General features: G+C 59.0%; 80 protein-coding genes, 1 tRNA gene and 1 pseudogene. 47 read left to right on the forward strand and 35 right to left on the reverse strand.

Going from position 1 to position 85,283, the window contains the following annotated elements; all coding sequences use genetic code 11:
* Positions 1–46: 46 nt before the first annotated feature.
* Complete coding sequence (locus tag AC1RKH_RS16400) at positions 47–943, forward strand: helix-turn-helix domain-containing protein (RefSeq protein WP_493064022.1); 897 nt, start codon at positions 47–49, stop codon at positions 941–943.
* A gap of 13 nt (positions 944–956) precedes the next feature.
* Here the strand turns inward: AC1RKH_RS16400 and AC1RKH_RS16405 are convergent, their stop codons facing one another.
* Both AC1RKH_RS16405 and AC1RKH_RS16410 read right to left on the reverse strand, forming a co-directional pair.
* Positions 957–1,130, reverse strand: a complete 174-nt coding sequence (locus AC1RKH_RS16405; RefSeq protein ID WP_185015334.1) for a hypothetical protein — start codon at positions 1,128–1,130, stop codon at positions 957–959.
* Between the two features lie 160 nt (positions 1,131–1,290).
* Positions 1,291–2,196 (reverse strand): LysR family transcriptional regulator, encoded by a 906-nt coding sequence (locus tag AC1RKH_RS16410; RefSeq protein ID WP_123425225.1) that lies wholly within the window; start codon positions 2,194–2,196, stop codon positions 1,291–1,293.
* Between the two features lie 115 nt (positions 2,197–2,311).
* On the opposite strand from AC1RKH_RS16410, the gene AC1RKH_RS16415 reads away from it, so the two are divergent.
* The 4 genes from AC1RKH_RS16415 to AC1RKH_RS16430 all read left to right on the forward strand — a co-directional run bounded on the left by AC1RKH_RS16415 (position 2,312) and on the right by AC1RKH_RS16430 (position 6,667).
* Positions 2,312–3,196 carry an MBL fold metallo-hydrolase gene (locus tag AC1RKH_RS16415; RefSeq protein ID WP_493064021.1) on the forward strand — a complete coding sequence of 295 codons (885 nt, stop codon included), beginning with the start codon at positions 2,312–2,314 and terminating at the stop codon, positions 3,194–3,196.
* An 89-nt stretch (positions 3,197–3,285) separates the two neighbouring features.
* Positions 3,286–3,900 (forward strand): NAD(P)-dependent oxidoreductase, encoded by a 615-nt coding sequence (locus tag AC1RKH_RS16420; protein ID WP_493064020.1) that lies wholly within the window; start codon positions 3,286–3,288, stop codon positions 3,898–3,900.
* Between the two features lie 460 nt (positions 3,901–4,360).
* A complete protein-coding gene (locus AC1RKH_RS16425; RefSeq protein WP_493064019.1) occupies positions 4,361–5,611 on the forward strand; it encodes an alpha-xenorhabdolysin family binary toxin subunit A in 1,251 nt (416 codons plus the stop codon).
* Positions 5,612–5,644: 33 nt separating this feature from the next.
* On the forward strand, positions 5,645–6,667 hold the full coding sequence (locus AC1RKH_RS16430) for an alpha-xenorhabdolysin family binary toxin subunit B (RefSeq protein ID WP_493064018.1): 1,023 nt from the start codon (positions 5,645–5,647) through the stop codon (positions 6,665–6,667).
* Positions 6,668–6,737: 70 nt separating this feature from the next.
* Here AC1RKH_RS16430 and AC1RKH_RS16435 read toward each other — a convergent pair whose 3' ends face one another.
* Positions 6,738–7,637 (reverse strand): LysR substrate-binding domain-containing protein, encoded by a 900-nt coding sequence (locus AC1RKH_RS16435; RefSeq protein ID WP_493064017.1) that lies wholly within the window; start codon positions 7,635–7,637, stop codon positions 6,738–6,740.
* Positions 7,638–7,796: 159 nt separating this feature from the next.
* Between AC1RKH_RS16435 and AC1RKH_RS16440 the strand changes: the two genes are divergently transcribed.
* From AC1RKH_RS16440 to AC1RKH_RS16465, 6 genes are all read left to right on the forward strand, one after another.
* The gene (locus AC1RKH_RS16440) at positions 7,797–9,434 is read left to right on the forward strand and encodes a 5-guanidino-2-oxopentanoate decarboxylase (protein ID WP_493064016.1); all 1,638 of its coding nucleotides are present in this window, start codon (positions 7,797–7,799) and stop codon (positions 9,432–9,434) included.
* Positions 9,431–10,879: an aldehyde dehydrogenase family protein gene (locus AC1RKH_RS16445; protein WP_493064015.1), complete on the forward strand. Its 1,449-nt coding sequence runs from the start codon at positions 9,431–9,433 to the stop codon at positions 10,877–10,879. The genes AC1RKH_RS16440 and AC1RKH_RS16445 overlap by 4 nt, the downstream gene beginning before the upstream one ends.
* A 216-nt stretch (positions 10,880–11,095) precedes the next feature.
* The gene (locus AC1RKH_RS16450; protein WP_123425233.1) at positions 11,096–12,199 is read left to right on the forward strand and encodes an ABC transporter substrate-binding protein; all 1,104 of its coding nucleotides are present in this window, start codon (positions 11,096–11,098) and stop codon (positions 12,197–12,199) included.
* A 195-nt stretch (positions 12,200–12,394) separates the two neighbouring features.
* Entirely contained in the window at positions 12,395–13,303 is a 909-nt protein-coding gene (locus AC1RKH_RS16455; protein WP_493064014.1) for an ABC transporter permease, read from the forward strand.
* The gene (locus tag AC1RKH_RS16460) at positions 13,300–14,148 is read left to right on the forward strand and encodes an ABC transporter permease (RefSeq protein ID WP_123425235.1); all 849 of its coding nucleotides are present in this window, start codon (positions 13,300–13,302) and stop codon (positions 14,146–14,148) included. Before AC1RKH_RS16455 ends, AC1RKH_RS16460 begins: the two co-directional genes overlap by 4 nt.
* 15 nt (positions 14,149–14,163) lie before the next feature.
* Positions 14,164–15,219, forward strand: a complete 1,056-nt coding sequence (locus tag AC1RKH_RS16465) for an ABC transporter ATP-binding protein (protein WP_493064013.1) — start codon at positions 14,164–14,166, stop codon at positions 15,217–15,219.
* Positions 15,220–15,372: 153 nt separating this feature from the next.
* On the opposite strand, the gene AC1RKH_RS16470 is transcribed toward AC1RKH_RS16465, so the two are convergent.
* A complete protein-coding gene (locus AC1RKH_RS16470; RefSeq protein ID WP_493064012.1) occupies positions 15,373–16,302 on the reverse strand; it encodes an AraC family transcriptional regulator in 930 nt (309 codons plus the stop codon).
* A gap of 337 nt (positions 16,303–16,639) precedes the next feature.
* Here AC1RKH_RS16470 and AC1RKH_RS16475 point away from each other — a divergent pair, with 337 nt between their 5' ends.
* Together AC1RKH_RS16475 and AC1RKH_RS16480 are read left to right on the forward strand one after the other, a co-directional pair.
* Positions 16,640–17,005, forward strand: coding sequence for a putative quinol monooxygenase (locus AC1RKH_RS16475; RefSeq protein WP_123425238.1), 366 nt, complete (start codon positions 16,640–16,642; stop codon positions 17,003–17,005).
* Positions 17,006–17,014: 9 nt separating this feature from the next.
* Positions 17,015–17,278: a hypothetical protein gene (locus AC1RKH_RS16480; RefSeq protein ID WP_054593752.1), complete on the forward strand. Its 264-nt coding sequence runs from the start codon at positions 17,015–17,017 to the stop codon at positions 17,276–17,278.
* Positions 17,279–17,287: 9 nt separating this feature from the next.
* On the opposite strand, the gene AC1RKH_RS16485 is transcribed toward AC1RKH_RS16480, so the two are convergent.
* From AC1RKH_RS16485 to AC1RKH_RS16510, 6 genes are all read right to left on the reverse strand, one after another.
* Entirely contained in the window at positions 17,288–17,920 is a 633-nt protein-coding gene (locus AC1RKH_RS16485; protein ID WP_123425240.1) for a flavin reductase family protein, read from the reverse strand.
* 292 nt (positions 17,921–18,212) lie between these two features.
* Positions 18,213–18,500: a hypothetical protein gene (locus AC1RKH_RS16490; protein ID WP_493064011.1), complete on the reverse strand. Its 288-nt coding sequence runs from the start codon at positions 18,498–18,500 to the stop codon at positions 18,213–18,215.
* A 445-nt stretch (positions 18,501–18,945) separates the two neighbouring features.
* Positions 18,946–20,265, reverse strand: a complete 1,320-nt coding sequence (locus tag AC1RKH_RS16495) for an MFS transporter (protein WP_123425242.1) — start codon at positions 20,263–20,265, stop codon at positions 18,946–18,948.
* A gap of 331 nt (positions 20,266–20,596) precedes the next feature.
* Complete coding sequence (locus AC1RKH_RS16500) at positions 20,597–21,922, reverse strand: sigma-54-dependent transcriptional regulator (protein WP_493064010.1); 1,326 nt, start codon at positions 21,920–21,922, stop codon at positions 20,597–20,599.
* Positions 21,916–23,682: a sensor histidine kinase gene (locus tag AC1RKH_RS16505; protein ID WP_493064009.1), complete on the reverse strand. Its 1,767-nt coding sequence runs from the start codon at positions 23,680–23,682 to the stop codon at positions 21,916–21,918. Before AC1RKH_RS16505 ends, AC1RKH_RS16500 begins: the two co-directional genes overlap by 7 nt.
* A gap of 157 nt (positions 23,683–23,839) precedes the next feature.
* On the reverse strand, positions 23,840–25,363 hold the full coding sequence (locus AC1RKH_RS16510; RefSeq protein WP_008156025.1) for a fumarate hydratase: 1,524 nt from the start codon (positions 25,361–25,363) through the stop codon (positions 23,840–23,842).
* Between the two features lie 391 nt (positions 25,364–25,754).
* Here AC1RKH_RS16510 and AC1RKH_RS16515 point away from each other — a divergent pair, with 391 nt between their 5' ends.
* From AC1RKH_RS16515 to AC1RKH_RS16525, 3 genes are read left to right on the forward strand one after another with little or no spacing between them, the layout of a single operon-like run.
* Entirely contained in the window at positions 25,755–26,861 is a 1,107-nt protein-coding gene (locus AC1RKH_RS16515) for a GGDEF domain-containing protein (RefSeq protein ID WP_493064008.1), read from the forward strand.
* Positions 26,854–27,789, forward strand: a complete 936-nt coding sequence (locus tag AC1RKH_RS16520) for an iron-sulfur-binding ferredoxin reductase (RefSeq protein ID WP_123425247.1) — start codon at positions 26,854–26,856, stop codon at positions 27,787–27,789. The genes AC1RKH_RS16515 and AC1RKH_RS16520 overlap by 8 nt, the downstream gene beginning before the upstream one ends.
* 28 nt (positions 27,790–27,817) lie before the next feature.
* Positions 27,818–28,564, forward strand: a complete 747-nt coding sequence (locus tag AC1RKH_RS16525) for an enoyl-CoA hydratase-related protein (RefSeq protein ID WP_493064007.1) — start codon at positions 27,818–27,820, stop codon at positions 28,562–28,564.
* Positions 28,565–28,608: 44 nt separating this feature from the next.
* On the opposite strand, the gene AC1RKH_RS16530 is transcribed toward AC1RKH_RS16525, so the two are convergent.
* Together AC1RKH_RS16530 and pyk are read right to left on the reverse strand one after the other, a co-directional pair.
* Positions 28,609–29,913, reverse strand: a complete 1,305-nt coding sequence (locus AC1RKH_RS16530) for an NHL repeat-containing protein (RefSeq protein ID WP_493064006.1) — start codon at positions 29,911–29,913, stop codon at positions 28,609–28,611.
* Between the two features lie 253 nt (positions 29,914–30,166).
* Positions 30,167–31,618 carry a pyruvate kinase gene (gene pyk / locus AC1RKH_RS16535; protein WP_493064005.1) on the reverse strand — a complete coding sequence of 484 codons (1,452 nt, stop codon included), beginning with the start codon at positions 31,616–31,618 and terminating at the stop codon, positions 30,167–30,169.
* A 177-nt stretch (positions 31,619–31,795) separates the two neighbouring features.
* Here pyk and AC1RKH_RS16540 point away from each other — a divergent pair, with 177 nt between their 5' ends.
* Positions 31,796–32,170, forward strand: coding sequence for a tetratricopeptide repeat protein (locus tag AC1RKH_RS16540; protein ID WP_493064004.1), 375 nt, complete (start codon positions 31,796–31,798; stop codon positions 32,168–32,170).
* Positions 32,171–32,577: 407 nt separating this feature from the next.
* A complete protein-coding gene (locus AC1RKH_RS16545; protein ID WP_493064060.1) occupies positions 32,578–32,937 on the forward strand; it encodes a PilZ domain-containing protein in 360 nt (119 codons plus the stop codon).
* A 131-nt stretch (positions 32,938–33,068) separates the two neighbouring features.
* On the opposite strand, the gene AC1RKH_RS16550 is transcribed toward AC1RKH_RS16545, so the two are convergent.
* The 7 genes from AC1RKH_RS16550 to AC1RKH_RS16580 form a co-directional block, all read right to left on the reverse strand.
* Positions 33,069–33,440: a DUF6124 family protein gene (locus tag AC1RKH_RS16550; RefSeq protein ID WP_493064003.1), complete on the reverse strand. Its 372-nt coding sequence runs from the start codon at positions 33,438–33,440 to the stop codon at positions 33,069–33,071.
* A gap of 342 nt (positions 33,441–33,782) precedes the next feature.
* On the reverse strand, positions 33,783–35,114 hold the full coding sequence (locus AC1RKH_RS16555) for a DUF58 domain-containing protein (protein ID WP_493064002.1): 1,332 nt from the start codon (positions 35,112–35,114) through the stop codon (positions 33,783–33,785).
* Between the two features lie 175 nt (positions 35,115–35,289).
* Complete coding sequence (locus AC1RKH_RS16560) at positions 35,290–36,291, reverse strand: AAA family ATPase (RefSeq protein ID WP_123425262.1); 1,002 nt, start codon at positions 36,289–36,291, stop codon at positions 35,290–35,292.
* Positions 36,288–37,448, reverse strand: a complete 1,161-nt coding sequence (locus tag AC1RKH_RS16565; protein WP_493064001.1) for a DUF4350 domain-containing protein — start codon at positions 37,446–37,448, stop codon at positions 36,288–36,290. The genes AC1RKH_RS16560 and AC1RKH_RS16565 overlap by 4 nt, the downstream gene beginning before the upstream one ends.
* On the reverse strand, positions 37,445–38,983 hold the full coding sequence (locus tag AC1RKH_RS16570) for a DUF4129 domain-containing protein (RefSeq protein WP_493064000.1): 1,539 nt from the start codon (positions 38,981–38,983) through the stop codon (positions 37,445–37,447). The genes AC1RKH_RS16565 and AC1RKH_RS16570 overlap by 4 nt, the downstream gene beginning before the upstream one ends.
* Positions 38,970–39,950 carry a stage II sporulation protein M gene (locus tag AC1RKH_RS16575; protein WP_493063999.1) on the reverse strand — a complete coding sequence of 327 codons (981 nt, stop codon included), beginning with the start codon at positions 39,948–39,950 and terminating at the stop codon, positions 38,970–38,972. Before AC1RKH_RS16575 ends, AC1RKH_RS16570 begins: the two co-directional genes overlap by 14 nt.
* Positions 39,947–40,672, reverse strand: a complete 726-nt coding sequence (locus AC1RKH_RS16580) for an RDD family protein (protein WP_493063998.1) — start codon at positions 40,670–40,672, stop codon at positions 39,947–39,949. The genes AC1RKH_RS16575 and AC1RKH_RS16580 overlap by 4 nt, the downstream gene beginning before the upstream one ends.
* 173 nt (positions 40,673–40,845) lie before the next feature.
* Between AC1RKH_RS16580 and sbcB the strand changes: the two genes are divergently transcribed.
* Entirely contained in the window at positions 40,846–42,273 is a 1,428-nt protein-coding gene (gene sbcB / locus AC1RKH_RS16585) for an exodeoxyribonuclease I (protein WP_493063997.1), read from the forward strand.
* 100 nt (positions 42,274–42,373) lie between these two features.
* Here sbcB and mvaT read toward each other — a convergent pair whose 3' ends face one another.
* On the reverse strand, positions 42,374–42,748 hold the full coding sequence (gene mvaT, locus AC1RKH_RS16590; protein ID WP_005790963.1) for a histone-like nucleoid-structuring protein MvaT: 375 nt from the start codon (positions 42,746–42,748) through the stop codon (positions 42,374–42,376).
* A 349-nt stretch (positions 42,749–43,097) separates the two neighbouring features.
* Between mvaT and purU the strand changes: the two genes are divergently transcribed.
* Positions 43,098–43,946, forward strand: coding sequence for a formyltetrahydrofolate deformylase (gene purU / locus AC1RKH_RS16595; RefSeq protein WP_123425268.1), 849 nt, complete (start codon positions 43,098–43,100; stop codon positions 43,944–43,946).
* Positions 43,947–44,026: 80 nt separating this feature from the next.
* The gene (locus tag AC1RKH_RS16600) at positions 44,027–44,233 is read left to right on the forward strand and encodes a hypothetical protein (protein ID WP_493063996.1); all 207 of its coding nucleotides are present in this window, start codon (positions 44,027–44,029) and stop codon (positions 44,231–44,233) included.
* Between the two features lie 99 nt (positions 44,234–44,332).
* Here the strand turns inward: AC1RKH_RS16600 and gpgF are convergent, their stop codons facing one another.
* The 5 genes from gpgF to AC1RKH_RS16625 all read right to left on the reverse strand — a co-directional run bounded on the left by gpgF (position 44,333) and on the right by AC1RKH_RS16625 (position 50,054).
* Positions 44,333–45,328, reverse strand: a complete 996-nt coding sequence (gene gpgF, locus AC1RKH_RS16605; RefSeq protein ID WP_493063995.1) for a glucosaminyl phosphatidylglycerol flippase — start codon at positions 45,326–45,328, stop codon at positions 44,333–44,335.
* Entirely contained in the window at positions 45,325–46,101 is a 777-nt protein-coding gene (gene gpgD, locus AC1RKH_RS16610; RefSeq protein WP_493063994.1) for an N-acetylglucosaminyl phosphatidylglycerol deacetylase, read from the reverse strand. Before gpgD ends, gpgF begins: the two co-directional genes overlap by 4 nt.
* Complete coding sequence (gene gpgS, locus AC1RKH_RS16615; protein ID WP_493063993.1) at positions 46,094–47,203, reverse strand: N-acetylglucosaminyl phosphatidylglycerol synthase; 1,110 nt, start codon at positions 47,201–47,203, stop codon at positions 46,094–46,096. The genes gpgD and gpgS overlap by 8 nt, the downstream gene beginning before the upstream one ends.
* 211 nt (positions 47,204–47,414) lie before the next feature.
* Positions 47,415–49,304, reverse strand: a complete 1,890-nt coding sequence (locus AC1RKH_RS16620; protein ID WP_493184046.1) for a methyl-accepting chemotaxis protein — start codon at positions 49,302–49,304, stop codon at positions 47,415–47,417.
* Between the two features lie 294 nt (positions 49,305–49,598).
* On the reverse strand, positions 49,599–50,054 hold the full coding sequence (locus tag AC1RKH_RS16625; RefSeq protein ID WP_493063992.1) for a DUF721 domain-containing protein: 456 nt from the start codon (positions 50,052–50,054) through the stop codon (positions 49,599–49,601).
* A 306-nt stretch (positions 50,055–50,360) separates the two neighbouring features.
* On the opposite strand from AC1RKH_RS16625, the gene secA reads away from it, so the two are divergent.
* From secA to AC1RKH_RS16645, 4 genes are all read left to right on the forward strand, one after another.
* A complete protein-coding gene (secA, locus tag AC1RKH_RS16630) occupies positions 50,361–53,096 on the forward strand; it encodes a preprotein translocase subunit SecA (protein ID WP_493063991.1) in 2,736 nt (911 codons plus the stop codon).
* Between the two features lie 138 nt (positions 53,097–53,234).
* Positions 53,235–54,452, forward strand: a complete 1,218-nt coding sequence (gene argJ / locus AC1RKH_RS16635) for a bifunctional glutamate N-acetyltransferase/amino-acid acetyltransferase ArgJ (protein WP_054593724.1) — start codon at positions 53,235–53,237, stop codon at positions 54,450–54,452.
* Positions 54,453–54,618: 166 nt separating this feature from the next.
* A complete protein-coding gene (locus AC1RKH_RS16640) occupies positions 54,619–55,251 on the forward strand; it encodes a glutathione S-transferase family protein (RefSeq protein WP_493063990.1) in 633 nt (210 codons plus the stop codon).
* Positions 55,248–56,192, forward strand: coding sequence for a Nudix family hydrolase (locus AC1RKH_RS16645; protein ID WP_493063989.1), 945 nt, complete (start codon positions 55,248–55,250; stop codon positions 56,190–56,192). The genes AC1RKH_RS16640 and AC1RKH_RS16645 overlap by 4 nt, the downstream gene beginning before the upstream one ends.
* 148 nt (positions 56,193–56,340) lie before the next feature.
* On the opposite strand, the gene AC1RKH_RS16650 is transcribed toward AC1RKH_RS16645, so the two are convergent.
* From AC1RKH_RS16650 to AC1RKH_RS16660, 3 genes are read right to left on the reverse strand one after another with little or no spacing between them, the layout of a single operon-like run.
* Complete coding sequence (locus AC1RKH_RS16650; RefSeq protein ID WP_493063988.1) at positions 56,341–56,922, reverse strand: cob(I)yrinic acid a,c-diamide adenosyltransferase; 582 nt, start codon at positions 56,920–56,922, stop codon at positions 56,341–56,343.
* Positions 56,923–56,924: 2 nt separating this feature from the next.
* Entirely contained in the window at positions 56,925–58,961 is a 2,037-nt protein-coding gene (locus AC1RKH_RS16655; RefSeq protein ID WP_123425279.1) for an ATP-binding protein, read from the reverse strand.
* 45 nt (positions 58,962–59,006) lie between these two features.
* Complete coding sequence (locus AC1RKH_RS16660) at positions 59,007–59,924, reverse strand: putative 2-dehydropantoate 2-reductase (RefSeq protein ID WP_493063987.1); 918 nt, start codon at positions 59,922–59,924, stop codon at positions 59,007–59,009.
* Between the two features lie 142 nt (positions 59,925–60,066).
* Between AC1RKH_RS16660 and AC1RKH_RS16665 the strand changes: the two genes are divergently transcribed.
* On the forward strand, positions 60,067–60,552 hold the full coding sequence (locus AC1RKH_RS16665; protein ID WP_019693270.1) for a YajQ family cyclic di-GMP-binding protein: 486 nt from the start codon (positions 60,067–60,069) through the stop codon (positions 60,550–60,552).
* A 136-nt stretch (positions 60,553–60,688) separates the two neighbouring features.
* Positions 60,689–61,525, forward strand: a complete 837-nt coding sequence (locus AC1RKH_RS16670) for a mechanosensitive ion channel family protein (protein ID WP_401115891.1) — start codon at positions 60,689–60,691, stop codon at positions 61,523–61,525.
* A 243-nt stretch (positions 61,526–61,768) separates the two neighbouring features.
* On the opposite strand, the gene AC1RKH_RS16675 is transcribed toward AC1RKH_RS16670, so the two are convergent.
* On the reverse strand, positions 61,769–63,112 hold the full coding sequence (locus AC1RKH_RS16675) for an OprD family porin (RefSeq protein ID WP_493063986.1): 1,344 nt from the start codon (positions 63,110–63,112) through the stop codon (positions 61,769–61,771).
* 925 nt (positions 63,113–64,037) lie between these two features.
* On the opposite strand from AC1RKH_RS16675, the gene AC1RKH_RS16680 reads away from it, so the two are divergent.
* On the forward strand, positions 64,038–64,463 hold the full coding sequence (locus tag AC1RKH_RS16680; RefSeq protein WP_493063985.1) for an HIT domain-containing protein: 426 nt from the start codon (positions 64,038–64,040) through the stop codon (positions 64,461–64,463).
* Between the two features lie 3 nt (positions 64,464–64,466).
* Positions 64,467–64,673, forward strand: a complete 207-nt coding sequence (locus AC1RKH_RS16685; protein WP_123426650.1) for a SlyX family protein — start codon at positions 64,467–64,469, stop codon at positions 64,671–64,673.
* A gap of 87 nt (positions 64,674–64,760) precedes the next feature.
* On the opposite strand, the gene AC1RKH_RS16690 is transcribed toward AC1RKH_RS16685, so the two are convergent.
* The gene (locus AC1RKH_RS16690; protein WP_493063984.1) at positions 64,761–65,363 is read right to left on the reverse strand and encodes a cold-shock protein; all 603 of its coding nucleotides are present in this window, start codon (positions 65,361–65,363) and stop codon (positions 64,761–64,763) included.
* Positions 65,364–66,041: 678 nt separating this feature from the next.
* Here AC1RKH_RS16690 and AC1RKH_RS16695 point away from each other — a divergent pair.
* The 18 genes from AC1RKH_RS16695 to nadA all read left to right on the forward strand — a co-directional run bounded on the left by AC1RKH_RS16695 (position 66,042) and on the right by nadA (position 80,486).
* Positions 66,042–66,377, forward strand: coding sequence for a ribbon-helix-helix domain-containing protein (locus AC1RKH_RS16695; RefSeq protein WP_493063983.1), 336 nt, complete (start codon positions 66,042–66,044; stop codon positions 66,375–66,377).
* Positions 66,378–66,556: 179 nt separating this feature from the next.
* Positions 66,557–66,778, forward strand: a complete 222-nt coding sequence (locus AC1RKH_RS16700) for an FmdB family zinc ribbon protein (protein ID WP_010457489.1) — start codon at positions 66,557–66,559, stop codon at positions 66,776–66,778.
* Between the two features lie 83 nt (positions 66,779–66,861).
* On the forward strand, positions 66,862–68,637 hold the full coding sequence (gene aspS, locus AC1RKH_RS16705; protein ID WP_493063982.1) for an aspartate--tRNA ligase: 1,776 nt from the start codon (positions 66,862–66,864) through the stop codon (positions 68,635–68,637).
* Between the two features lie 129 nt (positions 68,638–68,766).
* The gene (locus AC1RKH_RS16710; RefSeq protein ID WP_123426653.1) at positions 68,767–69,513 is read left to right on the forward strand and encodes a YebC/PmpR family DNA-binding transcriptional regulator; all 747 of its coding nucleotides are present in this window, start codon (positions 68,767–68,769) and stop codon (positions 69,511–69,513) included.
* A 158-nt stretch (positions 69,514–69,671) separates the two neighbouring features.
* Positions 69,672–70,196: a crossover junction endodeoxyribonuclease RuvC gene (gene ruvC / locus AC1RKH_RS16715; RefSeq protein WP_123426654.1), complete on the forward strand. Its 525-nt coding sequence runs from the start codon at positions 69,672–69,674 to the stop codon at positions 70,194–70,196.
* A gap of 118 nt (positions 70,197–70,314) precedes the next feature.
* On the forward strand, positions 70,315–70,923 hold the full coding sequence (ruvA, locus tag AC1RKH_RS16720) for a Holliday junction branch migration protein RuvA (protein ID WP_123426655.1): 609 nt from the start codon (positions 70,315–70,317) through the stop codon (positions 70,921–70,923).
* Entirely contained in the window at positions 70,924–71,985 is a 1,062-nt protein-coding gene (ruvB, locus tag AC1RKH_RS16725; protein WP_123426656.1) for a Holliday junction branch migration DNA helicase RuvB, read from the forward strand.
* 138 nt (positions 71,986–72,123) lie between these two features.
* Positions 72,124–72,591 carry a tol-pal system-associated acyl-CoA thioesterase gene (gene ybgC, locus AC1RKH_RS16730; protein WP_493063981.1) on the forward strand — a complete coding sequence of 156 codons (468 nt, stop codon included), beginning with the start codon at positions 72,124–72,126 and terminating at the stop codon, positions 72,589–72,591.
* On the forward strand, positions 72,581–73,276 hold the full coding sequence (gene tolQ / locus AC1RKH_RS16735; protein WP_123426658.1) for a protein TolQ: 696 nt from the start codon (positions 72,581–72,583) through the stop codon (positions 73,274–73,276). The genes ybgC and tolQ overlap by 11 nt, the downstream gene beginning before the upstream one ends.
* Before the next feature lie 23 nt (positions 73,277–73,299).
* Positions 73,300–73,752, forward strand: coding sequence for a protein TolR (gene tolR, locus AC1RKH_RS16740; protein ID WP_185015429.1), 453 nt, complete (start codon positions 73,300–73,302; stop codon positions 73,750–73,752).
* The gene (tolA, locus tag AC1RKH_RS16745; protein WP_493063980.1) at positions 73,752–74,831 is read left to right on the forward strand and encodes a cell envelope integrity protein TolA; all 1,080 of its coding nucleotides are present in this window, start codon (positions 73,752–73,754) and stop codon (positions 74,829–74,831) included. The genes tolR and tolA overlap by 1 nt, the downstream gene beginning before the upstream one ends.
* 29 nt (positions 74,832–74,860) lie before the next feature.
* Positions 74,861–76,129, forward strand: a complete 1,269-nt coding sequence (gene tolB / locus AC1RKH_RS16750) for a Tol-Pal system beta propeller repeat protein TolB (RefSeq protein ID WP_221178162.1) — start codon at positions 74,861–74,863, stop codon at positions 76,127–76,129.
* A gap of 52 nt (positions 76,130–76,181) precedes the next feature.
* Positions 76,182–76,679 carry a peptidoglycan-associated lipoprotein Pal gene (gene pal, locus AC1RKH_RS16755; RefSeq protein ID WP_123426662.1) on the forward strand — a complete coding sequence of 166 codons (498 nt, stop codon included), beginning with the start codon at positions 76,182–76,184 and terminating at the stop codon, positions 76,677–76,679.
* A gap of 6 nt (positions 76,680–76,685) precedes the next feature.
* Positions 76,686–77,516 carry a tol-pal system protein YbgF gene (gene ybgF / locus AC1RKH_RS16760; RefSeq protein ID WP_123426663.1) on the forward strand — a complete coding sequence of 277 codons (831 nt, stop codon included), beginning with the start codon at positions 76,686–76,688 and terminating at the stop codon, positions 77,514–77,516.
* A gap of 167 nt (positions 77,517–77,683) precedes the next feature.
* Positions 77,684–78,331, forward strand: a complete 648-nt coding sequence (queE, locus tag AC1RKH_RS16765; protein ID WP_123426664.1) for a 7-carboxy-7-deazaguanine synthase QueE — start codon at positions 77,684–77,686, stop codon at positions 78,329–78,331.
* A 1-nt stretch (position 78,332) separates the two neighbouring features.
* The gene (gene queC, locus AC1RKH_RS16770) at positions 78,333–79,025 is read left to right on the forward strand and encodes a 7-cyano-7-deazaguanine synthase QueC (RefSeq protein WP_123426665.1); all 693 of its coding nucleotides are present in this window, start codon (positions 78,333–78,335) and stop codon (positions 79,023–79,025) included.
* A 63-nt stretch (positions 79,026–79,088) separates the two neighbouring features.
* Positions 79,089–79,164: transfer RNA gene (locus AC1RKH_RS16775), tRNA-Lys, on the forward strand.
* 263 nt (positions 79,165–79,427) lie between these two features.
* Positions 79,428–80,486 carry a quinolinate synthase NadA gene (gene nadA, locus AC1RKH_RS16780; protein WP_401124625.1) on the forward strand — a complete coding sequence of 353 codons (1,059 nt, stop codon included), beginning with the start codon at positions 79,428–79,430 and terminating at the stop codon, positions 80,484–80,486.
* A 92-nt stretch (positions 80,487–80,578) separates the two neighbouring features.
* On the opposite strand, the gene AC1RKH_RS16785 is transcribed toward nadA, so the two are convergent.
* From AC1RKH_RS16785 to AC1RKH_RS16805, 5 genes and pseudogenes are all read right to left on the reverse strand, one after another.
* Positions 80,579–81,067: an RDD family protein gene (locus tag AC1RKH_RS16785; RefSeq protein WP_071553683.1), complete on the reverse strand. Its 489-nt coding sequence runs from the start codon at positions 81,065–81,067 to the stop codon at positions 80,579–80,581.
* Positions 81,068–81,164: 97 nt separating this feature from the next.
* The gene (locus AC1RKH_RS16790; protein ID WP_019693243.1) at positions 81,165–81,377 is read right to left on the reverse strand and encodes a cold-shock protein; all 213 of its coding nucleotides are present in this window, start codon (positions 81,375–81,377) and stop codon (positions 81,165–81,167) included.
* A gap of 400 nt (positions 81,378–81,777) precedes the next feature.
* Positions 81,778–82,902: a glycine cleavage system aminomethyltransferase GcvT gene (gene gcvT / locus AC1RKH_RS16795; RefSeq protein WP_493063979.1), complete on the reverse strand. Its 1,125-nt coding sequence runs from the start codon at positions 82,900–82,902 to the stop codon at positions 81,778–81,780.
* 41 nt (positions 82,903–82,943) lie between these two features.
* Positions 82,944–84,320 carry an L-serine ammonia-lyase gene (locus AC1RKH_RS16800; protein WP_493063978.1) on the reverse strand — a complete coding sequence of 459 codons (1,377 nt, stop codon included), beginning with the start codon at positions 84,318–84,320 and terminating at the stop codon, positions 82,944–82,946.
* Positions 84,321–84,524: 204 nt separating this feature from the next.
* A pseudogene (locus AC1RKH_RS16805) lies at positions 84,525–85,283 on the reverse strand (glycine dehydrogenase (aminomethyl-transferring)); the annotation flags it as partial.

Consider the following 85,283-nt stretch of genomic DNA (forward strand, 5'->3'; position numbering starts at 1 on the left):
AATCGGGGCGATTATCGCCCGTTATGCTGAGGCCTGGACTGAAGTTATGAACAAGCCTGCCCTTCCTTCGATTCCTGTATTCAAACTCTATGGCGAGAGCCTGGACTGGCCGACCCCTGACTTGTTGCATTGCGAAACCATTTCCAAACGCAGCCGCGAACACCAATGGGAAATCAAACCCCATCGGCATGCCGATTTATGTCAATTACTGTTTGTGTACAAAGGCCAGGCGGAGCTTGAGATCGAGGGCCAGCGAACGCAGCTGGGAGAAGCCGCGATCCAGATCCTGCCACCGCTGTCGGTACACGGTTTTCGTTTTTCCGAAGATGTAGAAGGGTTTGTGGTGACGCTCGCTGCACCGCTGGTGGCTCATCTTCAAGCGCAGCTGGGCAATTCGGTGAACGCCCTGGCGCTGGCGGAGAGCTACTCGGCAGGTAGCGACGCGGACTACCTCAACAGCCTGTTTTCAGCCCTGCAGAATGAATACGTCGGGCACCAGCCCGCACGCGAAATGCTCATGCACTCGCTGGTCAGCGTGATCATGGTGTGGGTCAGCCGTCAGGTGATCCAGCGCCGCACCGCCAGTCAGCGACCACAGCGTGCACGGGAATATCTCAACGGGTTTATTCAACTGGTGGAAGAGAATTATCGCCAGCACGTGAAGGTCGAGGATCTGGCACACCGGCTGGGGATTTCCGTGTCCCACCTCAACGGCACCTGCCGCGAACTGGCGGGGCAACCGGCGTTGCAGATCATGCATGAGCGTCAGTTGCTGGAGGCCAAGCGACTGCTGACCTACACCAGCATGACGATTTACGAGATGTCCGATGTGTTGGGGTTCTCCGACCCGACCAATTTCACGCGGCTGTTTCGGCGCCGCGTCGGGATCTCACCGAAGGCGTTTCGCGATCGCTTGAAAGCCGATCAGGACAGCGAGGGTTAAGAAACCACCCTCGTTACTTGAGGTTCAGGGTCGCGGTGTGTGGAATGCACCGTTCGAAGTTGCAGCTGGCGTAATCGCGCGGCAACTGCCGGGCCTGTTCAACGCGGTAGGCCGCAGTGCCATACAACGCCAGCGCGGCGGTGCAGGTGATAAAGATCGCGAGATACCTTCTGGTTTTGACGTTCATGGCGCTGACCTCTGAACCCGTACCCCTTATTTCTTGAGGGGTACTGATATCAGCATAGGTCAGAGGGGGGCAGCTGCAAGCTCCAAGCGGCAAGCTACAAGTACAAGCCGAGCGCGTTGAGCTCTTGCTTGCAGCTTGAAGCTTACAACTTGTCGCTGCTTCAAAGCCCCACATCCCACGCAGGTTCTTCGGGAAACCTCAACACCAGAAAATCCAGCATGCTGCGCAATGCGGCCGGCATGTGTTTGCGTGAGGCGTACACCGCGTACATGTTCATCTGCCGGGGTTCGGCGTCAGGCAGCAGGCGCACCAGTTCACCGCTGTGGATATGCACGCCGGCCTGGTAGCTGGGCAGCATCGCTACGCCGGCACCGGCCATTGCTGCGCGCAGCAGAGTGCTGGCCTCGTTGGCGCTGATGTTGCCCTGCACCGGCACTGAAACCTGCTCACCGTCCTGTTCGAAATGCCAGAGGCTTTTGCCGAAGTAGGAGTGGGTCAGGCAATTGTGCTGGCTCAAGTCTTCCACCCGTTGCGGCGTCGGGTGTTCGCGCAAGTAGGCGGGGGAGGCGCAGATCACTGAGCGGCAAACCGTCAGCCGCCGGGCGATCAGGTTCGGGTCCAGGTCGTTGCTGGTACGAATCGCCAGATCGATGCGCTCATCCACCAGGTTCACTGTGCGATCGAGCATTTGCAGGTCGATGCAGACCCCCGGAAAACGTTTGACGTACGCCGCCATGGCGTCGGCCAGTTGCGCCTGGCCGAACGAGGTGCTGACGCTGATGCGCAGCAAGCCGCGTGGCGCGTCGTCCGGTTCGCTGACGGCGGCCTGCATGTCGCTCGACAAATCGAGCATCTGTCGGCAGCGCGGAAGGATCTCGGTGCCGGCGGCGGTCAGGCTCAATTTGCGCGTGGTGCGGTGCATCAAGCGCGCCCCGACCCAGTCCTCCAGTTCGGCCAGATAGCGCGACACCACCGGGCGCGACAGGTCCAGATGATCGGCCGCGGCTGACTGGCTGCCGAGGTCGACGACGGTGACGAACACCCGCATTGCTTGAAGACGATCCATGATTTGCCCGCTTTCAGAAACAAACTATGTTCAAGCATCGCATTTTTTGTACTGACTCAGGCAACTAAGCTCTGTCCCACCGCCAAACACGGCTTATGCATAACGGAGCAGCACCATGATCGGCTTCACTTCTCTCAAGCGTCTTTTACTCGCCAGCGCCACCCTGGGTTTTGCCGCTCATGCGGCCGCCGCCACCCCGGCACTGACCCTGGATGTTTACAACCCAGGTACGGCAGCGATCTTCCCGGTGACCTCGGTACTGGTCAGCGGCGAGAAAGAAGCGATTCTGGTGGATGCGCAATTCGGCAAATCCCAGGCCGAGCAGGTGGTGGAAAAAATCCGCGCCAGCGGCAAGCAACTGACCACCATCTACATCAGCCACGGTGACCCGGATTACTACTTCGGCCTGGACACCCTCACTGCCGCTTTCCCTAAAGCCAAAGTGTTGGCTTCGCAGCCGACGGTTGATCACATCAAGGCCACCGTTGAAGGCAAAGTCGCGTTCTGGGGGCCGAAAATGGGCGCCGATGTACCGGCCAAAACCATCGTGCCGGGCGTGCTCAAGGGCCACAGCCTGACCCTGGAAGGCAAGAAGCTCGACATCATCGGCCTGGACGGCAAACAACCGGATCGAACCTTTGTCTGGATCCCGTCGATCAAAGCCGTGGTCGGTGGTGTGGTAGTGGCGGAAAACATCCACGTGTGGATGGCCGATACCCAAACTGCACAGTCCCACGCCGATTGGTTGACTACCCTGAAGACCATCGAAAGCCTGAAACCGAACACCATCGTTCCAGGTCATTACCTGGGTGACAGCGCACGTTCGCTGGCCGCCGTGCACTTCACCGCCGACTACATCAAGGCCTTCGATGAAGAAACCGCCAAGGCCAAAGACTCGGTCGAGCTGATTGCTGCGATGAAAAAGCGTTACCCGAACCTCGGCGAAGAAAGCTCGCTTGAGCTGAGCGCCAAAGTCGCCAAAGGCGAGATGAAGTGGTAACTCGTTTTACCCCTTGATTGATCGTTCCCACGCTCTGCGTGGGAATGCAGCCCGTGACGCTCCGCGTCACACCTGAACTGGAGAATCTCATGAGCAAGATCGCAATCATTGGCGCTACCGGCCGTGCCGGTAGCCAACTGCTGGAAGAAGCCCTGCGTCGCGGTCACAGCGTTACGGCTATTGCCCGCGACACCTCGAAAATCAGCCCGCGTGCCGGTGTCGTCACCAGGAATGTTGACGTTGCCGACGGCGCAGCATTGCAAGCGGCTGTTGCAGGTGTTGATGTGGTGATCAGCGCGGCGCACTTTTCGACGATCCCGGCCAAGGCGATTATCGAGCCGGTCAAAAAGGCTGGCGTGAAGCGTCTGCTGGTGGTCGGCGGTGCCGGTTCGCTGTTGGTGCCGGATGGCAGCAAAGTCATCGAATCCCCGAACTTCCCTGAAGAGTACAAGGCCGAGGCCACTGCCGGTGGCGTCTACCTCGACACCTTGCGTCAGGAAAAGGATCTGGACTGGACCTTCCTTTCACCGTCGGCGCTGTTCGTCGAAGGCGAGCGTACCGGCACCTTCCGTGTGGGCAAGGATGACCTGCTGGTGAGCGCCGAAGGCAAGAGCTGGATCACCTTCGCCGACTACGCGATTGCGATGCTCGATGAAGTCGAGAAGCCTGCGCATAGCCGTCAGCGGTTTACTGTCGGTTACTGATCGGTCCTCAAAGCACGGACTATCCTATGGGAGGTCCGTGCTTTTTGCTGTTTATTAATGCTCAACTAATACTGCTCGGCAATGGGGGGTATTGATTAAGATTTTTGTTGTTAGTGAAGTTTAATGTTGAAAAAAATGGCGAGTAATGGGTTTTGTTGCGTTTTGTTTTTTGGGAATTGTTAGGTATTAATTTTTATTTTACTTCGAATGTGCGCATCTAGAGGCTTTGGATGGCGCGGGGTTGTATTGGTCAGTGTGTTGTTTTTCTAGATGTTTTCATTGTTGATGCTTCGTGTCATGGCGGGTTTATTCCTACGATGTGTGGAGCGGGCGGCGAACTTGTGGCTTCGCGTGTGCGCTATTAGTGTTGTGTTCTGGTTTTGGTGGCGAGGCACGCGACCAAGACTTGTGAAAAGGAGGTTGTTTGAGGCGGTTTGCCCTCACTATATGGAGGTGATAAATGATTGTAGAAACAAAGGAAGAGCTTCAGAAGAAACTTCAGGAAAGGCTGAGGTCGACAGCCATTCAAGCCGTTACCGATCTGGAAGGTATAGATAATATAAGTGATGCGGCAAAGTACGTGCCGGTTCAATACTTTGGTGTCATGGTGGGCAAAAATGGAGATTCTTATAAGGACGGAACATTTGTTGTTCAGAAACACAATATTGTGGCCATCAAACGTTATGTAAAAGCCGCCTTGGCATTACCGGTCGACCTGACTCCCATTGAGCGTCAGTTGGGTTACATCAGATCAGGTCGAGAGGGATTGGAACCGGCAGACATACAGAACCTTCATCAGAAAATTCACCAGCATGCACTGTCCTGGGGAACCCTTGAACGTGATACCAAGGATCTTGGAGGGCGGCTGGATCTATTTTCCCGCGGGTTTATCAATACCGGAAACCTGATAGTGGATCATCTTAAAAGCTTTCAGGGGTACAAGGATCTGACCGGTACGATTGACACGTTGACGGAGGGGGAACGGGCCGAGATGGCCGCAATCCCGTTGGGGAGCTCGGCCACTGAAAAAGTCGAGAACCTGGACAAATACTTCACTCGGATGAAAAACGATATCGAGAGTTTCTGTCGCAGGATCAGCGCGGTAAAGGCACTGGCGACGGAGTTCTCCCGCAAGATCACCGAAGACCTGTTGCCCCTCGTCGAAGCAAAGCTCAGCGATGTGAAGCAAGCCGGTTTTGATCAGGTCGCAGAGGAAGAGCAACTGAGAGTCGAAATAAAAGAACTGGATGAGCGTATTGCCGAGAAACTCAAGGAGTACGACAGTCTGGTGGGGTATGCCTTTACCGGATTGGTATTTGGCCCCATTGGCGTTGCTATCACCGGCGGTATTTTTGGTTCGAAGGCAGAAGCGACCAGGGCAGAGAAAAACAGCTTGATCGAGACGCGGGATAACTTGCTCAAGACAATGGATAAGGCGCGCTTGTCCAAGCTATTGATGGAACTGCGCGTACGGCTGGAAAATATGAAGTCGCAGATGATCGATGCCGAACGGGGGGCGAAAAATCTGGAGGACGTCTGGGCCATTATCTGGATGAACGTCGAGGAGTCTCGAGAGCGGCTGTTCGAAGTGGATAACGCATTTGACCTGAGCTTGCTGGTTATGGATATTCAGGCGGTGGTGGCACCTTGGGAAACCATTAAAGGTCATGCCGCTAATTTGTCTCGTGTTTTTAATTTGGTTGTGGATTAAGTTGTAAATAAATTGAGTTCAAGGAAGAATTTTATGACCGTTCATGAATTTAAGGGTCTGTTCATCTATGCCGTGCCTGATGCCGCGGTAATGAAACAGGCTAAAAGCCAGTTTGACTTGAAAGTGGCTGATAACACCTACGCATTCGCTCCAGCGGTACAGGAAAAACTTGGATACCTGCGTACACAGATCAACGACGCAGACCATCAAATGTTTGAACACATCAAGAGGGTGCAGACCACCCTGGGCAATGTAAGTTTTGAGAGTACTCTGGCGCGTATCGCGGAGATCGAAGGGAACTCGCTGGCCACCGCCGCAACGCGTGCCAAAAAGGTCGAGGAACTGGTGACGTATTGCGTGCAGCGGATCACCAGTTCGCTGGCGCCGGTGCTTGCGGCCCAGGACCATCTATCCCGAGAGCTATCAGAAATTGGCAGCATCACGTTGGTTCAGGAGGGCGCGCAGTGGGGCCATCCCTATGAAACGAGGCGTGAGGCGCAAGAGCGCAGGCGCCTGGTGCTCAATTCCGATCTCAACGAACTTGCAGAAGAGAAACGCAGGGTCGACGAGGCGCTGCAACAGTTCAAGTCCCCCACCTGGATCAACATCTTCAAGGGCATGATCCTAACTGCCCAGGAAATCGAGGCAGCGCTCAAGCTTGTCAGCACCCAAAAGCCCGATCGTGAGTTCCTGGAGCTTGCATTGAAAAGGCTCAACGGCAATCTCGATGGCATCGAGCAAGGTCGTCAATACGCGAATTTCGTGGAGGCGCGAGACGCTATTCACAAGCGTATTGATGGGCTACGGGTTGAGGTCAAGGACGTTGAAAAAGAGCTGCTTGAATTGAGCCGAACATTGAACAAACTCAATGCGATCGGCGCCCTCGACCAATCCAGGTTGAGCTGGTTGCAAGAGGCACAAAAGGTCTCCAGGGCCTATGACCATTTCCTGACGACGACCCAACCGGAAATGTTTCGCGATGCAGTGTCGATCAAAGAGATGGCAGCACGTTATGGCGCCATGCTGGGCTATCTGAAAGCGATTAAAAAAGCCTGATCGAGTCAGGTGTGGGTGAAAGCGCTCCGTGCTGAAGACGGAGCGCTTTCATGCCTTGGGCATGGGCGGCTTACGGGGCCTGCGTGCCTTGGTCCCTATTGGCCTGCACCACCAGCCACTCCATCAATTCACGCAACTGCGGCGACGGTCCCGGTTTCTGCGGGAATACCAGGTAATACCCCAGCCCCGTTTTCACCTTCAAATCAAAGGGCATGACCAGCCGTCCGGCGCTCAGGTCTTCGCCGATCAACGACCAATCCCCAATCGCCACGCCCATCCCCTGAGACGCCATCGACATGGCCAGGTCCAGTGTTTCGAACTGCTGTCCACGGGCACTGTTGCCCAGCTGGACGCCTGCGGCGTTGAGCCAGCTTTTCCAATCGCGTTGATCACGCGTCGGGTGCAGCAGCAAATGTTTATCCAGGTCCGACGGACTATCCAGTGGCACCGGGCCGTCAAGCAGCGGTCGGGAACAGACCGGCGTCAGTTGTTCGTCAAACAGGTGCAGTGACGCCAGTGAACTGTCGGGCGGTGCGCCGTACATGACGGCGGCGTCGAACTGCTCGCGATGAAAATCCACGCCATGTTGCACCGTGGTGGTCAGTTCCACCGGCACGTCCGGGCGTTCCTTTTGCCACTGCAGCAAACGCGGCAGCAGCCAGCGCATGATGCAGGTCGGGGCCTTGAGCTGCAGGGTTTCACGGTGCGCGCCGACCTGTTCCACCGCCTCATCGATCAAGCCGAATACCTGCTGGATCCGTGGCAGCCACTCCAGCCCCTCGGCCGTCAGGCTCAAACCGCGCGCCTGGCGGTGAAACAGCGTGTAGCCCAAATGTTCTTCCAGCCCGGCGATCTGCCGGCTCACCGCGCCCTGGGTGATGTGCAACTGCTCGGCCGCCCGCGTGAAATTGCAGCACTGGGCGGTGATCAGGAACGTGTGCAGCGCGGGAAGGGGGGGAAGTCGTTTCATGGGACGCCAAGGCATGAGGTGAGGACATGGCGAGTATGACTTTTTATCGATTGTTGCGGCTACCCGCTGACCGTTCCAATAACGCCATGACTGAGCACCGCTGCGCGCCTTCAATTGCCGCGCGGGGCCAGCGTCTCAACGAACAAGAAGGGCAAAGATATGGCGACGTGCGGCGAAGTATTGGTCAAGTTACTCGAAGGTTACGGGGTCGAGCAGGTGTTCGGCATTCCCGGCGTGCATACCGTTGAGCTGTATCGCGGGCTGGCCCGTTCGAGCATCAACCACGTTACTCCGCGTCACGAGCAGGGTGCCGGCTTCATGGCCGACGGTTATGCACGCACCAGCGGCAAACCGGGCGTGTGCTTCATCATCACCGGTCCCGGCATGACCAACATCACCACGGCGATGGGCCAGGCCTACGCCGATTCGATCCCGATGCTGGTGATCTCCAGCGTGCAATCGCGCAGCCAGTTGGGCGGTGGGCGCGGCAAGCTGCATGAGCTGCCGAACCAGGGCGCACTGGTGGCCGGCGTTGCGGCGTTCTCCCACACGCTGATGTCCGCTGCTGAATTGCCGGGTGTGCTGGCCCGTGCCTTCGCCTTGTTCCAGGCGGGGCGCCCGCGTCCGGTGCACATCGAAATTCCGCTCGACGTGCTGGTCGAAGACGCCGATGCCTTGCTTGCCAGCCAACCGGTGAGCATTACTCGCGCCGGTGCAGCGCCGTCGGCCGTGGCGCAGATGAGCGAACTGCTGGCCAACGCCAAACGCCCGTTGATCCTCGCCGGTGGCGGTTCGATTGACGCGGCGGGCGAGCTGACCCGGCTCGCCGAATTGCTTGACGCACCGGTGGCACTGACCATCAACGCCAAAGGCATGCTGCCGTCGGCTCACCCGTTGCTGATCGGTTCGACCCAGACCCTGGTGGCCACCCGTGCACTGGTGGCTGACGCCGATGTGGTGCTGGCAATCGGCACTGAACTGGCCGAGACCGATTACGACGTGACCTTCGCCGGTGGCTTCGACATTCCGGGCACCTTGCTGCGCGTCGACATCGATCCAGACCAGACCGTGCGCAACTACCCGCCGAAAGTGGCGTTGGTGTCCGACGCACAAAGCGCGGCCCAGGCCTTGCTCGACGGCGTGGCCAAACATTCGCTGGCCGAACGCAGCAGCGACTGGGGCCAGGCTCGCGCCGCCAGTTTGCGTGCCGAGCTTGAAACCACGTGGGACGCGCCAACCCGTGCGCAGACGCTGTTCCTGCACACCGTGCTGGATGAGTTGCCGCAAGCGGTATTCGTCGGCGACTCGACCCAACCGGTGTACACCGGCAACCTCACATTCAACCCGGAGCGCCCGCGTCGCTGGTTCAACTCGTCGACCGGTTACGGCACCCTCGGCTATGCCTTGCCGGCGGCCATCGGCGCTTGGCTTGGTGGTGGTCAGGAGCGCAACACGCGTCCGCCGGTGGTGTGCCTGATCGGCGACGGCGGTTTGCAGTTCACCTTGCCGGAACTGGCCAGCGCGGTGGAAGCACGGACCCCGGTCATCGTCCTGCTGTGGAACAACCAGGGCTACGAAGAGATCAAGAAATACATGGTCAACCGCGACATCGAACCGGTTGGCGTCGACATCTACACCCCGGATTTCATCGCCGTGGCCAAAGGCCTGGGCTGTGCGGCACACGCGGTCAATGGTGTCGAAGAGCTGCGCGCGGCACTGCGTGCGGCCACTGATCGCCAGGGCCCGACCCTGATCGAAATAGACCAGACCCAATGGATGAAGGCGGTGTCGGCATGAGCTTTCCAATCACCCTGGACGGACTGTACATCAATGGCCAATGGTCGGCCGGCGAGGAGCACTTGCGGGTTATCAATCCGGCGACCGAAGCTCTGCTGACCACCGTCAAAGGTGGCGATGAATGCGCGGTCAATCAAGCAGTCACCGCAGCCAGCGCGGCATTTGCCCAGTGGTCGAAAACCACCGGCGCCGAGCGTGGCGCGATCCTGCGCAAGATTGCCAACGGTGTGCAGGCACGCCGTGAGCGCTTGATGTATTTGCAGTCGAGCAACAACGGCAAGCCACAGTTTGAAGCGGGCATCGACGTCGATGACGTGATCGCCACGTTCGAGTATTACGCCGGTCTCGCCGAAGCGCTGGACGCCGGTCAGGACCGCGCCGTGGAACTTCCGAGCGAAGACTTCGCCGCCCGTGTGCGCCGTGAAGCGTGCGGCGTGGTGGGGTTGATCGTGCCGTGGAACTTCCCGATGGTCACCACCGCCTGGAAGCTCGCGCCAGCCCTGGCGGCGGGTTGCTGCGTGGTGCTCAAGCCTTCCGAAGTCACGCCGCTGCCGGAGCTGGAACTGGCGGCAATCATCGCCGAAAGCGACTTGCCCCACGGTGTGTTCAACCTGGTCTGCGGTACGGGGCTGGCGGTCGGTGCGCCGCTGTCGGCTGATCCGCGCGTGGCGAAAATTTCCTTCACCGGCAGCAACGCGGTCGGCGTTCAGGTCATGCAGCGTGCGGCGGAAACCGTCAAAGGCGTGAGCCTGGAACTGGGCGGTAAATCCTCGCTGCTGGTGTTGGCCGATGCCGATCTCGAGCTGGCCGTGGAGCTGGCCTGTGGCGGTGGTTTCTTCAACGCCGGGCAGATGTGCTCGGCGACCAGCCGGGTGTTGGTCGCCGATGAGCTGGCGGATGAATTCCTGCTGCGCCTGACGGCGCGGGCCGAAGCGATTCGCGTGGCTGACCCGTTTGACCCTGAGGTTGAAATGGGCGCGTTGGTCAATCAGGCGCAATACCAGCGGGTGCTGGGACACATTGATCGCGGTTTGAGTGCTGGGGCCCGGTTGGTTTGCGGCGGCGAGCGCCCGGCCGATCTGCCACGCGGTTATTTTTTGCGGCCGACGATCTTCACCGAAGTGCCCCTCGACAGTGCGCTGTGGTGTGAAGAGATTTTTGGCCCGGTGCTCTGCGTGCGCAGTTTTGCCACGGAACAAGAGGCGATCGAGCTGGCCAACGACAGCCAGTTCGGTCTGGTGGCCAGCGTGGTCAGCCGCGACGCAGTGACCGCTGAACGGGTCGCCAACGCCTTGCAGGCGGGGCTGGTGTGGATCAACGCGCCGCAGGTGATCTTCCCGCAGACCGCCTGGGGCGGCTACAAGCAGAGCAGCATCGGCCGCGAATTGGGGCCGTGGGGCCTGCAGGCGTTTCAAGAAATAAAGCACGTGATTCGCGCCGTCTGAAGGCACGAAAACGGCCCGCGCATGCCTCGAAACGAGGCATGCGTCCGGGACATGGCTCCAATGATTTTTTTTCGATTGTTGCGCGTTTTGCGTGACCTCAGGATGAACCCGCAGACCTCGCTACAACCCCCGTAATACGGGGTCTTGCAGTGGATCGAACAGCACGGGCGCAAGGGATGCTCCACCTCATACCTACAACAATAAACGGAGTCCTTCATGGGCGATCATGATCTGAACAGAAGACAATTCATCAAGACCGTAGGTGTTGCATCGGTTGCCGCGGCCGCGATGAGCATGCCGTTCATCCGCGCCAACGCCAGCGATACGCGCTTTCAGGGCAAGACCCTGCGGCTGTTGACCTGGTCCGATGACACCGGGCTTGCCGCACTGCGCAACATCGCCGCGACCTTTGAAGCCAAAACCGGCGCCAAGGTCATCGCGGACCGCACCGGCAGTACTTCGGAAATGGTCGCCAAGCTCAAGGCCGGTGGTGATCGCCCGCAATATGACGTCATCACCCTGGCCGGTGTCGGCGCTGAAGGCCTGGCCGCCGCCGGGCTGCTGGAAAAGCCTGACCTGAACCGCATTCCCAACCTGGTCGACGTACCGGAGAAATACCGCACCGGCGCCAACGGTCACGGCATCGGTTACCTGCTCTGGTGCAACAGCCTCGTCTACAGCACCCGCACCCAGAAAGAAGCCCCGGACAGCTACGCGGCCCTGTGGGATGCGGACCTGGCGCCGAACATTTTCCTGCCGCCGCCGAACTGGACCGAGGCCATGGACCTGATCATCATCGCCGCCAAACTGGCCGGTGGTGACGAACACAACATCGAACCCGGCTTCAAGAAACTCGCCGAGCTCAAGAGCCGTGTGGTGACCCTGGGCGAAAACCCGAACCAGATCGCCGAGCTGTTCCGTACCGGTTCCCTGGATATGGGTGGTTTGTACGCTCCAGCGTTCTTCCCGAAACAGATCCGCGATCCGGCCTACGGCCTGAGTGCAACCTTTGGCATGAAGGAAGGTTTCTACACCGACCTGATGCAGTCGGTCATGCCGAAAAACCGTCCCGGCGATACCGACCTGGCCTACGCCTTCATCAACCACTCGCTCGACCCGCTGGTGCAGGGCAAGATGGCCGAAGACATCTACAACGGCCCGGTCAACGCCAAGGCGATCATCTCTGCCGAAGCGCGCAAGAATCCGTTCATCCTGACGCCAGAGCAGATTGCCGAGAAGGCGATCATGCACGACAACGCCTTCCTGGCGACTGTGCATGACCAATGGATTCGTCGTTACACGGAAATCTTCTCTTCCTGATCGAGTGTCGAACACAGCCCTTTGGAGCACTACAAACCCCTGTGGGAGCGAGCTTGCTCGCGATGACTGCTCATCAGTCGACATTGATGTCGACTGACAGTCCGCTATCGCGAGCAAGCTCGCTCCCACATGGGAAATGCACTGGTTTGAAGTCCTGTGTTCACTCAGTTGCTTTCCATTGACGAGACCATTGCTATGGAACACCAACCTCTGACCCAAACGGTCAGCCCCGTTGCCGTACGCCCGAACCTTGGCATTTCGCCGACGACGCGCGCCTGGTTATTTCTTTCGCCATCGATGCTGTTTCTCGGTGTGCTGATTGCCGCCAGCCTGCTGGTGTTGCGCATGAGCGTGGGCACCAAAGGGGCGGAATGGAGCGGTTTCAGCCTGGCCAGTTATGCCCAGTTGCTGGAACCCTATTACCTCAAATCCCTGCTGTTGACCTTGCGTCTGGCATTGATCAGCGCGGTGATTGCGGTGCTGCTGGCGATTCCAGTGGCGTACACCATGTCGCGGCTCACTTCACCCTTGCTGCGCCGGGTGTTTCTGGCCGCAGTGCTGTTGCCGTTACTGGTCAACCTGTTGCTGCAAAGCTACGGCTGGCTGGTGATCCTCGGCCCAGGCGGGATGCTCAATCAGGCATTGATGGGCCTCGGTTTGATCAAGCGTCCGATCATGCTGCTGTACAACCAGAACGGCGTGTTGATGGGCCTGGTACAAACCGCTTTCCCATTGGCCGTGCTGCCGATTGCCAGCGCCATGCGCGGTGTCGCGCGGACCTATGAAGAAGCCGCAGCGACCCTCGGCGCCAGCCGCATGCAGGTGTTTCGCCAGGTGGTGCTGCCGATGAGCATGCCAGGCATCATCACCGGCGCGACCCTGGTGTTTGCCTACAACGCCAGCAGCTTCGTGGTGCCTTTGCTGCTCGGTGGCCGGCGTGTGCCGATGCTCGCGGTCATGGTGCATGACCAGATCGCTCCATTGATGAACTGGCCTGCGGCTTCCGCTGCCGGTGTGGTACTGATCGTGACCACGCTGGCCATCATGACTTTGTCCGAATACATCACTGGCCGTCGTCGGCGCATGCTGGAGGCTTCGCAATGAGCACGTTGATCAAGAAGCGCCTGTCGCTGCTGCCAGGCGACACCGGCAAATTTGCCGGGATCCTCTCAGGTGTCATCCTGTTTCTGGCGGTGTTGCCGATCCTGACGATGATTGTCATGTCGTTCAGCGGTTCTTCGAACCTCGACTTCCCGCCAAGCAGCTACAGCCTGCAATGGTACAAGGCGGCCTGGCACACCTTCGCGTCCCCGGATGCCAGCGATGTGCTGAGCCTGGGCAAAGCCATGACCACCAGCCTGATGGTGTCGTTCATGGCCATGATCTTCGCCACCCTCGTTGCGGTGCCGGCGGCTTATGCGCTGACCCGTCTGGAGTTTCGTGGCAAAGCCGTTGCTCTGCAATTGATGTCGCTGCCGTTGGTGTTCCCGATGGTGGTACTGGGCCTGGCGTTGCTGCTGGTGTTCGACAGCCTGCCGTTTCAGATGACTGTTTCGCGACTGGTGATTGCCCACGTCATTCTGGCCTTGCCGTTTGTGGTGAAGAACTGCACGGCGGCGATGCTTTCCATCGGCAGCGAAGTCGAAGAGGCCGCGCAAATGCTCGGCGCTTCGCCGCTGCGGGCGATTGTCGATGTGGTGGTGCCGTTGATGAAGTCGGGGATCCTTGCCGGGATGCTGCTGGCGTTCATCGTCTCGTTCAACGAATTCACGGTGACTTACTTCCTCTACACCATCGATGTCATGACGGTGCCTATCTGGATGTTCAGCCGCACCGTGTCGTCGCTGGACCCAACCGTATTCTCGTTTGCCGTGCTGATCGTGCTGATCGACTTCGTCCTGATCTGGGCGTTGGAGAAGCTGGTCGGTGAAGGCGGCGTTTCCTTTTGATTTGAGGTGAGCAACATGACTGGTCTGATTCTGGAAAACGTCGAGAAACGCTACGGCACCGCATGCGCGGTCAAGGACGTCAATCTGCACCTGCCCGAGGGCAAACTGGTGTGTTTTCTCGGCCCTTCGGGCTGTGGCAAAACCACTTTGCTGCGGATGATCGCAGGTCTGGAAACCCTGTCCGGCGGCGAGATTCGTCTGGATGGCGAAGACATCGGCAACACGCCGGCACACCTGCGCAACTTCGGCATGGTGTTTCAATCGCTGGCGCTGTTCCCGCACATGACGGTCGGCGAGAACATCGCCTACCCACTGAAACTGCGTGGCGTGAGCAAGGCTGATCAGCAGGCGCGGGTTGTCGAATTGCTGCAACTGATTCAGCTGCAAGAGATGATTGATCGTCCGGTGTCGAAACTCTCCGGTGGTCAGCGTCAGCGCGTGGCGATTGCCCGGGCGATTGCCACGCACCCGAAAATTCTCCTGCTCGACGAGCCGCTGTCGGCACTCGACGCCAAGCTGCGCGAGTCGATGCAGGTGGAGATTCGTCAGCTGCAGCAGCGCTTGAACATCACCACCATCATGGTCACCCACGACCAGCGCGAAGCCATGACCATGGCCGATATCGTGGTGGTGTTGGGCGAGAATCGGGTGCAGCAGGTCGGCACGCCGATCGAGATCTACCGCCATCCGGCCAATGAATTTGTCGCCGACTTTATCGGCACCGGGAACATTTTCCCAGCCACGGCATTGGGCGATGGCAGAATCGGTTTGCCCGGCGGTGATGCGCTTCAGGTGCCGATTTGCAGCAGCATCGTGGTCGGCGAGAAGCTCAAGATGCTCGTGCGTCCCGAGGACCTGCAACTGTCGCACCCACAGGCGAGCGCAGGTAATCGGCTGCTGGGTAGAGTGACGTTCGTGCGCGATATCGGTGCGACCATCGAAACCACGGTCGAGTGTTCGGGGGTGACGCTGACAGCCTTGAGCACGCCGTGCCAGGGCATCGGCCTGAGCATCGGCAACCCGGTGTCGGTGACTATTCCATCGGAAGCCTGCCGCGTGCTCGGCGCCTGACTTTAGAGGTGGGTTGCCTTTACTGGCCCCATCGCGAGCAAGCTCGCTCCCACAGTGGATCTTCTGTGAATACAGAATGTGTGAACACAACAGATCACCTGTGGGAGCGAGCTTGCTCGCGATGAGGCCGGCACAGCCTGCCAAAAACTCTGATCAGACAGTCATCCGCAACCGCGCCAGATCCCGCAACGGTGGCGCGCCAAACAGTCGGCTGTACTCGCGGCTGAACTGCGAGGGGCTTTCATAGCCCACGCGGTAACCCGCCGCCGAGGCGTCGATACCTTCGGCGAGCATCAGGCGCCGCGCCTCTTGCAGGCGCAGTTGCTTCTGATATTGCAGTGGACTCATGGCCGTCATCGCCTTGAAGCGATGGTGCAGGGTCGACACGCTCAGGTTCACTTCCCTGGCCAACTCATCAATGCGCAACGGTTGCTCGTAGTTGCCGTTGAGCCATTTGATCGCCTGGCTGATGCGATGGCTCTGGCTGTTGGCGACGGCGATCTCATACAGCCGATGGCCCTGTTGGCTGCGCAACAAGCGATAGAGAATTTCCCGACGAATCAGCGGCGCGAGCATGGCGATGTCTTTTGGAGTGTCGAGCAAGCGCGACAGACGCAACACTGCATCAAGCATCGGCTGATCCAGTTGTTCGACATACAGGCCGCGGCCGGCAGGGCGGGTAGGCACGCCGATGGGGCCGGCGTCGGCGATCAATGCGGTGATTTCCGCCGGGTCGATATCCAGGCGCAAGGCGAGTATCGGTTTATCTGGCGAGACATCGACCACCCGTCCGCTGAGTGGCATCGAGACCGAGACCACCAGATAGTTGAGCGGATCGTAGTTGAAGACGTCGTCGGCCAGCCGAACTTCCTTGCGGCCCTGGGCCATGATGCACAGGGCCGGTTGCGCGAGCACCGGGGCGAAGTCGTGGGACTGGCTGTGACGCGACAAAAACAACGAGCCGATGGCGGTCGCGTAGCTGCCGTCTTCACCGGTATTGCGGCGGATGATTGCCGCGAGCTCCACACGCTGTTTTTCCATGTTGGCGTCCAGCGGGGCGTGGGTGGAATCCAGAGGCGACATGCGAAACATCCTCGGCAAGGAGATGGGATGAGCACAGCTTAAATTTGTGCAAGTCCAGGTGGTAGGCGAATCCTGCGCAAAACTTGCCTGATCCTGCTGCGTGGTCAGGTTCAGCATAGAGAACCTGAACAGAACGCGGGAAAACTTGCTTGAAACCCCTTTGTCACATTTCAGGATCAGATCTTGTCATGGCGCGGCAGTAACTCTGTTCGCGTGCAGTATTGTGCAACAAGCCGGCAGGAATCGACTAACGGGCCTTGAGCCTGTCGCTTAATCTCTGTTCCTGTCGCAGCCTCTCTCAAGGCTGCTGATCGCTTACGCCTAGGGAGAGTCAAACATGTCCACGCAAATCCCTGTCAGCCATATGGCTTTTGTCCGCGCCCGCGCTGGCCGCTCGATGGAGTTGGGCGCGCGTTTGAGCAGCCTGATCGAACCGTCGCGTCAGGCCAGCGGTTGCCTGCACTTTGCATTGCAACATTCGTTGTGCGATCCCGAACTGTGGCTGGTGTCCGGTTTCTGGGTCGACCAGCAGGCCATGACCGCCTACTTCGGCACCCCGGCCATGCAGATATTTGCCGAGTTGGTGCAGGAACTGGTGGTCAACAGCCTGGATTTTCACACCTTCAGCGAAGTCTCGGCGGCTCAGGCTCGCGGCGAATATCCGCAGTTGAACACAGCACCATTGCAGCAGTTGGCCAGTTGAGGGTTTAGAATGGCCGACTTTCCATTGGCCAGGATCCGCGACATGGCACGCAAAGAGTTTGCACAGTTCGAAGCAGTTTCCGCCGTAGTACCGGGTGAAGGAGGCTATAGCGCCGCCATCGCCGTCAAAGCCCTGGGTGGCTCAGGCGCCCCGCGTTTTCACAAAATCCTCGATGAGCAGAAATTCAAGACCGCCTTCGAAGCCGATCAGGCTGCCGAGCAGAAGCTTGAGCAGTTGACCGACGTCGCTGAAGACGGCGAACTGGTCTGGTAACGATTGGCCCTAGGCCTTGGTCGCCCCCGGGCGGTACATTTTGAACAAGGCCTCAGGCCCCAGCTGGAAATAATCCGCCGGCCCGCCGCCGCGCAGAATCGGTTCTGCCGCGGCGGTGTCGTACACCCCATCCTTGAGCAGCCACTTGGCGATATGCACGGCGACCACTTCGCCGAGGATCAGCCAGCTCGGCACCACTTCCTTGTTCGCGCGTTGCAACTGAATGATCTGCGTAACCTTGCACTCGAAGGACACCGGGCTTTCAGCGACGCGTGGCACCTGAATGATTTTCGACGCTGCTGGCGTCAGCCCGGCCAGTTCGAATTCGTTGATGTCGGCCGGGACCATCGCGCAGCTCTGGTTCATCTGCTCGGCCAGCGGACGGGTGGCCAGGTTCCAGGCGAATTCGCCGGTCTGTTCGATGTTGTTCAGGCTGTCTTTACGGCCAACGCTTGCGAACCCGATGATCGGCGGGATGTAGTTGAACGCGTTGAAAAAGCTGTACGGCGCCAGGTTCAGCCGACCTTCGGCGTCCTGCGAAGAAATCCAGCCGATGGGGCGTGGGCCGACGATGGCATTGAACGGGTCGTGGGGCAGGCCGTGGCCCAGGGCAGGTTCGTAGTAGTGGATGTCGTCGGGCATTGCATGGGTTCCTGAATACAAGACTTGGAAGGTTGAAGGCCATAGTGCAAGGGCTGATGGCTTATTTCCAGTTGTCATGGTGCATCAAAACAATGAGAACCCCTGTGGGAGCGAGCTTGCTCGCGATGATGGCGGCACATCCAGCATTGATGTGACTGACAGACCGCTATCGTCGGAACGCCGCCCGGACCAAGCTCGCTCCCACAGGGATTGTGTTGGCCTTAGACACTTCTTGTCCCCCCAGAAACAACTAAGCCCGGCCGAAGCCGGGCTGTGAAGTCTGCCCAAGGTGTTAGCTGATAGCGGCGGCAGTACCAGTGCGGTCAAAACCATCGGCGGCGATAGCGCCAGCGGTGCCGGTGTGGTCAAAACCGTCAGCAGCGACTTTGGCCGAGCCGGTGCGGTCGAAGCCGTCAGCAGCGAAAGCGGCTGAGCCCGTGTGATCGTAACCATCAGCTGCAACAGCGGCGGAACTTTCAGACGTGAAAGCGGCGGAGCCGGTGCGGTCATAACCGTCGGCGGCGAAGGTGTTGGCGGCCAGTACGGAAAGGGTCAGAGCGAGGATCAGTTGGGTTTTCATGATGTGTACTCCAGGTTCGTAGGTGTTTAATGCGTTGGGTATGGAGTTCATATTACGCATGTAAAATTGATTAAAAAGCGCAAATAAATGCTTAAATCAATCTGATTTATCGATACATGTTCCGTCGCAGAGTGTTTTCAGACGCCGCTTGGAAGCCTGCATTCTGTATACGTGCGAGATATCGATATGGATTCAGATGGCAGCAGAATGTCGCCCGGGCATTAACCGATCATTAATCGAGCTGAACCCAAAAGCAGAGCCGTCTGTGGATTGGCGGGGGGACGGGGAACGCTCAATACCGAGTCGCGGCCATCGCGAGCAGGCTTGCTCCCACATTGGATCTCCAGCGTTCACGAATTAAGTGTTCACCGCAGATTAAATGTGGGAGCGAGCCTGCTCGCGATAGGGCCATGGCAGTCACCGTTGCAGTGACTGCCAAACGCGTTTAGTCAGTCTCGATCCGCGAGTGTTTGCGGGTATCTTTCATGGTCACGTACACCAGCAACGACACGGCGATGCAGGCCGTGACATACCAGTAGTAACCGGTCTCCATGCCGATGCTCTTGAACCACAGGGCAATGTATTCAGCCGTACCACCGAAGATCGACACGGTCAGCGCATACGGCAGGCCCACGCCCAGGGCGCGGATTTCGGTGGGGAACAGTTCGGCTTTGACCACCGCGTTGATCGAGGTGTAGCCGCTGACGATGATCAGCGCCGCCATGATCAGGAAGAACGCGCCCCACCAGGTCTGGATGGTGTGCAGTGTGGTGAGGATCGGCACGGTGAACAGAGTACCGAGTATGCCGAAGGCAATCAGGATCGGCCGCCGCCCGACTTTATCCGACAAACCGCCAATGATCGGTTGCAGGCACATGAACAGGAACAGCGTGGCCGCCGAAATGGTGGTGGAGTCGGAGATGCTCATGCCGACCGTGTTCACCAGGTACTTCTGCATGTAGGTGGTGTAGGTGTAGAAGGCCAGGGTGCCGCCCATGGTCAGGCCGACCACGGTCATCAGTTCCTTGGGATGGCGCATCAGGGTGCGCATGGCGCTTTCTTTGGACTTTTCTTTCTTGGTGAACGACTCGGTTTCTTCCATGCCACGACGCAGGTAGAGCGCGACCACTGCACACAGTGCGCCGATGCCAAACGGAATGCGCCAGCCCCAGTCGTACAGTTGTTCGGTGGTCAGGGTTTGTTGCAGCACGATCAGCACGCCCAGGGCGATGAGCTGGCCGGAGATCAGCGTGACGTACTGGAAGCTCGAGAAGAAGCCGCGACGTTCCTTGGTCGCCATCTCGCTCAAATAGGTTGCCGAGGTGCCGTACTCGCCACCGACCGACAGGCCCTGCAGCAAGCGGGCGAACACCAGCAGGATCGGTGCGCCGACGCCGATGGTTTCATAACCCGGGCTCAACGCGATGATCAGCGAGCCGAAGCACATCAGATACACCGACGCCATCAACGCGGCTTTACGTCCGGCGCGGTCGGCATACAGGCCCATCAGCCAGCCGCCGATCGGGCGCATCAGGAAGCCCACGGCGAAAATCGCAGCGGTGTTCAGCAGTTGGGCGGTGGTGTCGCCTTTGGGGAAAAAGGCTTTGGCGAAGTACAGCGAGAAGGCGGCGTAGACGTACCAGTCGTACCACTCGACCATGTTGCCGACAGAGCCGCTGAAGATCGATTTGATGCGGCTGGCGGTGGTCCTTTCTTTGGCAGGCGTAGCTGCCGACCCAAGAGGCAGGGCTTGTGAGTTATCCATGACGGATCCTTCATTTAATTGTTTTTGTGGAGCGCGCGTAAACGCAGCCTGCGAGGGCTATAGCAGGAGCTGTGCCAAGGGGGAGAGGGGCGGTTTAGAGGGGGTGTAAGGTTTTGGTGAGCGGAAATCCGCTTATTTTGAAAGAGGTGTGAGCGAAAATCCGCTTATTCAGTTCATTAACTTGCGTTGTCTGTGCCTGCCTCATCGCGAGCAAGCTCGCTCCCACATTGGTCCTATGTGAAGCACAAATAGTGCACACACCGAAAATCTACTGTGGGAGCGAGCTTGCTCGCGATGAGGCCAGTACAGACACCACAAAAAATCAGCTTTCTTACAGAAACATCTCTCGGCTCAACCCATGCCGCTGCATCTTTTCATTGAAGGTCCGGCGCGGCAGTTGCAGCTCTTCCAGCACGGCTTTGATATCGCCCTTATGCCGGGTCAGTGCGGCCCGCAGGCAGTGTGCTTCGAAGGCTTCCTGCTGGGCGGCGAGGGACTGGCCGGGTTCGATGCCGACCGGTTCCGGCTCACCCAGGCCCAGCACCTGACGCTCGGCAACGTTCGCCAATTCGCGCACGTTGCCCGGCCAGTCGTGGCTCAGCAACCGACTCAGCTGCGGGCCACTGAGCGGTGGAAAGCTGCGTCCCAGCCGCTGCGCGGCGGCATGAGCGAAGTGTTCGAACAACAATGGAATGTCCTCACGCCGTTCGCGCAACGGTGGCAAACGCAGTTCCGCGACATTCAGCCGATACGCCAGGTCTTCGCGAAAACGCCCGGCGCGGGCTTCATCCAGCAGGTCGGGTTTGGTCGCGGCGATGATCCGCAGGTCCACGTGAATGCTCTGGTTGGAGCCTAGCCGTTCGAGCTTTTGCTCCTGCAACACCCGCAGCAATTTGACCTGTTGAGCCAGCGGCATGCTTTCGATTTCATCGAGGAACAAGGTACCGCCATCGGCGTATTCCAGCTTGCCGATACGCTTGCCCTGAGCACCGGTGAAGGCGCCGCTTTCATGACCGAACAACTCGGCTTCGAACAACTGCTCGGGGATCGCCGCACAGTTCAACGCCACGAATGGTTTGTCGGCGCGCGGACCAAAGTCATGCAGGCAGCGGGCGACCAGCTCTTTGCCGCTGCCGGTTTCACCACGGATCAACACGTTCACCGGCAACGCCGCGAGGTCCAGCACTTGCCGGCGCAGGGTCTGCAAACCCCGGGAGACGCCGAGCAGGCTGGCGTCGAGTTTGCTGCGGTTATCGGCCTGCTCGTGCAAGGCGCGGTTTTCCAGCACCAGCCGACGTTTGTCCAGCGCGCGGCGCAGGCTGCTGAGCAAGGTCTCGGGGCTGAAGGGCTTTTCGAGGAAGTCGTAGGCGCCATCGCGCATGGCTTCGACGGCCATTGGCACATCGCCGTGACCGGTCAGCAGAATCACTGGCAAATCGGCGTCCACCTGCTGCAACCGAGCCAAGAGCTCCAGGCCGGTCATGCCGGGCATGCGCACGTCGCTGAGGATCACTCCGGGAAAATTCGCCGACAGCTGCGCCAGGCATTCATCAGCGCGGCTGAACAGTTGCACCTCGAACCCCGAGAGGCTCAGCCACTGTTCGACGGCATCACGAATACTGCGTTCGTCATCGACCACGATCACCGCGTTCAACATTGAATGTGCGCCTCCAGATCGATGGGCAAAGTGAGGGTGAAGACGGCGCCGTCGCCGTGATTGTCGGCACTCAGGCGACCGCCAAGCTCATGCACGATGGCGAACGATACCGCCAGCCCGAGGCCCAGGCCATCACCTACCGGTTTGGTGGTGAAGAACGGATCGAAGACATTCGGCAGATCCTGCTGCGCAATACCACCGCCGTTGTCGGCCACCGTCAGGCGCCATAACTGCTCATCGGCTTCAAGGCGGATTTCCAGGCGCTTGAGCGGTTTTTCACGCATTGCGTCGAGGGCGTTGCGCAGCAGATTGATCAGCACCTGTTCCAGGCGAATCGCATCGCCGCGAACCCAGGCCGGGCGACTCAGGTGCAATACGCAGTCGATCTGTTCATCGCGCAGCCGAGCGTCGAGCAACTGCAGCGATTGATCGACCACCGATGCCAGGTCCAGACGCTCGCGCAAACCGCTGGGGCTTTTACGTGCGAAGGTTTTCAGGTGGCCAGTGATCGCCGCCATGCGCGTCAGCATCTCATCCACCGGTTTCAGCGCTTTATAAGCATCGTCGACCCGACCGTGATCGAGCAACAGGCGCAAGGTCGCCAGCTGCATGCGCTGGGCGGTGAGTGGCTGGTTGATTTCATGGGCCAGCGCCGCCGACATCTGCCCCAGCGCCGCGAGCTTGGCCGATTGCACCAGACCGTCCTGCGCGGTGCGCAGATCGCGAGTGCGTTCCTCGACCAGGCGTTCGAGCTCTTCGCGGCTGCGCTGGCGCAACCTGGCCAGACGCCAACGCTGGTTGAGGAACAGCAGCAGGAACACCAGTGTCAACCACCCCCCGGCGGCGGCCAGCCCGGCGTTACGCAAATCTTCGAAGGCTATCTGCGGGCGCCGTAACAGATGAAGGGTCCAGCCTTCGGCGCTCAGGGGCAGCGATTCCCACAGGTAATCCGCCGCGCCATCGGGGCCGTCGACGCGGGCCAGATAACTGTTCTGGTCAAAGTGCCGAAGCGGTTGATGGTCGAGCGGGATCAGCGGCTGCTTATCGTATTGGCGCGTGGTTTTAAGCTCGGCGCGATCAGTGTCCGACAGCGTGCCCAGCAGCCGATAACGCCACCCTGGTTGATTGGCAATGAACACAATGCCCCGCGCATCGCTGACCAGCAGGGTATCGCTGCCCTGACGCCATTCGCGCTCCAGTTCCGGAAACTCGAGTTTCACCACCATGGCGCCGAGAAACTCGCCGTTGTCACCGGTCACCGCACTGGACAGGAAATAGCCGGGAATACCACTGGTCACGCCCACCGCATAAAAGCGCCCGGTGCCCTGACTGCGGGTCTGGCTGAAGTAGGGGCGGAAGCCGTAGTTGTGGCCAACGTAACTGCTGGGCAAACGCCAGTTACTGGCGGCCACGGCCAGCCCTGTGTGATTCAGCAGTTCCAGGGTGGACGACTGCGCCGCACCGTTGATCTTCTCCAGTTTGCGGTTCAACGCGTCTTGCTGTTCCGGGCTCACCGGGCCATCGAGCGCCGAACGCAGCTCCGGGTCCAGCGCCAGCACGGCGGGCAGGGCGCGGTAGCGTTCGATCAGGGTGTGCAGGGAATTGGCGTACAGCGCCAGTTGCTGATTGGCGCGGGCGGCATCGTCTACCTGGGCCTGGCGTTCGGCGTGACGCATGGCAAGCCCTGCTGCGAGGGCCGCACCGGCGAGGATCAGCAGGGTGTACAACGACAAACGCAGGGTACGAGAAGTCGGCAGCATGCTGTAGGAAAAAGACAGGAATAAGGGCGGGCACCATAGCATGCAGCGGTGCAGGAGGACTTGACCAAAGACACCGTCGGCTAGCTCGACATGGATAACAAAAAAGCCGCGCTGTTTTTGCAAACAGTGCGGCTTTGTTTTTCTAGCGGTTAAAGGCTTACTGCACTTCTACCGCCAGGCTTTCACTGATTTTCTTCTGCCAGATGGCCGGGCCGGTGATGTGTACCGACTCGCCCTTGCTGTCGACCGCAACGGTCACTGGCATGTCTTTGACGTCGAACTCGTAGATCGCTTCCATGCCCAGTTCGGCGAAAGCCACCACGCGGGACTTCTTGATCGCTTGCGCCACCAGGTAAGCCGCGCCACCCACTGCCATCAGGTAAACCGCCTTGTGGTCCTTGATCGCTTCGATCGCGGTCGGGCCGCGTTCGGATTTACCGATCATGCCCAACAGGCCGGTTTGCTCGAGGATCTGGCGAGTGAACTTGTCCATCCGCGTCGCGGTGGTCGGGCCAGCCGGGCCAACCACTTCTTCGCGCACCGGATCAACCGGGCCGACGTAGTAGATGAAGCGACCCTTGAGGTCCACCGGCAGGGTTTCACCCTTGTTCAGCATCTCGACCATGCGCTTGTGCGCGGCGTCGCGACCGGTGAGCATCTTGCCGTTCAGCAGGACGGTTTCGCCCGGCTTCCAGCTCTGCACGTCTTCAGGCGTCAGGGTGTCGAGGTTGACACGGCGAGCCGATGGGCCGGCTTCCCAGACGATTTCCGGGTAGGCGTCCAGCGGTGGCGCTTCCAGCGACGCCGGGCCGGAACCGTCGAGCACGAAGTGCGCGTGACGGGTGGCGGCGCAGTTAGGGATCATGCACACCGGCAACGAAGCGGCGTGGGTCGGGTAATCCATGATCTTCACGTCGAGCACGGTGGTCAGGCCACCCAGGCCCTGGGCGCCGATGCCCAGTTGGTTGACCTTCTCGAACAGCTCCAGGCGCATCTCTTCGATACGGTTGGACGGGCCGCGCTTTTTCAGCTCGTGGATGTCGATGGATTCCATCAACACTTCCTTGGCCATCACCGCGGCTTTCTCGGCGGTGCCGCCGATGCCGATGCCGAGCATGCCCGGTGGGCACCAGCCAGCGCCCATTTCCGGAACGGTTTTCAGCACCCAGTCAACGATCGAGTCGGACGGGTTGAGCATGGCCATTTTCGACTTGTTCTCGGAGCCGCCGCCCTTGGCTGCCACGTCGACTTCCACGGTGTTACCCGGAACGATCGAATAGTGGATCACCGCCGGGGTGTTGTCCTTGGTGTTCTTGCGAGCGCCCGCCGGGTCGGCGAGGATCGAAGCCCGCAGGACGTTTTCCGGCAGGTTGTAGGCGCGACGCACGCCTTCGTTGATCATGTCGTCCAGGCCCATGGTCGCGCCATCCCAGCGCACGTCCATGCCCACGCGGACGAACACGGTGACGATGCCGGTGTCCTGGCAGATCGGACGGTGGCCGGTGGCGCACATGCGCGAGTTGATCAGGATCTGCGCCATCGAGTCGCGGGCTGCCGGCGACTCTTCACGCAGGTAGGCCTCGTGCATCGCCTGGATGAAATCCACGGGGTGGTAATAGGAAATGAACTGCAGGGCGTCGGCAACGCTCTGAATCAGGTCGTCTTGCTTGATCACGGTCATGAGTCGCGCTCCTCTAAAAGACGGGAACATTCAATAAGGTGCTTGCAGTTGGGGTGCATCGGTCGGCTGCAAACACCTTTCAAGGCACGCCGGGGTTGCTGGCGCGACGCTAAAAAGGCGCGGCAGTATAACGCGCCTCGGGTTGCGGCACATCCGTTGGCGATCAAACGAAGGTCGTCTATCTCTCTTGCCACACTTGCGTCACTTGCGTCACTTGCTTCTCGCGCGGCGAACGAAAAGATCGCAGCCTTCGGCAGCTCCTACGGGGCGCTGGTGTACGATCTATTGCCCAAAAATTGAATGGTCATTCTTGAGGTGCAACACTAAAGTTACATCTGGAATTTCAGGGCAGGACACTCTTGTCAGCCCCCTCTGTACGGTGAGTCAACGATTGGCCCATAACGCTCTCCAGAGTCTGTTGCTCAAGCGCTTTATTCTGGCGGCGGGCACCTATGCGCTGGCGTTATTGCTGCTGTGGCTGGCGATACTCAGTGGACATTATCAAGGGCCGGTGCGCGGCGCGCTGATCGGTACAGTGCTGGTGATGCTCAGCCAGTCGGTGTTGTTCGCGGTGTTTTTCACCGGGCGCAATCTGCGCTTTGCCGACCCCAGCCTGACTGAAGTTCAGGTACTCCTGGGGCTTGGCTGGCAGACCTGGCTGATCGCTCACCTGGACTCGGCCCGTGGCGCCTTTCTGGTGTTTTACCTGTTGATTCTGTTATTCGGCCTGTTCCATCTACCGCGCCGGGCCTTTGTCCGATGTGCGGTATTGGTTTTTATCAGCTTTGCGAGCCTCAACCTCTGGGAAGGCTATCACTTCGAACTGGCTGATCCGGCGCTGGCGGCGCTGCAAGTCTGCGTGTTGTTCATCGTGCTGGTCTGGCTGGCGCTGTATGCCAACTACGTTCAGACCTCGCGGCAACGCATGCGCCAGCGACGGTTTGCCTTGCAGGCGCACCAGGTAACGTTGCGCGGGATGATGCGCCAGCTTGAAGACCTGGTGGCCACCGACGAACTCACCGGGCTGTTCAACCGCCGGCATTTTCTACGCCTGGCCTCACGCGAACTGCACAGCATGGAAGAGGGCGTGGTGCATGGCCTGGCGCTGGTTGACCTCGACCATTTCAAACGCATCAATGATCGGCATGGCCACGCAGCCGGCGACCAGGTTTTGCAAGCGTTCGCCGCCGTCGCCACGGCCTGCCTGCGCGAAGACGATGTACTGGCGCGCTACGGCGGCGAGGAATTTGTGTTGTTGCTACCCGATTGCGATCCCGAGCGCCTGACCTCCTGTTGCGAGCGGCTGCGCATTGCCTTTACCGAAGTCGAGTTGATCGGCCTGAATGTGCGCGACCTGAGTTTGTCCGCCGGTATGACCTTGCTGGAACCGGGTGACAATCTGGATGACGCCTTGCAGCGTGCCGATCAGGCGCTTTACCGCGCCAAGCGTGACGGTCGCAATCGCTGCGCCGCGGCCTGGGAAAACGCCGATGCCTGAATTACGTGTTGGCGATCGTCAGTGGTCGGTGGCGGAGGGCAGCAACCTGCTCGATGCCTTGAACCAGAACGGTATGCACGTGCCTTACAGCTGTCGGGCCGGCAGTTGCCATGCGTGCCTGGTGCATTGCCTTAAAGGCGAGGTCAGCGACCGGCGTCCCGATGCGCTGAGCGCCGAGCAGCGTCAACAAGGTTGGCGCCTGGCCTGTCAGTGTGAAGTCGTCGACGACCTGCAAGTGGCGGTGTTCGATCCACTGCGTGACGGTTTACCGGCCACTGTCGAGGCTGCCGATTGGTTGAGTCCCAGTGTGTTGCGCCTGCGTTTGCGGCCTGAGCGCCCCTTGCGTTATCAGGCCGGTCAGCATCTGGTGCTGTGGGCCGGCAACGTGGCGCGGCCGTATTCACTGGCCAGCCTGCCGCAGGAAGATCGTTTTCTGGAGTTTCACCTCGACTGCCGCTTGCCGGGTGAATTCAGCGATGCGGCGCGCCAGTTGAACATCGGCGACCCGATCCGTCTGGGCGAATTGCGTGGCGGCGCATTGCATTACGACCCCGATTGGCAAACCCGGCCGCTGTGGCTGCTGGCGGCTGGCACCGGGTTGGGGCCATTGTTCGGCGTGTTGCGTGAAGCACTACGTCAGGATCATCAGGGTGAGATCCGCGTCATTCACCTGGCCCATGATGCCAGCGAGCATTACCTGGCCAAACCCTTGGCGGCGCTGGCGGCGAACCGTCCCAACCTGAGTATCGAGTTACTGACGGCGGCAGAGCTGACAGCCGCTTTGGCGCAATTGCGCCTTGTTTCCCGGCAAACCCTGGCTTTACTCTGCGGGCACCCCGACAGTGTCGACGCCTTTGCCCGACGCCTGTATCTGGCGGGGCTGCCGCGCAATCAACTGTTGGCCGATGTATTCGTGCCTCGCGGTTGAACGCGAAATCACTTTCACGAGACTCACCATGACGAACGCCATCCTGCTGGAGCGTGAGCGCGGGCTGCTGACCTTGCGCCTGAACCGCCCGGACAAGAAAAACGCCCTGACCCGCGCCATGTACAGCCAGTTGGCGGACGCCCTGCAACAGGCCGACGCTGACCCCGAGATCAACGCCATCCTGATCACCGGCAGTAGCGAATGCTTTACCGCCGGCAACGACATCGCCGATTTTCTCGAAGAGCCGCCGAGTGATCTCGCAAGTCCAGTGTTCCAGTTCATGCGCAGCCTGCTGGAATGCCGCAAACCGGTGATCGCCGGCGTGGCCGGCGCTGCTGTGGGCATCGGCACGACCCTGCTGCTGCATTGCGATCTGGTGTACATCAGCGCGGACGCGAAGTTGCGCATGCCGTTCGTCAACCTCGGGCTGTGCCCGGAGTTTGGTTCGAGCCTGATCCTGCCGCGCTTGCTGGGGCAGGCCAAAGCCGCCGAATTGTTGCTGCTGGGCGAGGGCTTCAACGGTGAACAGGCCGCCGCCTGGGGCATCGCCACCGCCGCGCTGCCCACTGGCGAGGCCGCGTTGGCCAAGGCGCGAGAGATAGCGCTGCGTTTCGAAACACTGGCGCCGGAAGCGGTACGCATCAGCAAACAGCTGATGAAAACTCCTGACCGTGAACAGCTGCGCAAAGTGATCGAGGAGGAGGGCAACCTGTTTATCCAGCGGCTGCACTCGCCGGAAGCGATTGCGGCGTTGTCGGCATTTGTCCGTCGGTAGCAAGGCAACCCTTCGGCAGGCGGAGGGTTGCCTTTGAGGGGCGCCTATCCCTGCGCGGCATTCAAGAAGCGGGCAACGACGGCGGCGGTGCTGAACGGAGCTGAATCACCTACGACCAGGATCTTCCCGTCGCTTTGAAGGGTCATGGCATTTGCGATGGGATATGCATCTTCAAAAGTGATGTGGACCCAACCGGCACCGTGTCCGAAATCCAGATCCAGTGTTCCGTCACTCAGGTAGCGCGCGACGCCAAAACCGGCCTTGCCGGTTTTTGGCAGCCATCTGCCCGAGGCGATGATTTTCCCTTCTGATACGCCGACACCGAAAAACATCAGACCGCTCTCTTCTTCAAAGGCTTGAATCAGGATCTTCCCGTCATTGAACCCAGGGTCTGGTTGGCCATCATTTGCAAAGCAGGCCAGCACGCCACGACGAGGTGTATGAGAGTGGCTCCAACCCGCGACAATCACTTGCCCTTCGGGAAGAGTAGACAACGCCATGAACTCGAAACTATGTTCCGTGATCGCGAAGCCGTCTTTACCAAAAGAGGTGTCGAAGCTGCCATCCTCATTGAGGCGAGTGACCATGCCATCACCCTTCAGTGTTCCGCACACGGTGATTTTTCCGTTCTGCACCAGAACATCGTTGATGGTGCTGTTGCCCCAATATTGATTGGTAACGGCTACATAGCCGCTCTTGTTGAAGCTGGTATCAAAAGAGCCATCGGGGTGCAGGCGGCTCAAGATCGCTACCGAGGCAATCCATACCGGCGAACGCACCTGTGTCACGACATAGATCTTGCCCTGTGCATGTACGGTGCAATGTCCCTGTGTTTGCGCGTCATGACTGGCGTGCATGATCGCAGCGTCCTGCTCGAGACTGCTGGCAACGTGGGTGGGTAGTTTGATCGTCAATTTTCCACCGATCCCGAAGCTCTGATCCAGGCGTCCATCGTTGTGCAGACGAGCCAGCACGTTTTCGCCTTTTATCAAATCAATCCCGGACAACAGGACTTTTTCTTCACCGTTGTGATGCAAAAAATGAATCTGACGCAAGGCAGCATTTTGTTCGGGCGCAAAGGGGATGAACACTTGCCCGTTATTGCCGAATGCAGGATCAAGGGTGCCGTCTTTCAGCAGTCGGGACAGGATGAACTTATTTTTTTGTTCCCGCTCGGGATCGGCGCTCCCGCCGACGTAAATTTTACCGTCAGGGCCTTCGGCTATGCAGCGGCCTGTTGCATAGTTGCTGGAGGAGTATCTTAAAACCACTTTGCCATCGTGCTTCTCGCCGAATGCGGGATCAAGGTCACCAGCGGCGCGAGCGGTCAGTGCTGTGTATTGGCTCATCGTTCTATTCCTTTAATTGGAGTGAGTTATCCGTCGAGAGCTGCCAATGACAGGCCGTAACAGCCAAGCGTGAGAAAGCCTTGATAACAGCGATAGCAGAAGGTCGAGATCGATTAAAGGGGCAGGGCAGAAGAACTGTCTACTGTCATATCTGACAGGTGAGAACCGGTGAAATCACCTATCTGACTGGTTTGAAACGAAAAAAGCCCCGCAGCGTTAACTGCGGGGCTTTTGCGTTTCAGCGATCTGAAACTCAGACCATCTTGTCGCCAACGTGCAGGATCTTCATGCCGTTGGTGCCACCGATGGTGTGGTAGCTGTCGCCCTTGGTCAGGATGACCCAGTCGCCTTTCTCGACCACGCCGAGTTTGAGCAACTCGTCGATCGCGGCCTGGCTGACTTGCTCGGGCGGCAACGATGCCGGGTCGAACGGTACGGTGTAGACGCCACGGAACATGGCCGCGCGGGCCTGGGTTTCGCGGTGCGGGGAGAACGCGTAGATCGGCACCGAAGAACGAATGCGCGACATGATCAACGGCGTGTAGCCACTTTCGGTCAGGGCGATGATCGCCTTCACACCCGGGAAGTGGTTGGCGGTGTACATGGCGGCCAGCGCGATGCTCTGGTCGCAGCTTTCGAACACTTTACCGATGCGGTGGCTGGAGGTTTTGCTGGTCGGGTGCTTTTCAGCGCCGATGCAAATCCGCGCCATGGCCTCGACCGCTTCGAGCGGGTACTGGCCGGCGGCGCTTTCTGCCGAGAGCATCACGGCGTCGGTGTAGTCGAGCACGGCGTTGGCCACGTCGGACACTTCAGCGCGGGTTGGCATCGGGTTCTGGATCATCGACTCCATCATCTGGGTCGCGACGATCACCGCTTTGTTGTGGCGGCGTGCGTGCAGGATGATCTTCTTCTGAATCCCCACCAGCTCGGCGTCGCCGATTTCCACACCGAGGTCACCACGGGCGACCATCACCGCGTCGGAAGCCTTGATCAGACCGTCGAGGGTTTCGTCGTCGGCCACGGCTTCGGCGCGTTCGATCTTCGCCACCAACCAGGCAGTACCGCCGGCCTCGTCACGCAGTTTGCGGGCGTATTCCATGTCGGCGGCGTCACGCGGGAAGGACACCGCGAGGTAGTCGACTTCCATTTCCGCGGCGAGCTTGATGTCAGCCTTGTCTTTTTCAGTCAGGGCCGGGGCGGTCAGGCCGCCACCGCGACGGTTGATGCCTTTATGGTCCGACAGCGGGCCGCCGATGGTCACGGTGCAATGCAGTTCGGTGGCGGTGGCGGTATCGACGCGCATCACCACGCGGCCGTCGTCGAGCAGCAGCTCGTCGCCCACGCCGCAATCCTTGACCAGGTCCGGGTAGTCGATGCCGACCACTTGCTGGTTGCCTTCGGTCAGCGGATGGCTGGTGGAGAAGGTGAATTGATCACCGATCTTCAGCTCGATGCGCTTGTTGGCGAACTTGGCGATACGGATTTTCGGGCCTTGCAGGTCACCCAGCAGGGCAACGAAGCGGCCGTGCTTGGCGGCGAGGTCGCGCACCAGCTTGGCGCGAGCTTTGTGCTCGTCCGGGGTGCCGTGGGAGAAGTTCAAGCGGGCGACGTCCAGGCCAGCCAGAATCAGCTGTTCGAGAACTTCCGGCGAGTTACTGGCCGGGCCAAGGGTAGCGACGATTTTGGTACGACGGACGGTCATGCAGAGACTCCTGAGTTCAAGCGCTGAGTGAGGCTACTATGGTCTGCGGTTGTAGTCATTGTTCGTTTGCACTACTTATTATTCGTTTGTTTTCGTTATTCGCTTGTTTCTTTAAACGAACAATCCTGAAGATTTCCACCAACGGGTCGATACAGAGCTCAAGACAGGAGAACCCCCATGCGATTCGTGCTCATTGCCGCCCTTGCCCTCAGTGCCGTGGGCTGCACCCGTTGGTCTATGGACCATCATTTGAACAACGCCTACCGCGCCTATGACCGTGGCAACTGCGAGGACGCGATGCTCGAATTGTCCCAGGTCGACCGCGCCAGCCGGGCGCGGCGCTATATACAGCCGGAAGTGTCGATGCTGCGCGGCCAGTGCCTGGAACGCCAGAAGCTCTACGTGGATGCGGCCCAGACCTACCAGTTCATCATCGCCCAGTACCCGGACAACGAATACGCCTACCGTGCCCGAGCGCGCCTGGAAACCTTGCAATCGCTGGGCTGGTACCCGCCGCGCAGCAGCGCCAAAAGCATGCCCGCGCCTTTGTAACAAAGGCCGGGTAAGTGCCTGATGCCAGTCAGTTAAGCGAACACAAGGCAAAAATCGAATGTGGGAGCGAGCCTGCTCGCGATAGCGGTGTGACAGTAACCATTGATGCCGAATGTAAAACCGTCATCGCGAGCAGGCTCGCTCCCACTCTGGATTTGCTTCGTTTTACGGAGTGTATTTCCTTAACTGACGGGCATTAGTGTGCGCGCGCCAGCCTTGAGCTAATCTTCGATTAGCGCGTTTTAGAATGTTCAACCTAAACGCGGTAACACCCGTGAACGGCAGCGGTAAAGCGAGCGTGCCACAGTGACGTTCGCACCAGGATCGGGGACAGCGCACCTGCCACAGGTCCGTTGCGAAGTAGTAGTGCGGCTCTGCTTAAGGGCCTTTCCATGGCGATACTCAGCATGTTCACCGACCGCCGGATCGAGCGGCATCAACTGCCGTATTTTCTGAGAGTGTTCAACAGCGTCACCGACAAACCCGTCGGCTTTATCGGCAGTCTCTCCGAAGATGGTCTGATGCTCATCTGCCCATTGCCGATGATGGTCGGCGCAGCGTTTGAGCTGCGCCTGAAAATTCCCGCCAGCGAGGGCATTTTGCAGGTGATCGACCTGCGCGCCTGTTGCCTGTGGTGCCATGAAGACGCCACCCCCCAGCATTACGACGCCGGTTTCGAGGTGCAACGCGCACCGCCCGAATATGGGCAACTGGTGAGCGCCTTGCGACAGTACTTCAGCTTTTATCCGCTGCCGGCTTCGGTTTAAGCCTTATCTGCAAATCGGAAGATCAAAAGATCGCAGCCTTCGGCAGCTCCTACACGGTATAGGCTGCGATCATTTGATCTTGATTTTCGGCATTCCCGGCACTGGCAAAAGATCGCAGGCTGCGCCAGCTCCTACGCGGTTTCAGGTGGATCGAGGTGATCCAGTGCGCGATTCACCGCCAACTCGGCCAGAGAAATCATCTGTTGAATCGCCAGTGCGGTATTGCGCTTGGGACCGTCGAGGTCGAATGCCAGATCGCTGGCCATGACGTTGGCCGAGGCGAGGGTTTCGCTGGCATGGGCCAGCAGGGTTTCGCTGTCGACGTCGGGGGCGATGACGAAAATGCAGCTGGGACGTCGGTCGGCCAGCAATTGTTTGGTTTCAGGCAGTACCAGGTAATGATCGAGCGCACGGTGCGCGGCGGCGTGGAGCTCTTTCGAGTCGAGGGAGGCGTAGGGGGAAACGGGGTCTGTTTCGGGGGGATTCGGTGTGGCTTTGAACATTTTATTACTTCCTTTTAATGGGGCTGCCACCGATTCGCGACTAAACGAATGGGGTGGCGGCTGTACGCAGGTTAGTCGACCGGGGAAGTAAGAAGCCGGCGCGCCCGAGGGCGCCCTGCGCACAGCCACCATAACGTGCAGGGATGGGAATACCTGACGGGATGATGCCTGTGCACCTTACTTACAACCACGGGCGACTAAACCCGATCGCTGATGGGCAGCGACAGGACTCACGTTAGCCGTGGCGGACAAGGCGCACAAGCCGGCGGATTCTGGCGGATCTGTAGGCTGCGGCGCAAGGATTTGTAGCCTCAGGCCGGTCATGTGGTTGTGGTGAGATCTTTAGAGCACCCCGGCTTTCTTCCAGCTCAAATACTGCGTCACCAGTTCAGCGCCCAGTTCACGAGGCCGCACATCCAGCACCGGCACGCCATGAGCACTCAAGCGCTCATGGCGTTCGGCCCTGGCGTTCAAGTAGTCCACCGTGCCGCAATAGGCGAGGGCTTCGTCGAGGGTGTGCACCGGCATTTGCCGCACCGTGTCGAGCACCTCTTCGCGCAAGCTCGCCACCAGCACCCGGTGTTGTTTACCAATGCGTTTGACGGCGCTGAGCAATTCTTCATCGTCTTCATCGCGCAGGTTGGTCACCAGTACCACCAGCGCCCGACGTTTTTGCCGGGCGAGTAACTGGCTGGCGGCGGCCTGGTAGTCGGCGGGGCGCTGGCTGCTGTCAAGGTCATAAACGGCATTGAGCAACACGTTGAGCTGGCCGCTGCCTTTGACCGGGGCGAGGTAGCGTTGTCGATCGCCGGCGAAGGTGCAGAGGCCCACCGCATCGCCCTGACGTAACGCCACGTAGCTGAGCAGCAGGCAGGCATTGAGCGCATGGTCGAAATGCGCCAGTTCACCGTCCTGGCTGCGCATCCGGCGGCCGCAGTCGAGCAGGAAGATGATTTGCTGGTCGCGCTCGTCCTGGTACTCCCGGGCAATTGGAGTGCGCTGGCGGGCGGTGGCTTTCCAGTCGATCTGCCGCAGGCTGTCGCCTTCGCGAAACTCACGCAACTGATGAAACTCCAGACCCAACCCGCGACGCTGGCGCTGGCGGACGCCGAGCTGGCTGAGCCAGTTGTCGACGGCCAGTAACTGCGCGCCATACAGACGGGCGAAATCCGGGTAGACGCGGGTGCTGTCGCTGACGTTCAGGTAGCGTCGGGCGGACCATAAACCGAATGGGCTGGGCAGGTTGATTTCGCAGCACTCGAAGCCGAAATGGCCGCGCCGCAGAGGGTGCAGGCGGTAGCTGAGCTGGCTGTGTTGGCCGGGTTGCAGTTCGACCGATTGCGGCAGGTGTTCGAAGCTCAGACCGTCGGGGACGTGGTCGAACAGTTGCACCTTCAGTGGCTGCGAATAGTCGTGCGCAATCTCCACATAGACTTCACCCCAGCGCCCAAGCGCAAGACTGCCGGGCATCTGGCGTTGCACCCTGGGCGAAGGCAGGCGCATCAGCCGAACGGCATCGAGCAGCGCCAGCAGTAACAACGCCAACAGCAAACCCCAGTTGATCGACAGCAGGCTCGGCGCAACGCTGACGCCCAGCGCCCGGAGTGTGCCGAGCACGATACTCAGGCCGAGCAGGGCGGCGAGCCAGATCAGCAAGAGGCGGGTGGGTTTCATCTTTCGCAACCCTGTGACTCGTTGAAGGGATCATGCACACGGAAGATCAAAGGATCGCAGCCTGCGGCTGCTCCTACGCCGACCGTATTACGGTGGCCTGCGCGATCCCGTAGGAGCTGCCGCAGGCTGCGATCTTTCCCGGCGTCCCACTGAACCCGAGCCAAACGGCTATCCCTCATATCCTCGGCGCCGGAACCTGATCGAGCAGTTGCTTGAGCACTTGATCGACCTCCAGCCCTTCGATGTCCAGCTCCGGGGCGATTCGCACGCGATGGCGCAGCACGGCCAGCGCGCAGCCTTTGATGTCGTCCGGAATCACGAACTCGCCACCGCGCAGCAACGCCCGTGCCCGGGCTACCCGCACCAGCGCGATGCTGGCCCGTGGGCCGGCGCCAAGGGTCAGGCCGGGCCAGCTGCGAGTGGTGCGCGCCAGGCGTACCGCGTAGTCCAGCACCTGTTCGTCCAGCGGCAGGTCGCTGGCGATCCGTTGCAAGGCCAGTACATCCTTGGCTTGCAGGACGGTACGCAGCGGTTGCACGTCGAGCATGTCGGCGCGGGTCGAGCGGCTGACCTGACGGACCATGTTCAGCTCCTGATCGGCGTCGGGGTAGTCCATGCGCACCTTGAGCATGAAACGGTCGAGCTCCGCTTCGGGCAGGGGGTAAGTGCCTTCCTGTTCGATCGGGTTTTGCGTCGCCAGCACCATGAAAGGTTGCGCGATGGGCAGGGCGCGGCCTTCGAGAGTGACCTGGCGCTCCTGCATGGCTTCGAGCAGTGCCGCTTGGGTTTTCGCCGGTGCGCGGTTGATTTCGTCAGCCAGCAGCAGGTTGGTGAACAGCGGGCCCTTGCGCAATTTGAACTGCTCGGTTTGCAGGTCGTACACCGCATGCCCGGTGACGTCGCTGGGCATCAGGTCCGGGGTGAATTGAATCCGCGCGAACTCGCCACCGAAGCAACGAGCAAGCGCTCGTACCAGCAAGGTTTTGCCCAGCCCCGGAACGCCCTCGAGCAGCACATGGCCGCCGGCAATCAGCGCGGTGAGCACATCGTCGATCACCGTGTCCTGGCCGATGACAGCCTTTTGCAACTCAAGGCGCACGGCTTGCGCGAGTTGGCTGGCGCGCTGGCGCTGTTGGGCGGCGTGGGTCTGGCCGACGGGCTCGATAGGTTCATTCATAAGGCATTCCTGAGAGTTTGCAGGTGGGCGACCTGACGGCTGAAGTCGGCGCTGGAGAGCCGCTGTCTGGACCGTGGGCTGAGTGCCTGGCTGATGGCGCGGGTCGGTTGACCGGTCAGGCGTGCGAGCACCTGCCATTGTTCGGCAACGCCGAGTTGTTCGAAGCCCGGGTGACGATGTCGGGCCCGGCGCAACACGTCGTGTTGCAGGCCAAGCAGCAGATTGTCCTGGCCGCCGCGCCGCAACATGAAGTCAGCGCTGGCGCGCAAGTGCTCCTGAAGTTGCCGGCGGTTTTTGGGTGTCGGTGCCTGCAAGGGTCCCTGGCGTAACCCGACATGCCAGATCCACAGGCCCGTCAACGCGGCGAGCGCCACCAGTGCCTGAGGGAAATAACGCAGCAGCAAGGTCAGCACGTTGTCGTGATCAATATTGAAGAGCAGGGTCACGCCCGTGTCCGAATACAGATACCAGAGCAGCCAGGCGTTGTCGTATTGACCGATGTTCGGGGTTTTCCACAGTTCGGCGTCGGTGACCACCGTGATGGAGCCCAGGCCGTAGCTGAGTTGCATCATGTGGGTGGTCAAGGCGCTGTTGGCCCAGGACTGGGCGAGGTTTTTCGGGTCGTCGAGATGAAACTGCGGGTCGAAGCTGGCATAGGCCGGGGCGTCTTCGTCTTCGAGATAGAGTTTGGTCAGGTTCGGGTAAGGATCTGCTTCGGCATCGGGCGGTGGGTTGCCAAGGTCTTTGCTCATGGATTGATGCAGTTGCACCTGGTCGAGCAGCAAGTCGCCACTTTTACCGGTTTTTTCATCCCACAAGGCTTCGGCCACGAACAGCAAACGTCCACCGGCGCGGGTCCAGTTCAGCACTTGATCGGCCTGGCGCGGGGTCATGTTGGCGCGATCGCCGAGCAGTAACAGGCTGTGCTGACGCGGTTCCAGCAGCGGCAAAATGTCCAGGCTGTTGGCGTGAGTCACCGTCAGCCCTTGTTTACGCAAGAAGTGTTCGGCCGCCAGATATGGGTTGGCTCGGGCTTCGGGGGAAGGGCCGTGGTCGATGACTTCCTGGTAGGGAGTGGCCTGCTGGTACAGATAAACGCCCAATGCACCGAGCAGCCCGGCGATCAGCAGGCCGAGGGTCAGCATTCGCCGGTTCAACGCGTGGCTCCCGGGCCGAACAACGCTCGCCACTCATTACACAGTTCCTGTTGCAGGTGCACTGGTGGCAGGCGATGCCCGTAGGCCATGTTCTGCCAGTGCACGGTCAATGTGTTGCTGAAGGCTTGCAGGGCCGGTTGTTGCAACTGCTGGACACGTTCCAGCACCTGGCCCTCGGTGTCGGCGGCTTTGAGTGGCAGATCGAAATCGTGCAGCAAACGGCTGAGCAGTGCTCGATAGAGCAACCCGAGGGCTTCACGAGGCTGGGTCAGCCAAAGGTTTTCAACACTGGCGGCGATATCGTCTGGCAGGGTTTCGCGGTTGAGATCAAGGCCAAACAATTGCGGCGGCGTCGGGTGGGCGGGCCTAGTGCGCGGTTTTGGCTGGCGACTGACAAAGGTCTGTAGCCAGTCGCGGTAGCGCCAGATCAGCAGCGCGATGGCGCCGATGACGCTCGCCCACAGCAGCACCTCGATGACTTGCGCCAGATTGGCGAAACGCTGACTGTCGAACAGTGCGAAAAACGCTTTGAGCCAACCCGGTGTTTCAGCGTTGGCGGGTTGATCGGGCTGTTCTTCACCGAAGCGATAGTGGGTGACGGTCTGCGGATTCTTGAACGGTGGCGCGTCGAGTATGGCTTTGATGCTGTTGCTGGCGGCCTGGCTGGTCAGCGGTTGCTGGAGCAGGCGCGGGCTGTCCGGGGCGTCGACGGGTTCGGCGGCCCAGAGTGGCTGAGCTGCGGGTAGCCACAGCAACCCGACCATCAGCAGGCTGGCCGCGACGCTGCTCAGGCGTTGGCGCAGGCGGCGGAACACCAGTTCGATATCCCAGGCTTCGAGCCGGGTGCGACGGTTCAGGTACAAGCTGAAACCGCAGGCGACATAGATCGGTTCCCAGACGATCAGGATCAACGCGTAAAGCGCATTGATCAGGTGGTCCAGCCAGAGCCAGTCTTGCTCGGTGGCGGCGATCAGCGTTTGCCAGTCCCAGTCCAGTTCGATTTGCGCGGGCAGCAATAGATAGAACAGCACCATCAGACCGATCCACAAGGCAGCTTCCAGATGAGCGCCGATCAGCGTCATCCAGCGTGCGGCGCCAGCATCGCGTTGTTGCAGCACGGCCAGGCGCTGCTGGCGTTCCAGGCCGCTGAGCCCTTCAAGTTGTACGACCGGCATGATGAAGCTGCGGCTCAGGCCAAGGCGGCGCCAGGTCAGGCTGGCCAGTAACTGTGGTTTGAGCAGGCGTGGCCATTGGCGCAGCGCCTGCTTCAAGGTCGGGGTTTCGCCGAACAGGGCGCTGGAGAGGATGTACAGCGGTAGTCGTTCGAAGGCCGGTTTCAACCACCAGAACAGCAGCACGGCCATCGTGGGCGAGTCCCACAGCAACAGGCTCAGCAGGGCAAAAACCGGCAGCGTGACGATGGCCCAACTGGTCATCAACAGGCGGCGATGTTGCTGGCTCAGCAGAACGCCGAGGTCCATGGCTTCCCAAGTGGTACGAGGGCGAATGACCACGCTGGCGTCAGTCAGGCGCATGGCGTGTGCGTCCGGCAAATATCAGGTAAATCGCCACCACCAGCCAAAGGACCACGCCCACCAGGTATTTGATCAGCGGCGCAGGTCCGGTACGGGATGACCAGTAGGCTTCGATGAACGCGGCAATCAGCAGAAACAGCATGACGCCGCAGATCATCGATACGCTTTTGCGCGCCGCCAAACGCAGCGCTTCACCGCGTGGCAAACGGCCGGGAGCGATCAGCGCCCAGCCCAGTTGCAGGCCTGCCGCACCGGCCAGGGCGATGGCGCTGAGTTCGAAGGCGCCGTGGCCGACGACGAATGACCAGAAGTTTTCCCCGTAGCCGATGTGCGTCAGATGGCCAGCAACCGCACCGATCATCAAGCCGTTGAAGAACAGGAAAAACACGCTGCCCAGGCCAAACAGCAAACCGCTGGCGAAGGTCTGAAAGGCGATGCCGATGTTGTGCATGATGTAGTAACCGAACATCACCCAGTCATCACTGGCGGCACGTTCCGCCGCGCGCCCCAGGTGACCGGCCATCGGGTCGTACATGCTTTGCATCTCGGCAACCTGTTCGACCGGGATCAGGCTGTAGACCAGCTCGGGGAACCGGTACACCAGCAGACCGATGCCGATCAGCGAGCCGAAAAACAGCAGGCTGGCGACCAGTACAAAGGGCCATTGCGCTCGGACCAGTCGAGGGAAGTCGGCAAGGACAAAGGCCAGCAGCTGGGCGCCGACCCGGCTGCGATACCGATAAAGTTGTTGGTGTCCACGCAGTACCAGCTGTTGCAAGGGGTCGATCAGAAAGCTGCTGTAGCCGCGCTCCTGGGCCAGTGCGAGGTGCTGGCATAGCCGTCGATAATCCTTGGGGAACGAGGTGAAGCCATTGGCGTCGGCTTTACCGCGCTCGAGCAGATCGAGCCGTTGGGCAAATCGATCCCACTCAGGTTGATGGCGACTTTCGAAAAGGCTCTGTTTCATGTCGGCCCCAGCAGACCGCGAGCGATGCCATTGAGTTCGGCGACCGCGTGGGACGGTGCAACGTGGAGCGGCTCGGCCAGGATGGCGGCCAGCTCATTGACCCGCTCGCTGGAAAGCTCCGCCTGACGCTCGGCGAAACCCAGCACCGCGCGTTGCTCATTGAGGGTCAGCGCAAAAGACGGGGGCAGCGCCAGGGCCAGCGGTATCTGTGGTCGGGTGACCGGTTGCTCGCGGTAGATCACCAGCGTGCCGGCGGCAATATCGCCCAGCCGTTTGAAAGTCGGATGCTGCAGGCAACTGATGGCACCGAGGGCGTAGCCAAACGGCAGCATGTCGACGAACCGCAACAGATTGCGGATCAGTGAGGCCGACCAGCCAATGGGCGTTCCATCGTCATGCACGACGCGCAACCCCATCAGCTGTTTACCGGGCGAGCAGCCCTGGTTGAGGACTTCGAACAGCACCATGTACCACCAACTGACCAGAAACAGCAGCACCGAGCCCAACCCGACGCCGAGTTTCCCCAGAAAGGCCAGGGCAATGAACAGCAGACCCAGCACCAGCCCGCGTACCCCAAGGTCGACGGTAAATGCCAGTACACGGGGCATCAACCCGGCAGGTCGCAGAGGCAGATCGATGCCTTCCGGCGTTTCAACCTGATACCGCGTGTCCAGTGGCGGGGGCAGCGTTGCTTTCCTTGGCAGTGCTGAAGTCTTGCGCATGAGCAACCTGATGGTCGGATTCAATACGGTTTCGATGCTAGCAGCCTTCGTAGAGCAAACGACATAACTATGTATGACAAGGTATCAACGAGAAATGCTTGAATAGCAAGATTGCTGGTCGGCGCCGCGCTTGAGCGCCTAGACTTCGCCCGTCTCAAGTTCAGGAACGCCCCGTGACCTCCATCTTCTGGTACGACTACGAAACCACTGGCATCACACCGCGCTGCGACCGTCCGCTGCAAGTGGCCGGGATTCGCACCGACTTTGACCTCAACGAGATCGACGAGCCAGTCAATCTCTACTGTCAGCCGAGCGACGATATCCTGCCTCACCCGGCGGCGTGCGTGATTACCGGCATCACTCCCGGCCGCCTGGCAGAACAGGGCCTGAGTGAGGCCGACTTCATGACCCGGGTGCATGCGCAGCTCGCGGCCCCCGGAACCTGTGGTGCCGGTTACAACACCTTGCGCTTCGACGATGAAATGACCCGTTACAGCCTGTACCGGAATTTCTTCGACCCGTATGCGCGGGAGTGGCAGGGCGGCAACAGTCGCTGGGATTTGATCGATGTGGTGCGCGCGGCGTATGCGTTGCGCCCCGACGGTATCGTCTGGCCCGAGGAGGACGGCCGCGTCACGTTGAAACTCGAACGCCTGACCGCCGCCAATGGCATCGACCATGGTCAGGCCCACGATGCGTTATCCGACGTGCGCGCGACTATTGCCCTGGCGCGGTTGATTCGCGACAAACAGCCGAAACTCTACGACTGGCTGTTCAAACTGCGCAGCAAGCAGAAAGTCATGGATCAAATCCGTCTACTGCAACCGATGGTGCATATCTCCGGGCGTTTCTCGGCCGCCCGCAGTTATGTGGGTGTGGTCCTGCCGCTGGCCTGGCACCCGCGTAATCGCAATGCATTGATTGTCTGCGACCTGCATCTCGACCCTCAGGGGCTACTTGACCTGGACGCCGAAGCCTTGCGTCAGCGTTTGTATACCCGCCGTGAGGAACTGGCCGAAGGCGAGTTACCGGTGCCGCTCAAACTGATTCACATCAATCGCTGCCCGGTAGTGGCGCCGTTGTCGGTGTTGCGCGGTGAAGACCAGCAACGATTGCAATTGGACATGGCGCTATATCAGACACGGGCGCTGCGGCTAAGTGACGCACAAGAAGTGTGGCGAGATAAAGTTCTGGCGATTTATGCCAGTGAGGATTTCACGCCAAGTGAAGACCCTGAGCAACAGTTATACGACGGCTTCATTGGCGACCGCGATCGGCGTTTATGTGAACAAGTCAGAGCGGCTGACCCGATGCAATTGGCACAAGAGCAATGGCCGTTCGATGATGAACGTCTGCCGGAATTATTATTTCGTTATCGCGCACGTAACTTTCCCTACACGTTGAATGACGAGGAACACGAGCGCTGGAGATTATTCTGTCAGCAACGTTTGTCAGACGCGCGATGGGGGGCGCCCAATACCTTGCAGGGGTTTAATGAGGCGATGACAGAGTGGTCACTTAGTGCTACAGCGATTCAGCAGCAGGTACTGGACGAGTGGCGTGAGTATGCCGACGCATTACGCAAACGTTTGGACCTTTGAAATACTCTGTACAAATGCCCGAATGCCGGACATAAAAAAACGCCAGCGGATGCTGGCGTTTTCTGGTGTTCGCAAATGAACCTGCGAAGCGGGTTGCGGCTTAGCCCAGCAGGGTAGCCCAGCCTTCAACCACGTCACCGCCCCACTTGGCTTTCCACTCTTTCAGAGTCTTGTGGTTGCCACCTTTGGTTTCGATGACTTCGCCGTTGTGCGGGTTTTTGTATTGTTTAACTTTGCGAGCACGCTTGGTGCCGGTAGTTTTTACAGCGCCGCGTGGCGCTTTAACTTTGGATTCCGGATCCAGCAGGGCGATGATGTCGCGCAGGGACTTGGAGTATTCGCCCATCAGGGTGCGCAGTTTGCCTTCGAATTCCAGCTCGGTTTGCAGTTTGTCGTCTTGGGACAGGTTCTTCAAACGGGCTTGCAGCTCTTTGATAGCTTCTTCGGTGGCGCGGTATTCGTTGATCAAGGACATGGGGACTACCTTATGTTAGGCGCTGGATGACAGGGGACAGTGGCGCAATAATAGTCAGGGTGTTTCACCAAGTAAACATTTAAGCGGGTTTTTATTTAATTTAATTAGAGTGTTTAGCGCAAAAGCCTCACTCGCTGTTAAAACTTGTCAGGGTTTCATCACAGATACACACAAATGCCTGCTTGCGTATTTTTCCCAAGAACATTGTTGAACGTTCAGGCGCAGCCAATCGGAATGGCGAGGCGGTGCTCGCGACCCTGATACGTTGTGCTGGACGTCAGGAGTACTGCAGTTTTGCTGCGCAATCGCTAGAATGGCGGCCTTTGCGAAGTTCTGGAGTTTTCCCCCCATGCGCACTTTTCGGCTAGTGATTGCTTGCCCGGACCGCGTCGGTATCGTTGCTAAAGTCAGTAACTTTCTGGCGTCACACAATGGCTGGATCACTGAAGCGAGCCATCACTCGGACAATCTCAGTGGCTGGTTTTTCATGCGTCACGAAATTCGTGCCGATTCGCTGCCATTCGGCCTGGAGGCGTTTCGTGAGGCCTTTGCGCCGATCGCCGAAGAGTTTTCGATGAACTGGCGTATCACCGACACCGCGCAGAAAAAGCGCGTTGTACTGATGGCCAGCCGCGAGTCTCACTGCCTGGCCGACTTGCTGCACCGCTGGCACAGCGACGAACTGGACTGCGAAATCTCCTGCGTGATTTCCAACCATGACGACCTGCGCAGCATGGTCGAGTGGCACGGCATTCCTTACTACCATGTGCCGGTGGACCCGCAGAACAAAGAGCCGGCATTTGCCGAAGTCTCGCGCCTGGTCAAACAGCACGACGCCGAAGTCGTCGTGCTTGCACGTTACATGCAGATCCTGCCACCCGAGTTGTGCACCGAGTACGCCCACAAGGTCATCAACATTCACCACAGCTTCCTGCCATCGTTCGTCGGTGCCAAGCCGTACCACCAGGCTTCGATGCGTGGCGTGAAGCTGATCGGCGCGACCTGCCACTACGTGACCGAAGAGCTGGACGCGGGTCCGATCATCGAGCAGGACGTGGTGCGCGTCAGCCACAGCGACAGTATCGAAGACATGGTGCGTTTCGGCCGTGACGTCGAGAAAATGGTGCTGGCCCGTGGCCTGCGCTATCACCTGGAAGATCGCGTGCTGGTGCATGGCAATAAAACCGTAGTGTTCTGATTGCCGAGTACCTGTTGAAAAAACAAGGGCCTGAGCGTTCAATCGCTTCAGGCCCTTTTTTTCAGAGTGAGGTAGGGGAGATGGCTGAGCCACTGGATAAAGCGACATCCAAAGCGCCCGCGACCTTGGGCGAGGGCTGCTTGAGTCGGTACGATCCGGATGAGCTGAGCCCTGAAGACGGCACGGAGTTTCCTGGCGCCGCGCAGTTGTGGGAGCAGTTGAAGCCAGACGTTGACGATGAAACTGCGAGCCCTGAAAAGATTCCGAGCACAACGCATAACCCGTAGCAGCAGGCTACGCCAGCTGCTACGGATTGCGTACATCCGCCCCCGTAGGAGCTGCCGAAGGTTCGGGCCGCGTTCGGACGATCTTTTGAGGATTCACCCCTAAGCTTCTTTGAACTTCATCAGTTTGTTCAGCAGAGGTTTGCCGGCCATCAGCAGGAACACCGGTGCGCCGGCCAGCAAGTAGAAGTAATAGGTCATCGCTCGCCAGATCAGAATCGCTGCCGCCGCCGTCGATTTCCCCACCATGGGGGCCAACAGCGCCGCCGACGTCAATTCCGCCGCTCCGGCACCACCCGGCAGCAGGCTGAACTGCCCGGCGCTGAGTGACAGCATCTGGATCAAAAAGCTCCAGGCCCACTGGAGATCCGTGCCCAGCCCCCGCAAGGCCAGATACAACACGCTGTAGCGCAGTAACCAGTGCACGCAGGTCAGTGCAAATACCATGATCAGTGTGTGAACAGGCAACTTGAGTGTGTCCGTGAAGGCCGCGAGAAAGCGCAGCAGCTTGCGTGCCCAACGGCGCCGGGTGGCAGCGTTGAGCTTGAAGTGCTTGAGCACGCGACCGCTGAGGCGAATCAGCAGACGATGGTAGCGTGCCACTACCACGCAACTGAACAGGCCGCCCACCATAGAAATGGCGCTGAGCGTCAGCATCCACTCCAGATTCTGACTCAGGTGCTGAAACAGCGCATACACCACAATGGCGATCAGCGCGCAGAGAAAGAACAACAAATCGCTCAACTGGTCCATGGCGAACACCGCGCTGCCATGTGCCGGGCGCACGCCATTGCGTGCCAGCAGGGCCATCAGCGTCAGCGGCCCACCGCCGCCGCCAGGAGTCGCGCAAATCGCAAATTCGGTGGACATCACCACCCCAAGGCTTTTCAGGCGACCTATCCGGCTGCGCTGTTTACCCAGCAACAAGCGTAAGCGCACTGAATTGATGAGCCAGCAGAGCAGGATCATTCCCGGCATCGTCAGCAAAAATGTCAGCGGAAAGTGCTGCAGTCGTGGCCATAGTTCACTTGCGCCCAGCAACAGGGGGATCAGCACTGCGCAGAGCAGGGCTGCGACCAGCCATAGGACGCGACTCATGCGGCGCTACTGACCCGAGCGTTTTGCGTGCGCAGCCACTGGGCTTTGGTCATTGGCCCCCGGCCGTCATTGAGCAAGCGTTCAAGGGTGTGCAGCCAGTAAGTACGGGAGAACTCATGGCGGATGTCCACCGGGTGTACGCCCAGGCGAATCACCGGGGCGTGCTGCCAGCGCAGTTCGCGTTGAACGCTGACAATCTTCGACGCCCCACGACGCCAGGCACTGCGCGCGCTCCAGACCAGGCCAGGGGCGTTGATCCGGGAGAAGTCCGGCAGGCGATACAGATGCTGCGGATCACTGGTGTAGCTCAGCGGTAACTGGCGCAGGGCTTGACGCGTGCCTTCGCTCATCAGCCAGGCCGGTGCAACAAAGCCCTCCAGTGGCCAGTCGTAACGGCTGAACAATTCGATCCCGGCGAGCAGGCGGGCGAGCGCAGCCGGTTGCGAAAGGCTGTAGAACTCGCCTTCATGGGTGTAGACCCGGCGCATGAACCAGTCACGGGGGCGCGCTGTCAGCGGGCTGTCATCGCAATGGTAATAACCGTGCAGCACCAGTTCATCGCCGCGCTCAATGCGGCGGGTCAGCACGCGTCGCAAACCTGGATGGGCATCGAGGTTGTTGTGTTTGTGGAAGTCGGGAACGACCAGCCACGTCATCGGCACCTCGCCGAGCGCGTCCACCGCCGCGACAAACGGCTGATAGTCGGCCCAGGTTTGCGGGGTGACGTCATGTAGCACCAGTAGCAGGCTGGGCGTGTTCATGGGTTCAGCCATTGGCCAGCAGCGGCAACGTGTCGCCGAGGACTGCGTGATAGTGGCCCAGCAGGCTGTTGACCACAGAGTCCCAGGCGTAATGCTGTTCGACGTGTCGGCGGGCGTATTGGCCGAGATCGTTAGGTTGTGCGAACAGTTCGCGGACAGCGTTGGCCATCGCCACTGGATTGTTGGGGGCGCAGAGTACGCCGCAGTGCTCGTTGATGGTTTCGTTGAAGGCGCCAGCCGCCACTGCGACCACCGGAATGCCACAGGCCATGGCTTCGAGAACGACCAGACCAAAGGTTTCCTGATCGCCTGCGTGCAGCAAGGCATCGGCGCTGGCCATCAGCCGGGCCACCTGTGATGCAGGGCAGAACTCATCGACCAGCGTGACGTTATCCGGTACCTGTGCCGGCATCGAGGAGCCGACCAGCAACAGGTGATAGCGGTTTCCCAGACGCTTCATGCAATTGAGCAGAACGGGAATGTTTTTCTCCTTGGAACCTCGCCCGGCAAAAATCAGCAGTCGAGTGTCTTCGGCGATCTTGAGCTTCGCCCGCAGATCCGGGTCACGGGCGTCTGGATTGAAGGTTTGCAGGTCCACGCCCAAGGGCTGGACGTAAACGTTTTTGACCCCAAGCCCCATGAGCTTGTCGGCCATGATCTGGCTTGGCGTCAGTACCCGATCAAAATTACCGTACAACTTGCGGATATAAGCTTCGACATTCGGCGTGACCCAGTTGCCCACACGGTTGCTCGCCAAATGCGGCAAGTCGGAGTGATAGAAACCAATCACTGGAACGTCCAGTTCGCGCCGCGCATCCAGAGCGGCCCAGGCTGTCAGGTAAGGATCGCCGACTTCTATCAGGTCCGGTTGCAGGTCGTGCAGGGCATTGCGCCAGGGCGCCAGTCGAAGAGGGAAGCGATAGCCTTTGCCGAAGGGCAGGGCTGGAGCAGGAACCTTATAAACGCCGTCGTGCTCGCTCGGATGCGCCCCCGGGATCAGCAAGCTGTGACGAATCCCTGGCTTGCGGCCCAGACGACGGTGCTTGGCATCCAGATAGGTGCGCACGCCACCGCTGGCCGGTGCGTAGAACATGGTGATGTCAGCGATATGCACGATGACCCTCCCGTCTATCCGTTGTTCTCCTTAGGGTTGACCCTTATGAAGAATAGATGTTCGGTTGGGGATGTGTGGCGGGGTGTCGGTGAGGTTTTGTGGTGTTTGGCAGACCGCTATCGCGAGCAGGCTCGCTCCCACATGGATCTTTGTCGCGCTGGAGATCCACTGTGGGAGCGAGCTTGCTCGCGATAGGGCCTTCAAGGGCGCGTCAGATTCTGAAACTACCCACCAACTGCTTCAACCGCGCCGCTTGCTGCTCCAGATCGGAACAGGCACGCAGCGTCGACTGCAGGTTTTCCACGCCTTCCTGATTCAGGGTGTTGATCTCGGTGATGTCGACGTTGATCGATTCCACCACGGCGGTTTGTTCCTCGGTGGCGGTGGCCACCGACTGGTTCATGCCGTCGATCTCGCCGATGCGCAGCGTCACGCTGTTCAGGCGTTCACCGGCGAGGTTGGCAATCTCCACGCTGTCCTGGCTGTGACGCTGGCTGTCGCTCATGGTGCTGACCGACTCGCGGGCGCCGACTTGCAGCTCCTCGATCATGGTCTGCACTTGCTGCGCCGATTCCTGGGTGCGGTGCGCCAGGTTGCGCACTTCGTCGGCAACCACGGCAAAACCACGTCCGGCTTCACCGGCCCGTGCTGCTTCAATCGCCGCGTTGAGCGCCAGCAGGTTGGTTTGCTGGGAGATGCTGGTGATTACTTCGAGAATCTGCCCGATGTTCACGGTTTTGCTGTTCAGCGACTCAATGTTGGTGCTGGAGGCGCTGAGCATGCTCGACAGCTGATTCATCGCCGCGATACTGCGATCGACCACTTGCTGACCGTCTTCGGCCAGGCTGCGGGCATCGCTGGCCTGGTGCGAGGCCTGCGCCGCGTTGCGGGCGATCTCCTGAGCAGCAGCGCCCAACTGATTGATCGCGGCCGCGACACTGTTGGTTCGGCTCGATTGTTCGTCCGAGTTGAGCATCGACGAGTTCGATGCGCTGACGACTCGCAGTGCAACTTCGTTGACGTGCTCGGTCGCCGACGACACTTCGCGGATCGAACCATGGATACGCTCGACGAAGCGGTTGAACGCGCTGCCCAGGATGCCGAACTCGTCCTGGCTCTGGATGGTCAGGCGGCGGGTCAGGTCGCCTTCACCGTCGGCAATGTCCTGCATCGCGCGGGTCATGACGTGCAGTGGCTGGATCAGGATGCGGATCAGCATGCCGAGCAAGGCGATGATGATTGCCACGGCAATGATCGTGGCAATGATGGCCGAGGTGCGGAAACTGCTGAGCATCGCGAAGGCTTTGTCTTTGTCCACCGACAGACCGACGTACCAGTTGACCGATGGCAGGCCTTTGATCGGCGTGAAGGTGACGATACGGGTTTTGCCGTCGACCTCGACTTCACTGATGCCGCCGCTGATGCGCGGGGTGTTCTTCGGGTAAGCCTCGCTGAGGGACTTCATCACCATGGCTTTGTCCGGGTGGACCAGGATCTTGCCATCGGCGCTGACCAGGAAGGCATAGCCCATGCCGCCGAAGTCACGCGCGGTCAGGGTGTCGATCAGGGTTTGCAGGCTCAAGTCGCCGCCGACCACACCAATGCTTTGCCCGGCTTTTTTCGAGGCGGTGGCTATGGAAATGATGGTCTGGCCGGTTGCCGCGTCTATATAGGGTTCGGTCAGGGTGGCGGTGCTGCTGTTTTCAGCGCCTTTGTACCAGGGGCGAACTCTGGGGTCGTAGCCGTCCGGCATCTTGGAGTCCGGGCGGTTGATGAAGGTACCGCTGGCATCGCCCAGGTACCTGGCCATGAAGGTCGACGCCAGGGCATTCTGCTCAAGCAGGCTGGCAACGTTGCTGTGTTCGGGGTTGAGAGCGATGTTCTGGGCCAGGTTTTCCACCATGAGAATCCGTCCGGCGAGCCAGGACTGGATATTGGAGGAAGTGACATCGCCCATCTCATGCAGGTAATTGTCCAGGTCCTGGCGAATCGCGTTGCGCTGTAAATAGTCGTTGTACAGCGTGAACGAAGCGAAGGCGGCAATGACGATGAGGGCGGCGGCAAGCAGGATTTTGTGGCTGAAGCGCAGGTTTTTGTTCATGGCTTGTGGTGTCCGCTAAGGTCATATTTGTTGGGGCGTGTTGCGTTGAAAAGCGCGCGCAAAATGGGCGCTGTCGCACGTAAGCTGATATTTCCGTCTGTCCTTAAGGAATTATCGGACCTGATTTTCAGTCTGGTCTCTTGCTTGTATCTATCGGCTGCGCAGGACTAAAGCTTAGGGGCTTGAAATCGGCGACGCGACAGGCGGCCAAAAAGCGAAAAATCGCAGCCTTCGGCAACTCCTACGCGAGTGGGCGTAGGAGCTGCCGAAGGCTGCGATCTTTTGATCCTGCTTCTAAACCTTCGGTTTTGCGTGAGCCGCCAGGCGTTCCAGCGCTGCACGTAATTTCGGATCGCTGATGCCATCGGCTGTAGCCTGGATGGTTGCGCCCGCATCGATCGACAAACTGATGGTATGGCCTGCCGCCCCTTGCTGCACGGTCGGCGGTTGCACCTTGAACAGAATTCGCGTCAGGCTGGCGAATTCGTCGAACATCTGTAATTGCCGTTGCAGACGCTTTTGCTGGTAACGCAGACGGGTTGCCCAATGACCGTCGGTGACAATTAGCAACAAACTGCCTTCGCGCCACGAGGCCACGTGACAATGTTCACGGGCGGCGGGCTGCAACTGGCTTTCCAGTAACCGCTGTAAATGACCCAGGCGTTGTGCGTGACCGAAAATGGCTTTTAACGGTTTGGCTTCGCGAAGCAGAACGGCGGGTGCTCTGGCCGTAAGAGGGCGAAATGCCATGAGGGGGCACCTGAAGTAACAGAGCCGCCATGGTAGCAGAAAGCACTTGATGCGCCTGACCCATTGCTTTGTGACCGCTTTACTCATTAAATCAACGAGTAACTTATGCCGTGAATGGCTTGAAGTTCAGCAAAAAGCCCTTATTTTAAGTGAGCCCCGTAACAGCGCTGTGCATGCATCGTGGAACAACGCCACTTTCCTCACCATCGTTTCCGGGTAGAATGCTCGTTCGCATGCGGCCATGAGGGCTGCACGGGCGACTCACGGGGCCGCCCTCCATCCCTTTGTGTGGAAGATCCTGCCGATATGTTTGCGCCTTTGTTAAAGAAACTTTTTGGAAGCAAGAACGAGCGTGAAGTCAAACGCATGCTCAAGACGGTACAGATCGTCAATGCCTTCGAAGAGCAAATGGTGGCCCTTTCGGACGATCAGCTGCGCGCCAAGACTGATGAGTTCAAGGCCCGCATCGCCAAAGGTGAAACCCTCGACAAACTGCTGCCTGAAGCCTTTGCGGTTGCCCGCGAAGCCGGCAAGCGGGTTATGGGTATGCGCCACTTCGACGTCCAGTTGATCGGCGGCATGACCTTGCATGAAGGCATGATTGCCGAAATGCGTACCGGCGAAGGCAAGACCCTGGTGGCGACACTGGCGGTTTACCTGAACGCGTTGTCCGGCAATGGCGTGCACGTTGTCACCGTAAACGACTACCTGGCTCGTCGTGACGCCAACTGGATGCGTCCGCTCTACGAATTCCTCGGCCTGACCGTCGGCGTGGTTACGCCGTTCCAGCCGCCGGAAGAGAAGCGTGCCGCCTACGCCGCCGACATCACCTACGGCACCAACAACGAATTCGGTTTCGACTACCTGCGCGACAACATGGCGTTCAGCATGGAAGAAAAATTCCAGCGCGAACTCAATTTTGCCGTGATCGACGAAGTCGACTCGATCCTCATCGACGAAGCCCGTACCCCGCTGATCATTTCCGGTCAGGCTGAAGACAGCTCCAAGCTCTACATCGAGATCAACAAACTGATCCCGCAACTGGAGCTGCATATCGAAGAAGTCGAAGGTGTCGTCACCAAGGCCGGTCATTACACTGTCGACGAGAAGACCCGTCAGGTCGAACTCAACGAAGCCGGTCACCAGTACATCGAAGACGTGCTGACCCGCATTGGCCTGCTGGCCGAAGGCGAGAGCCTGTACTCGTCACACAACCTGGGCCTGCTGACCCACGTTTATGCCGGTCTGCGCGCGCACAAGCTGTTCAATCGCAACGTCGAATACATCGTCCAGGACGGTCAGGTCGTCCTGGTCGACGAACACACCGGTCGTACCATGCCGGGTCGCCGTCTGTCCGAAGGCCTGCACCAGGCCATCGAAGCCAAGGAACACCTGAACATCCAGGCCGAAAGCCAGACCCTGGCTTCGACCACGTTCCAGAACTACTTCCGTCTCTACAGCAAGCTGTCCGGCATGACCGGTACTGCGGACACCGAAGCATTCGAATTCCACCAGATCTATGGTCTGGCGGTGATGGTCATTCCACCGAACAAGCCGCTGGCGCGTAAAGACTACAACGACCTGGTGTTCCTCACCGCGGACGAGAAATACGCTGCCATCGTTGCCGATATCAAGGAAAGCATGGCTCAGGGTCGTCCGGTACTGGTGGGCACCGCGACCATCGAAACCTCCGAGCACATGTCCAGCCTGCTCGTGAAGGAAGGCATCGAACACAAGGTTCTGAACGCCAAGTTCCACGAAAAAGAAGCCGAAATCATCGCTCAGGCCGGTCGCCCGGGTGCGCTGACCATCGCCACCAACATGGCCGGTCGTGGTACCGACATCCTGTTGGGCGGTAACTGGGAAGTGGAAGTCGCCTCCCTTGAGGATCCGACACCCGAGCAGATCGCCCAGATCAAGGCCGACTGGCAGAAGCGTCACCAGCAAGTGCTCGAGTCGGGCGGTTTGCAGGTGATCGCCTCCGAGCGCCATGAATCGCGCCGTATCGACAACCAGCTGCGTGGTCGTGCCGGTCGTCAGGGTGACGCCGGTTCCAGCCGTTTCTACCTGTCGCTGGAAGACAGTCTGATGCGTATCTTCGCCTCTGACCGGGTGAAGAACTTCATGAAGGCCCTGGGCATGCAGCCTGGCGAAGCGATTGAGCACCGCATGGTGACCAACGCCATCGAAAAGGCTCAGCGCAAGGTTGAAGGTCGTAACTTCGACATTCGTAAGCAACTGCTCGAGTTCGACGACGTCAACAACGAACAGCGTAAAGTGATCTATCACATGCGTAACACGTTGCTGGCCGCCGATAACATCGGTGAAACCATCGCCGACTTCCGTCAGGACGTGCTCGGCGCGACCGTCAGCGCACACATTCCGCCGCAATCGCTGCCTGAACAGTGGGACGTTGCCGGTCTGGAAGCTGCCCTGCAAAGCGACTTCGGGGTGGCACTGCCGATCCAGCAATGGCTCGACGAAGATGATCACCTGTACGAAGAAACCCTGCGCGAGAAGCTGATGCAAGAGCTGCTGGCGGCGTACAACGAGAAAGAAGAGCAAGCGAGCGCCGAAGCGCTGCGTACCTTCGAGAAGCAAATCGTGCTGCGCGTTCTGGACGATCTGTGGAAAGACCACCTGTCGACCATGGACCACCTGCGTCACGGTATCCACTTGCGTGGCTATGCGCAGAAGAACCCGAAGCAGGAATACAAGCGCGAGTCGTTCACGCTGTTCTCCGAGCTGCTGGATTCGATCAAGCGCGACTCGATCCGTGTGCTGTCGCACGTTCAGGTTCGCCGCGAAGATCCGATCGAAGAAGAAGCGCGCCTGCGTCAGGAAGCCGAGGCACTGGCTGCACGCATGCAGTTCCAGCACGACGAAGCTCCTGGCCTCGAGCAACCGGAGTTGTTGGGTGAAGAGGTCGATGTGGCGCTCGCTGCCGCTCCGGTGCGCAACGAACAGAAGCTGGGCCGCAATGAGCTTTGCTACTGCGGTTCGGGCAAGAAGTTCAAGCACTGTCATGGTCAGATCAACTAAGATTTCTGCCAGACATTGAAATACCCACGCCGCGACCGGCATCAGCCGTCGCGGCGTTTTACCATTTAAAACACCGATGCCACGTTAAAAAGAACAGGGCGACGACGGTGCAGACATTACATTAAGAGGAGCGCTTTCATGGCTGTTGGTCTTGGTCCTTTGCCAACGTTGCACCCGGTTGCCGGTTTTGAACTCGGTATCGCCTCGGCCGGCATCAAGCGCCCTGGGCGCAAAGATGTCGTGGTCATGCGCTGCGCCGAAGGTTCCACAGTTGCCGGCGTGTTCACGTTGAACGCCTTTTGTGCTGCGCCAGTGATTTTGGCCAAGCAACGTGTACAAGGCCCGGTACGTTACCTGCTGACCAACACCGGCAATGCCAACGCCGGCACCGGTGAGCCTGGCCTGGCTGCCGCCGAGCGCACGTGCGCCAAACTGGCTGAGTTGACCGGTGTCGATGCAAGCCTGGTGCTGCCGTATTCCACCGGCGTGATTGGTGAACCGCTGCCAGTCGAAAAGATCGAAGGCGCGCTGCAAGCTGCCCTCGACGACCTGTCGGAGAACAATTGGGAGGCCGCGGCCACCGGGATCATGACCACCGACACCCTGCCAAAGGGTGCGAGCCGGCAGTTCCAGCATGAAGGCGTGACCATCACCGTGACCGGTATCAGCAAAGGTGCCGGCATGATTCGCCCGAACATGGCGACCATGCTCGGTTACATCGCCACCGACGCCAAAGTGTCCCGCGAGGTGTTGCAGAACCTGCTGCTGGACGGTGCCAACAAGTCGTTCAACCGCATCACCATCGACGGCGACACCTCGACCAACGATTGCTGCATGCTGATCGCCACCGGTAAAGCCGCACTGCCGGAAATCACCTCCGCCAGTGGTCCGCTGTTCGCGGCGCTGAAGCAGGCGGTGTTTGAAGTGTGCATGGACGTGGCCCAGGCGATCGTTCGCGACGGCGAGGGTGCGACCAAGTTCGTCACCGTTGAAGTCAACGGCGGCGGCAATCACCAGGAATGCCTGGACGTTGGTTACACCGTGGCGCATTCGCCATTGATCAAGACCGCGCTGTTCGCCTCCGATCCCAACTGGGGTCGCATTCTGGCGGCCGTGGGCCGTGCCGGTGTGCCGAACCTGGACGTGAGCAAGATCGACGTATTCCTTGGTGAAGTCTGTATCGCCAGCCGTGGCGCCCGCGCTGCGACCTACACCGAAGCCCAGGGTTCGGCCGTGATGCAACGCGAAGAAATCACCATTCGTATCGAGCTGGGCCGCGGTGATTGCAGCGAAACCATCTGGACCACCGACCTGTCCCACGAATATGTGAAGATCAACGCCGAATACCGTACGTAATTACGTTTAGACCGTATCGCTCCAATCGCGAGCAAGCTCGCTCCCACATTCGATCGCATTTCTTCTGGAAGAACTCGGTCAACTGTGGGAGCGAGCTTGCTCGCGATGACGGACGACCAGACACTAAAGATTCTGGCCTGTTCCCCTCATCAAAAGGCGCCTGAACATGAGTTACCACCTGATCATCGGCGACAAACTGTATTCCTCCTGGTCCCTGCGCGGCGCTCTGGCGCTGGAACTGGCTGGCGCGACCTACACCGAAGAACTGATCAAGCTGAACCAGCCTGACACCCGCGAGCGCCTGCTCAAGCATTCGCCGACCGCCAAGGTCCCGTTGCTGAAAACCGAACACGGCACCATTGCCGACTCGTTGGCGATCGCCGAGTACCTGGTTGAGCGTTTCCCGAACGCCAACCTTTGGCCGAAGGACATCGCCGCCCGTGCCCAGGCGCGCTCGGCGTGCGCGCAGATGCACAGTGGCTTCTTCGCCATGCGTGGCAACATGCCGTTTGACCTGAGCCACGATGCGCCGCTGTCGCCGATGCCGCCGGAAGTGAAGGTGGAAGTCGAGCGGATGCTGGCGTTGTGGGCTGAATGCCGCGCGGTTGCAACCGAAACCGGCCCGTTCCTGTTCGGGAGCGTGAGTCTGGCCGACGCCTTTTTCGCACCGATTGCCGTGCGCTTGCGTACTTATCAAGTGGCGTTGCCGGCGGTTGATGCCGCTTATGTCGAAGCGATTTACCAATGGCCAGCCTTCAAGGCCTGGCAGAAAGCCGGTTTAGAGGAAATAGTGCGGTGAAACGAGTTCATGTAGCGGCAGCTGTCATCCGTGATGCCGGCGGCAGGATCCTCATCGCTCGCCGCGCCGATACCCAGCATCAGGGCGGTCTGTGGGAATTTCCCGGCGGCAAGGTCGAGGACGGTGAAGCGGTGCAAGCTGCGTTGTCCCGCGAGCTGCAGGAAGAGTTGGGCATTGTGGTCAGTGCCGCTCGGCCATTGATCAAGGTTCAGCATGACTATCCGGACAAGCAAGTGTTGCTGGATGTCTGGGAGGTCTCGGCGTTTACCGGCGAACCCCATGGTGCTGAAGGCCAGCCTCTGGCGTGGGTGACGGCGCGTGAACTGCGCGACTACGAGTTTCCGGCCGCCAACCAGCCGATCGTAGCGGCTGCGCGTCTGCCTGGCGAATACCTGATCACCCCGGAAGGCCTGGAAACCCCGGCCCTGCTGCGCGGTATTCAGAAAGCCATCGCCGGTGGGATAAAGCTGATTCAGTTGCGTGCGCCTAATGGCTACGACCCGCAATACCGTGATCTGGCGGTGGATGCCGTGGGTTTGTGTGCCGGCAAGGCGCAGTTGATGCTCAAGGGCCCGTTCGAGTGGCTGGGAGACTTCCCGGCCGCCGGTTGGCACATCACCGCCGCGCAGCTGCGTAAATACGCCAGCGCCGGGCGTCCGTTGCCAGCCTCGCGCTGGTTGGCGGCCTCCTGTCACAACGCCGAGGAACTGAGCCTGGCCGAGCAGATGGGTGTGGACTTCGTCACCCTGTCACCGGTTCAGCCGACCCAGACTCACCCGGATGCGCTACCACTCGGTTGGGAGCAGGCCTCGCAGTTGATTGCAGGCTTCAGCAAACCGGTGTTTCTGCTCGGTGGTGTAGGGCCTGCTGAACGGCAGAAAGCCTGGGAAGCGGGCGCGCAGGGCGTGGCGGGGATTCGGGCGTTTTGGCCTGAGGCCTGATTTGCGTTGTAGCTACTGGCCCCATCGCGAGCAGGCTCGCTCCCACACTGGATCTCCTGTGAACACAATATTTGTGAACACTAGAGATCACCTGTGGGAGCGAGCCTGCTCGCGATGGCGGCCTCACAGGCGACAATTCTCTTCCTGACTAAGCCTCAGGCTTCGCCGCCGCTTGCCACAAAATCTCGGCAATCCCCTGACGCTTGGCAATCAGCCGAGCCGCCACAAACAGCAGGTCCGACAAGCGATTGATATACGCCAGGCCAACCCCGGCCAACGGCTCCAGCGCATTCAGATGCTGACAACGTCGCTCGGCACTGCGCGCCAGGCTGCGGCAGACGTGGGCTTGGGCAATCAAGGCGGAACCACCGGGCAGAATGAAATTCTTCAGTGGCCCCAGCTCTTCGTTCCAGACATCGATCGCCGCTTCCAGGCGTTCGACTTCCGCTGCATTCAAGGCCTGATACACCGGCATTGCCAGTTCGCCACCCAAGTCGAACAACCGGTGCTGGCAAGGCTCAAGCACCTCGATCACCTCGGCCAGGCCAGGATGTTCGCGGCATTGCTCGGCCAACCCGGCCAGCAGCAATCCCAACTGACTGTTCAGCGCATCGACTTCGCCGATGGCCTCGACCCGTGGATGATCCTTGGGTACGCGGCGACCGTCGCCAAGCCCGGTTTCACCTTTGTCGCCGGTGCGGGTGTAAATCTTCGACAAGCGAAAACCCATGCTTAGCGCTCCAGTTGTTTGAGTTCGTGAGAGGCGAGCGGGGTGCCCGCCAATGGCAGGCGCAAGGTGAAACACGTGCCTTGGCCGAGGGTCGATTGCACTTCCATCTGACCCTTGTGATTGTTGGTGATGATGAAGTACGACACCGACAGTCCGAGGCCGGTGCCCTGGCCGATTTCCTTGGTGGTGAAGAACGGTTCGAAGGTGCGTTTTCGCACGTTCTCGCTCATGCCCACGCCGTTATCTTCCACCTGAATTTCCGCCCATGGCGGGTTCAGTCGGGTGCGCAGAATAATTCGCCCGGGTTCTCTGTCATCTTCGCGCTGGTGAATCGCCTGGGCAGCGTTTTTCAACAGGTTGAGCAGCACTTGTTCCAGTTCGTTGGCGGTGCCGGGCACCGGGCCCAGCTGCGGGTCGAACTGGCGCGTGATGGCCTGGCCCTTGAAGTCGAAGCCGATGGCCAGATCGAAGTCATTGCTGGCGATCTCCACGGCTTGATCGATCAGTGCCGGCAGGTCGCACGGGGCCATTTGGCGGTTGCTGCGACGACTGAAACTGAGCATGTGGGTGACGATCTTTGCCGCCCGGGCGCCGGCCTGTTGAATGCCATCGAGCAGTTGCGGTACTTCGCGGTTTTGCAGGTAGCGATTGACGCTGTCCAGTTCGAGGCCGAGCTGTTCGGCGGTTTCCATATTCTTCGGCAGGTCCGCCGACAAGCGCCGGCGAATGTTCTGCACGTTGTGCAGGATCGCGCCCAAAGGGTTGTTGATTTCGTGGGCCATGCCAGCGGCGAGGCCACCGACCGAGAGCATCTTCTCCGACTGCACCATCATTTCTTCCAGGGACAGGCGCTGGGTGATGTCGTCGATCCGGATGACCACGCCACGTCCGGCGCCGCCCATCAACGGATAAAAGGTCAGTGCGTAATGCCTGGGTTCGTCGTCCTTGATCCAGGTGACGCGCTCGATCTTGGCCACACTGTGTTGCTCGACGGTTTCCTTGAGCTGCGGCAGGAAAGGTTTAAGCGGTTCAAAGGCGAGGAAGATCGGCTGGTTCAGCGCTTCGTCCAGCCGTGTGCCGGAAAGTGCGCTGGCTTCCTGGTTCCATTGGGTCACGTAGAGCTGTTCATCGAGGGCAATCAGTGCTGAAGGCATCGAGTCGATGATGCTGTTGAGGTAGTTCTGAAAGCCGGTGAGTTTCTTCTCGATCTTGCTCCGCACCTGGACTTCCAGCTCCAGCTTGCGGTTGGTGTGACGGGTTTCTTCGGCCAGGCCCTGAGCCTGGTCGTAGGCGGCCTGGGAGTCGTCCCGCGCGCGCTTGAGTTGCTGCTCGCGGGCTTCGATGCGCGAGAGCATGGTATTGAAGGCTTCGGCGAGACTGCCGATTTCGTCGTGGTTACCGCGAGAGGCACGCAAGGCGTAGTTTTCTTCGCGAGTGACCTGCCGGGACAATTCTTCGAGTTCATGGATCGGTCGGGTGATCAGGCGTTTGATCTGCCGGGCAATGACCAGCCACAACAGCACGCTGAATATCAGAATCCCGAGGCTGGCGGTCAAAGTGCCGGTATAGAAAGCCATCGGCAATTCGCTGCTGGCCACCAGCAGCAGATGGCCGGGCGCCTCGCCTGGGCGCAGCAGGGTAATCAGTTGATTGCTGCGAAATTCGGTGGCCTGCCACGCTTCGATATTCCGATAGAGCTCGGGCAACTTGAGTTTTTCACCGTGCTGCACCTGGGCCAGGAGTTGGCCTTTAGCGTCATACAGCGCCGCCGTTTTGAGCGGTGAATAGCTGTTGAGTTCGTTGAGCAGCCTTTGGGCTTCTTCTGGCGAGTTGAGCGCCTGGGCGGCGATTGACGGGTTGGCCACCAGGCGGCCGATGGTCTGCAAGGCCTGCGGGGCCATGCTTTCCTGGGAGATCCAATAGGCGGCGCTGATAAAGGTCAGGTTGGCCACCAGCAATACGGTGGTCAACAGCACCAACAGGGCGGCCAGCAGTTTCTGGCCGACCGGCAGGTTTTCAAGGCGCTGGCGCAATGGCATCGGGGTCGTCGCTAAAGAGGAACAGGAAGGCAGCGTAGCCGCTGCTCAGTCGCTGGGCAATCCGTGCGTGTGCAAGTGCGTGATCAGCCGCTGCTGCAATTGGTTGAGGTGCGGCAGCACCAGTTGGTGCCTCGACGCAACGGTGCAGGCATGCCCCAGCAGATAGCTGATCTCGGTTCGGCGTTGGTTGGCGACGTCCTGGTACATCGACGAATAGTTGGCTGCGGTCGCTTGAATCACCCGTTCGACTTCTTCTTGCAGGTTCTGCGCAGCGTCCGGCTGCCCGCAACGCTGCAGCAACTCGCTCAGCTCGGCGCAGAGGGTGGCGACTTCGCAATGGTGGTGTTGCAAGCCACCGTTGCGGCAATCATGCAGGACTGTCAGGGGATTGATCGCGCAATTGAGCGCGAGTTTGCGCCACAAACGGGTCAGGATGTCCGTGCTCCACTCGTGGGGTATGCCGGCGGCGCTCAGGTCATCCAGCCAGATCGGTGGGGTGGGGTGGCTGGCATCGCCGAGCCAGGTGAACCCATGACCGGCAAACACCACGCGCCAGTCGTCATCGCGAAACGCGCCTTCGGTGCTTGAGGCAAAGATGCAGCGCGCCTGCGGGACGCGTGCGGCCACTGCGTCCTGGCTGCCAAGGCCGTTCTGCAACAGAATCAGCTCGGCGTCGGGTGCAAGGCGCGGCGCCAGTTGTGCGACCGCTGCTTCTGCATCGTAGGCTTTGCAGGCCACCAGCAGGCGCTGTATTGGACCGATGCTGTCGACGGTCTCGCCGGGAACCGCATACAACTGCGCTTCGCCCTGTTCGACCAGGGTCAGCCCGCCTGCAGCACGATAGGCCTGCAATCGCGCCGCGTCGCGCAGAATCAGTTTCACCGGCAAGCCAGCCCGCGCCAGGCGCGTGGCCCACAGGGTGCCCAGACTGCCGGCGCCAAGGACGTGCCAGGTGGTCGACATCAGTGTTTTGCTCGGATTGGCAGGTGCATGTGAGGCTCGCAGCGTAGGAAGGTAAAGACCCGTTATAATCAGCGCGGATTTTAACCGCAAGCCAGGCGTGTTCCATCTCTATTGAGCGCGCCCTTTTTATTGGAGAAATTACATGCCGTCGTTCGACGTGGTATCCGAACTGGACAAACACGAACTCACCAACGCGGTCGAGAACGCCGTCAAGGAACTCGACCGTCGTTATGACTTGAAAGGCAAAGGCAGCTTCGAGTTCAAGGAAAAGGACCTGACCGTCAACCTGACCGCCGAGGCCGACTTCCAGCTTGAAGCGATGATCGAGATCCTCAAGCTGGCCCTGGTCAAGCGCAAGATCGATGTGCAGTGCCTTGAGGTGAAAGACGCCTATGCTTCCGGCAAGCTGATGAAGCAGGACGCCGTGCTCAAGGAAGGCATCGACAAGGAGCTGGCGAAGAAGATCGTTGCTCACGTCAAAGACGCCAAGCTGAAGGTTCAGGCCGCCATTCAGGGCGAGCAGGTGCGGATCACCGGCAAGAAGCGTGACGACCTGCAAGAAGCCATTGCGGCCTTGCGCGCCAAGGAATTCGGCATGCCGCTGCAGTTCAACAACTTCCGCGACTGATCAGTCTTCAGGGAACCTCCTGGCGTTATTGACGTCCGAGGCCCAACCAACGGCAGAAACGATTGAGCCCTGACGGTTCGGTCTTTCTGCCGCTCAGTTTTTTACGTGCCGGGTAGCCGGGAATCAGGAGAGACAAATGGACATAAATGCTGAAGTGGACAACCTGGTCAAGGCTTCCCAGGCCTGGGTCCCGATGATCATGGAATACGGCAGCCGTGTGCTGCTGGCAGCCGTTACCCTGGCCATTGGCTGGTGGCTGATCAACAAGCTGACCCACAAGGTTGGCAAACTGCTGGCCCTGCGCAACGCTGATCTGGCGTTGCAGGGGTTTATGAGCAGCCTGGCGAACATCATCCTCAAAGTGCTGCTGATGGTCAGCGTCGCGTCGATGATCGGTGTTGAAACCACCTCGTTCGTGGCGGCCATCGGTGCTGCCGGCCTGGCGATCGGTCTGGCGTTGCAAGGCAGCCTGGCGAACTTCGCTGGTGGCGTGCTGATCCTGTTGTTCCGCCCGTTCCGTATTGGTGACGTGATCGAAGCGCAGGGCATTACCGGCACAGTCGACAGCATTCAGATTTTCCATACCCTGCTGCGCACCGGCGATAACAAAACCGTCATCGTGCCCAACGGTAATCTGTCGAACGGCATCATCACCAACCACAACCGTCAACTGACCCGTAAAGTGGTGTTTGACATCGCAGTGAATTACGACGCCGATTTGCAGAAGGCCCGTGAGGTATTGCTGGAGTTGGCCAAGGATGAGCGCGTGTTGGCCGACCCTGCTCCAGTCGCGGTAGTGTCGACGCTGGGCGATAGTTCGATTACGGTTTCGCTGCGCGTCTGGGTGAAAACCGCGGACTACTGGGATGTGCTGTTCCAGTTCAACGAACACTCCCGCGATCGTCTGAAGGCGGCAGGGATTGATATTCCGTTCCCACAACGAGTGATTCGTATGGTTCAGGAAACGGCGTAACAAATAGCGCTTTGTTACTTGGCCTTTTGGTCAAGTATCGACGACGAACTCAAGGGGCGATAAGCCCCTTGAGTGTTTTTACAGTCTGCTGTTTTGTTGCTCTGAAACTGGAATAGAGTGCTGGCTTATTATTAGCTGGCTATTTATTAAAGTTGGTTTCAGGGTGTCATAAAGCAGGCACAAAAAAAGGCCCATCAGTGATGGGCCTTTTTTATATCAAGCGAACAACTGTAGTCGTAGCGATTACAGGATGTTCAGCGGGTACTCGGTGATCAGGCGGAACTCGTTGATGTTGCCTTCGCCCGAGTCGTCATTGTTAGCTCTGTGCCAGGCTTGGCGTGCACGGAAGGACAGGTCTTTGAGAGGACCGGCCTGAACAACGTACTTGGCTTCCAGGTTGGTTTCGAAGTGCTTGCCATCTTTGCCGTACTGACCAACATACTGGCCGTCAGGATCAGCATGAGTACCGTCGATGCCTTGGCCGTGGACATAACGAGCCATGAAGCTCAGGCCTGGTACGCCGTATTCAGCCATTTTCAGGTCATAACGTGCCTGGACGGATTTCTCACCAGGACCGTTAAAGTCAGAATACTGGATGGAGTTGGCCAGGAAGATCGAATCGCCACCACGGTCTTGGCGATCGCCCACACCGATGTAGTCGAATGGTGTATCACCGTGTACCTGTTGGAATGCCAGGGTAAAGGTGTGCGCCTTCAGGAAAGAGTAGGCAGCCGCCAGCGAGTAGGCAGTGTTGTCGATCTTGCCTGCTTTCGCTGCGCCGGTGTCAGTTGTGTGATAGACGTTGACGTCGAAGTTCAGGGACTGGTCAGTCGCCAACGGAAGGGTGTAGTTCGTGTTGGCGTAGTACTGATTCCAGGTGTCCTTGAGCTTGGCACCGTAGAGGGAAACGCTCAGGTTCTCATTGATGCCGTATTTGCCACCCAGATAATCGGCGGACTCTACGGTGGTGCCCGCATATGCAGTCCGGAGATTGCCCTGCATCGTCATCTGGTCCTGGCTGCTACCAGCATAGAAGTGACCGGCTTCGAGATCGAGATCTTTGACTTCGCTGCTCTGCAGTTGGAAACCACGAGCGGTCTGCTGGAACAGGCGGCTGCCACCGAGAGCGAATACTGGAGCAGTGGTAGGCGTCTGGTCACCAAATTTCAGCTCGGTTTTGGAGATGCGAACAGCTACTGCCGCGCCTGCTTTACCCATGCTGTCGTTGACGTGTTTATTATTGGCGCTGTCCACGGAGTAGCTCATGTTACCCGTGCCAGCATGCCCGTCTGAACCGTCCAGTTTAAAGCCGGCATCGCCGAAGCCTTCGACACGAACACCAACAGTACCTTGGGTGTAGCCGGAACTGAATTTGCCCAGTACGCCTTGGGTCCAGTCGATCTGGTCATTGCCGCCTTTGTTGTCACGGTTGAAGTAGTAGTTCTTCAGAACTACGCCAGCCGAGGCACCTTCAACGAAACCTTTTGCGTCAGCCTGGTCGGTTACAAACGGGTCGGCCATAGCGACTTGGGTGCCGGTAGCTGCAGTAACAGCCAGGGCGATCATGCTCCACTTCATCACGCGCATCGTGATTTGCTCCTTTGGTTTTTAGAAGAGTACTGCCGTCCCACCTGATTTATTATCTGGGCGGCTCTTTCTTTTTGTGTCGGCGCAAACTTATATCACGCCGACAATGTTGGCGATACTTGCGTATCTAACCTTTCAGCTTCTTTACGGCCCTGTCGCAAAATGCGCGTTAGAGGTCGCAAATCAACAATTTTTATCCATTCGGACTGACAACTTCAGCGTTGTTTTCCAAGGCTTCAGTATCAGAAAAAGAAATCCCTGTCATACATTAAATCTCCCTGGGCAGCCATGCCGCTATTGTTATGAGCCTTAAGGTTCCCCACTTCCCGCGGATGCCTTATAGACGATGTGTGTATGAATGCAACAAGCGTGCACAAATCGGCTTTTTGTCGCCGGTTTTTTCAAAATCCCCGGTAATGATTACCGAAACCGCATAAAACCGGGGCTTTCAAGGTCGATTTGTTTGGGCTTGACTCCATGGTTCTTCTGGTGTTGCACCACGAAGGAGCATGGGTAGCAGCACAAAAATGTTACTGGTTCACCCTCGCGAGTGAGTAGACGGCGGATGCTCGACGATTTCAGCGTAGACGCACTGTGCCGATTTGGTGCAAAACTTTTTCAAGGCTGTACGAAATTCATACAGTGACGCCTCGAAAGCAGGTCCGCATTCGCGGATAGGTCGTTGATTTTTTGACGAAGTCCGGGGCTCCAGTTCTGATTTGGTGCGGCGATGAAAAAAATGTTCGGTGTCAGGGCGTTCGCATGTTTAACGTTTTTTCTGGTCGCCAGGCTCAGGGTGTACAGCAGGCTTTTTTCGCCGTGATCCGTGGGGCGTTCGCGGGTATGCTGCTGTTATGTTGCTGGCGATCAGCCTTCGGGGCTGGGCGCTAAACTGAATCTTATGAACGGTACGGGAGTGTGTGCGGTGTTCGCTTTAGATCCACGACTTGAACAAGACACCCTGCCAATTGGGGATTTCCCTCTAAGCCGGTTGTTGCTGTCCAATGATTCGAATTACCCCTGGTTCATCCTGGTGCCGCGTCGTGAGGATGTCAGCGAGTTGTTTCAACTGGATGTCACCGACCAGTTGCAATTGTGGCGGGAAACAACAGAGTTGGCTGAAACGCTCAAGGATTCGTTCGACGCCGACAAGTTGAATGTCGCGACTCTGGGTAATGTGGTTAGTCAGTTGCACATGCATGTCATTGTGCGCAAGCACGATGATGCCGCCTGGCCAGCCCCGGTCTGGGGCAAACACCCGGCCAAACCTTACAGTGCCGAAGAAGTGGCAGTAATTCGCGAACGGCTGCGTTTGGTTTTGACCGATGACTTCACGTTTCTGGAGGGCTGAATCATGAGCCTGGAAGAACGCGTTACCGAGCTGGAAAGTCGTCTGGCGTTTCAGGATGACACTATTGAAGCAATGAATGATGTGCTGGTGACGCAGCAGCGAGTGGTCGAACGCTTGCAGTTGCAAATGGCCGCGTTACTCAAGCGCCAGGAGGAGATGGTCGGTCAGTTCGAGTCTTTCGAAGAAGAGGCTCCGCCACCGCATTACTGAGTACTGGTTGCGGCAACGATTCGACAGGCAATAAAAAACCGCGATGCGCTTTGGCTGCATCGCGGTTTTTTTATTGCGCTACTGAAATCAGCGACGCGGCAAAGCGGCGATCACATCTTCAGCTTGCAGGCCCTTGTCTCGGTTCATGACGGAGAATTCCACGCGCTGGCCTTCGACCAGTACGCGGTGGCCTTCGCCACGGATTGCACGGAAGTGCACGAAAATATCGTCTCCGGAATCACGGGAAATGAAACCGAAACCTTTGGAAGTGTTGAACCACTTGACGGTGCCGGTATCACGATTGGTCATGTCGTAATTTTGCGTAGCGGCGGCAGGAGAGGATTTATAGAAGCTGATGGCCAGGTGCAGGGCGACGGCAATCAGGGCGACGATGAGGCTAAGCAGAACTGCAGGCTGACCACCAATGACCGGCATCGGAGCGAGGAGTGTCAGGGTTTGCAGGACAACGGCAAGCACCAGCAAGGCGCTGACCAGATTTTGCAGTTGGTGACGAGGACCTTTGTTCCAGTAAGGAATCACGGGAGCGAGGGTCAGGTTGAGCAAGCCGAAGAACGCCAGGTACAGCGCGTCAGGTTGTTGCAGGTAAGGTACGGCTTCGGTTCGCAAGCTAGGGATGAAGGACAGCAGCAGAGCCGCTGCGCCCGTTAGCAGGTGGACGATTTTCAACATTTTGATTAACTCACGTTAAGACGGATCACAAGGAAGAGCTGATTGGGCACGGTTCGCTTCTGAACAATGGGAGGCGCTGGACACGTACCCGGTATCAGCCTATGCGCTGCGCCCAGGGAAATAGAGGCAGCGACACGCTCTCTATTTAACAGCAAAGCCCAGACCTTCTCAAATCAAGCGCAGGCAGCGCGGGACAGGACGGATCGATGGTTTGCGTGATGTTGTCCGCGGGTGTCACCTGAAGGCCCGATCCAGAGCCTGTCGTGGGCAAACGAGGGGTCTTGAGTTCGCGGGGGTTATGGGCGTCAGACACAATTTGTCGCAGGTGGTTGCGTGATTCCGGGCTGCGAGGTGGGCCTCAGTAATGCTGTCCGTGCTGATGGTTCCCGGACGGCGCCATCAGTGCGTTCCCCATCCCTGGAGCGCCAGGCTCCTCTGATGGGGCGATGTCCGAGCCTTTTGCGGCTTCTTTCGCTCTGAGGTTTTGACTTTTCCTGCGCTGGAATCCTGCTTTATAGATGGTTGTAGGACCGTGTTAATGGTCTCCCTGCTGTTGTTGGCTTGTCCTACGTTGGTGGTCATAAAGTCATCTGGATAATCACTATCCGCTTGCGTTTCTATAAGGAAATAGAGGGTTGCTCTTATTGAAATCAAGTATGACAAAGGAGTGTCAACGGTATGGTTCAAGAAATAGTGCAGGGAGTTCGGGAGGCCACCAGGTTTCCAGATGTAAAAATAGATCCTTTTGTTCGGGAGTTTGATATGGGGTTGGCGCGCCCGTTGTCCCGGTCAGTGCGTTTGAATGGTTTCGCCACCTGTTTACGGCTTGAGCAGGTCTATTGGGACATTCTGGCCAGGATGGCGAAAATCAATTGTTGTTCGGTGAGCGCTTTGCTTTCCTATGTCGATAGAGAGGTCCATCTGCGACACGGCGGGGTAAAGAATTTCAGCGGGCTGGTCCGGGTGGTGTGTGTTGTACACAGCTTGAGCGAGGGCGCTGGTAGCGCTGAATGACGCGCAGTGCATCAGCGCGATGGCGGGTGTGATCGGGTGTCGTGTCGTCAACGGATCTGGATGAGTACGCGCCTGTGCCGTGTTACGGCTGCACAGGCTCGATTTAATGGATATAATCCCGCCCTTTGCCGCGAAACCCAACGTTTGCGCGGTAATAATCTGATTGCCGAGACAACCCCATGCCGATGTACGACTATCAATGTGCTTCCTGTGGTCATCAGTTGGAAGCCATTCAGAAGATCAGCGCAGCACCGTTGGTCGACTGCCCTGCCTGCCAGGCACCCGAGCTGAAAAAAATGCTGTCCATGCCAGGTTTCCGCCTCAGCGGCACCGGCTGGTACGAAACCGACTTCAAAACCGGTTCGAAGAAGAATCTGGCCGGCGGCGACAAAGCTGACTAAGTTGAACGACACGCGTGAGCTCTTGCATCATCTGCGCAAGGCCTCCAAACGAATTTCGAATTACGAGAAGTGAAACCACTACCATGATGCGCAGCCATTATTGCGGCCAACTGAACGAAAGCCTGGAAGGTCAGGAAGTTACCCTTTGCGGATGGGTCCACCGTCGTCGTGACCACGGCGGGGTGATTTTCCTCGATATCCGTGATCGTGAAGGCCTGGCCCAGGTGGTGTTCGATCCGGATCGCGCCGAAACCTTCGCCGCCGCCGACCGTGTGCGCAGCGAGTACGTGGTCAAGATCACCGGTAAGGTGCGTCTGCGTCCAGCTGGTGCCGGTAACGCCAACATGACTTCGGGCATGATCGAAGTACTGGGCTACGAGCTGGAAGTATTGAACGAAGCGGAAACCCCGCCGTTCCCGCTCAACGAGTTCTCCGACGTTGGCGAAGAAACCCGCCTGCGTTATCGCTTCATCGACCTGCGTCGTCCGGAAATGCTCGAGAAGCTGCGTCTGCGTTCGCGCATGACCACCAGCATCCGTCGCTACCTGGACGAGAACGGCTTCCTCGACGTCGAGACGCCGATTCTGACCCGCGCTACCCCGGAAGGCGCACGTGACTATCTGGTGCCGAGCCGTACTCACGCCGGTAGCTTCTTCGCCTTGCCGCAATCGCCGCAGCTGTTCAAGCAGTTGCTGATGGTTGCCGGCTTCGATCGTTACTACCAGATCGCCAAGTGCTTCCGTGACGAAGACCTGCGTGCCGACCGTCAGCCGGAATTCACCCAGATCGACATCGAGACCAGCTTCCTCAACGAAGCCGAGATCATGGGCCTGACCGAAGGCATGATCCGCAACCTGTTCAAGGAAGTGCTGGGTCTGGAATTCGCTGAATTCCCGCACATGACCTGGGACGAAGCCATGCGTCGTTACGGTTCCGACAAGCCGGACCTGCGTAACCCGCTGGAACTGGTTGACGTTGCCGACCAGCTCAAGGAAGTCGACTTCAAGGTCTTCAGTGGCCCGGCCAACGACCCGAAAAGCCGTATCGCCGCGCTGCGCGTTCCGGGCGGGGCGAGCATGCCGCGCAGCAAGATCGACGACTACACCAAGTTCGTCGGCATCTACGGTGCCAAGGGCCTGGCGTACATCAAGGTCAACGAGCGCGCGAAGGGCGTCGAGGGGCTGCAATCGCCTATCGTCAAAAATATCCCTGAAGCCAACCTCAATGTGATCCTCGATCGCGTTGGCGCGGTTGATGGCGACATCGTGTTCTTCGGCGCCGACAAGGCCAAGATCGTCAGCGAAGCACTGGGCGCACTGCGGATCAAGGTCGGTCACGACCTGAACCTGCTGACCTGCGAGTGGGCTCCGATGTGGGTTGTCGACTTCCCGATGTTCGAAGAGAACGACGACGGCAGCTTCACCGCCTTGCACCACCCGTTCACCGCGCCGAAGTGCACGCCAGAAGAGCTCGAAGCCAACCCGGCGACCGCTCTGTCCCGTGCCTACGACATGGTGCTGAACGGCACCGAGCTGGGTGGCGGTTCGATCCGTATCCACCGCAAGGAAATGCAGCAATCGGTCTTCCGTCTGCTGGGTATCAGCGAAGCGGAACAGGAAGAGAAATTCGGCTTCCTGCTCGATGCCCTGAAATACGGCGCGCCGCCACACGGTGGCCTGGCTTTCGGTCTGGACCGTCTGGTGATGCTGATGACTGGCGCCCAGTCGATTCGTGAAGTGATCGCCTTCCCGAAAACCCAGAGCGCTGCCTGCGTCATGACTCAGGCACCTGGCCTGGTCGATGCCAAGGCGCTGCGCGAGCTGCACATTCGTCTGCGCGAACAGCCTAAGGCTGAGTAAGACTGAGCACCTTGGCGCATCGTTCGATGCGCCAGGGCGTCAGATCCAGATTGTGTTGCCCGCTCGCCTTCATGGGCGTGCGGGCATTGTTTTAAAGAGAGTTGTTTTAAAGAGAATTCGGAGCGAGTTATGGCGGGTCATTCCAAGTGGGCGAACATCAAGCACCGCAAAGAACGTCAGGATGCCAAGAAGGGCAAGATTTTCACCAAGTGGATTCGTGAGCTGACCGTCGCGGCCCGTCAGGGTGGCGGTGATCCGGGTTCCAACCCGCGTTTGCGTCTGGCGCTGGATAAAGCCCTTGGCGCCAACATGAGCCGTGACATCATCGATCGCGCTGTGGCCCGTGGTGCCGGCGCTGCCGACACCGATGACATGGTCGAGTTGAGCTACGAAGGCTATGGTCCGGGCGGCGTAGCGGTGATGGTCGAGTGCATGACCGACAACCGCAATCGCACCGCAGCGGCTGTCCGTCATGCGTTCAGCAAATGTGGCGGTAACCTGGGGACCGACGGTTCGGTGGCCTACCTGTTCGAGCGCAAGGGGCAGATTTCCTTCGCGCCGGGCGTCGACGAAGACGCGCTGATGGAAGCGGCCATGGAAGCCGACGCCGATGACGTGGTCACCCACGAAGACGGTTCGATTGACGTGTTCACCTCGTTCGCTGGCTTCTACTCGGTGCGTAATGCCCTGGAAGCGGCCGGGTTCAAAGGTCATGACGCAGAAATCGTCATGCTGCCGACCACCAGTGCCGAACTGGACCTGGAAGGCGCGGAGAAAGTCCTCAAGCTGATCGACATGCTCGAAGACCTGGATGACGTGCAGAACGTTTATTCCAACGCGGACATTCCGGAATCGGTGGCCCAACAGCTCGGTTAAGGGCGACTAAGATCCAATGTGGGAGCGAGCCTGCTCGCGAACGCGGATTTTCAGGCAGCATTGTTGCTGAATATGAAACCGTTTTCGCGAGCAGGCTCGCTCCCACATTTGTTATTCGCTGTTTTTACTATCGTGCTTTTACTTAACCCGCAGGCGTTATGACTTTAATTCTTGGTATCGACCCCGGTTCACGCATTACCGGTTATGGCGTGGTACGCGATACCGGCCGTGGCTGCGTGTACGTGGCCTCGGGCTGTATTCGTACCGGCAGCGGCGAGTTACCTGAGCGGTTGCAAATTGTTTATCGCGGTGTGCGCGAAGTCATTCAGACCTACGGTCCGGTCACCATGGGGATCGAAAAGGTCTTTATGGCCCGCAATGCCGACTCGGCCCTGAAGCTCGGTCAGGCTCGCGGCGCCGCCATCGTCGCCGGTGCCGAAGAAAGCCTGGAAATCGCCGAATACACCGCAACCCAGGTCAAACAGGCAGTGACCGGAACCGGTGCGGCGAATAAAGAGCAGGTGCAGATGATGGTCATGCACATGCTGAAACTGACCAGCAAACCGCAAATCGATGCCTCGGACGCCTTGGCAATCGCCATTTGTCATGCTCACACCCGTTCCAGTCTGTTACCCCATGGTCTGGGCACGGCTCGCAGTCGCGGCGGTCGCCTTCGCCTCTGATCTGATAGCATCAGCCCACTCATTTTGTCCGTTGAGCGTTTTGCGCCTGTTTTGTCGGCAGCCACGCTCACTTTGGTACTCGTCAGCCAGTTCTGGCCAACGCTTAAGGATTTGAAACGTGATTGGACGTTTGCGCGGCACCTTGGCTGAGAAGCAGCCGCCGCACCTGATTCTGGATGTAAACGGCCTGGGCTATGAGCTGGAAGTGCCGATGACCACACTCTATCGACTGCCGTCGGTCGGAGAGACGATCGCCTTGCACACCCATTTGGTCGTGCGCGAAGACGCCCAATTGCTCTACGGTTTCATTGGCAAGCGTGATCGCGATTTTTTCCGTGAGCTGATCCGCCTCAATGGCGTGGGCCCCAAACTGGCGTTGGCCTTGATGTCGAGCCTTGAAGTCGATGAATTGGTGCGCTGCGTGCAGGCGCAGGACACTTCGGCGCTGACCAAGGTGCCGGGCGTCGGCAAGAAGACTGCCGAGCGTTTGTTGGTTGAACTCAAGGATCGCTTCAAGGCCTGGGAAACCGTGCCAAGCATGTTCGCATTGGTACCGAACCAGCCGGATGCACCGATGCCGGTGGTCACCGCCGAAAACGATGCGGTGAGCGCGCTGATTTCCCTTGGCTATAAGCCGCAAGAGGCCAGCAAGGCGATTTCTGCCATCAAGGAGAAAGGTTTGAGCAGTGAAGACCTGATTCGTCGCGCCCTGAAGGGAATGATTTAAGTGATTGACGCTGATCGTCTGATCGCCGCCACGGGTGGCCCCCGTGACCGCGAAGAAGTCCAGGACCGCGCGATTCGTCCCGTCAGCCTGGCCGAATACATCGGCCAGCCGACCGTTCGCGAGCAGATGGAGTTGTTCATCCAGGCTGCCCGTGGGCGCAACGAGTCCCTCGATCACACGCTGATCTTCGGTCCGCCGGGGCTGGGTAAAACCACCTTGGCCAACATCATTGCCCAGGAAATGGGTGTGTCGATCAAAAGCACCTCGGGGCCGGTCCTTGAGCGTCCGGGTGACTTGGCGGCGCTGCTGACCAACCTCGAACCTCATGATGTGCTGTTCATCGATGAAATCCACCGGCTGTCACCGATTGTCGAAGAAGTGCTGTACCCGGCCATGGAAGACTTCCAGCTCGACATCATGATCGGTGAAGGGCCGGCGGCGCGTTCGATCAAGCTCGACCTGCCACCTTTCACGCTGGTCGGTGCTACCACCCGCGCCGGGATGCTGACCAACCCGTTGCGTGACCGCTTCGGTATCGTTCAGCGCCTGGAGTTCTATAACACCGCGGATCTGGCGACCATCGTCAGCCGTTCGGCGACCATTCTCGGTTTGCCGCTGGACCCGGAGGGCGCCTTTGAAATCGCTCGTCGAGCCCGTGGTACGCCGCGTATTGCCAATCGCTTGTTGCGTCGGGTGCGCGATTTTGCCGAAGTCCGGGCCAAGGGGCATATCACTAAACCCATTGCCGATCTGGCGCTGAACCTGCTGGACGTTGATGAGCGTGGTTTCGATCACCAGGACCGGCGTCTGCTGTTGACCATGATCGAGAAGTTCGATGGCGGTCCGGTCGGGGTGGACAGTCTGGCGGCAGCGATCAGCGAGGAGCGACACACCATCGAGGACGTGCTTGAACCCTATCTGATTCAGCAAGGCTATATCATGCGGACCCCGCGTGGACGGGTAGTGACCCGGCATGCGTACCTGCATTTTGGTTTGAATATTCCGTCGCGATTGGGTGAGATGCCCGTGGTAGACGAGTTTCTTGATGCAACAGACGAATGACGACCTCTGCGTGCTGATTTATTTCGGCTTTGTGTGGTCCTAGGGGACTGCAATTGCCGATCTTTCACACGAAAGTCGTTCGAGAATGAAAAACAGTTGCCTGGCCGGATTGGCAACCTGAGGAGTAAGCACTAGAGTATGCGCGCGCAAAACGGGCTGGAGTCGTTCGCACATCGTTGTCGCGTTTATTACGAGGACACCGATGCCGGCGGCATCGTGTATTACGTTAATTACCTCAAGTTTATGGAGCGGGCTCGAACCGAGCGGCTACGAGAACTGGGCTTTGCCCAATCGCAGCTGGCAGGGGAGGACCTGTTGTTCGTCGTGCATTCCAGCGAAGCGCGCTATCACGCGCCGGCGCGACTGGACGACGAGCTTCTGGTAAGTGCTGAAGTAATCGAATTGAACCGTGTCAGCCTGCGCTTTAAACAGCAGGTCAGGCGAGCCGCGGATAACGTACTGCTCTGCGAAGGGCAGTTTTTGGTGGCCTGTGTGCGCACCCATAGTTTGAAACCCCGGGCCATTCCCGAAGCTCTACGTGCGGCCTTTGCCGACGTGAGCGGCGCGGGTACACACTCAGAGCAGGAGATAAAGCGTGGAAGCTAACGTCGTCGACCATACCTCCATGTGGAGCCTGGTCAGCAATGCCAGCGTTGTGGTGCAGTTGGTAATGCTGATCCTGGTAGCCGCATCGGTGACCTCGTGGATCATGATTTTTCAGCGCAGCAACCTGCTGCGCGCCGGTCGCCGTGCCCTGGAGAGCTTTGAAGAGCGCTTCTGGTCGGGTATCGACTTGTCCAAACTCTACCGCCAGGCCGGCAGTAACCCTGACCCGGATTCTGGTGTAGAGCAGATCTTCCGGGCCGGTTTCAAGGAATTCTCCCGTCTGCGTCAGCAGTCCGGCGTTGATCCGGAAGCGGTCATGGAAGGTGTGGCGCGCGCCATGCGCGTGGCCATTTCCCGCGAAGAAGAAAAGCTCGAGCAGAGCCTGCCGTTCCTTGCCACCGTCGGCTCCGTCAGCCCGTACATCGGTCTGTTCGGTACGGTCTGGGGCATCATGAACTCCTTCCGTGGTCTGGCGGCTGCCCAGCAAGCGACCCTGGCCACCGTGGCTCCAGGTATCGCCGAAGCACTGGTCGCGACCGCTATCGGTCTGTTCGCAGCCATTCCAGCGGTAATCGCTTACAACCGTTTCGCCGCTCGCAGCGAAACCTTGCTCGGCCGTTACTACACCTTCGCCGATGAGTTCCAGGCGATCCTGCACCGCAAAGTGCACACCAGCGAAGAATAAGCAGGTAATTCCCAATGGCTTTAATCGCTCGAGCTCGCAAAAAGCGCAAGCCGGTTGCCGAGATGAACGTGGTGCCTTACATCGACGTGATGCTGGTACTGCTGGTCATCTTCATGGTGACCGCACCGATGCTCAATCAGGGCGTGAAAGTTGATCTGCCCAAGGTTTCCAGCGAAGCCTTGCCGCAAGACAACAACACCCAGGTCCTGACCATTTCGATCAAGTCTGACAAGACCTATTACTGGAACCTTGGCAGCGAAGTCGACACCGAGAAGCAGCAGGACAGGGCCATGACCCTGCCGCAGATGACTGACGCGGTGACCAAGATCATTCGTGTTGGCAACGATAACGGCAAGCGTACTCAGGTCTTCATTCGCGGTGACAAGACCGTCGACTACGGCTCCGTCATGGGCGCCATGGGTGGATTGCAGAAAGCCGGGGTCGGTAATGTTGGCTTGATTACCGAGGCGCCCTGATGCAGCAACAGCGAGAGCCGACAGCCTCGGAAAGCTACTTCTGGCCTAGTGTCTGGGCGATTGGCCTGCACGTGCTGGTGTTTGGCATGCTGTTCGTCAGTTTTGCCATGACCCCGGAGCTGCCGCCGGCCAAGCCGATTGTCCAGGCGACCCTGTACCAGCTGAAATCGAAAAGTCGGGCGACCACCCAGACCAATCAGAAGATTGCGGGTGAAGCGCAGAAATCTGCTGCGCGCCAGACCGAAGTCGAACAGATGGAACAGAAAAAGGTCGAGCAGGAAGCGGTGAAGGCTGCGGAACAAAAGAAAGAAGAGGCTGCTCAAAAAGCCGAGGAAGCCAAGAAGGCCGACGAGTCGAAAAAAGCGGAAGAGGCGAAAAAGGCTGATGAAGCCAAGAAAGCCGATGAAGCGAAGAAGACCGCCGAAGCCAAAAAGGCCGAACAGAAACAATTGGCTGATATAGCCAAGAAGAAGGCCGAAGAAGAGGCCAAGGAAGCCGCTGAAGCAGAGGCCAAGAAAGCGGCCGCTGAAGCAGCGAAGAAAAAGATAGTCGAAGACGCGAAGAAGAAAGCCGCGGAAGACGCCAAGAAGGTAGCTGAAGCGGACGAGGCGAAGAAGAAAGTCGCCGAGGATGCGAAGAAGAAAGCTGCTGCCGATGCTGCGAAGAAAAAGTCGCAGGAAGCCGCGCGTAAATCTGTCGAAGAGAAAAAGGCTCAGGCCCTGGCTGATTTGCTTTCCGACAAGCCGCAGCGTCAACAGGCCTTGGCGGATGAGCAGGGTGATGAAACCGCGGGCAACTTCGATGATCTGATTCGTTCGCGAGCCTCTGAAGGTTGGGCGCAGCCGCCGTCGGCACGCAAGGGCATGAAAGTGATCTTGCAGATCAACATGTTGCCTGATGGAACGATCTCCGGAGTTTCGGTAGCTCATTCCAGTGGTGATGTGCCGTTCGACAGTTCTGCGGTAGCGGCAGTAAAAAATATTGGTCGTTTGACCGAAATGCAGGGTCTGAAACCAAGTGATTTCGCTCCCTATCGTTCATTCAAGATGACATTCACACCTGAGGATCTAGCCTTGTGAGAAACCTTCTTCGAGGACTGCTTGTCGTCATGTTCTGCTTTGCAGGACTGGCTACAGCGGATGAAAAAAATATCCTGGTCAGCAGTGGTAGCTCCCAGGCAACCCCGATTGCCGTCGTACCGTTCGGCTTGCAGGGCGGTAGCGTCCTGCCGGACGACATGGCGGAAATCATCGGTAATGACCTGCGTAACTCGGGTTACTACTCGCCGATTCCGAAGCAGAACATGATCAGCCAGCCGACTCAGGCCAGCGAAGTCATCTACCGCGACTGGAAGGCCCTGGGCGCCCAGTACATCATGGTCGGCAGCATCGTTCCGGCGGGCGGTCGCCTGCAGGTGCAATACGCCCTGTTCAATGTCGCCACCGAACAGCAAGTGCTGACCGGTAGCGTGTCGGGCGGCGTCGATCAACTGCGCGACATGGCGCACTACATTGCCGACCAGTCGTTCGAAAAACTCACCGGCATCAAGGGTGCGTTCTCCACGCGCCTGCTGTACGTGACAGCTGAGCGTTTCTCCGAGAAAAACACTCGTTACACGCTGCAACGTTCCGACTATGACGGCGCCCGCGCAGTGACCCTGCTGCAATCGCGCGAGCCGATCCTGTCGCCGCGTTTCGCACCCGATGGCAAGCGCATCGCCTATGTGTCGTTCGAGCAGAAGCGTCCGCGCATTTTCATGCAGAACATCGACACCGGTCGCCGTGAGCAGATCACCAACTTCGAAGGCCTGAACGGTGCTCCAGCCTGGTCGCCGGATGGTTCTCGCCTGGCTTTCGTGCTGTCCAAGGACGGTAACCCGGATATTTACGTGATGAACCTGGCTTCGCGCCAGATCAACCGCGTGACTGCTGGTCCTGGCATCAACACCGAACCGTTCTGGGGTAAAGATGGTTCGACCATCTACTTCACCTCCGACCGTGGCGGCAAGCCACAGGTCTATAAAACCAGTGCAAGTGGCGGCGGTGCTGAGCGCGTGACCTTTATCGGTAACTACAACGCCAACCCGAAATTGTCGGCTGACGAGAAGACGCTTGTCATGATTCACCGTCAGGATGGCTTCACCAATTTCAAGGTGGCGGCTCAGGATTTGCAGCGCGGTAGCGTAAAAATCCTGACAGATAGCACTCTAGACGAGTCGCCTACTGTTGCGCCCAACGGCACCATGGTAATCTACGCCACCCGCCAGCAGGGCCGGGGAGTCTTGATGCTCGTGTCCATTAATGGACGCGTAAGGCTCCCGCTTCCTACCGCTCAAGGCGAAGTCAGAGAACCTTCCTGGTCCCCTTACCTGAACTGACGCGGCGCTACACGTTTTACTTAACACATTGGGGTTCATTAGGAGTTTCACGATGGAAATGCTGAAGTTTGGTAAGTTTGCTGCGCTGGCCCTGGCCATGGCTGTAGCTGTAGGTTGCTCGTCCAAAGGCGGCGACAACGCCGGTGCAGGCGCTGTTGATCCAAACGCTGGTTACGGCGCTAACACTGGTGCTGTTGACGGCTCCCTGAGCGAAGAAGCTGCTCTGCGCGCAATCACCACCTTCTACTTCGAATACGACAGCTCGGACCTGAAGCCAGAAGCCATGCGCGCTCTGGACGTTCACGCCAAAGACCTGAAAGCAAACGGCGCTCGCGTTGTTCTGGAAGGCAACACCGACGAACGTGGTACTCGTGAGTACAACATGGCACTGGGCGAGCGTCGTGCGAAAGCCGTTCAACGCTACCTGGTACTGCAAGGTGTTTCCCCAGCTCAGCTGGAACTGGTTTCCTACGGCGAAGAGCGTCCAGTTGCTACCGGCAACGACGAGCAGTCCTGGGCTCAAAACCGTCGCGTCGAACTGCGTAAGTAATTCGTCATGCGAACGTGCCGTCGTGCTGTAACTGTTTTGGCTCTCAGCCTCGCGCCGCTTGCGGTGTGGGCTGCGGTTCCTGTGGTCGATGACAACTCCGGTTATAACAATAGCGGGAGTAGTTATCCGCCTGCGGGTTACGGTACGAACGGCGCCTATGCCGGGGGAGGGGTTTCGGCCCCTGCCTCGGCACAGGGCGTGCTGTTCAACCAACTGCAACAAATGCAGGAACAAATTGCACGTCAACAAGGTGCAATCGAAGTTCTGCAAAATGATGTAGCGCGCATGAAGCAGGAAAACCTGGAGCGATACCAGGATCTTGATCGGCGTATCGGAACCGGCGGTGCACCCGCTGCGGCTCCTCAAAATTCTCCAGCCGGTGGCGATATGAATGCCGCCGGTGCAGCTGCAGGTGCGAGTGCTGCCACTCAAGCACCCGCGGCCAGCAGCGAACCGGGTGATCCGGCGAAGGAAAAGCTCTATTACGACGCTGCCTTCGACCTGATCAAAGCCAAGGATTTCGACAAGGCCAGCCAGGCGTTTGCGGCATTCCTGCGCAAATACCCGAACAGTCAGTATGCGGGTAATGCCCAGTACTGGTTGGGCGAAGTGAACCTGGCCAAAGGTGATCTGCAAGGTGCGGGTCAGGCTTTTGCCAAGGTTTCGCAGCTGTACCCCAAGCACGCCAAAGTGCCTGACTCGCTGTACAAGCTCGCTGATGTAGAGCGCCGACTGGGTCATACCGACAAGGTCAAAGGCATTCTGCAGCAGGTGGTTGCTCAATATCCGGGCACTTCCGCCGCTCAGCTGGCCCAACGCGATCTGCAGCGCATGTAAGGCTGTTTGACCCGTTTACAAGAAACCCGCGCTTGCCGCGGGTTTTTTCGTTAGAATTCACGCCCTTTTTATGAAACACCGCTTTTGGGGATCTGCGCGTTGGCGGGGTTCCTTTAAGTGCCTGACGGAGGCGGACAGCCTGTTTAGCTGTTACGCCCGTGGCGACTATGCAAGACACATTGAGAATTACCGAAGTTTTTTACTCGTTGCAGGGTGAAACGCGGACTGCCGGGCTGCCCACTGTATTTGTGCGCCTGACCGGTTGCCCTTTGCGTTGCCAGTACTGCGACAGCGCCTACGCGTTCAGCGGCGGTACGATCAGAACCCTCGACGATATCCTTGAGCAGGTTGCGGGCTTTCGCCCGCGTTACGTTTGCGTTACCGGTGGCGAACCCCTGGCGCAACCTAACGCCATCCCTTTGCTCAAGCAGCTGTGTGACGCCGGTTACGAGGTGTCGCTGGAAACCAGTGGCGCCCTGGACATCAGCGCGGTCGATCCGCGGGTCAGCCGAGTGCTCGACCTGAAGACGCCGGGGTCGAAAGAAGCGCACCGCAATCTCTATGAGAATATCGAGTTACTGACGGCCAACGATCAGGTCAAGTTCGTGATCTGCTCTCGCGAAGACTACGACTGGGCGGTCTCCAAGCTGATTCAGTACGGTCTCGATCAGCGTGCCGGTGAAGTCCTGTTCTCGCCGAGTCACCATGACTTGAGCGCGCGCGATCTGGCTGACTGGATTGTTGCGGACAACCTGCCGGTACGCCTGCAATTGCAGTTGCATAAATATCTTTGGAACGACGAGCCGGGGCGCTGAAATGACTGAACAACTGAACACTACTGAAAAACGTGCGGTCATCCTGTTGTCCGGCGGTCTGGACTCGGCGACCGTAGTCGCCATGGCTCGTGCTGACGGTTATAGCTGCTACACCATGAGCTTCGACTACGGCCAGCGTCACCGCGCCGAGTTGCACGCCGCCGAGCGTGTGGCGCGTGATCTGGGCGTGATCGAGCATAAGGTGATTGGCCTGAACCTGAACGGCATTGGTGGCTCGGCACTGACCGACAGCTCCATCGATGTGCCTGAGGCGCCGAGCGAAGGTATCCCGATCACTTACGTGCCGGCCCGCAATACGGTGTTCCTGTCTCTGGCATTGGGCTGGGCCGAAGTGCTCGGCGCGCGCGACATTTTCATTGGCGTGAATGCGGTGGACTATTCCGGTTACCCGGATTGCCGTCCCGAGTTCATCGAAGCCTTCGAGCGCATGGCCAATCTGGCGACCAAGGCCGGAGTAGAGGGGAACGGCTTCCGTATCCAGGCACCGCTGCAAAACCTCAGCAAGGCGCAAATCGTCCAGGCTGGCGTGAAGCTCGGCGTCGACTATGCGCTGACAGTGTCCTGCTATCAGGCAGACGATAATGGCCGTGCATGCGGTAAATGCGACAGCTGCCGTCTGCGCGCAGAGGGCTTCCTGGCGGCCGGAATCAGCGACCCAACCGCTTATTTTTGATTTATTTCAAATTAGGTGTTGAATAGTCCTTAAAAATCAGTATTATACGCGCCACCACACAGCGGGTCGTTAGCTCAGTTGGTAGAGCAGTTGGCTTTTAACCAATTGGTCGTAGGTTCGAATCCCACACGACCCACCACTTTAAAAAATCTGGAAGGCCCACGTAAGTGAGGATTTCCGGGTTTTTTTTTGCCCGCGATTCAAGCCTGACTCAATCCGGGTGTTGCACCGCGTGACGCAGGTCAGAATGATCTTTTGCATCTCGGGGATATTCTGTAGCCTTGCGCAGCTTCAATGCTGTCCGTGCCTGATGAATACTCACTCTCCCGGCGGTACCTTCTGTGGTCCGGAGCCGGGTGTATACTCGACTTTCGCGCGAAAGCGCCCGCAGGTCTTGCGATCATGACGCAAATTTCCGAACGCCTTCTGGTACAAGCCCACCTCGACGCCAAACAGCCCAAGCCGCTGACAGCCGAGGAAGAGGCTTATTACCGCGCCGCCATCGCCGCCGAGCTCAAGGCTCAGGACGCGGTGCTGGTTGCCCACTTCTATTGCGATCCGATCATTCAGGCGCTGGCCGAAGAAACCGGTGGCTGTGTTTCCGACTCCCTGGAAATGGCCCGCTTCGGCAACGCTCACCCGGCCAAGACCGTGGTGGTTGCCGGTGTGAAGTTCATGGGGGAAACCGCAAAAATCCTCAACCCGGAAAAACGTGTACTGATGCCGACCCTGGAAGCGACTTGCTCGCTGGACCTGGGTTGCCCGGTCGACGAGTTCTCGGCGTTTTGCGATCAACACCCGGAGCGCACGGTGGTGGTCTATGCCAATACCTCGGCGGCAGTGAAGGCACGGGCGGACTGGGTGGTGACATCCAGTTGTGCGCTGGAGATTGTCGAAAGCCTGATGGATAACGGCGAGACGATCATCTGGGGGCCAGACAAACACCTGGGCACCTACATTCAGCGCCAGACCGGCGCCGACATGCTGCTGTGGGACGGTGCCTGCATCGTTCACGAAGAGTTCAAGGCCAAGCAGCTGGAAGACATGAAAGCGCTGTACCCGGACGCCGCTATCCTGGTGCATCCGGAGTCACCGACTGCGGTGATCGAGTTGGCCGATGCGGTGGGTTCCACCAGTCAGCTGATTGCCGCTGCGCAAAGGCTGCCGAACAAGACCCTGATCGTCGCCACCGACCGCGGCATTTTCTACAAGATGCAGCAGCTGTGCCCGGACAAGGTCTTTATCGAGGCGCCTACGGCCGGCAACGGCGCGGCATGCCGCAGTTGCGCGCATTGCCCGTGGATGGCGATGAACACCCTTGAGCGCACGCTACAGTGCCTGCGTGAGGGCTCCAACGAGATCTTCGTCGAGCCGGCGCTGATCCCGCAGGCGATTCGCCCGCTCAAGCGCATGCTCGACTTCACCGCGGCAGCGCGGATGAAGCTGGCGGGTAACGCTTGAGGTCAAAAGCTTAAGATCAAAAGATCGCAGCCTGCGGCAGCTCCTACGTAAACCGCGTAGGAGCTGCCGCAGGCTGCGATCTTTTTTATGGGTTATTTTTTCTTCTTCGGGATCCGCACCAGCTGGCTGTTGGAGTACATGTCGTGCCAGCTGCGCTGCTGCTTGTCGAAGAGCACCCAGAAGAACCCCAGGCCTGCGCACAGCAAGGACGCGATCGACACCACAAAGCGCAGCAGCGCCTGCCACAGGCTGATCGCCGAGCCGTCGGCGTTCTGTACGCGGATACACCAGACCTGCATGCCGAGGGTCTGACCGGACCAGGTCCAGAACTTGGCGAAGAAGCCAAACAGCACGAACAGCAGAATGGTCGAGAACAGCGGATCACCGTCCAGCGCACCGGCTTCGGTCAGTGCGCGCATTTTCTCTTCGCCGAGGATTGCCATCTGCACCATCTTGTAGATACCGCCCGTAACGATCAGCAGCGCGGTGCACAGCAAGAAGTCGTAGAACATCGCTGCCAGGCGACGGCCCAGGCCGGCGATGGGGAATTCACCCTGGGGGCTTAGCAGGTGTTTCGACATGGGGTGGCTCTCGGCTGAAAAAAGAAGCCATTTTACGGAATTACGCGCACAAAAAAGCCCCTGATGTCAGCATCAGGGGCTTTTTCGTTACAGAAGATCAGCCTTCTGCTTGTACTTCGTCAGCTTGCATGCCTTTCTGGCCCTGCACAGCGATGAAGGTGACTTTCTGGCCTTCTTTCAGGCTCTTGAAGCCGCTGCCCTGAATGGCACGGAAATGCACGAACAGATCCGGACCGCTTTCTGGAGTGATAAAACCAAAACCTTTCTCGTCGTTAAACCACTTGACGGTGCCGCTCTGACGTTGGGACATTTCTTATTTCCTTTGACGCAAAAATTGATGACAGCCTCTTTCTCATGAAAGAGTACTGGAGCTGGTTGCAGGAGAGTAAGAGACGTCGAACGGGATGTAGCTAACTTGTAGGCTACTGCCCAGGTCACGATTCCAAGCGACCCATGCAAACACAGTGAACAAACTCTACGCCAACTACGGGAGAAAAAACAAGCCCCGTGGAAGCCTTGTATTGCTTGGCTTGATGGCTGTTTCGCATGATTGCTAGTGGGCTTATTCGCTAGCCTTGTTCAATTGTTTTCGATTGTTATAAGCCAAGTTCATAATCGAAGTGCCTGATCGGCGCATGCACTGTTTTATGGCGGCTGCGTTACAGATTAGTGCACTGTTACGCAGCCGCGTTACTTATAGGAACAGTCAATCAACCACGATAGTAGCGTTGTGGAACAAATGGCATTTTGCTTACAAGCAAAGGCACCTTTTTCCCACGTACAATCGCCCACACTTGGGTATCGAGTGCGATGTAAGCACTGTCGAGGTAACCCATCGCCAAAGGACCGCCCAGCGTTGGCCCGAAGCCGCCGCTGCAGACGCTGCCGATGATTTCGCCCGCTTCGTTGACGATTTCTGCACCTTCGCGCACCGGCGTGCGCTCCTGAGGCAGCAGGCCGACGCGTTTACGGCCGACACCGTTTTGTTGCTGGGCGAATACGGTTTCGGCCCCCGGGAAGCCCCCGGCACGCGCACCCTCGGCACGCCGTGGCTTGGAGATGGCCCACAGCAGGCTGGCTTCGATCGGTGTGGTCTCGGTGTTCATGTCGTGGCCATAGAGGCACAGGCCGGCTTCCAGGCGCAGCGAGTCACGGGCGCCAAGGCCAATGGCCGCGACTTCCGGTTCGGCCAGTAATGCGCGAGCGAGGGCCTCGGCATTGGCGGCAGGCACGGAGATTTCGAAACCGTCTTCACCGGTGTAGCCCGAACGGCTGACGAAGCAATCGACGCCGAGCAAGCTCACGCGGGTGAACTGCATGAATGTCATCTTCGCGACTTCAGGGGCCAGACGCGCGAGCACGGTCACTGCGGCTGGGCCTTGCAGGGCGAGCAGGGCGCGTTCTTCGAACAACGGCTCGATGTTGCATTGATCGCCGATGTGCTGGCGCAGGTGCGCCAGGTCCTGGTCCTTGCACGCGGCGTTGACCACCAGGAACAACTCGTCGTTACCCAGGTTGGCGACCATCAGGTCGTCGAGGATGCCACCGGTCTGGTTGGTGAACATCGCATAGCGCTGCATGCCTACTGGCAGGTCGATGATGTCCACCGGCACCAGGGTTTCCAGGGCTTTGGCGGCGTTGGCACCGGTCAGACGGATCTGGCCCATGTGCGAGACATCGAACAGCCCGGCCTGATCACGGGTGTGCTGGTGCTCTTTCATCACGCCCAGCGGGTACTGCACCGGCATGTCGTAGCCGGCGAAAGGCACCATGCGCGCACCAAGTTCGATGTGCAGCGCGTGCAGCGGGGTTTTCAACAGGTGTTCGGTGGACATATGCAGCTCCTGTAAATTGCACTGATGCGGATGCGTTCGCATCAGCACTCGATAATGTTGACCGCCAAACCGCCACGGGCGGTTTCCTTGTATTTGCTTTTCATGTCGGCGCCGGTCTGGCGCATGGTGCGGATGACCTTGTCGAGGGAGACGAAGTGCTGACCGTCGCCGCGCAAGGCCATGCGCACCGCATTGATGGCTTTGACCGAGCCCATGGCGTTGCGCTCGATGCACGGTACTTGCACCAGCCCGCCAATCGGGTCGCAGGTCAGGCCGAGGTTGTGTTCCATGCCGATTTCGGCGGCGTTTTCCACTTGCTGCACGGTGCCGCCGAGTACTTCGCAGAGCGCACCGGCAGCCATTGAACAGGCCACGCCGACCTCGCCCTGACAGCCGACTTCGGCGCCGGAGATCGAAGCATTTTCCTTGTAGAGAATGCCGATGGCGGCAGCGGTGAGCAGAAATCGCACCACGCCGTCTTCGTTGGCGCCAGGGATGAAGCGCATGTAGTAATGCAATACCGCCGGGACAATGCCGGCTGCACCATTGGTCGGTGCCGTGACCACGCGTCCGCCGTTGGCGTTTTCTTCGTTCACTGCCAGCGCATACAAATTGACCCAGTCGAGCACCGACAATGGATCGCGCAGCGACGATTCCGGGTTCTTGCACAGTTGCCGATGCAGCGCCGCCGCACGGCGTTTGACCTTCAAACCGCCGGGCAGAATCCCTTCGTTGCGGCAGCCGGCGGCGACGCAGTCCTGCATCACTTGCCAGATTTTCAGCAGACCGGCGCGGGTTTCCGCTTCCGGGCGCCAGGCGCTTTCGTTGGTCAGCATCACCTGGCTGATGGACAGCCCATAGGTTGCGCAATGGCCAAGCAGGTCCTTGGCACTTTTGAACGGGAAGGTCAGCGGCGTTGCATCCTCGACGATACGGTCGGCACCGGCGGCGTCTTCGTCGACCACAAAGCCGCCACCGACCGAGTAATACTCGCGGCTGCGGATCTGGATTCCGGCGGCGTCAAAAGCACGAAAGATCATGCCGTTGGGGTGATAGGCCAATGGCTTGCGGATCATCGCCAAGTGGAGTTTTTCGTTGAATTCGATGACGTGTTCACCGAGCAGGTTCAAGCGACCGCTGCTGCGAATCTCATGCAGGCGGGCGGCGATGTTCTCGGTGTTTACAGTGTCCGGGTGTTCACCTTCCAGGCCCAGCAGCACAGCCTTGTCGCTGCCATGGCCTTTGCCGGTGGCGCCGAGCGAGCCGTAGAGCTCGACTTTGACGCAGGTGGTTGCCGCCAACAGGTTTTCACGACGCAGGCCTTCGACGAAGCGCGCAGCGGCGCGCATCGGGCCAACGGTGTGGGAACTGGAGGGGCCGATGCCAATCTTGAACAGGTCGAACACGCTTAACGACATGGTTGTTCTCCGGTTTCTTGTTATAGGGATTGACCGATCATGACGGTGGGCACTGATCCCTGTGGGAGCGAGCCTGCTCGCGATAGCGGTCTATCAGTCGATATCTTTGTTGAATGTCAGTCCGTCATCGCGAGCAGGCTCGCTCCCACAGGGTTTTGTGATGTTCTTGAAAGTGTGGGGGCGGGTTAACCGCCCCACACTGCTTTAAGCGTAGCTTTCGATCGACGGGCAGGCGCAGATCAGGTTGCGGTCGCCAAACACGTTGTCGACCCGGCCGACCGGTGGCCAGTACTTGCCTTCGATCAACGACGCCACCGGATACACCGCTTGCTCACGGCTGTACGGGTGCGTCCACTCGCCGACGATTTCCGCGGCCGTGTGCGGCGCGTTTTTCAACGGGTTGTCGTCCTTATCCAGCGTACCGTTTTCCACCGCGCGGATTTCTTCGCGGATGCGGATCATGGCGTCGCAGAAACGGTCCAGTTCTTCCTTGGATTCGCTTTCGGTCGGCTCGATCATCAGCGTGCCGGCCACCGGGAACGACATGGTCGGCGCGTGGAAACCGAAGTCGATCAGGCGCTTGGCGACGTCATCGACGCTGATGCCGCTGCTGTCTTTCAACGGGCGCAGGTCGAGGATGCATTCGTGGGCGACCAGGCCGTTGCTGCCGGTGTAGAGCACCGGGTAGTGCTCTTCGAGGCGACGGGAAATGTAGTTGGCGTTGAGGATCGCCAATTGCGAAGCACGCTTGAGGCCGGCGCCGCCCATCATGCGGATGTACATCCAGGTGATCGGCAGAATACTCGCGCTACCAAACGGTGCGGCGCAGACCGCGCCTTCCTTGCGCGCCATGGCCGCGTGACCCGGCAGGAACGGCGTCAGGTGCGATTTCACGCCAATCGGGCCGACGCCCGGGCCGCCACCGCCGTGCGGGATGCAGAAGGTTTTGTGCAGGTTCAGGTG

This window comes from Pseudomonas sp. GW822-FHT06B12 (assembly GCF_058799675.1).

Excerpts from the sequence above, each read along its gene's own strand:
- AC1RKH_RS16500 (WP_493064010.1), bottom strand. The coding sequence starts at position 21,922 with ATGTTGAACGCGGTGATCGTGGTCGATGACGAACGCAGTATTCGTGAT.
- AC1RKH_RS16640 (WP_493063990.1), top strand. The coding sequence starts at position 54,619 with ATGAGTTACCACCTGATCATCGGCGACAAACTGTATTCCTCCTGGTCC.
- gpgD (WP_493063994.1), bottom strand. The coding sequence starts at position 46,101 with ATGGCTGAACCCATGAACACGCCCAGCCTGCTACTGGTGCTACATGAC.
- ybgF (WP_123426663.1), top strand. The coding sequence starts at position 76,686 with ATGCGAACGTGCCGTCGTGCTGTAACTGTTTTGGCTCTCAGCCTCGCG.
- AC1RKH_RS16560 (WP_123425262.1), bottom strand. The coding sequence starts at position 36,291 with ATGAATGAACCTATCGAGCCCGTCGGCCAGACCCACGCCGCCCAACAG.
- AC1RKH_RS16420 (WP_493064020.1), top strand. The coding sequence starts at position 3,286 with ATGAGCAAGATCGCAATCATTGGCGCTACCGGCCGTGCCGGTAGCCAA.
- AC1RKH_RS16445 (WP_493064015.1), top strand. The coding sequence starts at position 9,431 with ATGAGCTTTCCAATCACCCTGGACGGACTGTACATCAATGGCCAATGG.
- AC1RKH_RS16655 (WP_123425279.1), bottom strand. The coding sequence starts at position 58,961 with ATGCCATTGCGCCAGCGCCTTGAAAACCTGCCGGTCGGCCAGAAACTG.
- AC1RKH_RS16650 (WP_493063988.1), bottom strand. The coding sequence starts at position 56,922 with ATGGGTTTTCGCTTGTCGAAGATTTACACCCGCACCGGCGACAAAGGT.
- AC1RKH_RS16710 (WP_123426653.1), top strand. The coding sequence starts at position 68,767 with ATGGCGGGTCATTCCAAGTGGGCGAACATCAAGCACCGCAAAGAACGT.
- AC1RKH_RS16520 (WP_123425247.1), top strand. The coding sequence starts at position 26,854 with ATGCCTGAATTACGTGTTGGCGATCGTCAGTGGTCGGTGGCGGAGGGC.
- AC1RKH_RS16405 (WP_185015334.1), bottom strand. The coding sequence starts at position 1,130 with ATGAACGTCAAAACCAGAAGGTATCTCGCGATCTTTATCACCTGCACC.
- AC1RKH_RS16430 (WP_493064018.1), top strand. The coding sequence starts at position 5,645 with ATGACCGTTCATGAATTTAAGGGTCTGTTCATCTATGCCGTGCCTGAT.
- AC1RKH_RS16665 (WP_019693270.1), top strand. The coding sequence starts at position 60,067 with ATGCCGTCGTTCGACGTGGTATCCGAACTGGACAAACACGAACTCACC.
- gcvT (WP_493063979.1), bottom strand. The coding sequence starts at position 82,902 with ATGTCCACCGAACACCTGTTGAAAACCCCGCTGCACGCGCTGCACATC.
- AC1RKH_RS16460 (WP_123425235.1), top strand. The coding sequence starts at position 13,300 with ATGAGCACGTTGATCAAGAAGCGCCTGTCGCTGCTGCCAGGCGACACC.
- AC1RKH_RS16410 (WP_123425225.1), bottom strand. The coding sequence starts at position 2,196 with ATGGATCGTCTTCAAGCAATGCGGGTGTTCGTCACCGTCGTCGACCTC.
- argJ (WP_054593724.1), top strand. The coding sequence starts at position 53,235 with ATGGCTGTTGGTCTTGGTCCTTTGCCAACGTTGCACCCGGTTGCCGGT.
- AC1RKH_RS16470 (WP_493064012.1), bottom strand. The coding sequence starts at position 16,302 with ATGTCGCCTCTGGATTCCACCCACGCCCCGCTGGACGCCAACATGGAA.
- AC1RKH_RS16465 (WP_493064013.1), top strand. The coding sequence starts at position 14,164 with ATGACTGGTCTGATTCTGGAAAACGTCGAGAAACGCTACGGCACCGCA.
- AC1RKH_RS16485 (WP_123425240.1), bottom strand. The coding sequence starts at position 17,920 with ATGCCCGACGACATCCACTACTACGAACCTGCCCTGGGCCACGGCCTG.
- secA (WP_493063991.1), top strand. The coding sequence starts at position 50,361 with ATGTTTGCGCCTTTGTTAAAGAAACTTTTTGGAAGCAAGAACGAGCGT.
- AC1RKH_RS16685 (WP_123426650.1), top strand. The coding sequence starts at position 64,467 with ATGAGCCTGGAAGAACGCGTTACCGAGCTGGAAAGTCGTCTGGCGTTT.
- AC1RKH_RS16690 (WP_493063984.1), bottom strand. The coding sequence starts at position 65,363 with ATGTTGAAAATCGTCCACCTGCTAACGGGCGCAGCGGCTCTGCTGCTG.
- AC1RKH_RS16540 (WP_493064004.1), top strand. The coding sequence starts at position 31,796 with ATGCGATTCGTGCTCATTGCCGCCCTTGCCCTCAGTGCCGTGGGCTGC.
- AC1RKH_RS16660 (WP_493063987.1), bottom strand. The coding sequence starts at position 59,924 with ATGTCGACCACCTGGCACGTCCTTGGCGCCGGCAGTCTGGGCACCCTG.
- AC1RKH_RS16800 (WP_493063978.1), bottom strand. The coding sequence starts at position 84,320 with ATGTCGTTAAGCGTGTTCGACCTGTTCAAGATTGGCATCGGCCCCTCC.
- AC1RKH_RS16695 (WP_493063983.1), top strand. The coding sequence starts at position 66,042 with ATGGTTCAAGAAATAGTGCAGGGAGTTCGGGAGGCCACCAGGTTTCCA.
- AC1RKH_RS16555 (WP_493064002.1), bottom strand. The coding sequence starts at position 35,114 with ATGAAACCCACCCGCCTCTTGCTGATCTGGCTCGCCGCCCTGCTCGGC.
- AC1RKH_RS16455 (WP_493064014.1), top strand. The coding sequence starts at position 12,395 with ATGGAACACCAACCTCTGACCCAAACGGTCAGCCCCGTTGCCGTACGC.
- AC1RKH_RS16570 (WP_493064000.1), bottom strand. The coding sequence starts at position 38,983 with ATGCGCCTGACTGACGCCAGCGTGGTCATTCGCCCTCGTACCACTTGG.
- ruvC (WP_123426654.1), top strand. The coding sequence starts at position 69,672 with ATGACTTTAATTCTTGGTATCGACCCCGGTTCACGCATTACCGGTTAT.
- AC1RKH_RS16580 (WP_493063998.1), bottom strand. The coding sequence starts at position 40,672 with ATGCGCAAGACTTCAGCACTGCCAAGGAAAGCAACGCTGCCCCCGCCA.
- aspS (WP_493063982.1), top strand. The coding sequence starts at position 66,862 with ATGATGCGCAGCCATTATTGCGGCCAACTGAACGAAAGCCTGGAAGGT.
- AC1RKH_RS16790 (WP_019693243.1), bottom strand. The coding sequence starts at position 81,377 with ATGTCCCAACGTCAGAGCGGCACCGTCAAGTGGTTTAACGACGAGAAA.
- purU (WP_123425268.1), top strand. The coding sequence starts at position 43,098 with ATGCGCACTTTTCGGCTAGTGATTGCTTGCCCGGACCGCGTCGGTATC.
- AC1RKH_RS16700 (WP_010457489.1), top strand. The coding sequence starts at position 66,557 with ATGCCGATGTACGACTATCAATGTGCTTCCTGTGGTCATCAGTTGGAA.
- nadA (WP_401124625.1), top strand. The coding sequence starts at position 79,428 with ATGACGCAAATTTCCGAACGCCTTCTGGTACAAGCCCACCTCGACGCC.
- AC1RKH_RS16600 (WP_493063996.1), top strand. The coding sequence starts at position 44,027 with ATGGCTGAGCCACTGGATAAAGCGACATCCAAAGCGCCCGCGACCTTG.
- AC1RKH_RS16415 (WP_493064021.1), top strand. The coding sequence starts at position 2,312 with ATGATCGGCTTCACTTCTCTCAAGCGTCTTTTACTCGCCAGCGCCACC.
- pyk (WP_493064005.1), bottom strand. The coding sequence starts at position 31,618 with ATGACCGTCCGTCGTACCAAAATCGTCGCTACCCTTGGCCCGGCCAGT.
- AC1RKH_RS16550 (WP_493064003.1), bottom strand. The coding sequence starts at position 33,440 with ATGTTCAAAGCCACACCGAATCCCCCCGAAACAGACCCCGTTTCCCCC.
- AC1RKH_RS16510 (WP_008156025.1), bottom strand. The coding sequence starts at position 25,363 with ATGACCGTGATCAAGCAAGACGACCTGATTCAGAGCGTTGCCGACGCC.
- AC1RKH_RS16625 (WP_493063992.1), bottom strand. The coding sequence starts at position 50,054 with ATGGCATTTCGCCCTCTTACGGCCAGAGCACCCGCCGTTCTGCTTCGC.
- queE (WP_123426664.1), top strand. The coding sequence starts at position 77,684 with ATGCAAGACACATTGAGAATTACCGAAGTTTTTTACTCGTTGCAGGGT.
- AC1RKH_RS16545 (WP_493064060.1), top strand. The coding sequence starts at position 32,578 with ATGTTCACCGACCGCCGGATCGAGCGGCATCAACTGCCGTATTTTCTG.
- tolB (WP_221178162.1), top strand. The coding sequence starts at position 74,861 with ATGTTCTGCTTTGCAGGACTGGCTACAGCGGATGAAAAAAATATCCTG.
- AC1RKH_RS16670 (WP_401115891.1), top strand. The coding sequence starts at position 60,689 with ATGGACATAAATGCTGAAGTGGACAACCTGGTCAAGGCTTCCCAGGCC.
- AC1RKH_RS16435 (WP_493064017.1), bottom strand. The coding sequence starts at position 7,637 with ATGAAACGACTTCCCCCCCTTCCCGCGCTGCACACGTTCCTGATCACC.
- AC1RKH_RS16475 (WP_123425238.1), top strand. The coding sequence starts at position 16,640 with ATGTCCACGCAAATCCCTGTCAGCCATATGGCTTTTGTCCGCGCCCGC.
- AC1RKH_RS16400 (WP_493064022.1), top strand. The coding sequence starts at position 47 with ATGAACAAGCCTGCCCTTCCTTCGATTCCTGTATTCAAACTCTATGGC.
- mvaT (WP_005790963.1), bottom strand. The coding sequence starts at position 42,748 with ATGTCCTTGATCAACGAATACCGCGCCACCGAAGAAGCTATCAAAGAG.
- ybgC (WP_493063981.1), top strand. The coding sequence starts at position 72,124 with ATGCGCGCGCAAAACGGGCTGGAGTCGTTCGCACATCGTTGTCGCGTT.
- gpgF (WP_493063995.1), bottom strand. The coding sequence starts at position 45,328 with ATGAGTCGCGTCCTATGGCTGGTCGCAGCCCTGCTCTGCGCAGTGCTG.
- AC1RKH_RS16425 (WP_493064019.1), top strand. The coding sequence starts at position 4,361 with ATGATTGTAGAAACAAAGGAAGAGCTTCAGAAGAAACTTCAGGAAAGG.
- AC1RKH_RS16495 (WP_123425242.1), bottom strand. The coding sequence starts at position 20,265 with ATGGATAACTCACAAGCCCTGCCTCTTGGGTCGGCAGCTACGCCTGCC.
- queC (WP_123426665.1), top strand. The coding sequence starts at position 78,333 with ATGACTGAACAACTGAACACTACTGAAAAACGTGCGGTCATCCTGTTG.
- AC1RKH_RS16480 (WP_054593752.1), top strand. The coding sequence starts at position 17,015 with ATGGCCGACTTTCCATTGGCCAGGATCCGCGACATGGCACGCAAAGAG.
- AC1RKH_RS16450 (WP_123425233.1), top strand. The coding sequence starts at position 11,096 with ATGGGCGATCATGATCTGAACAGAAGACAATTCATCAAGACCGTAGGT.
- AC1RKH_RS16525 (WP_493064007.1), top strand. The coding sequence starts at position 27,818 with ATGACGAACGCCATCCTGCTGGAGCGTGAGCGCGGGCTGCTGACCTTG.
- pal (WP_123426662.1), top strand. The coding sequence starts at position 76,182 with ATGGAAATGCTGAAGTTTGGTAAGTTTGCTGCGCTGGCCCTGGCCATG.
- AC1RKH_RS16575 (WP_493063999.1), bottom strand. The coding sequence starts at position 39,950 with ATGAAACAGAGCCTTTTCGAAAGTCGCCATCAACCTGAGTGGGATCGA.
- AC1RKH_RS16440 (WP_493064016.1), top strand. The coding sequence starts at position 7,797 with ATGGCGACGTGCGGCGAAGTATTGGTCAAGTTACTCGAAGGTTACGGG.
- AC1RKH_RS16620 (WP_493184046.1), bottom strand. The coding sequence starts at position 49,304 with ATGAACAAAAACCTGCGCTTCAGCCACAAAATCCTGCTTGCCGCCGCC.
- AC1RKH_RS16785 (WP_071553683.1), bottom strand. The coding sequence starts at position 81,067 with ATGTCGAAACACCTGCTAAGCCCCCAGGGTGAATTCCCCATCGCCGGC.
- AC1RKH_RS16505 (WP_493064009.1), bottom strand. The coding sequence starts at position 23,682 with ATGCTGCCGACTTCTCGTACCCTGCGTTTGTCGTTGTACACCCTGCTG.
- AC1RKH_RS16530 (WP_493064006.1), bottom strand. The coding sequence starts at position 29,913 with ATGAGCCAATACACAGCACTGACCGCTCGCGCCGCTGGTGACCTTGAT.
- AC1RKH_RS16675 (WP_493063986.1), bottom strand. The coding sequence starts at position 63,112 with ATGCGCGTGATGAAGTGGAGCATGATCGCCCTGGCTGTTACTGCAGCT.
- AC1RKH_RS16490 (WP_493064011.1), bottom strand. The coding sequence starts at position 18,500 with ATGAAAACCCAACTGATCCTCGCTCTGACCCTTTCCGTACTGGCCGCC.
- tolA (WP_493063980.1), top strand. The coding sequence starts at position 73,752 with ATGCAGCAACAGCGAGAGCCGACAGCCTCGGAAAGCTACTTCTGGCCT.